We start from the raw sequence: 115,343 nt of genomic DNA, 5'->3' as shown, positions 1-115,343 counted from the left end.
TGCCTGGCTAGCGCAGGTCTCTATGTCCGCGGCCTGCTTCATCGGCGGCGCTGTGGTCTGCATGAAGGATTCTGGCGCCCTTTCGCCTTTTTCTTGGGTATCGTGGCTATTTATACGGTGTCTCAGACACATTTCGATTATTTAGCGCAATACATGTTTTTCGTCCACCGCGGCCAGCATTTAGTGCTGCATCATTTAGCGCCATTTCTGATTGCCTTATCGGCCCCGCTGGCAATACTCACCGCAGGCATACCGCATCGGGTGAGAAATTTGCCAACGGTTACTTTCGCTGTGCAGATGCTCAGGCCTGGGTATCGGCTTTTGCAGCAACCGGTTATCGCTCCACTGCTGTTCGTGGGCCTGATCTACTTCTGGTTAACTCCCCAGGTTCATTTCGACGCAATGCTGAGTCATCGTCTCTACCAGTTGATGAACTGGAGCATGCTGGTTGATGGGCTACTCTTCTGGTGGTTAATACTCGATTCCCGTTGGCCCGCAAATGGCGGGCTCAGCTATGGCGTACGCATTACCCTGTTGCTTGCCGTGGTGCCGCCCCAGATGTTGCTGGGCGCCTACCTCACCTTCAGCCATAACGTGCTGTTTGACGTGTATGCCGTTTGTGGTCGTGCTTGGCCACTGGCACCATTAACGGACCAGCGGCTCGGCGGCCTGATCACCTGGATCCCAGCGACCATGATGAGTGTGCTGGCGGTGTTGATCATTATCGGCCGTTTGCTCGGTAAACGTTCGTCCATGTATCGCTATGGATAACGCTATGTATAAAACAGGATGCAAGACCGCGCTGTTGTCAGGAATGCTATGGCTGGTCGGCTGTTCTGACCCAAGCTGGCAGACCAAGGATATCTCCGGGCTTATGCCACCATTGGATTTCGAGCTAATCAGTGAAGAAGCCCGCTCGGTCACTGAAGCCGACTATGCCGGTAATATCACCCTGCTCTTCTTCGGATTTACTCATTGCCCGCATATTTGCCCCACCACCCTGGCGAATCTGGCAGCGATCTCGCAGGAATTGGGGGAAGAGGCCCAAAACGATTTGCAAGTACTTTTTGTGTCTGTCGACCCTGACCGCGACGACCCCGCCAAGTTGCGAGAGTATACCGACGCATTCGGCCCTGAGTTTACCGGCTTGACCGGTGATGGAGAGGCTTTACAGGCCCTGACGCGCCGCTACCGCGTCACGTACGGTTATGGTGAGAAAGACGACACTGGCAATTACGATGTATCGCACTCCAACGCCGTCTTCGCTTTCGACCGTGATGGCGACGCTCAGTTGCTGATTCGCGAAGATGACCCTAAAGAGGCGGTGATGGCCGACCTGAGCCGCCTTCTGGCGCATTGAACGGCGTTGCGGTAGACAGCCGGGCGGTCCATCATTGAATCGGCTGGCAGAAAAAACCCCAGCATTATAGCTGGGGAATGGGCTTTGCTCTGATGGGAGAAAGAGCAAAAAAGCGATGTCTCAAAAGCTAGGCCTTAGCAAAAGCTAAGTCTTAGCGCGCAAATCATCATCCTTATCACGCGCTAAAAATTGCTGAGTAGTATCGTCCAAGTGCTTACTCAGCCAATCGGCCATGGCTATTTCTTCCTGAAGAATCTCTTTACAAACTTGGGAGACCTCAGGTTGTGACGCCATATCAGCCGCTTTGATAATGGCTTTATAACTAGCTATCTCAAAATTTTCGAACGCGTAACTCGCAATACCACCTTTCACCACCTCATCTTCCGCCATCATACCGCCCACTGCTTGGCCAAAGGCGGTTAATTCAGCGCCCATATCTTTGAACGTGGAGGTATCAGCGCCCAAGAGCGTTAAGCAGTGTTCAAGCTTTTGCGATTGGTTCTTGGTTTCTTCAATGTGCTCTTCAATACGCTTTTGCAGTTGCGGATAATGCTCTAAGCGATGTGCTTGGGATTGCAGCATTTTCTCCGCTTGCTTCTCCATTGCATGCGCATCTCGAAGCCAATCTACCAAGTGTTTGCTTTCCATTGCAGACTCTCCTTTTTAAACCTACGCGTTCATATGCTTACATTCGTTTGGCTAGTAAGCTCAGATTTGCTCTTTTTGAGCACCCGAACCTGGCTTAGCATTTCCCAATGTTGGTTCCTGACCTTCAGGAGCAGGTTGATTGACGACTGAATACTCACTCTTACCATCTAGAGAGGGGCCTTCAGCCCACCGGCCTTTCGGTGCTTCTTTGTCGAGCAGCGTATTCAGGTAGTAGTAGGAGTGTTGCATATTCTCATGATCTTCAGGCTACTTGGCCGCAAATTCTGAGTGCAACACCTGACCAAACCGGTAAGGTGTTGACCCCATGTCATATTCTGAACTTTGCATAGAAGAGCGTGCGACGATCCAAGTCAGCCTCGCACAAGGCTTGAGCATCAGGAAGATAGCAGCCCTGCTTGAGCGGTCCCCGGCGACGATCAGTCGAGAGATACGGCGCAATGGATCGTCCGATGGCCATTACCGCCCGTCACACGCGCAACAGCGCCGTCATGACCGCCGAGACAATTGTCGACCAAGGCGAAAACTGTTTCCGGGCAGCCCTCGGTTCGCACTGATTCAGTACATGCTGCGTCGGCGCTTGTCACCCGAGCAGGTTAGCGGCAAGCTCAGGAATATGAATATCCCTGACCTCCGAGACGCCTACGTCTGCCGTGAAACGATCTACAGTGCTATCTACGCGTTGCCCGTCGGTGAGCTGCGAAAGGAACTGATTCACTGCTTGCGGCAAGGAAAATCCACCCGTAAGCCCCGACGTGGGCAAGTTGATCGACGCAACCAGATTCCTGATATGGTCAGCATCCACCTCCGCCCTCCCGAGGTAGAGAAACGTGAATTTCCCGGGCACTGGGAAGGCGACCTGATCAAAGGCAAGGGCAACGCATCGGCTGTCGGAACCCTGGTAGAACTGAAAAGCGGTTACCTGATCCTGGCGAAGATGAACGATGCGACCGCCACCTCGGCCGTGGAAGGCTTTAGCGCTGCGCTGAACCGGATGCCATTGGCTGCGCGGAAGAGCATGACGTATGACCAGGGGCGCGAGATGACGCAGCACGCCAAGATTACCCAGAATACCGGTATTGCCATTTATTTTTGCGACCCACATAGTCCGTGGCAGAGAGGCGCCAACGAAAATATCAATGGTCTCATACGGCAGTACTTGCCCAAGGGAACGGATCTATCGGTCTATACCCAGCAAGAACTGGATGAGATCGCACTTGAGTTGAACATGCGCCCCCGAAAGCGCTTCGACTTCAAGTGCCCTATTGAGGTGATGAGCGAGCAGATGGCGAAGTACCATGAGGCCCTGTCATCTATACATTGACGGTGTTGCACTCAGTGTCTGCATCCGCCCTAATTAGTTATTTTTTAGCTTTATAATAGCGTTACTGAAAGGGTGACTGCTCACCCACTGGAACAATAACCGGAAAGCCACCACTGCTTCTGTCAGCTCACCAATGTAAAATATTAACGCTTCCCTTGAGGGAGCATGACGGGGAGGGGCGAGTAGCAATAAAATTGTAGAAAATCTTCTACTTATGTTAAAGATAACTTTTACTTACCCAGCAGCTGGACGCCACACCCACCTAATGCCTACAGTATTTTAGGTATGATTACATGCTCGCAACTAGTATTTAACTCCTCTTAAATATTTGTAATGGTTGATTTATAGGTTTGAACAGTAACGTATATTGCTTCAGATGGGGTAGTTGACTAACAGAGCACATTTACCACTATATTGGCTGTTTAGCTTGCGCCAGTTTATAGAGAGAGTTTTGACGTTTATGTAAAGCCGTAGGTAGCAGCACCGTCTCCTTTCTGCCTGTTACCACCACCAAAGAAGGTCCTTAATTTCAAACATTTTTTAATAACGGTTACCTAAACTAACCACCACGGTATGAGATAGGAGGTCAGGGATGACACAAGAAGTCAGCGACTTCATCATTGATAGGCTGAAACAGTGGAAGGTATCGCATATTTTCGGCTATTCCGGGGACGGTAATAATGGATTGATGGGCGCGCTCAATCGCGCTGACGACTCGATTACCTTTGTGCAGCCACGGCATGAGGAAATGGCAGCGTTCATGGCTTGTGGCTATGCAAAATATACCGGCGAGGTGGGCGTTTGCATGGCTACCTCCGGGCCGGGCGCGATACATCTACTTAACGGCCTTTACGACGCTAAAAAAGATCACATACCGGTCGTCGCTATCGTAGGCCAGCAGGCCCGCACAGCGTTAGGTGGTGAATACCAGCAAGAAGTGGACTTGGTCTCTTTATTTAAGGATGTGGCAGGTGATTTTGTACACCTGGCGACCAGCCCTGGGCAGGTTCGTCATTTGATTGATCGCGCCATGCGCATCGCCGCCGGTGAACGTACCGTTACCGCCATTGTGGTACCCAACGACTTACAGTCTCAAAAAGCGGTTGAGATCCCCGCACATGCCCATGGCACCGTTCACTCTGGCGTGGGTTATACGTCCGCCAACGTGATACCCGACGAGCACTCCCTGGCCCATGCGGCAGACATACTCAACGCCGGGGAGCGAGTGGCTATTTTAGTCGGCGCGGGGGCTAGAGGTGCCGAGAGAGAAGTTGAAGAAGTTGCCACCCGCCTCGGCGCCGGTGTTGCTAAAGCCTTGCTGGGGCGAGATGTGCTGCCTGATGATCTTCCTTACGTAACGGGCTCGATTGGGCTGCTAGGCACCAACCCCAGTTGGACACTCATGGCAGAGTGCGACACGTTATTGATGATTGGCTCTAGCTTCCCCTATTCGGAGTTTTTACCGCCCGAGGGCCAAGCAAGCGGCGTGCAGATTGATATCGAACCCCGCATGTTGAGCATGCGTTACCCCATGGACGTCAACCTCACCGGCGATACTCGCCTGACGCTCCAGGCCCTGATCCCTCTGCTAACGCATAAAAGTAATCGTGATTGGCAGCAGGCGATTGAAGCCGATGTCGCCGAATGGTGGGAGCTGCTGCGTGAACGCGCGATGGGTGACGCACACCCCATCAACCCACAACGCGTGTTTTGGGAAGCCTCACAGCGCTTGCCCGACAGGTGCCTGCTCAGCTGTGACTCCGGCTCGGCTACCAATTGGTATGCGCGCGATCTTAAGTTTCGTACCGGTATGCGCGGCTCGGTTTCCGGCGGCCTGGCAACCATGGGAAACGCGGTGCCCTACGCCATCGCAGCCAAATTTGCTTACCCTGAGCGTGTTTCAATCGCTTTTGTGGGCGACGGTGCCATGCAAATGAGCGGCAATGCTGAACTGCTCACTATTGGTAAATATTGGAAACGCTGGGATGATCCACGGCTCATTGTCATCGTCCTTAATAACCGCGATCTTAACCAGGTTACCTGGGAAATGCGTGTTCAGGATGGCGACCCTAAATATGAAGCATCACAGGACTTGCCTGACTTTTCCTACGCGCAGTATGCCGACTTGGTTGGCTTGAAAGGCATTGAAGTAACCGATCCAGAGCAGATTGGTAGCGCCTGGGATCAGGCCATTGCCAATCACTGCCCCACCGTTATTGATTTTCATACAGATCCTGACATTCCCCCCATTCCACCTCATATTTCCAAACAACAGGCAAAGGCCTATATGTCAGCAATGCTGCATGGGGATCCGGATGCTCTGGAGACGATCAAAGCGTCTTTAAAACAGTTCTCGAAGAGCTTTATTGCTAAAGCGCCTCATCTCAGGAGGCATTAATGGGGTAGAAGGCGCCGCCATGGGCTCAAAGCATTAGGCAAGCCGGCGCGCACGCCGCCAAACTTAAAAAATGCGCTGCAAGAAAACCGTTAGTCAGAATTTCTTAGGACCATTGATATAAATCTTACGGCGACATTATCCAGGAGGGAAATCATGAACCGTCAATCCACTGATAAGCGCGAAGAGCGTCAGAAGGCCAAGCAACTGCTAGATAAGGACATGCCTACTGACAATCAGCAAGCTGGGCATGAAGGCTCCCATCATGAAGAGCCCCAGCCCTTTCGACCCGACGAAAACGTCGATAATCAGAAAGCTGATAAAAACTCTTCACCAAGCCATAACACCTCTCTTGAGGCAGCCCCTTTTTCTGGCGCACAGCTGGCGAAGGAGAAAAAAGCGCATAAAGACAATATTGATAAAAAAACAGATGAGGTCGATCCAAAGAGCAGCGAATAGCCTCGATCTCAGTCGAGCATTGAGCCTTTCTTGACCGCTATTACGTTTATCTGATGAGGTAGTTACCGTGAAAAATCCAGTTTATGATGATAAGCAACAGCTTATCGGCCACTTTATTAAAGATAAGTACCTAAAGCGGGTAGCGCTTGAAGCCAGCGATGGCAATACCTACAGCGTGTCTAATCAGGAATTAACCCGCCAAGACGAGCACTGGGTGCTAGCAAAGCCATTGAGTGAATTCGTAAAGCTCAATGCTTTTCGCAAGCAACAGGAACATGTCGATGAAATGAGCGATGAAAGCTTCCCGGCCAGCGATCCGCCGGATTTTACGCTCGGGAAGAATGACCCTAATTAGCAGAGGCGCCCCATCAGTTGGGATTAACGGCTAACGGGCACTTACTTTAGCTGAACTAAATAAACATTAATTACCATTAAGGCATTGACGCTGCCTAGCCGTTATCGCTGGGCAGCGTCACTGTTATCAGGGAGTTCGCTATGAAAACCAAAAAAGGGAAAGGCTTTTTTGGGTCTCAGCGCGCACTTTTAATCGTTGTATTAGGCGTATTGTTAGCGCTGGCCTTACCAGGGTGCCACTATCCCCAAGACATAGAACATACGATGGAACGACTCCAAGGAGGGGCGCTGGAAGTCGGATTGACTGAAAACCCGCCTTGGGTGGTCCGCCGTGAAGACGGCCCTGCTGGCCTAGAACCAAACATCATCCGCTCATTGGCGGAACGGCTTAATGCAGAAATCCGCTGGCATTGGGGCAGTGAAGATAGGTTGCTAGCCGCTCTGCAGCATCGTCAACTTGACCTGGTAATAGGGGGATTAACGAATAGCTCCCGCCTGAGCCAACAAGCGGCGCTGACCCGCCCCTATTATCAAAGCCGCTATACCGTCGGTTTTCCGTCAGGGATACCGTTGCCCACTTCGCTAGAGGGTCTTGAAGTCGCTATTCCTCCTGTTAATCATATGTATACAGCCCTTAAAGAAAGAAATGCCAAGCCGATCAAAGTTGCCAATATCACCCGTGCCGAGGGACCCGTTGCCGGGCCTACTTGGTGGTTATCGGCGCACGGGTTGGTAGCCGGCCCCTGGGAGATCATTACCGATAAGCAGGTAATGGCGCTGCCCAAAGGTGAGAACGCTTGGATGCTGGCATTGCAACGCCACCTTAATGGCTACTCCAACATTGAGCAGCGACTGCAGCAACTGGAGGCGACGCAATGAAAGTAAGGCAAGCGTATCAACTGCCCCCCTGATAAACAGAAAGACCTTGATTACCTCGTGCGGCTTGAATGGTGGAACCTGGGGTTTCGCATTTCCATCGTCGGCGTACTGGCTTTAGTGCTAGGCAGTAGTCAGGCCATGCGAGTAGCTTGGTTTGAAGACATGCTCTCTTTAATTCCTCCTATCGCTTTTCTGGTCGCCATGCGTTATCGCAACCGAGCGCCTAATGAAGTCTTTCCCTATGGCTATCAGCGAGCTACCAGTATCGCTTTTCTCTGTGCAGCCACGGCGTTGGCGCTACTCGGCAGTATCCTGCTGCTTGATTCGCTGCTGAAGCTCGCCAAAATGGAGCACCCCAGCATTGGCGCCGTCGAGTTCTTCGGCACTACTTTCTGGATGGGGTGGTTAATGATTGGTGCGCTGATTTATAGCGTCATCCCACCGGTCATCATCGGCCATTTACAGATGAAAGCCGCTAAAAAAGTGCATGAAAAAACGGTGTTTGTGGATGGCAAGATGAGTAAGGCGGATTGGATGACGGGGCTTGCCGCTATCGCAGGAATCGTCGGCGTTGGCGCTGGCCTATGGTGGGCGGATGCGTTGGCAGGTGCGCTTATCGCGCTTGATGTCACCAAGGATGGCGTGACTAATGTGAAGGAGGCGGTGGGTGACCTTCTCGACCGAAGACCCCGTTTTACTTCTAAAGCTGAACCGGAACACCTTGCTGAAGAGCTGGAAGAGCAATTATGTGCCATGGGGTGGGTCGCCAGTGCCGCCGTGCGCTTACGTGAGGAAGGGCACATCTTTAGCGGCGAAGCATTTGTGGTGCCCCATAGCGATGAGAATTTGGCTCAACACTTACGCGACGCTGCTCAGTTTTTAAACCATTACGATTGGCGTATTTATGAGGTAGTGGTGACGGCTTGGCCCAGTGAAAACTGAATCAAATCGCCGATATTGTAAAGCTTTTCACCATTATCGAACTCCCGAGACGAGATACCCTGACCGGGTTCATTTATGCTCACATTACTTAGTGATATGTCGCTAACCGTCGCTTTTGCACTGTTCAGCGTTTGCGCAGTCGTTATTGGCATCATTGGTACTCGGCTGGCACGAATTGTTGACGACCTAGCTGACCGCACCGGGTTAGGTGAGGCGATAGCTGGTGCTGTCTTACTTGGGATGGCTACCTCACTATCAGGCATTGTGGTGTCGGTTTCTTCCGCCTGGACCGATAAACCTGAACTGGCAATGAGTAATGCGCTGGGTGGTATCGCTGTTCAAACGCTATTTTTAACGATCGCTGACATGGTATATCGGCGCGCTAATCTCGAACACGCCGCTGCCTCCCTTGGCAACCTGATTCAAGGCGCCCTACTGCTGTGCTTACTCAGTCTGTTGCTGTTAGGTCGCTTTACGCCCGAATGGACTTTCTGGCAAGTACACCCCATCACACCGCTGTTATTTATTGCTTACCTGTTTGGGCTAAAGCTGGTTAAAAATGCCCAAACCCGCCCGATGTGGTCCCCGACTCGTACGCGTGAGACGCGTGAAGACCAGCCCGATGAGTCGCCCGGAAAGCTAACGCTGGTGCGTTTATGGCTGCTGTTTGTAGGTCTTGCGCTTACGATCGGCATCACCGGCTGGCTACTGGAACGAAGCGCTACGGTGATTGCGGCAGAAACCGGCCTTAGCCAAGCGGCTGTCGGCGTTCTGCTGACCTCAATAGTGACATCATTACCTGAGCTAGTAACAACGGTTGCGGCGGTGCGCCGTGGGGCGCTAACCCTCGCGGTGGCAGGCATTATTGGCGGTAATGCGTTTGATACCCTGTTTGCCGCCGCGTCAGATGTGGCTTATCGCGGCGGCTCAATTTATCACGTCATTCCCGATCAGGTAATGTTATGGGTTGCTCTCGCGGTGTTAATGACAGGCGTATTAATGCTGGGCCTGTTGCATCGCCAAGAGCAGGGGCCTGGCCGTATCGGCTTTGAAAGCCTGGTCATTATCGGCCTCTACTTGGCGGGAATAGCGACATTAATGGTGAACTAGCCGCCGCAAGGTAGTGGCACATTTATATCAAAGGAGCATTGGTAGTGATTGGAAGCACGTTAATGGGGGTTATAGGCACCTTACTTATTTTGCTGGTGGTTTACGACGCGATTCGCACCACTTTATCGGTATCCAGTTCAGGCCCACTGACTAACCGGTTGGTCAGTGGGCTATGGTTTATGCTACTAGGTATTCATCGTCGGCGAAAAAGCCATACCATGTTGTCCTCTACGGGCCCATGGATAACAATGGCACTACTGCTGACATGGTTTCTAGTCGCTTGGCTGGGTTGGTTTTTACTGTTTTGTAGTTCACCGCAGGCCGTGGTGCTGTCTTCTTCAAACGCTACCGCTAGCTTAGTTGAGCGCGCTTACTATACGGGCTACACCCTCACAACGTTGGGCTATGGTGACTTTGTTGCCGGTAATGATAATTGGCGTCTTCCACCTGTTTTGGCTGCAGCTAACGGCTTTTTCCTTTTTACGCTATCGATTACTTATATTTTGAATATCATCACCCATGTTATTCAAAAACGCCAAACGTCCCTGACCATCAGCGCACTGGGCGAAAATCCACAGCAAATACTTGCGTCTACAAGCGGCGACGGAAAATTTGCAACATTAGTTAGCCAACTCCAGCCGTTACAACAGTCCATCAGTACCTTAGGCCAGCAACATTTAGCCTATCCAATCCTGCACTATTATCACAGCGAGACCAGTAGCAAAGCGCTTTCGCTAGCCATAGCACGCTTATACCAAGCCATTGCCATTGCCTGCTTTGCCAGCGCCAGCCTAGACCCCACTTCGCGTGAGCAGTTATTGATCACACGAAAAGCAATTGAGCAATTTCTGGATACGCTTGGCAGTGCGTTCATTCACCCTAGCCAACATATCCCTGATATTCCTGCGTTTAAGGGCTATGCCGACTTACCAGGCGTCGAGACATCGAACACCGAGATCCAGGACTATTTAGCCTCACTACCCTACCAGAAAATATTGGTGGCCTACGTTCATAAGGACGATTGGCAGTGGCAGGATGTATGGCAAACAGAGAATGGAAGGGGTGCTTAGCGCATGCAGCGACTGAAATGAAATCGATGATTCATAGGGTGGACAGCCCGATAAGTTATCTACCTAACCAAGCAAAACCCAAATACACCGCCACCTGAATAAGGAGTAATGCGTTGATTCGGCAGCTAACGCTTTACGTATTGATCAGTATTCTCTTTGCTGCCGCTGGCTGCTCATCGACGACATTTGGTAACCACGAGACAATGGAGCCCCCGGATGAATCGTTAATCAATACGTATTGGAAGCTGGTGAGGCTTGATGGCGCGCCGATCATCGCCCAAGAGAACTTTCGAGAAGCCCACATGGTGCTGCACCAAGATGCTTCGCGCTTAGCAGGTGCCACCGGCTGTAATACGCTAATGGGCAGCTATCAAGTAGAGAACGAACACATCGCGTTCAACCAAGTCGCCGCCACTAAAAGGGCCTGCCCGGTGCCCCAAATGGAAACTGAGCGCACTTTTCTAGCCGCCCTCAAACAGGCAACCGCATGGCGTGTGGAGGGCGCAAGGCTTGTACTATCGAGTGATAACAATGAACCGTTGGCTAGCTTTGAAGCGGTGCATCTTTATTAAATCAATGAACGGTATATCTAATCGTTATTATTAAAGCTATAAACCGCACGACTGTTAAGACACAGACTCTGACAGAAACACACCGCGGTATAGCCCTTTATCCACACCCTGATAAAAACAGAGGTGTGGATAACCTACGTGTAGATACTTTTTAGGCGCGTACGAAAAAGCCGCCCTTTCGGACGGCTTAATCTAATTCTCTGACGCTTAACTTTTAACCACTTTTTCAGTGGTGCCGACACCAGGAGTCGAACCCGGGACCTACTGATTACAAGTCAGTTGCTCTACCAACTGAGCTATGTCGGCGCTTCACGTTTTCTTGAGAACATGATTGCTTCGCTGTTAGGCTTTGCAATCAACAAGAAATCTTGTTGGCAATGGCTGGGGTACCAGGATTCGAACCTGGGAATGCCGCTACCAAAAAGCGGTGCCTTACCACTTGGCGATACCCCAGCAGTGTGGTGGCCAGAGACGGAATCGAACCGCCGACACGGGGATTTTCAATCCCCTGCTCTACCAACTGAGCTATCTGGCCGCTGCCAACGGTGCGTATTAAACTAAAAACGCCGCTTTTCGTCAACACCTTTGTGAAACTTTCTTGCGAGACGGATGCTTAGGAGTGTTCTGCTCTACACCGGTGCGATGAGAAGCATGCGCTGCGGAGTCTTCCCATCTAAGCCTGGCCCTACTCATTACAAGTCAGTTGCCCTGCTTTTCACATGGCAGAGAAGCGATAGCGGACCTGCAAAGTCATGCCTGAGTGGGCGGTACATACCCTTCGGCCTGATCGGTTTCCTGATTGTCCAGGAAGCGCTGCATCTGTTCCATAAGGTAGGCACGTGATTCAGGGTCGAGCATGTTGAGGTGCTTCTCATTGATCAAACGCGTTTGCAGCGACTGCCACGCTTCCCAGGCGGGCTTGGAAACGGTCGCCTGAATCTCCTGGCCCTGCTTACCCGGCAAGGGCGGAAAGGGCAGCGCTTCGAGCTCTTTCTGGTACTTGCGGCAAAAAACCGTGTTACTCATAACGTACTCCTCTTGAAGTGACTGGTTACTTATAGCCCCAGATAACGCTTAGGCGTGGCCTGGGGTGGGATTGAGGGTAAATGGCGTTAGCTGGCTGAGCAGCGCTTTAACCGGGGCTGCCAAGCCCAGCGCGGGCGGATGGTTGATGTCGTACCATACGCCACTTTCGCGTACACCACCCAGCCTATCGCAGGTCACGGGTTGCGGGGTAATTTCCAGGCGAAAATGGCTGAACGTATGGTGAAAACTGGGCGCCGCACGTTCACGCGCGGGGTTAACGGCATGAGCTTCCAGCCAATCGTTGAGCTCGCTATGCTTGTCAAACTGCGGCAGGCCCCACAGCCCACCCCATAAACCGCTAGGAGGGCGCTTTTCCAGCCATACCCGGCCTTCCGGGTCACGCAGCATTAGCATGATCGTTTGTCGTGTGGGCAGCGCCTTTTTGGGTTTGGATTCCGGGTAGCGCTGGGGCTCACCGCGCGCATAGGCCAAACAAACATCGTTAAACGGGCAACTTGGGCAATCTGGCTTGCTGCGTTTGCATAGCGTGGCGCCAAAATCCATGATCGCCTGGGTGTAATCCGCCAGCCGCGCTGTTGGCGTGTAGTACTCGGCCAGCGCCCACAGTTTTCGCTCCACGGTAGGCTTGCCCGGCCAGCCGGGCAGTGCATGCAGCCGGGTGAGCGAGCGCTTTACATTGCCATCCAGAATGGCAGCCCGCTCCCCTCTACTTTGCGCAATGATAGCGCCTGCGGTGGAACGGCCAATGCCGGGCAGTGCCACCAATTCGTCAATACTGTCTGTTGGCAATTTGCCACCATGCTCCGCCAACGCAACTTGGGCGGCTTTATGCAAGTTGCGCGCACGGGCGTAGTAGCCAAGCCCTGTCCAGAGGTGCAGCACTTCATCCTGCAGCGCGGTAGCGAGTGCCTCCAGGGTGGGAAAGCGCGCCATAAAACGCTCGAAGTAAGGAATGACGGTGGTGACCTGGGTCTGCTGCAGCATGATTTCCGACACCCAGACGCGATAGGCGCTGCGTGGCGACTGCCACGGCAGGTCGTGACGGCCGTAACGGTCGAACCAAGCCAGTAGGCGTTGTTGAAATTCGTCTGCCGCCAGCCGCGGTTTGGGCATATCTGCCATGCACGCTCCTTAAACAGAAAGGGGGATCAAAGGGGCTAATAAAAAAGCGCCGGCGGTTAGGCCGGCGCAGCACTTATCGGTTCAGTTTGCTTGGGGTGAGAATGCTCAGTTAAACAGGCCGCGCAGCCCGTCACGCAGCTCCTTCCCAGCGCCTTCGCCTAAACGCTCATCCAACTGGTCCAATGTATCGCCTAAACGCTCCTCCAGCTCTTCATTGACGCGCTCGCCAGCTTCGTTGCGCAGCAGGTCGACTACCGCCGCCTGGAATGTTTCACGGTCAAAGCGGCACCACTCAGTGCGCTCACCGCCTAAATGTCCTTCACAACGAACGGGCAGCGGCAGTTGCTCCAAGCGGGGATTCACCTCACAAGCCGCGTCGGCGGTGTCTACTAAGCGGGCATTCGCCTGGGTGTTAAAATTCATACTGGTAAGATTGAGTTCGCCCTCCCCCTGAACATCAATGCCGGGCAGAGTGATCAGTAGATCGTCGCTCTCGACTAAACCATTGCTGATTTGGAAGGTGGCATCGAAACGCTCAAAGCGGGTATCGGTGTGCCATTCGCGCAGCGTGCCCTCGCCTCCTAACTGGGCTACCAGTTCACACATTTGCTGGGAAATGTTGGTATTTAAAATAGCCCCATCGTTCAGACGAGCCGTCAGGTCCCCATTAAGGTTGCTGATGAGCGCTTCGCGGCTATTGCCTTGACTCGTAAGGCCGCCAGATAAATTAAAGCGACCGCGCAGTGGTGACGGCTCCTCTCCTTCGCTGATGGCTTCAATCAACGGTGCCACCTGAACGCTGTTAATGGTTGGCGAAAGCGCCCATTCCAGAATAGAGCCCGTGGCATCGACTTGACCGGTAGCGCTGAGCTCGCCTTCGTAGAAGCCCGACTCAAATGCCGTTAGCCGGTGAATACCGTCGTCACCACGCAGTTGTAAGCTAGGGTTATTGAACGTTAATCCTGCCAAGATGAGGTTATCGACGCTTAAATCACCCTCAAGTGACAGCCGAGTAAGAAGCGATTGCGGCACTAATGTGCTGGAAACCTGAGCAAAGGCTTTACGCAGCAGGCTACGGCTAGCCTGCTCGGCGGTAGCGGCACCGGGTAGATAGCGATCCAGATCCAATTGATCACCGGCTAAATCAAACGCTAGGCGCGAGCCATCCAACGCGGCGGTCAGCTCGCCAGTAAAGGTGCTTTCATCGACCACCAACGAGAGGCTAGACAAAGAGAGTTGCTCAGCATCCCCTTCAATAGGGCTGGTCATGGCCACATCGCTAAGTGCGGCCTCGCCCGCTGTGGTGAGCGTAATGCCAGCACGAGTCAGCCAGGGGCGCAGCGTAAACGGGGCCGCGGTTAACTGACCGCGATAGCGTGGGGCATCGCGCAGTTGCTCAACATTGAGGTGGCCACTAACTTTTAGGCCATCCGGCCCGGTGAGCTGCAGGTTTTTTAACTGCGCCGTTTGTGCTTGCCAATCACTCTCCAGACCAAAGGCAAGTGCCAGCGCCAGGCTACCTTGCCAGTTATCCGCGTTGCGCAGGCCTGCTTCAAGCACCCCTTCTGTGATCGAAAGCTGTTGCTCCCCCATGCGGGCGACCAATTCAGCCGCTTTTAAGCTGAGCTGTTGTGGTTCGCTCCCTGCACCTTGCGTCGTTCGCGTGGTTAGCGCCATATTTTCCAGCACGAAAAGCTCGTCTGCCAAGCCAAGCCGCACGCGGGTTTCGAGATTGATCTCGCTGCTCAGGTCAGGGGTGCGCTCCAGCACTTCGGCATCCAGCCGGTTATGCTTGGTCAGCGTAAACATTGCCTTGAGCGGGAAGGCGCGCACCGGGTTGACGTTACTGCCTGAAATATTGAGTTGCTGCATTCGCCACAGCGCTTCGGTTTGTGCATCGCGGAAACGAATATCGGCATTCTTCACTTCGACGCTGGCGATGCTCAACACCACTGCCAGACTTCCCGCATCAGCATTAGGCCCTGCACTGGCGGGCGCCAACACCGTTTCAGCGGTGCCGTCGTTATGCTCGGAGAGTCGCTCCAGCAAGGGTTCCCAGTTGCCTTCGCCTTGAGCGTCGCGCTCTAAATTAAGGCGCATACCGTCCAGCGTGAGGCCGTCTACAGCAATTTCTCCACGCAGTAGCGGACCGAATGCTACGCTGACTTCGGCACGATCAATGGCGGCGAAGGCGGCACTTTCTTCAGCTTGCTCGGGCAGCCAGGCACGGGCCTGTTCTACACTCACACCGATACGAGGATAGAATGACCACGTAATGGGACCTTCCAGCGCAAGATTGAGCCCGGTTTGCTCTTCCACGACAGCCGTTAAACGAGGTTTGAAATCTTCGGGGTCCAGGAAAGTGGTGACATACACCACGGCGGCGACCGCAACGATGGCAATAATACCGACCGCTGCCAGCAAAATACGTAATAGCTGTTTCATTTACCCTTTCCCTTGTGGGTCTAACTCAACAAAATCGCTGGTGGCGGGCATTCCCGGCACTGGCGTTTCTGGATTGGTCATAGGCCGGTAGCCTAATTTGGAAAGCAGCACGCGGTCAGCCAATGGTAAGGTGGAAGTTTCTATCCGCAATACACGGCCTTCCTGTTTGGCTTGCTCGCCAAGCAGCGCCATTAAGCGCGAACCGACGCCACGGCGGCGCGTAGTTTTACGCACACAGAGCTCAGACAACCACCACGCCCGGTCTTCGCCTTCTTGCACGGCGACAGCCCCCAGCAGCCGATCATTGAAATGGGCACAGGCAAAAAAATGCTGACCTTTAAAATGTTGTTCAATAAATGGCTCAACCGTTGGGGTGGGCATGCGCTCTTGGGGCGCATCCTCATAAATGCGCATTAGGTCAAGGCGCACTTGCTCATCGGCTTCCCAACGGGCCTGGTCGACGTGGTGCAGTGTCACCGGCATGGTGAAATCCTCTTCGCCAAAGCAGCCTGGCTGCTATTTCTGCTGCAATTGATTGCAGCTACATTTCGCGCATTGTAGCGGATGAGGGCGCCAATTCACTATAATGGTTGCTTCGCCACAGGTTATGCCCTGATCCACAGTGGTAAGTTGATACAAAGCCACCGGCCATTTCACAGGATCGTTCCTCAGGGTAATCCCTCAGAGTGCGCCTTAGCGCAGGAGATGCAACATGTCAGCGCGTATTGCCACGGTTAGCCGTGACACCAACGAAACCCAGATCAACGTCAGCGTCAATCTCGACGGCGAAGGCCGTCTTAGCTGCCAAACCGGCGTTCCGTTTTTGGATCATATGCTTGATCAAGTTGCCCGCCATGGGATGATCGATCTCGACATCAATGCCACTGGCGACCTGCATATTGACGACCACCATACCGTAGAAGACCTGGGTATTACGCTAGGCCAGGCTTTTTTTGAAGCCATTGGCGATAAGCGCGGCATTTACCGCTATGGTCACGCCTATGTACCCCTTGATGAAGCACTCTCTCGGGTGGTGATCGACTTTTCCGGCCGGCCGGGGCTTTACATGAATGTTGAGTTCACCCGAGATACCATCGGTAGCTTGGACACCCAGCTGTTCTGGGAGTTTTTCCAAGGCTTCGTCAATCACGCTCGCGTGTCGCTGCATATCGACAACCTCAAAGGCTTTAATGCTCACCACCAGGCAGAAACGATTTTTAAAGCCTTCGGCCGAGCGCTACGTATGGCCGTGGCGGAAGACCCCCGCATGGCAGGCCAAATGCCCTCCACCAAAGGGAGCTTGTAATGCTGCGCTATGTGACGAGCTATGTGACAAGCGATGCCGCTAGCTACTATCCCTCTACCTCCACAAGGAGCGCTTCATGACCATTGCTGTGATCGACTATGGAATGGGCAACCTGCATTCCGTGGCCAAGGCGCTGGAGCATGTGACGCATGAGAATGTAGTCATCACCCGCGACCCGCGACGTATTCTTGGCGCGACGCGCTTGGTGCTACCTGGCCAGGGAGCTATTCGTGACTGCGTTGGCGAGCTTGAGCGCACCGAGTTACGCGGGCTGGTGGAGGATATTCTCACCCGTCAGGCCAAACCGCTGCTGGGTATCTGCGTGGGTCAGCAGATGTTGCTGGAGCGCAGTGAAGAGAATGGCGGCGTTGAGTGCCTGGGCTTTTTTAAAGGCAGCGTGGACCGTTTCCCTGGTGATATGCGCGACGCCCACGAGCAGCGTTTGAAAGTACCGCACATGGGCTGGAATGTTGTCGAGCAGCATCACGACCACCCTCTGTGGGCAGGTATTGATAACCGTGAGCACTTCTACTTCGTGCACAGCTACTACGTAAATGCGGATGACGATGCCCAGGTGTTTGGTACGACCCAATACGGCAAGGTAAACGCCCATGTCGCGATTGGTCGAGATTCGACCTTCGCGGTGCAGTTTCACCCGGAAAAAAGTTCTCGCGCGGGCCTTCGCCTGCTTGAAAACTTTGTCACCTGGACGCCCTGAGAGGATTTTGTATGTTGGTAATTCCCGCTATTGATCTCAAAGACGGCCAGTGTGTCCGGTTGAAGCAGGGTCGCATGGAAGATGCGACCTCCTACGGTGATGACCCAGTAGCCATGGCCGCACGCTGGGTAGAGGCTGGTGCCCGCCGCCTTCATTTAGTCGATTTGAACGGTGCTTTTGAAGGTAAGCCGGTGAACGGTGACGCAGTTACCGCTATCGCCCGTGCCTACCCGAACCTGCCGATTCAAATTGGTGGTGGCATTCGCAGTGCGGAAACCATCGAGCACTATTTAAGTGCCGGTGTCTCCTACGTGATCATCGGTACCAAGGCAGTAAAAGAGCCCGACTTCGTTGGCGAAATGTGTCGCGCCTTTCCAGGCCATGTGATTGTTGGGCTTGATGCCAAAGATGGCTATGTCGCCACCGACGGCTGGGCTGAAGTATCAACGATCAAGGCGACTGAGCTGGCCAAGCGCTTCGCTAACGATGGTGTCTCCAGCATCGTCTACACCGACATTGCTCGCGACGGCATGATGCAAGGCGTCAACGTCGAAGCCACCGCTGCGCTTGCCCGTGAAGGCGGCTTACCGGTGATTGCTTCCGGCGGTGTGACCAACCTGGACGACATCAAAGCACTCTGCGAAGTTGCCGATAGCGGCATTTTGGGTGCGATTACCGGCCGGGCAATTTACGAAGGCAGCCTGGATGTCGCCGAAGCACAGCGATTGAGCGACCAGCTAACGGGAGGCGGTTCATGAGCCTCACCAAACGCATTATTCCCTGCCTGGACGTCGATGCCGGGCGCGTAGTCAAAGGCGTCAATTTCGTAGGTATCCGCGATGCCGGTGATCCGGTGGAAATTGCCCAGCGTTATAACCAGCAGGGCGCCGACGAGATCACCTTTCTCGACATTACCGCCAGCCACGAAGACCGCGACACAACGGTGGAAATGGTTGAACGCATTGCTGGCGAAGTGTTTATTCCGCTGACTGTGGGCGGCGGGATTCGTAGCTGTGACGATATTCGCACCATGCTGAACGCCGGGGCGGACAAAGTCTCGATCAACACCGCCGCGGTCACCAACCCTGAGTTTGTGCGCGAAGCTGCCGAGCGTTTCGGTAGCCAGTGCATTGTGGTGGCGATCGATGCCAAGCGCGTCTCGAAAGAGGGCGAAACACCCCGCTGGGAGATATTCACCCACGGTGGCCGCCGCCCCACAGGCCTTGACGCCGTTGAGTGGGCGAAGAAGATGGTGGAGTTCGGAGCGGGCGAACTACTGCTCACCAGCATGGATCGCGACGGCACCAAGATTGGCTTTGACCTGGGCGTGACCCACGCGATTTCTGAAGCGGTGAGCGTGCCAGTGATTGCCTCTGGCGGTGTAGGCAACCTGGATCACCTGGTGGATGGCGTACTGAAAGGCGGTGCCGACGCGGTGCTGGCCGCCAGTATTTTCCACTTTGGCGAATACACCATCCCTGAAGCAAAGCGCTACATGGCCGAACGCGGTATCGAAATGCGGCTTTAGTTTTTAAGAGCATATCTTTGAGAACATAGCCTTTAAAACGTAAGCCTGCCGGGGCTTTAAGCCCCGGTATCTTCAAGCGATAAGCCAAGATTACTGACCCCACCGTTGCGCCCTAATTCACGCACCTCTTTTAGTGCCGCTTTATCCAGCGGTTCGCTGACCATTTCCAATACGGCATCCTGGAAGTCGTTCTCGTCGGCCATCAGCGGATGGTCGCGAATAATCAGCGCCAGTTTTTGTGCGTCAACCTCACCTTCAGTGAGCTCTATAAAGGCACGCACGCCCGCTCGGGATGTGCGGCTAACATCCAGCACGGCCTCTGGGGAGTCGCCTTGTAGGGTGTCCAGCAGCGCCGAGACCGATACCACTGCATCCAGTGCACGTCGAGCGCCAAAGCTGTCATCCTCTTCGGAAGGCTCACATTCGGCGAGCTTCTCCGCTTGGCGAGCAAAGTCGATACTGGCATTGGGCACATTAAGCCGTTCCCACACCAAACTCAGCACGGTACGCAGCGTATGGCTATCGCCATGGCCTGTGGTTTGCTCATACAGCACATAGTTAGGCAGCAAACGCTCACACAGCGCCGCCATAAAGGCTTGCTGGGCCGGTAGTGGGAGTTCTTGCAGCCGTAAATAAAAGCCCTGAGGTTTCGGCACCATACTGATTTCCTGGATCGCTTTACGTGGGATATTGGTGAAATGTGGCGGGTACGTTATCGTCTCTCTACGCTTGGGGCGATCCCCTAACGCTTTGATGATTGTACGGCCGGCGAGGAGATTACCATGCATATTCATCTGCTACAGCACGGCCCTGACCATGGCCCCGCCCGTTTAACTGACTGGCTTACCAGTATGGGTCATAGTTACACCGTTTTTCATCTCTATGCTGGCGAGTTAACGCCCCGCCCAAACGAATCTGATGCACTGATTGTACTTGATGGGCCTGAAACGCTACTCAGCCAATCACCAGCGTGGTTTAAAGCAGAAGATAAACTGATCAACCGCTACTTGGATGGTCAAAAACCGTTATTGGGGATTGGCATTGGCGCTCACTGGATAGCACAAGCGCTCGGCGCAGTGGTAGCTCCCGGCACTTACGCTGAAACCGGGTGGCATACGGTCACCCTGGCACCGGAAAGCTCACTGGATTTGCCCGAGTCGTTTTGCGCCTTTATGTGGCATCGTTATGTCTTCAGCTTGCCCGATGATGCCTTTGCCCTGGGGGGCAGTGAAGCCGCACCGCTGCAGGGGTTTACCTGGGATAGCGGCCGCGTCATCAGCCTGCTATGCCATTTGGAAGCCACGCCTGCCAGCGTTAACCACCTGTTGAGCGAGGCCGAGCGGCCCAGCGCCTCACCTACCGCCGCCCGCTATGTTCAGGACGATGCGCAAATCCTTGAGGATGCCAATCGCTTTATTCATCTAGCACCGCTGCTTGACCGCGTGATGACCCAGTGGTTAAAAACGAACTAACAGCACCCCGTGCAGCCATTATCGGTTCCACTGCCTGGCAACCGCCAGGCAGCTCTCCCAATCACCGACATGGATTTCTGGTGGTGTGCTCTCGCGCTGCTTGTCTAAATGATAGCGGTAAAGCGGGTCGTAGTACTCGGTAAGCAGTGGCGCGAGCCACGCTTCATGGGCCTGAGGATTACCGTGGGCATGCTCGTTAAACGCCAGTGCCTGAAGCCGCTGCAAACGCTGCAGCCGTGCATTACCCAAACGCTTGCCCAGACGGATCAGCGCATTACTTAACTGCGCCTGCATCAACTGCCAGCCCTGATAGGCGCCATAGCGAGCGGCATAGGCCTGCTCTAAATCGATAATGTAATCCTGCTGAATTTGAGCAAGGCGCCAATCCAGCGGCATTTCGATACGCACACGGGGCGCTTGCTGCAATGCTCGCCAGAAGCTCAAGGGAATATTGGCACTGCCAATCTGGCGGGACTCATCTTCGATAACCAGACTTTCAGTTAAGCTGATTAATCGTTTGGCCAGCGCATGCTCAAAATTGATTTGTGTGGCAGGCTCTTCCGGCCTGCGCCCGAAAGCAGAGCCTTTATGGTGCGCGAAGGCTTCGAGATCAACGCCGTTATCGAGCTGATTAATCAACGTCGTTTTTGCACACCCAGTCAGCCCTGCGACCACCAGTATCGGCTGCAGCGCGGCCGTCTCAATACGCTCACATAGCGCTTGGCGCATGGCTTTCCAACCACCCTCCAAGCGTGGTCTTGAGATGCCGGCATCTTCTAACCACTGCTGAGCAATTTGTGAGCGCAGCCCACCGCGAAAGCAGTAAATCAATGCATCTGGACGCTCGGCTAAATACGCCTGCCACGCTGCAATTCGAGCTTGCTTGACCTCACCGCTGACTAAGCGTTCGCCTAACGCAATCGCCGCGGTTTGGCCCCGCTGTTTATAGGCGATACCTACCTGATGACGCTCAGCGTCAATCATTAACGGAAGATTGACGGCGCCAGGCAGTGCGCCCTGGGCAAACTCGACCGGGGCGCGCACATCGATTAGCGACTGCTCTTCTTTGATTAAGCTTAATACCGCTGGTCGGGTGGCTAACGTCACCCGACCACCTCAATAGAGGCTTTACCTTGGCGCGCTTTCATTACCCCGAATGAGTGTAACGACAGGCCGAATTCGCGGCCAATGCGCTCAACGTCATCTTCCCAGGCAGGATCGACACTAATGAGCAGTCCGCCAGAGGTTTGTGGATCACACAGCCACTGCCAGTGGGCTTCATCCATGGCGGGCAAACTCTCCCCCAGCGCATCACGATTGCGCAATGTGCCGCCAGGCACTGCGCCTTGGCGACGGTAGGACTCTGCCTCGGCTAAGCGCGGCAGCTTACGGAAATCAATCTGGGCCATCACATTACTGGCCTGGCACATTTCGGCAAGGTGGCCGGCCAAGCCAAAACCGGTCACATCAGTCATGGCGTTCACCCCTTTCACATCGGCAAGCTTTATGCCAATGCTATTAGGCTTGAGCATGGTTTCGCGGGCAAGGCCATGGTGGCCCATTTCCAGCAAGCCACGCTTTTCGGCGGTGGTTAACATACCGATACCCAGCGGCTTGGTTAAGAACAGCAGATCACCAGGTTTGGCGGTGCTATTAAGCTTGAGCTTGTCTAGATCGACCAAGCCGTTAACGGCCAACCCGAAAATGGGCTCTGGGGCATCAATAGAGTGGCCACCGGCCAGGGCAACACCTAATTCCCGGCACACCGCCTGCGCGCCGGCCATCACATCACCAGCCACTTCAGCGCTAAGCTTATCCAACGGCCAGCCTAGAATGCCTAACGCCATTACCGGCGTGCCGCCCATGGCGTAAACATCGCTGATCGCATTGGTCGCCGCGATACGCCCAAAATCAAAGGGATCATCAACAATCGGCATGAAGAAATCCGTGGTGGCGATCATGCCGCGGCCATCGCCCAGATCATACACGGCAGCATCTTCGCGTCCTTGATTGCCGACAATAAGCTGCTTATGGCCCGCAGTTGGCCCCGCTTTGGCTAGAATCCCATCCAGCACGTCCGGGGCAATTTTGCAGCCGCAGCCGGCGCCGTGGCTATATTGGGTCAAGCGAATCGAACTCATCGTGGCTCTCCTTGGCACTTAGGGGATATCATCAGTTTAACGCAGTATGGCACATGCTACAGTGCTTCCAGCGCATCGCTGAGCTTATCCACGGCGATCACTTCCATGCCTTTTGGCGCCTGCTTGGGTGCATTGGCCCGCGGCACGATGGCACGCAGAAAACCGTGTTTGGCCGCCTCGGCAATACGCTCTTGGCCACTAGGCACTGGGCGTATTTCGCCAGAAAGCCCAACTTCACCGAATACCACTAACTCTTTGGGCAACGCGCGGTTTTGCAGGCTAGATACGACTGCCAGCAGCACTGCCAAATCGGCGCTGGTTTCAAGCACTTTGACACCACCGACAACGTTCAGAAATACGTCTTGGTCACCGGTAAACAGGCCACCGTGGCGGTTGAGCACTGCCAACAGCATGGCCAGGCGATTTTGATCAACGCCAACAGCTACCCGGCGGGGATTGCCAAGCGCAGACTCATCTACCAGTGCCTGCACCTCGACCAGAATTGGCCGCGTACCTTCCCAAACCACCATCACCAGGCTACCGGGCGCTTGCACTTCTTGGCGGGAGAGAAAAATCGCGCTGGGGTTTTTGACTTCTTTAAGACCCTGCTCAAGCATCGCGAAGACGCCTAGCTCGTTAACGGCACCAAAGCGGTTTTTCTGACCCCGCAGGGTGCGAAAGCGTGAGTCTGCGCCGCCTTCTAATAACAGCGACGCATCAATCATATGCTCAAGGACTTTAGGACCCGCCAGCGAACCGTCTTTGGTCACGTGCCCCACTAATAGCAGAACGGTATTGGTCTTCTTGGCAAAGCGCGTTAACGCGGCGGCTGACTCGCGCACCTGAGCAACGCCACCAGGCGCTGAGCTAATGTCTTCCAGATGCATGGTTTGGATCGAGTCGATCACTAGGATTTCCGGCTTTTCACGCTCAGATACCGCCAGAATAGTTTCCACACTGGTCTCGGCCAGCATTTTCAAACCGTTGGTGGGCAGTTGCAGGCGGTGGGCACGCATGGCTACCTGAGAGAGCGACTCCTCCCCCGTCACATAGAGAATACGGCGCTGCTGGGCTAGCTTACAGGCCGTTTGTAGTAGCAGCGTTGATTTACCTGCACCAGGATTCCCGCCCAACAGAACCGCCGAGCCGGGTACCAGCCCGCCGCCTAACACGCGGTCAAACTCAGCGAACGTGGAACTCATGCGAGGAACCTCGCTGAGATCAACATTGCCAAGATCAATCACTTCTCGCGAGAGATCACCTGTGTAGCCTGAGCGCCCAGAGGCTGCTCCGCCACCAGGGCGCGCACTCTCTAAACGCACCTCGCTTAGAGTGTTCCACTCTTGGCAACTACTACACTGCCCTTGCCATTTGCGATATTCAGCGCCGCACTCAGTGCATACAAAGGCGCTTTTAGCTTTGGCCACTGCCATTACACTCCTACTGTTGCTGTCGCTATTTGACAACATTCACTACGTTGCCACCTGCATTAAAAGCCACTGACCATTGCCACTCGCGTCAGGCCTTGCCTCGACAAACACAAAAGGCGGCCAGTGGCCGCCTTTGATACTGCTGACTAGCGCGTTATTGGCGCTTTAGCTGCAGCATTTCACCGTTTTCAAAACGACGACGTTCTGGGTCAATCAATTCCAGCGTGCTCTCATCAATACGCATGAAGTAATAGATTTGGCCATCGCCATCTGGCGTCAGTTCGTAAACGGTGGCGTCTGGGTCAGACGGCGTTCCGGTCAGCACTTCCCAGTTACCCGCATAATTTTCATCGGGAGGGGTTTGGGGATGGTTCCGGTAGGTAGCGTTAAGTGTGAAAGTGCGCTCTTCCATCGCGCTCATCTCTTCACCCATCATCGTGACATCCAGATCGATACCATCGCAGTTGCGGCAAGGTAGCGAGCCCTGGTAATTAGCCTGTGCGGTCGCTGCTTCCTCTTGCTGCTGTTCCATCGGACCGCTTGCACAGCCAGCTAATAGTGCCAACATAGCCGAACCGGCTAGCAAACTCTTAAGTTGCATAGAGTGTCTCCTTCATCTCGTGTTGGACATCACATTCATTTACGCGCACTTGTGACAGCATAACCGCTTCAAGGTGCAACGCACACCCCTAGCGCGATGCGAATGCTTGCGCTGAGTTGGCCTTCAAGCGACCATGGCATACCTTGCTAGGATAATCAGGTTACCCTCATGAGCCAATACTGGAGTCCGGCCGTTCGCGAACTTACGCCTTACGTGCCCGGTGAGCAGCCACGCGAGAAGCTTGTTAAACTCAATACCAATGAAAACCCTTACCCACCTGCTCCAGGCGTCGGTAAGGCACTGCGCGATTATGCAACAGACCATCTGCGCCTCTACCCTGACCCTACCTCTAAAGCACTGCGTGAAGCGCTGGCGGAGACATTTAAGGTAGCCAGCAGCCAAGTGTTTGTCGGAAACGGTTCCGATGAAGTGTTGGCGTTCGCATTTCAGGCCTTCTTTTGCCATCAGGCGCCGCTTGACTTGCCTGCCATTACCTATAGCTTTTACCCTGTTTACGCCAATCTTTATGGCGTTGAGCTGCGTAAGCATCCGCTCAATAAGCAGTGGGAAGTCGATATTGATGCGCTTGCGGCGGCGACTAACCGCAGCGGCGTTATTTTCGCTAATCCAAACGCCCCTACCGGACACGCTCACTCGCTCGCGACGATAGAGGCACTGCTTAAGCGCGTCACAGATCGCGTAGTGCTGGTGGACGAGGCGTATGTCGATTTCGGTGCAGAGAGTGCTGTAACGCTGATTGATCGCTACCCTAACCTGCTTGTCACCGGTACGTTTTCTAAGTCCCGCAGTTTGGCAGGCTTGCGGCTGGGTTATGCGGTGGGCTCTGAGGAATTGATTGATGGCTTACTGCGGGTAAAAGACTCTTTCAACTCTTACCCAGTGGATAGCTTAGCAAGCTTAGTAGGCATCGCCGCTCTGAAAGATGTCGAGCATTTCGAAGCCTGCCGCGAGCATGTCATTACCACGCGTGAGCGTACCCATCAGCGTCTTGAAGCGCTAGGCTTTGAGGTATTGCCCTCGAAGGCTAACTTCGTGCTTGCCCAACACCCTGATTATGCAGGTGCTCAGCTATTTATGGACCTACGTGAGCGGGGTATCCTGGTGCGCCATTTTAATACATCAGACCTCAACAACTTCCTACGCATCACCATCGGCACCGATGATGAGATGGATAGCTTGATTGAAGCACTAGAAACAATCTTGGACTAGCGCAGAACCAACCCGTAGCAGGGGTCATTCGCCATGGCCGAAAAAGGCTCCATGCTATTCCGCATCCATATGGCGATCCGATGGCGAATATAGCGACCATAACCGGGTTTGTAGTGTCCCCGCCAAAGGTTGCTCTGACCTGATAATTTACTTTGTTGTAAGACTTGAGCGCCATTTTTTGTCGGCTGCTTTTCTTCCGCCCAACAACCCGCCCCTGCAAGCTATGCTTGCAGGGGCGGGTTGCGTTGATTGCCGCTTATATTACAGCGTCAGCGGGTGCGTTTAGCCGAGCAGGTGCTCGACGGCTGCACGCTCTTCGCGCAGTTCTTTCTCGGTGGCTTTCATCTTCTCTTGGCTGAACTCGTCAATTTCGAAGCCTTGAACAATTTCATACTTGCCACCCTGGCAACGCACTGGGTAGGAGTAGATGATGCCTTCGTCGATGCCGTAGCTGCCGTCAGAGGGAATCGCCATGCTGACGATACCTTTGGAGCCCAGCGCCCAGTCGTGCATATGGTCGATGGCGGAAGAGGCAGCAGAAGCGGCAGAGGAAGCGCCACGTGCTTTGATGATCGCCGCGCCGCGCTGCTGCACGGTGGGGATGAAATCGTTTTCGTACCAGTCACGCTCAACCAGATCGAACGCTGCTTTGCCGTCGACTTTGCACTGGGCCAGATCCGGATACTGGGTGGCACTATGGTTGCCCCAGATGATCATGTTTTCAACGTCAGTGACGTGCTTGCCGGTTTTCTGTGCCAGCTGGGTTAGGGCGCGGTTGTGGTCCAGGCGCGTCATGGCGGTGAACTGACCAGCGTCCAGATCCGGCGCGTTGCAGGAAGCGATCAGCGCGTTGGTGTTAGCCGGGTTACCCACAACCAGCACTTTCACGTCACGGCTAGCGTGGTCGTTCAGCGCTTTACCTTGTACGGAGAAGATCGCGGCGTTGGCTTCCAGCAGGTCTTTACGCTCCATGCCCGGACCACGCGGACGTGCGCCAACCAGCAGGGCGAAGTCGGCGTCTTTGAACGCGACATTCGGATCGTCGGTAGCAACGATGTCTTGTACTAGCGGGAAGGCACAGTCATTGACTTCCATTACCACGCCGTTCAGAGCGTCCATTGCCTGGGGAATTTCCAGAAGCTGGAGAATGACAGGCTGATCCGGCCCCAACATGTCGCCAGCGGCGATGCGGAAAATAAGAGAATAGCTGATCTGACCGGCGCCGCCGGTAATCGCAATACGTACTGGATCTTTCATCATTGCTCCTTGATTGGTTCGCCTAGGGATGGTTCTCGCCTGAGGAGTGGCTTAACAGAACTCAAGACGCAAAGATGTTATGCCCAGTCGAGCAAAAACTCAATCAGACATGAGACTACTACCCATTTACCACGCTTGCCATTCGCTCAACGGCTTGCTGCTCGCTGAAAAGGCTGAGTTGCGCTATGGTATCTGCGGCTTTATGCCCTCCTTTCTTGTTTTGCTAAGGACATGGACGCTCCATGCGGAAAATCCCCTTCTCTTATGCGTTGGCTAGCTTACTGGTGCTGGTGCTGGTGCTATGGCTCGCCTTTGGTAATTTTCAGCGCTTTCAAACCAGTGCGCCGGAAGCCTCTCCCCGCAACGACACGGGGCCACGGGTCGAAATTGCGCTGCAGCAGAGTACGCCGTTTATTCCCCAACAGATCATCCAAGGCCAGTTGACCGCTGAACGCGAAACCACCCTGCGTGCCAACGTCGCAGGCTTTGTGGCCGAAAAACCGGTGGCCCAAGGTAGCCGCGTTGAGGCGGGCGACAGGCTGCTGGTACTGGATAACGACGCCCTGCCCGAGCAACTCAAGCAAGCCCAGGACGAACTAGCCGTGGCCGAGGCGGAGTATGCCGGGGCGCGCAACCTGCGCCAGCGGGAGTTGATTTCACAGCCCGAGCTTTTGCGCCTACAGAGTTCCCTCAGCGCCAGCGCCGCGTCGGTGGCCCAACTGCAGAAGCAACTGGATGACAGCCGCCCTACTGCGCCTTTTGATGGTGTGATCGATCGCGTGCAGGTAGAGGTAGGCGACCTATTACAGCCCGGAGAAGAGTGGGCACAGTTGGTGGATGATCGCCGGTTGAAGGGTATAGCCTGGGTGTCTCAGCAGCAGGTAGGCGATTTGAGCGAGGGATTGCCGGTCACCGCGCGACTGCTGAATGGCGACCATCTGGAGGGCGAGCTGACCTTTATCAGCCACCGTGCCGAAGAGGCCACGCGCACTTTTTACATCGAAGCCACCCTCGATAACCCGGCGGGTAAACGTCTAGCCGGTGGTAGCGCGGAACTGACGATTACGCTGCCGCCCCGCCAGGTGCACACTCTGTCGCCTGCGCTGCTTAGTTTGAACAGTGAGGGCCAACTGGCCGTCAAGCACCTGGATGAGAACGATCAGGTGCAGCAGACCGCCGTAGAACTGGTAAGCGCCGATATACAGCGCGCCTATGTGACCGGCCTACCCGACCCGCTGCGCCTCATTACGCTAGGCGCGGGCATGGTGGATGCCGGCGAAACGGTGACACCGGTGCCGGTTGAAGACGCCATTATTTCGCAACCGCAAGCCGGGCAGGATAGCGTTCATGCGCCAGTTGATTAATGCGGCGTTAGACCACACCCGCACGACACTACTGCTATTGGTGAGCCTGCTACTGGCAGGTATTACTGCCTGGCAGATGATTCCTAAAGAAGCCAACCCTGACGTCACCATTCCGATGATTTACGTTTCGCTGTCGCTAGAGGGTGTGAGTCCCGAGGATGGTGAGCGGCTGCTGATACGCCCCATGGAGCAGGAACTGCGCGGCATTGAGGGGCTGCGCAAGTTTACTGCCCAGTCCAGCGAAGGCCATGGCTCGATTACGTTGGAGTTCGACCCTGGCTTTGACCCCGATACCGCGCTAACCGACGTGCGTGATCGCGTAGATATCGCCCGCAGCGAGCTGCCTGACGAGGCCGATGAGCCACGGGTCATGGAAGTCAATGTGTCGGAATTTCCGGTGTTGACTATCGGCCTCTCCGGGCAACTGGATACCCGCGAACGCATGACGATCGCACGGCGCCTGCAGGAAGAGATCGAAGGCATCGCCGATGTACTGGAAGTGGACATAGCCGGTGAGCGAGAAGACCTGCTGGAGATTGTCGTTGATCCACTAGTGTTAGAGAGTTATGGGGTCGATTTTGATGCGCTGTTTAACCAGGTATCGCGCAATAATCGCTTGGTGGCGGCAGGCAGCTTGGATACCGGCGCGGGACGCTTGGCATTGAAGGTCCCCGGCATTATTGAGTCCCTTGAGGATGTCATGAATATGCCGGTCAAGGTGGACGAGGATCGCGTCGTCACCTTTGGCGATGTGGCCTGGATCAACCCTACTTATAAAGAGCCGGAGGGCTTCGCCCGTATTGATGATCAGCCTGCGGTGGTGCTGGAAGTTTCCAAACGTGCCGGGGCCAATATCATCGCCACCATTGGCGCGGTGCGTGAGCGCCTGGCGGAAGCCGATGATTTATTGCCTGAGCAGCTTCGCTTCACCACAATTCTGGATGAGTCGACCACTGTTGAAAATATGCTCTCCGAGCTGCTCAACAACGTACTCACCGCCGTGGTACTGGTACTGATTGTGGTGGTCGCGGTAATGGGCTGGCGCATGGCGCTGTTGGTAGGCCTGACCATTCCCGGCGCCTTCTTGACCGGCATCCTGCTGGTGTGGGCATTTGGTTTCACGCTCAATATCGTGGTGCTGTTCGCGCTGATTCTGGTGGCGGGCATGCTAGTGGACGGCGCGATCGTGGTCAGTGAGCTTGCTGATCGCCATTTACGTGATGGTCAAACACCCCATCAGGCGTGGCTTAACGCGGCTTCGCGCATGAGCTGGCCGGTCATCGCCTCAACCGCCACTACGCTCGCGGTGTTTATTCCCCTGCTGTTCTGGCCCGGCGTGGTCGGCCAGTTTATGAAGTACCTGCCCGCCACGGTGATTTTGTGCCTTTTAGCATCCTTGGCCATGGCACTAATATTTTTGCCCACGCTGGGGCGCTTGTTTACGCGATCGGAGGCCAAACAAACAGACGCGACACATGCAGATAACAACCATGAAGAAGCGACGACGTCTTTTGGGCGGGGTTATCGCCACCTGTTGTCCAGGCTACTCAAGCACCCAGCCTGGGTACTGCTGGTGACGGTGCTGTTAATGGCGCTGCTGTATACCGGCTATGCACGCTTCAACCACGGCGTCGACTTTTTCCCCAGCGTGGAACCTGACAGCGCCCAGGTGCTGGTACGCGCCCGGGGGGACTTCTCCGCCGAGGAGACCGACGCCATCGTGCAGCGAGTGGAAGCTGAACTCTCCGGCATGAGCGAAGTTCGGGCGCTTTATGCGCGCTCATTTGCAGTGCCTAACGAGCAAATGGGCAGCGATGTAATCGGTATGCTGCAGTTCCAATTTATCGACTGGCATGAGCGACGCCCTGCCCAGACGATACTGGACGATATGGCTGAGCGCGCCCGGGATATTCCCGGTATTACGCTGGAATTCCAGGAGCAGGAAATGGGCCCCGGCGGCGGCAAGCCCATCGTGCTGGAAGTGAGCGCCACGAATCCTGACGTTGCCGATGCAGGGGTTAACCAACTTACCCAGTTAATGCGCGAGCTGGGTGGTTTTACCGACATTCAGGATAACCGTAGCGTGCCGGGGGTGGAGTGGCGGGTTAATGTGGATCGTGAAGCAGCGGCGCGCATGGGCACTGATGTCACCACCATTGGTAGCGCGGTGCAGCTGCTGACTACGGGCCTGCAAGTGGCGAGCTATCGCCCGCCCGAAGTCAGCGATGAGGTGGATATCCGCGTGCGTCTGCCGCAAAACTGGCGTTCGCTGGATCAGTTGGAGCGCTTGACCATCAATACCCAGCGGGGGCAGGTGCCTATCTCGCATTTTGTAACCCTGGAACCGGCCCCCAAAGTGGGCACCCTGAACCGTATCGACGGCCGCCGGGCGATTACCGTCGATGCGGATCTCGCTCCCGGTTATCTTGCCGATGAGCGCCTGCGGGCGCTGTTAGAGGCGGGTAGCGATAGTTTGCCTGATGGCTTAATGGTCAATGTGGCGGGCGAGCAGGAGGATCAGCAGGAGTCGATGCAGTTCCTGGCCAGCGCGTTCATGATCGCTATCGGTTTGATGGCGCTGATTCTGGTGACCCAATTCAACAGCTTCTATCAGGCGGGATTGGTGCTTTCGGCAATTGTCTTCTCCACCGCGGGGGTGCTGATGGGGCTGCTGATAACCGGACAGGCTTTTGGCATTGTCATGGTGGGGATGGGGGTGATTGCTCTGGCGGGCATTGTGGTTAATAACAATATCGTGTTGATCGATACCTACAACGAGCTGCGCGGGGAAGGCATGACACCCGGCGAGGCCGCACTGGAAGCGGGCTGTTTACGCCTGCGCCCGGTGCTGTTAACGGCGATTACCACGGTTTTAGGTCTGATGCCGATGGTGCTGGGGATCAATGTCGATCTGTTTACCCCTGCCCTCGGCTTTAATGCGCCCTCCGCCCAGTGGTGGACACAAATGTCGAGCGCCATCGCTGGCGGCCTCACCTTCGGCACCGCACTCACGCTGCTGCTTACGCCTTGTATGTTGGTGATTGGAGGGAAGCTGCGTAGACATCATTAATGGCGGATAAACGTGTCATTGCCAGCCCTCATGTCATTGCGAGTGAAGCGAAGCAATCTAGGGATTGGGCTACAGCCAAAGAGATTGCCGCGTCGCTGCGCTCCTCAATGAAAGGGACTCCTCCCCTCTCGAAGCTTCAGCGAGCTACATTGATAGTTGAACCACTTCAATGCGGAGGGGAAGAGTCATGAACAAGCATAAGACAATAGGGTTGGATCTGGCAAAGCGTGTTTTCCAAGTGTGTGTTGTCGACACTCGCCGCCCGCGTGTTCAGGTCAACAAAGAGCTTAAACGGCATCAGGTCTTGGATTTTATGCGCCGCCAACCGGCCTGTCGGGTGTTCATGGAGGCGTGCGGTGGATCGCATTATTGGGCGCGACAGCTGCAGGCCCTCGGCCACACCGTTGCCCTCATATCGCCCCAGTTTGTAACGCCCTTTCGCAAGGGGCATAAGACAGATGCCAATGACGCGCTCGCCATTGTAGAGGCCGGGTTGCGCCCTGATATGCGCTTCGTGCCGCTCAAAAGCGTCGAGCAACAGGATATTCAGAGCCTGCACCGCATTCGGGAAAGGTATATTCATCAACGCACCCAGTTGATCAATCAGGTTCATGGGTTATTGCAGGAATATGGAGTGATCAGCGGTCGGGGACAGAAAGCGTTAAAGCAACGTGTCTGGCTCGCCCTGGAAGATGCCGATAACGAGCTCTCAATGCTGATGCGTGACTTACTCGCTGAACAAATGACGGAGCTGGATCGGCTCAATGAGCGTATTCAGTCACTGGATAAACGGGTGGAGCAGATGAGTCACGCCGTGGGGCCTTGTCGCGAACTCCTGGCGATAGAGGGTGTGGGGCCGGTGGTCGCCACGCAGCTCTATAGCGCACTCGGTAATGGCGAAGCCTTTAAGAAAGGTCGCCAAGCGTCAGCCTATCTGGGGTTAACGCCGAAGCAACACAGCAGTGGTGGCACCGCGAGCATCAAGGGCATTGGCCGGACGGGTCAAGTCTCACTGAAAGCCGCCCTGGTACGTGGCGCGCATTCGGTCATCAACACCATGGGTGACAAACAGGATGCTAAAAGTCGTTGGCTACGATCCCTGGTCGCTCGCGCTGGCAAGAACAAAGCGGCTGTCGCGTTAGCGAACAAGACAGTACGAACCGCCTGGGCGGTTCTGCACAGCGGACAGTCCTATTGTAGAGAGTTTAACGACGGTTCCGCGCTGATGGTGAGCTAAGCGGTAGCACCATCAGCGGCTAAGCGCCGACAGGCGGCTACCTTGTTGCCGGGCAACGATCGATGAAAAACAGGTCAGACCGACCTTCTCAAAACCTGCTCATTGCGATGGCTGAAAAAGCCTACGCCTCGTTGAGGAGAGAAGGTGCGCGACGTTCATCAGGGTCAGGGGATAGCGTCCCCATTGAGAGACCGACTATACGCACGCATCGGCTTATGTTGTTCATCATCGTCGCTTGCAACCGGGGAGGAGTCCCTATACGCAATGACAGGTGAAGTGTCATTGCGAGTGAAGCGAAGCAATCTCAGGTTAAGCGGGTGCTTTAGTGTTCTGAGGACTATGGGCGGCGTGTAAGCGCGCAATTAACTGGTCTTCCAATGCAAAGCGTTCGGTGAGGCCACGGGCCAGGCGATCGATCCAGGCCGGTAGCCGGGCAATATTTTGTTCGCAGCTGAGGGTTGAACCGAAGTCGGTATCGAACTCCAAGACCATCTCAGTCGACATTTCTAAACGTTCGAGCAACTTCTCTGCAATGACCAGCGCGGCCTCATCGCCGAAGGCCTGCGCCTCTTCCGACAGCTGAGGATAAATTTCAAAGTGGCCAGCGCTGATATAGTCCATTAATTGCTCACTGAACGTATCAATAGGCGCTTTGCTGACGGCTTCCAGTTCAGCGTCACATGCTTCTTTCAGTTCAATAAAGCTGACTAACAGCTGACGACGCTGATCTAACCAGCGGTCGATCAAAACATGCACGCCTCCCCAGCGCTCCAGGGCATTTTTGCAATCTTCGAGCATGGGGCTTTCTCCTTAACTCACCTTTTAACTACTAATGCCGCTCAGGACAATGAATAGGCTTAGAGTCGCGCCTCCCACTATCGCTGTCAATCCCGGCAAGTACGGTTTCCTTGGTACTAAAACGTTTATTACCCATAACGCTTTCTTCTATGGCTGATAACCAGCGTTCTTAAGCGACTGGTCTTGCCACGTTTTACCTATATTTATGCTCTCATCTTCCAGCCAGCATTGCGAGCAAAGCCACTTTACGGTCGCCAAGTGTCTGCATAGAAAAGTATTTTAAACATAAACAATTTAAGCTTGAATTTTATACATACCTCTCCTATCTTCAAAACAGAGTGTATTTTCCTGTGGAGAAAAATAATGAGAATCGCCTGCCTGGGTGGAGGGCCTGCCGGCCTCTATTTTGCGATCAGCATGAAGCTGCAGGACCCTTCGCATGAGATCGTGGTGTTTGAGCGTAACCGTGCCGACGATACCTTTGGCTGGGGCGTGGTGCTGTCCGACGAAACCCTCGACAACCTGGCAGCCAACGACCCGGTTAGCGCAGAGCGAATTCGTGAGCATTTCGCCTATTGGGATGATATTGCAGTCGTGCATAAAGGCGTCAAAACCGTCTCCACCGGCCACGGCTTTTGCGGTATTGGCCGCCGCCAGCTGTTAATTCTGCTCCAGAAACGCGCCCGCGAACTCGGCGTAGACATGCGTTTTGAAACCGATGCCACAGAAGACGCCATTGAACAGTACCGGCAAGAATATGACTTGGTATTGGCCGCCGATGGCCTGAACTCCCGCACCCGCCAAACCTATGCTGAGCATTTCAAACCCGATATTGATGTGCGGGCGTGTAAATTTGTTTGGTTGGGCACGCACCAGACCTTTAACGACGCTTTCACCTTTATTTTCGAGCACACCGAGCATGGCTGGGTGTGGGCCCACGCTTACCAGTTTGATAACGATACGGCGACTTTTATTGTCGAGTGCAGTGAAGCCACCTGGCGGGCGTTTGGCTTTGGTGAGCTGAGCCAGCAGGAATCGATTGCGGTCTGCGAGCGTATTTTTGCCAAGCATCTTGATGGCCATGCGCTGATGACCAACGCCAACCATATACGCGGCTCGGCGTGGATCAACTTTCCACGGGTGCTTTGCGAGCGTTGGAGCTATGAGAATGTAGTACTGATGGGCGATGCCGCAGCGACTGCCCACTTCTCGATTGGCTCGGGTTCCAAACTCGCCCTGGAAAGCGCCATAACGCTGGCTAACTGCTTACACAGTGAAAGCAGTAGGGAAGCTGCCATCGCCCGCTACGAAGAAGACCGCCGCTTCGAGGTGCTGCGCTTACAGTCCGCAGCGCGTAACTCTACCGAATGGTTTGAGCAGGTAGAGCGCTACCTGGATCTCGACCCGGTGCAGTTCAACTACTCGCTATTAACTCGCTCCCAGCGCATCAGTCACGAAAACCTACGGGTGCGCGACCCCGAGTGGCTGGAGAGCGCCGAGCGCTGGTTTCAAACCCAGGCAGGCAACTCTGGCAGCGCCCGTGCACCGATGTTTGCGCCTTATCAACTGCGCGGTATGACGCTGGTTAATCGCGTGGTGGTCTCCCCCATGGCGCAGTACAAAGCCGTCGATGGCTGTCCTACCGATTGGCACTTCAGTCACTACGCCGAGCGCGCCAAGGGCGGAGCAGGGCTGGTGTACACCGAAATGACCTGCGTTAGCCCGACCGGACGCATTACCCCGGATGCCCAGGCTTATATGCTCCGGAGCACGAAGCAGCGTGGAAGCGCCTCTGTGATTTCGTACACGCGGAAACCCAGGCCAAATTGTGTGCTCAGATTGGCCACTCGGGGCCCAAAGGATCTACCCAGCTTGGCTGGCAAGAGATGGATGCCCCGCTGGCCGAGGACAACTGGCCGATAATGGCTGCCTCGGCCCAGCCCTGGTCAGAACGCAACCAGTTGCCCAAGGCAATGGATCGCGATGATATGGACCGGGTGCGCGACGAGTTTGTCAGTGCTGCGCAGATGGCCGACCGGGCCGGGTTCGACATGATCGAGATTCACGCCGCCCACGGCTACCTGCTCTCTTCGTTTATCACGCCATTAACCAACCACCGTGACGATGAGTATGGCGGTTCACTGGATAAACGGCTGCGCTACCCGCTTGAAGTGATCAACGCCGTGCGCCGCGTTTGGCCCGCTCATAAGCCGCTTTCGGTGCGTATTTCTGCCAACGACTGGTGCGGCGAAGAAGGCATCACCCCGGACGATGCGGTGGAAATCGCCAAACGACTGCGGGATGCGGAGGTGGATATCATCGATGTCTCTGCCGGACAAACCTCGACCCAGGCAAAGCCCGTTTATGGACGCATGTTCCAGACCCCCTTCTCTGACCGGATTCGTAACGAAGCATCGATTGCCACCATGGCGGTGGGCAATATCTATCAGGCAGACCATGTGAACTCGATTCTGATGGCGGGGCGCGCCGACCTGGTCTGCATCGCCCGCCCGCACCTTGCCGACCCTTACTGGCTGCTGCACGTAGCCGCCGGGCTGGAGGATCGCGAAGTGGCATGGCCCGCGCCCTACCGGGCAGGCGCCGATCAGTTGCAGCGCTTGGCCGAACGTGGCGAGGGATGGATATGACACTGTTGACCGATAAGCGCGTGGTGATTACCGGTGGCGGCAGTGGCATTGGCGCCGATATGGCGCTGGCCTTTGCCCAGGCGGGCGCCGAGGTCACGATTACCGGCCGCCGGGAAGCTGCCCTGCAAGCGGTCGCCGAGCAGCACGAAGGCATCCATGTCGCCGTGGTGGATGTCACCGATGAGGCCGCCATGGTGGCGCTCTTCGAGGAGTTGGGCAGCGTCGATATCGTGATCGCCAACGCCGGGGCCGCGGAAAGCGCCCCTTTCGCCAAGACCTCTTTCGAGCAGTGGCAGCACATGCTGAACGTCAACCTCAGTGGGGTGTTTCTGACCCTGCGTGAAGGGCTGAAGCAGTTGAACGACGGCGGCCGACTAATTGCCGTGGCTTCTACGGCTGGCCTGAAGGGCTACGCCTACGTGGGCGCTTATTGCGCGGCCAAACACGGTGTGGTGGGTCTGGTGCGTTCACTGGCGGCTGAAACCGCCACCCGCCACCTGACCGTGAATGCGCTCTGCCCCGGTTTTACCGATACACCGCTGCTGGCCGCCAGCGTGGAGAACATTGTGACCAAAACCGGCCAGTCCGCCGAACAGGCTACCGCGCACTTTCAATCCACCAACCCCACCGGGCGCTTAGTCACTCCCGCCGAGGTCACCGCAACGGCTTTATGGCTATGCGGCCCTAATAGCGGCGCGATTAACGGCCAAGCAATCTCAATTTCAGGGGGTGAAGTATGACGGCAGAAAGCTTGGATAAAAATAGCTTAAGCAAGGAGCGCCTGCGCTTATGGCTGCGCATGCTGCGGGTTACCCGTCAGGTGGAGTCCGAGCTGCGTGAGCGACTGCGTACCGAGCACGACTCCACACTCCCCCGCTTTGATGTCATGGCTGCTCTGTACGCCAGTGCGGAGGGGCTGAAGATGAACGAGCTCTCCAAGCGGCTGCGGGTTTCCAACGGCAATGTCACCGGCATCATCGATCGCTTGGTGGAGGATGGCGCCGTGGAACGTATTGCCATTGAGGGCGACCGTCGCGCCACGCGGGTCTGCCTGACCGGCGCTGGCCGCGAAAGCTTCAGTGCCATGGCCGTTGAGCATGAGCGCTGGATCAACGCGCTGTTCGAAGGGGTGACCGAAGAGGATGCCCATCATATCGGCGAGCTGCTCCACCGCTTGCCAGCTTCTCTTGACGAAACCCACTAATCACTGACAGGCGAGAACAAGAATATGAAGAGCATGGCTGACCTGGCCCCCGAGCACTTTATCTGGGAAATGCGTGGTGACGTCGCCGTCATTCGGTTGAATCGCCCAGAGCGCAAGAATCCGCTGACATTCGAGAGCTACGCCGAGCTGCGCGATACCTTTCGTGACCTGGCCTATGCCTCGGATGTGCATGCGGTGGTGTTCACCTCCAACGGTGAAAACTTCTGCTCCGGCGGTGACGTACACGAGATTATCGGCCCCCTGGTGGGCAAAGATATGAAGGGACTGCTCGAGTTCACCCGTATGACCGGCGACTTGGTCAAGGCGATGCTGAACTGCGGTAAACCAATCATTGCCGCTGTGGACGGTATTTGCGTTGGCGCGGGGGCGATCATCGCCATGTCATCGGATATCCGCTTCGCCACTCCGCGCGCCAGCACGGCCTTCCTGTTCACCCGCGTGGGCCTGGCGGGCTGCGATATGGGCGCCTGCGCAATTCTACCGCGCATCATTGGTCAAGGCCGCGCCGCCGACCTGCTCTACAGCGGGCGCAGCATGAGTGCCGAAGAGGGCTTCCAGTGGGGCTTCTACAATCGCGTGGTCGAGCCGGACGCCCTGGAACAAGATGCCATCGCCTACGCCACTCGCCTGGCTCAGGGCCCGACCTTTGGCCACAGCATTACCAAGACCCAGTTAAACCAGGAGTGGTCGATGAGCCTGGAGCAGGCGATCGAATCGGAAGCCCAGGCCCAGGCGATCTGCATGCAGACCAACGATTTCGAGCGCGCCTACCACGCCTTCGTAGCCAAGCAAAAACCTGAGTTCAAGGGGGACTGATGAGCGACAAGAGCTTTCTAGCGTGGCCCTTTTTCGAGGCCAGACACCGCGAACTTTCCGAGCAGCTCGAAGCGTGGTGCCACACTGAACTTCCCCGCGACCACAGCGATGTGGATGCGACCTGCATTCAACTGGTACGTGATTTAGGTAAGGCCGGATTTCTGGAAGGCACGGCGGGCGAGCATATCGATGTGCGCAGCCTGTGCCTGATCCGTGAAACCCTCGCCCGCCACGATGGCCTGGCCGATTTTACCTTTGCCATGCAGGGGCTGGGCACCGGCGCGATCAGCCTTTACGGCAGCGATGAACAGAAGCAGTGGTTGGATAAAACCCGTCGCGGTGAAGCGCTTTCAGCCTTTGCCCTGAGCGAGCCGCGCTCCGGTTCCGACGTAGCCCAACTGGATACCACCGCTGAGCGCGATGGCGGCAGCTACCGTTTGAATGGCGAAAAGACCTGGATCTCCAACGGCGGCATTGCCGATATCTACACAGTCTTTGCCCGTACCGGTGAAGGCCCCGGAGCCAAGGGGCTTTCGGCCTTTTTAGTGCCCGCCGACACGCCAGGGCTGGAGATCCGCGAACGGCTGGAGACGGTGGCGCCTCACCCACTGGCGCGGCTGGGTTTCAACGACATGGTGCTGCCTGCCAGCGCCCTGATTGGCAAGCCTGGACAGGGCTTCCGGATTGCCATGTCGGTGCTGGACGTTTTCCGCTCTACGGTCGGCGCGGCCGCACTGGGTTTCGCCCGCCGGGCGCTGGAGGAGTCGCTCTCCCGCAGCCGCTCCCGGGAGCTTTTCGGCGCTACGCTTTCCGATCTACAAATGGTGCAGGGCCACCTGGCGGATATGGCGCTAAACGTGGATGCCGCCGCCCTGCTGGTCTACCGCGCTGCCTGGACGAAAGATCAAGGCGCTGAGCGAGTGACCCGTGAAGCGGCAATGGCCAAGCTATTTGCCACCGACCAGGCCCAGCTGGTGATTGATCAAGCGGTACAGCTGCACGGCGGCGACGGCGTTCGCAAGGGCCATATTATTGAAAGCCTCTACCGGGAAATCCGCGCGCTGCGTATTTACGAAGGCGCTTCCGACGTACAGAAAGTCGTCATCGCCCGCAGCATGCTTGCGGAGGAGTAAGCAGCAAAAAGCCGTACAGCAGTTCTCAAAACAATAAAACACAACGCCAGACACCGTATCCCTGCCGATTCTTCTTTCGAGGCGTTGGCAGGAATAAACAATGACACCAAATACGGAGGTTGGTCATGACTATCCAGTCGGCTCATGCTGATACTTTTGCGCGGGATAACCTGCCACCCACTGATGGTCAGCCTGAGTTTCTGCTCGCGGGCTACGATTATCCTGAACGCCTGAACGCAGGCGTCGAACTGTGCGATCGGCTGCTCAACCTGGGCCACGGTGAACGGATTGCCTTAGCGGGTAATGGCCGACGCCGCACTTACCGCGAGCTCACCGAGTGGACCAACCGCCTTGCCCACGTGCTGGTCGAAGACCTGGGCGTGGTTCCCGGCCAGCGGGTACTAATCCGCTCGGCAAACAACCCCGCCATGGTGGCCTGCTGGTTGGCCGCCACCAAGGCGGGCGCCGTGGTGGTCAACACCATGCCGATGCTGCGCACCAAAGAGCTATGCCAGGTAATCGATAAAGCGCAAATCAGCCTCGCCCTGTGCGATACCCGATTGCTGGATGAGCTCATCGCCTGCCAGGAGCTTACCCCTGCCCTCAAACGTATCGTCGGCTTTGATGGCACCGCTAACCACGACGCAGAGCTTGACCGTTTGGCGCTGGGCAAACCCGCTGTCTTTGATGCCGTAGATACCGCTGCCGACGATGTGGCGCTGCTGGGCTTCACCTCAGGCACCACCGGCTCCCCCAAAGCCACCATGCACTTTCATCGCGACCTGCTGGTGATTGCCGACGGCTACGCCAAGGAAGTCTTGCAGGTAACGCCGGAGGACGTGTTCGTCGGTTCGCCGCCGCTGGCATTTACCTTTGGTCTGGGCGGGCTGGCCATTTTCCCGCTGCGCTTCGGCGCCACCGCCGTGCTACTCGAACACGCCTCCCCGCCTAATATGATGGACATTATCCGCGAGTATCAGGCCACGGTGGTCTTCACCGCACCAACAGCCTACCGGGCGATGCTCTCAGCACCTACTCGCCATGAAGATTTGAGCAGCCTACGCGTTGCCGTCTCCGCTGGCGAAACCCTGCCCGCGCCGATCTATCATGACTGGATCAAGCAAACCGGCACACCGATTCTCGATGGCATCGGCGCCACGGAAATGCTGCATATCTTCATCACCAATCGCCTGGACGACCACCGCCCCCACTGTACCGGCAAGCCGGTGGCAGGCTACGAAGCGCGTATTGTTGATAACGATATGCAGGATGTCCCGCCCGGAACGGTCGGCAAACTGGCCGTACGCGGCCCCACCGGCTGCCGCTACCTGGCCGACAAGCGCCAGCATAAGTATGTGAAGACAGGCTGGAATATCACCGGCGATGCGTTTTATCAGGATGAAGAGGGTTACTTTCATTTCGCCGCCCGCAACGACGACATGATCGTCTCGGCGGGTTACAACATCGCAGGCCCTGAGGTGGAGGCCGCGCTGCTGGCCCATCCTGCCGTAAAAGAGTGTGCGGTGATCGGGGCGCCTAGCCAGGAGCGTGGTCAAATTGTCGAGGCTTTTGTTGTTCTAAACGATGGTTTTCAGCAAGATGAAGAATGTCAGCAAATGTTGCAGGACTTCGTGAAGCAGACCATCGCGCCGTATAAGTACCCTCGCTCCCTACGCTTTATCGAGGCGCTACCTAAAACATCCACGGGTAAGGTTCAGCGCTTTCGGCTGAGCCAGGAACATTACCCAAGCGCTGGCTCTCCTGGCTCCGACATGAATAGCTCCAATACAAATAGTACCGACACAAATAGTACCGACACAAATAGTACCGACACCAACGTATGACCCTCTAAGCAATAAACGATTAAAAAATGAGGAATGATCCATGAAAATGATATCCCGCTTTGGCCTTGGCTTACTGCTCTCATCCAGCTTGGTAACGGCTCACGCCGATGACGTCAAGATCGGCATGATCACCACGCTTTCAGGCGGCGGTTCGCACCTGGGCGTAGACGTTCGCGATGGCTTTATGCTCGCTCTTGAGCAGTCTGGCCGTGACGATGTGGAAGTGTTGATTCAAGATGACGCTAACCGTCCTGACTTGGCGCGCAGCTTGGCCAATGAGTTTATGCAGCGTGATGAGGTCGATATTCTAACCGGCATTATCTGGTCCAACTTGGCAATGGCGGTGGTGCCTACCGTCACACGTCAGGGCACCTTCTATCTCTCCCCTAATGCCGGCCCTTCCGACCTGGCTGGCCGCATGTGCCACGAAAACTATTTCAACGTGGCGTATCAGAACGACAACCTGCACGGCGCCATGGGTGCCTACATGCGTGAACAAGGTTATGAGCGCCCGATCATCATGGCGCCCAACTACCCTGCGGGCACCGATGCGCTGGCGGGCTTCAAGCACCTCTATGAAGGTGAGGTCGTTGGCGAGCTTTACACCCAGATGGGTCAGACCGACTACGCGGCCGAAATCGCCCAAATTCGTGATAGCGATGCCGACAGCCTGTTCTTCTTTCTCCCCGGCGGCATGGGCATCTCGTTTATGAAGCAGTGGGAAAGCTCCGGCGTTGATATGCCGATCTTTGGCGCCGCCTTCTCGTTTGATGAAATCCTGATCAAGGCAGTAGGTAGCGCGGCAATCGGCGCACGCAATACTTCGCTATGGGCTTATGACCTTGAAAACGAAGCCAACGACCGCTTTGTCGAGGGTTTCCAGGCGGCCTATGACCGTATGCCGACGCTTTACGCGGCACAGGGTTACGACACCGCCAACCTGATTCTGAGTGCGCTGGAAACTGCCCACCCCGATGACAAAGACGCCTTCCGCGAAGCACTGCGGGCCGCCGACTTTGATAGCGTGCGCGGTGAATTCCGCTTTGGCCCGAACCAGCACCCTATCCAGGATATTTACGTGCGTGAAGTCGTGGAAGGTGACGATGGCCAGCCCACCAATCGCCTGATTGGTATTGCTATTGAAGATATTCAAGACGTCTATTACGAGCAGTGCGAAATGTAAACTCGTCTCGGCTGGGTGCCTACACCCAGCCATTTCTCTTCACCTTCGTTAAGGTTAACTAACGTGTCCGTTACCCTGCTAATTGAGCAATTACTTAACGGCGTGCAGCTCGGCACGATGCTGTTTTTGATGGCTAGCGGCCTCACTCTGGTGTTCGGGGTAATGGGGCTCATCAATCTTGCCCACGGCTCTTTTTATATGGTGGGGGCCTACGCCACGGCGGCGGTCACTGCTTCAACGGGCTCTTTTTTAATTGGCCTTGGGGCTGGCATGGCTGCCGCCGCGATGGTCGGCGCGTTGGTAGAGCTGTTGGTGATCCGTCGACTTTATCACCGCCCTCACCTTGACCAGGTATTAGCGACCTTTGCGCTGATACTGATTTTTTCGGAAGGCACGCGCTGGATTTTTGGTTCGTCGCCGATGCGACTTAGCCCGCCTTCCTGGCTAACCGGGTTTGTCACCCTGCCCGGCGATACTCGCTATCCCATTTATCGGCTGATGCTTATTGGCGTGGGCATTGTTATTTCGATTGCCCTTTACGTTTTGATCTCTAAAACACGCTTAGGCATGCGCATTCGGGCCGGAGAAAGTGACCGCGAAATGATTGGTGCGCTGGGGGTGAATATTTCCAAGCTGTATACCGTGGTCTTTGCGTTGGGCGCGGGGTTGGCAGGCTTAGCCGGTGCATTGGTGGGGGCGCTACAGTCTGTACAGGTAGGCATGGGTGAACCGGTGCTGATTTTGGCCTTCGTCGTGATCGTGATTGGTGGTATCGGCTCCATTAAAGGGGCGCTACTGGGTGCCCTGTTGGTGGGTGTGGTCGATACGTTGGGGCGGGTCTATTTGCCGATCTTTTTCCGTGCGTTTATGCCGCCCTCTGAGGCGACAGGTGTCGGCGCGGCGCTGGCCGCGATGCTGATCTATATCCTCATGGCCGTTATTCTCGCCTTCAAGCCTAAGGGACTGTTCTCTGCCAATGACTAATAACACTTCCCTTTCGAATAGCGCGTCGCGAGGTACCACAGTTGACGCTGCGCCAGCGCCCAAAGCGGACCGCCACTTTGACCGCAAAGGGTTGGTTCAGATGACCCTACTCGGCCTGCTATTACTGCTACCGGTGGTGGCTTATTTCTCTGGCCAAATTTATTACGTCAATCTGGCCTCGCGGATCACCATTATTGCTATGGCCGCCGTCGGGCTTAACTTGGCGATTGGCTATGGGGGCATGGTGAGCTTTGGCCATGCGGCCTATTTCGGCCTAGGCGGCTATGTGTCGGGCATCAGTGCCTATCACGCTTTTGATTTGACCCCCTTTATGACGTGGCCTTTCAGCGTGCCGGGCAGCGACAACTTACTAGTGATATGGCTCGCCGCTATGCTGCTGTGCGGACTGCTGGCGCTAGCCATCGGCGCTATCTCGCTGCGCACCACGGGGGTCTATTTCATTATGATCACCCTCGCCTTTGCGCAGATGATCTACTACTTTGCCAACTCCTGGCCAACCTATGGCGGCGAAGACGGCCTGCCGATTTATATACGCAATACTCTTCCGGTGGTCGATAGCAGCGATGCGCTAACCTATTTTTTGATCTGCTTCACCGGGTTAATACTGGCGATGGCGATCACCTCACGGCTGATGAAATCACGTTTTGGTGCAGCACTCACCATGGCGCGGCTTAACGATGTGCGTTTGGCCACTGCTGGGATTAGCCCCTACCCCATTCGCCTGGTGGCGTTTGTGATTTCTGCGGCAATTACCGGGCTTGCCGGTGCGCTCTATGCGGATCTAAATGGCTTTGTTAGCCCTACCATGCTCAGTTGGCACTTCTCCGGTGAACTGATGGTGATTGTGATTCTGGGCGGCGTAGGGCGCCTGTATGGCCCGCTGGCCGGTGCAGTGCTGTTTGTAATGATGGAGACATTCCTCGGAGGCGTTACCCAGTATTGGCAGCTATTCCTGGGTTTAGTCCTGCTTGGCGTGGTGCTGTTCGCCAAACACGGGGTGATGGGTTGGTTAGCTGGGAGGGAGCGCAATGAGTGATATCGTTCTTTCACTGCAAAACCTGAATAAACGTTTTGGGGCGTTGCAGGCAACCGGTGATGTCTCGCTGGATCTTAAGCCAGGAGAAATCCACGCCCTGATTGGGCCCAATGGGGCGGGTAAATCGACGTTGATCGGCCAAATTGCCGGCAATATACGCCCGGATGAGGGCCGCGTTTTTCTAGCTGATACCGAAATCACCGGTATGAGCATTGCCCAACGCGCCCGTTTGGGGCTGGGACGTAGTTTTCAGGTCTCCTCGCTGGCTGAGCCGCTTTCGGTGATGCGCAACGTGATGATGGGCGTTCAGGCGCTGCAGAGTCATAGCTTTCGCTTCTGGAAACCCGTCGCCCGTGACCGGAACCTGCTTGAACCCGCTTATGCGGCCCTGGAGCGCATGCAGCTTAGCCATCGCGCCTGGACGCCGGTCTTTGAGCTTTCCCATGGTGAGCGCCGTCAAGTGGAGGTGGCTTGCGCCCTGGCCCTTAAGCCCCGCGCCCTTTTGCTGGATGAGCCCATGGCGGGCCTGGGCCCGGAAGGTTCGGCGAAGCTGACCGAGCTGCTGGAAACGCTAAAGCTGGAAGTGCCCATTTTGCTAATCGAGCACGATATGGAAGCGGTGTTTCGGCTTGCCGATCGCATCTCGGTGCTGGTCTCTGGCAGCGTTATCGCCCACGGCGATAGCCAGGCGATTAGGCAGGACCCGCGCGTTCGTGAAGCCTACCTGGGAGATTCTGATGCTTAAGGTTGCTGACATTGAAACGTTTTATGGCCCCTCCCAGGCGCTCTTTGGCGTCAACCTTGAGGTGAACGCCGGGGAAATGGTGGCGTTGATGGGCCGTAATGGTATGGGTAAAACCACCACCATTCGCTCGATATTTGGTCTGACGCAAGCTAGCCGCGGCACTATTGAATTTGAATCTCAAGAGATACGCCGTTTGCCCGCTTACCGCATCGCCAAGGCAGGGCTTGGCTTGGTGCCGGAGGGTCGTCGCTGCTTTCCCAATTTATCGGTACGCGAAAACCTGCTGGTCACCGCTCGCCCCGGCGAGTGGACGCTGGAAAAAGTGGCAACGCTGTTTCCGCGTTTGGAGGAGCGCCGGGCACAAATGGCCAAAACCCTTTCTGGCGGTGAGCAGCAGATGCTGGCCATTGGCCGGGCATTGATGACCAATCCGCGCTTGCTAGTACTTGATGAAGCCACCGAAGGCTTGGCGCCGGTCATTCGCCAGGAGATCTGGCGAGCGATTCGGCTGCTTAAAGAGCAAGGCCAGGCCACGCTGTTGGTGGATAAGTCGTTAAGCGAGATTCTGCCTATCGCTGACCGCTGCACCATTCTTGAAAAGGGCAGCACGGTGTGGGATGGGAAACCAGCGGCACTGGACAGTGCTGTGCGTGACCGTTACCTGGGTGTGTAGGGAGGAAAATAATAATGGCGTTTACCACGCAGCGGAAGGTTCGTTTTCAGCACTGTGACCCGGCCGGTATCGTTTTTTTCCCTCGCTATTTCGAGATGATCAACTCGGTGGTAGAGGATTGGTTTGAGGAGGTCGTGCACCACGACTTTAACCAACTGCATGTGGAGACCGGTACGGGCGTGCCCACTGCTGCTATCGATACCCAGTTTCATGCGCCTAGCCGATTAGGCGAACGGCTGACCTTTGAGTTAAGGGTTCAGTCCATGGGGCGCAGCAGTTTAACGCTGCAGATTGTCGCTTATTGCGGAGAGCAAAAGCGCTTAACCAGTGATTCAACCCTGGTATTTGTGGATTTAAGTAGCGGTAAGCCGATGCCATGGACAGAGGCAATACGCCAGCATATTACCGTTGATAACCTATAAGGATAGCCATAATGAGTGACGCCAACTTTCATCAGCTTCTTCACCCTTCGCATTGGAAAGCAGCGGTCGGTTACGCTAACGGCGTGCTGGCTTCGGGCCAAACTGTGTTTGTCGGCGGCCAGATTGGCTGGAATGCCGACCAGGTATTTGAAAGTGATGACTTTGTCGTGCAAGTGAACCAGGCGCTGCAAAATATCGTGGCGATCTTAAAAGAGGCTAATGCAGGCCCGGAGCATATCGTGCGGTTAACCTGGTATGTGACGGATAAGCGGGAGTATTTGGCGCGGCTTAAGGAGGTGGGTGCCGCCTACCGCGAGGTGCTGGGCAAGCATTTTCCGGCAATGACGATGGTTCAGGTGGCGGGGCTTGTCGAAGATCAGGCCAAGGTAGAAATCGAAGCGACTGCGGTGATTCCGGCCGTATAGCGTTATGAGTACGGGGCAGCGGCAGAGTGCCGCGGGGGCGCTGTGAACCCATCCATGGGCGCTACTTTTTCCATCCCTGGAAAAAGACCCCCGCTATACCCTGCCCCAGCCCCTCGCTGGAAGCCGAACTTTCAGCGCCCTAACTGGACGCTGCTTGGTATTAGCAGTGAAACCCTTTAATCCACTCAACGAAGCAGCCATCGTTTAGATAGTGCTCAAGAATCGAGAAGTGGTCTACGTTGGGAAGAAGCTGCTGAGTCACTGTTTGGCCTTGCTGGCTTAAATGCTCAGCATAGCTGCTCATCTGGCGCTCGAACTCCTCAGACTCCAGGTTCCCTGCTACCAGCTTGATAGGCGCAGGCACTCGGCACGGTAGCCATAAGGGGCTGAACTCCTGCACATCGCGCCCGCTAAGCTGAAGCTTGGGCTGCAGCCATGACCAAGGAAATGGCCGCAGGTCGTATAAACCGCTGATACAGAGCGCGCCGCGAATCAACTGGTTGGGTAAGCCAAAGGTGCCTTCCCAGTCCGTCGACATTAACATCGCGCATAAATGCCCGCCCGCCGAATGTCCCGAAATACTCAGCTGCTCAGGATCAACTTCCAACTCAGCGGCATGGCGATAAATGTAGGCCACCGCTGCTTGGCTCTGCCGCACCAGTTCGCTAAAGCGAACCTGTGGGCAGAGCGCGTAGTTGACCACCGCGACGGTGATACCGGCATTCACCAAGTCATCGACAATAAAGCTGAATTCACGATGGCTCAGCGAGCGCCAGTAGCCGCCGTGGAAGAACACATGCACCGGGGCTTTTGGATGCTCGTCATGAGATGCATCGGCATGAAAGAGATCCATGCGCTCAGCAAGCGTTGGGCCATAAGGCAGATCGAGCGTTGTGCGGTTGTTAACTCTTGATGCTTCACTGCGCTCACGCCAATCCTTTACCAACACCGTCGGGTCACGACCCATCATCGGGTCGTAGGCGCGATCGATCTCTTCTTGAGTCGCAAAATGTTGATAAAGCATGTACATCTCCTTATCGCTGACGCCCTACTAACCCCGGCTTTTCATCAACAGCATACGCAGCGGGGCGATTGCCAGAATGGCAAATCCGATTAGCGTCCAGGCGGGCAGTGATAGGCCGAGCAACGAGAAATCGATATTGGCGCACTCGCCCGAGCCCGTTAACACCATGGCCACGACATCCTGCATGGGCAAGATGTCCATCATGTAATCAAGCCCGGGACCACAGGAAGGCACTTCATCGGCGGGCAAGCCTTGCAGCCAGACGTGACGCCCGGCGATAAAGGCACCGGTGCCTACGGCAGCCAGCGCCAGCACTGCGTAAATTACTTTACCGACCCGCCCGGCCGGGCTGTGGATGGCAGCAATGGCAAACACAATGCCCGCCGCGATGACCGCGACACGCTGGAAGATACATAGCGGGCAAGGCTCAAAGCCACCGATATGCTCCAGGCCAAGCGCCACCGCCATCATTAGAACGCAGAAGGCCAAACCGGCCAGGGCAACCGAACGATATGTATGCAGGATCATTGATGAGCCTCAGATGGCAGCGCGGACAAAGCGCGGGACTCGCGAGCCTTAGCGAAATAGGCCTCTAGAAACGCTTCAAAGGTTTCCTTATCAGCGGCTTCAATATCGCGCTGCTGCTGGTGCGAGGTTTCAATCAGTTGAGCAAGTAGCGCTTCACGGCTGCGCTGCATCGGTTCTGCTTTCAGCTGCTCCGCCTGCTCCTGGGCCAGGCTAAGCATTAAATCACTTAGCGAGCCGCCGTTCGCTTTGAGACGTTCGAGCACCTGGGCTGATGGCGTTAGCGAAGGGTCCGCTAGGCGTGGAGCGATATCTGCCAGTGCGTCAGCATGAGGGCTGCCCTCTTCGACGGCATCTAACAGGCGGGCGACTTCCCCCATCTCGGCGAATATTTGTTCGCCCCACTCACGCACCGACGTCGTTTCACCGTGATTAAACAGCTTAAGCTCAGGGTCGCGGCCACGCTCGACTACCCAGCGACGGTTGTCGTCCAAGCGGTCACACTCTTCATCGGAGATCCAGGGGCTGTCGCTGAGCAGGCACCACATCAAGAAGGTGTCCACAAAGCGCATCTGGACTTCGGTCACGCCGAGAGGGTCGAAAGGATTGAGATCGAGACAACGCACTTCGATGTACTCCACGCCGCGGGCTTCGAGTGCCTGGCTGGGGGTTTCGTTGTGTTTGGCGACACGCTTGGGGCGAATATCACTGTAGTACTCGTTTTCAATCTGCAGAATATTGGCGTTTAGCTGCCGCCATTCGCCATCGACGTTAACACCCATTTTTTCATAATCAGGCCACGGTGAAGAGATCGCGTGGCGTAGGGTGTTGACGTAATTCGAGAGCGAGTTAAAACAGATTTTGAGCTGCGACTGCACCTTGTTTTGATAGCCCAAATCGGACATACGTAGCGTCGTCGCGTAGGGCGCAAAATAGGTGTCGTCGCTGAGTGACTGCAGCTTTTCAGGCACTTTTTTGTCGTCAGGCAAAAAGCTTCTATCGATGGCCGGTGAAGCGCCGAAAAGGTACAGCAACAGCCAGCTATGGCGGCGGAAGTGACGGATCATGCCGAAATAGCGGGTGGAGCGGTAATCGTTGAACGGAATATTGGTGGCTTTTTCCATCTCGCGCAGGGCATGCCACATGTCATCGGGCAACGATACGTTGTAGTGAACACCCGCAATCGCCTGCATGATGCGGCCGTAGCGTATGTCCAGCCCCTTGCGATAGACATGCTTCATGGTGCCGACATTGGAGCAGCCGTAGTCGGCAATCGGCACACTGTCGTTACCGGACAGCCTTGAAGGCATACTGCCAGGCCAGATCCATTCATCCTGCAGGTGGTGATAAGTAAAAGTATGCAGGTCAGACAGAAACGACAGCGCTTCACTCGGCTGGGAGTAGACCGGGGTGATGTACTCCAGCAGCGACTCTGAATAGTCGGTGGTGATATGCGGGTGGGTTAACTTGGAGCCCAGCGCGTGCGGGTGCGGCGTTTGGGCAATGTGTCCATTGGCATCAACCCGCAGCCCCTCTTTTTCAAGCCCACGACGCAGGCGGCCCAACCGACCAAGGCGCGCGCTGGGGATTAGGCGTTCAACTTGCGCGGTCAGCGCGGATGGCACAGTGAGTGGTTCAGGCAAGGTGAACACTCCTTGTCAGTAAAGCCCGCGGTGAGCGGGCCTTGGTGTAGTCAGGTGGCATCGCCATCATCGCTGTCTCAAAATAGACAACAGGATATGGCGGCAACCATGGTTTTTTCAAGGCGCGCGACTATTTGCCGCCGCGTGCTTTTAGCAACGCAGCACCGAGTGCGCCCATGGGCGCTTCCGTTTCGGCAGATTTAGCACTATTGCGCTGCCCCCGAGAATGCTTACGGTTAGCGCTGGGTTGATCTTTAGGGGAGCCATTGTCCTTATTAGCGTTTTCGGCCTCCGGCTGGTCATCCAGACGCATGGATAGCCCAACACGCTTGCGGGGAATATCGATGCTCATGACTTTAACCGTCACAATATCCCCCGCCTTGACCACGCTACGTGGGTCGTCGATAAAGCGGTCCGATAGTGCTGAGATATGCACCAAGCCATCCTGATGGACACCGATATCCACAAAAGCTCCAAAATGTGTCACGTTGGTGACCGTGCCTTCGAGCACCATTGAGGGCTTAAGATCGTTAAGTGTTTCGACACCTTCGCGGAACTCGGCAGCTTTAAATTCCGGGCGCGGATCACGGCCGGGTTTATCCAGCTCTTTCAAGATATCGCTCACCGTGGGCACACCAAAGCGCTCATCGGCAAAGTCGGCAGGCTTTAACGCTTTTAGCGCAGCGCTATCGCCGATTAAACCGCGTACTTCACGGCCGCTCTGCTTGGCGATCCGCTCTACCAAGGGGTAGGCCTCGGGGTGAACGGCGCTGGCATCCAAGGGATTATCAGCATTATGAATGCGTAAGAAACCGGCGCACTGCTCGAACGTTTTCGCGCCCAGGCGACTGACTTCTAGCAACTCTTTGCGGTTTTTAAAGGCGCCTTTGACGTTGCGCTGGGCAACGATATTTTCAGCCAGCGCAGCACTTAACCCAGCCACCCGTGAAAGTAGTGCACTGGAGGCGGTGTTCAGATCGACGCCGACGGCGTTTACACAGTCTTCAATCACGACTTCCAAGCTACGCGATAGCTGTACCTGGGAAACATCGTGCTGATACTGACCCACACCGATGGATTTGGGTTCGATTTTCACCAGCTCGGCCAGCGGGTCTTGGAGACGACGGCCGATGGAGACAGCGCCACGAACGGTAACGTCGAGATCCGGCATTTCTCGTGAAGCGTACTCGGACGCAGAGTAAACCGACGCCCCCGCCTCCGAGACCATCACTTTGCTTAAGCGATAGTCAGGCGCCAGGGCTTTAAGCAACTCGCCCGCCAACTTATCGGTTTCGCGGCTGGCGGTGCCATTACCCACGGCAATGAGTTGCACGCCATGCTGCTTCGCTAATTTAGCTAGCACGCTGAGAGACTCATCCCAGCGGTTTTGTGGCGCGTGCGGGTAGATTGTGGTGTGGTCGACAAACTGCCCGGTGGCATCGATCACAGCGACCTTACAGCCGGTGCGTTGACCGGGATCGATAGCAAGCGTCACTTTCTGCCCCGCCGGTGCGGCTAGCAGCAGGTCTTTTAGATTTGCCGCGAACACTTCAATGGCGGTGAGCTCTGCCTGTTCACGTAAGCGACCCAATAGCTCGGTTTCAAGCGCCGTGTAGAGTTTCACGCGCCAGGTCCAGCGTACGACTTCGGCTAACCATTTATCCGCTGCACGGCCCTGGTCGCTAATACCAAACTGCTTGGCAATCGCTAACTGGGCAGGATGAATAGGGGCGTCGTCTTCGCCGGGTAGACGAATCGACAGACTCAATACGCCTTCGTTACGGGCACGGAACATTGCCAAAGCGCGGTGAGAAGGCGCTTTAGCGAGTTTTTCATCGTGCTCGAAGTAGTCGGAGAACTTGGCGCCCTCCTGCTGCTTGCCCTCCAGCACGCGGGCGCTGAGTTCGCCCTCTTGCCAAAGCCGTTCACGCAGTTGGCCGATCAGTTCGGGGTCTTCGGCGAAGCGCTCCATTAGAATCTGCTTGGCGCCATCCAGGGCGGCCTTGGCATCCTCGATGGCGGGAATATCACCCTCTGCCGGTCGCAGATACTTTTCTGCTTCGCTTTCCGGAGTAAGCGTTGGATCGGCCAGCAGCGCATCGGCCAGTGGTTCAAGCCCCGCCTCGCGGGCAATCTGCGCTTTGGTACGACGCTTCTTCTTGAAGGGCAGGTATAAATCTTCCAGTCGCTGCTTTGTTTCAGCAGCGTCAATGCTCGCTTTCAGCGGGCCGTCCAGCTTACCCTGCTCATCGATGGCGGCGATCACGGTGGCACGGCGCTCTTCCAGCTCACGCAGGTAGCGCAGGCGTTCATCTAACTGGCGCAGTTGAATATCGTCCAGCGCGCCGGTGACTTCTTTACGGTAACGGGCAATAAACGGCACGGTGGCGCCGCCATCCAGTAGCTCCACCGTGGCGGATACTTGCTCGGGACGAACGCCTAGCTCAGTCGCTAGGCGGGAAATAATACGCTGATTGACATCCATAAATTGCAACTAACTCATGCAGCATTTTTAAGTGACAACAAGGTATCACAAACGCGTCACGGCTGGCATGGCTTGAGGCATTAGCGGCGCCAGCCACTGTCATCCCAAAACGGGCGGCGTGCTTCCCGCTGAACGGCTTCGCGGCTGATGCCAATGTCTTTTAACATATCGTCGCTTAAGTGGCGCAAGGCATCACGCTCGCGACTAAGCTGGCGCCAGCGATTAAACCTAGCTCGCCATGTTACGCGGCATGGGTGCTGTTCAACTTGTTGACGTTGATCGATCTGCTGACGGCTATCGACCTGCTGGTTTTGTAGTAAGCATTCCATTTCAACCCCTCCTACCTGCGGTGCATGCCTGCTTTATCGCCCTACTCATTTAGCGCGGTGATAAAGTGTTGGAACAAGTATTGAGCAGCGCCTACAATCAATCCAACGAATACTATTTATGCACCACATCAATAAGATTGATATCTATGGCGATGCTACCCACGATTGATCACGAACTGCTGCGTACCTTTGTTGCCATTGTTGACCAGGGCGGTTTTACCCGTGCTGCCCAAACGGTGAACCGCACGCAATCCGCCGTGAGTATGCAAATTAAGCGGCTGGAAGAGGACGTTATTCAGCGCCCGCTGTTTGTGCGTCAGAGCAAACCGCTGCAACTGACCAGCGAAGGACATACGCTGCTGGGCTATGCGCGCAAAATTCTTTCGCTGCAGGGAGAGGCGCTAACGCTTCTGCGCCAACCCGATATGGTGGGTCGTGTCCGCCTGGGTGTGCCGGATGATTATGTAATGCGTTTTCTGCCCGGCATTCTGAAAACCTTTTCCCAAGCTTGGCCGCTGGTGGATGTCGATGTGCACTGCGCACCCTCATCAGTGCTCTCCCAGCAGCCGCAGGGGAGCCTAGACCTGATTATTATGACGCGGGAGATAGGCGACGAAATTGGCACCATTTTAAGGCGTGAGGCTACCGTGTGGGTCTCGGCTGAGAGTCATTGCACACATTTACAGACGCCGGTGCCGCTTGCCCTATTTGAGGCACCCTGTTTTTGTCGCCGCCATGCCTGTAATGCGCTGGATCGCGCTAACCGGGCCTATCGCGTCGCTTACAGCAGCCCGAGCTTAGCGACGTTACAGGCAGTTGTGGGGGCGGGGTTGGCAGTGTCTGCCTGGATGCGCAGCTTAGTCACCGCCGATATGCAGATATTGGGTAAAAAAGAAGGATTTCCCGAATTACCCGAATCATCCATCGTTTTATTGCGCACCTCCCCAACCCAGTCACCGATTATTAATAGCCTGGCCGAGCATATTGTTGAAGGGTTTAGGGTATAAGCTGCGTCGGTTTAAGAAACGTTAAGAGGAGGCACCAACCTGAGCGTAACTACATTGTTATACCAATGTAGTTCTGTAGACTCGGCTCATATTAAAATATATAACATTATAGTCCTGGGCATAGAACTCAATGGTATTCAGCTCACGGCCAAATCAGTTTAAAATCCAGCTCGGTCAGCATATGTCCTTTTACATGCTCGAAAAAACTTGGCCAACCCGTGCCAGAGAGGCTCTTCATCTCGCTAGTAAATCGCAATAGTTCACAGCCGACAAAGCGATGATTGCCATCTTCCACTCTTTATCTAAAGAGCTTGAAAAGCGGGCTTAGTTTCATAGTCGCGAAGTACATCAAAACTTCATCGGATTGATGGTTCCGTACCACAGCAGCCCATGAAGAGCATTAAGCCCGCCCCATAAATAAGTTGGACTAAAAGGTGCTACGCGCCATGCATGCCTAACGCCCAACAAAAAAATCAGCCGGAGGGCGGCTCCCTGCTGCTCTCCATGGGGAGATCCCTGCTTTTATTCCACGCAACAAAAAACCCCGAACACAGAGTGCTCGGGGTTTTTTGTTAATAAGTGCCTGACGATGACCTACTCTCGCATGGGGAGACCCCACACTACCATCGGCGCTAAGCGGTTTCACTGCTGAGTTCGGCAAGGGATCAGGTGGTTCACGCGTGCTATGGTCGTCAGGCGTAACTGTTAATGCATATCATGCTGACTATTGCTAAATTGTGTGCGTCTCATTGCCAAGCTTTCTGTCTTCAACAGTCAGCTCAGCGCACGTATCCGGTTTTCATTGACGTCATCATTACGACCAGACCCCTTGGGTGTTATAGGGTCAAGCCTCACGGGCCATTAGTACACGTTAGCTCAACGCCTTGCAGCGCTTCCACACCGTGCCTATCAACCAGCTGGTCTCGCTGGGCCCTTCAGGAGGCTCTAGGCCTCAGGGATGTCTCATCTTGAAGGGGGCTTCCCGCTTAGATGCTTTCAGCGGTTATCCCGTCCGACCATAGCTACCCGGCAATGCCACTGGCGTGACAACCGGAACACCAGAGGGTCGTCCACTCCGGTCCTCTCGTACTAGGAGCAGCCCTTCTCAAACATCCAACGCCCACGGCAGATAGGGACCGAACTGTCTCACGACGTTCTAAACCCAGCTCGCGTACCACTTTAAATGGCGAACAGCCATACCCTTGGGACCGACTTCAGCCCCAGGATGTGATGAGCCGACATCGAGGTGCCAAACACCGCCGTCGATGTGAACTCTTGGGCGGTATCAGCCTGTTATCCCCGGAGTACCTTTTATCCGTTGAGCGATGGCCCTTCCATACAGAACCACCGGATCACTAGAACCTGCTTTCGCACCTGCTCGACGTGTCTGTCTCGCAGTCAAGCACCCTTATGCTCTTGCACTCAATGCACGATGTCCGACCGTGCTGAGGGTACCTTCGTGCTCCTCCGTTACTCTTTAGGAGGAGACCGCCCCAGTCAAACTACCCACCACACACTGTCCTCGATCCGGATAACGGACCTGAGTGAGAACGCCAATGATGCCAGGCTGGTATTTCAAGGGTGGCTCCCTCCGAACTGGCGTCCAGAGTTCAAAGCCTCCCAGCTATCCTACACAGGCAACATCAGCGTCCAGTGTGAAGCTATAGTAAAGGTTCACGGGGTCTTTCCGTCTAGCCGCGGGTACACCGCATCTTCACGGCGATTTCAATTTCACTGAGTCTCGGGTGGAGACAGCGTGGCCATCATTACGCCATTCGTGCAGGTCGGAACTTACCCGACAAGGAATTTCGCTACCTTAGGACCGTTATAGTTACGGCCGCCGTTTACCGGGGCTTCAATCAAGAGCTTCGCCTTGCGGCTAACACCATCATTTAACCTTCCGGCACCGGGCAGGCGTCACACCCTATACGTCCGCTTGCGCGTTAGCAGAGTGCTGTGTTTTTAATAAACAGTTGCAGCCACCTGGTATCTTCGACCGGTTCGGGCTTAGAGAGCAAGTCTCATCACCCTACGCCGGCGTGCCTTCTCCCGAAGTTACGGCACCATTTTGCCTAGTTCCTTCACCCGAGTTCTCTCAAGCGCCTTGGGATTCTCTCCCTGACCACCTGTGTCGGTTTGGGGTACGGTCGCACATGATCTGAAGCTTAGAGGCTTTTCCTGGAAGCGTGGCATCAGTGACTTCCTGACCGTGGTCAGTTCGTTTCGTGTCTCGGCCTTAAGGGTCCGGATTTGCCTAAACCCTCAGCCTACTCACTTTCACCAGGACAACCAACGCCTGGCTCACCTAGCCTTCTTCGTCCCCCCATCGCAACCATGTCCGGTACGGGAATATTGACCCGTTTCCCATCGACTACGCCTTTCGGCCTCGCCTTAGGGGCCGACTCACTCTGCTCCGATTAGCGTCGAACAGAAACCCTTGGTCTTCCGGCGAGGGTGTTTTTCACACCCTTTATCGTTACTCATGTCAGCATTCGCACTCGTGATACCTCCAGCAGACTTCTCAATCCACCTTCATTGGCGTACACGACGCTCCTCTACCGCTCATCCAAAGGATGAACCCGTAGCTTCGGTACCTGGTTTAGCCCCGTTACATCTTCCGCGCAGGCCGACTCGACTAGTGAGCTATTACGCTTTCTTTAAAGGATGGCTGCTTCTAAGCCAACCTCCTAGCTGTCTGAGCCTTCCCACATCGTTTCCCACTTAACCAGGATTTCGGGACCTTAGCTGACGGTCTGGGTTGTTTCCCTTTTCACGACGGACGTTAGCACCCGCCGTGTGTCTCCCGTAATTGCACTCATTGGTATTCGGAGTTTGCATGGGGTTGGTAAGTCGGGATGACCCCCTAGCCCAAACAGTGCTCTACCCCCAATGGTGAGATACGAGGCGCTACCTAAATAGCTTTCGAGGAGAACCAGCTATCTCCGAGCTTGATTAGCCTTTCACTCCGATCCACAAGTCATCCAAATCTTTTTCAACAGATCCTGGTTCGGGCCTCCAGTTGATGTTACTCAACCTTCACCCTACTCATGGATAGATCGCTCGGTTTCGGGTCTATATCCAGCGACTGTGTCGCCCAGTTAAGACTCGGTTTCCCTACGGCTCCCCTATACGGTTAACCTCGCCACTGAATATAAGTCGCTGACCCATTATACAAAAGGTACGCCGTCACCCAACAAGTGGGCTCCGACTGCTTGTACGCACACGGTTTCAGGATCTATTTCACTCCCCTCTCCGGGGTTCTTTTCGCCTTTCCCTCACGGTACTGGTTCACTATCGGTCAGCCAGGAGTATTTAGCCTTGGAGGATGGTCCCCCGTCTTCAGTCAAGGTTTCTCGTGCCCCGACCTACTCGATTTCACATGATCAGATTTTCGACTACGGGGCTATCACCCGCTACGGCCAGACTTCCCAATCTGTTCGCCTAATCAGTCTCATGCTTAAGGGCTGGTCCCCGTTCGCTCGCCGCTACTAGGGGAATCTCGGTTGATTTCTTTTCCTCAGGGTACTTAGATGTTTCAGTTCCCCTGGTTCGCCTCGTACACCTATGTATTCAGTGCACGATACTCATCTTATGATGAGTGGGTTTCCCCATTCAGAAATGCCCGGGTCACAGGTTGTTGCCACCTCACCGAGCCTTATCGCAGGCTACCACGTCTTTCATCGCCTCTGGCTGCCTAGGCATCCACCGTGTGCGCTTCATTGATTGACCCTATAACCCGAAGGAGTCTGGATGTCGCAATGATCACGTTTCATTTTGCCGGATACGCTGACGCGTATCACAATTTAAGACCACTTCTTACGAAGTGTTCTTGTCAGCATGATATACATTGTTAAAGAGCAGCTGTTCAATGAACAGTGATAAAGCGGCATTCTGTAGCTATAGCAACACTTATAGCGACTACAGCGCAGCGACTTATCAATGGTCACGAAACATTCACAAACGGCATTGAGGTTAAAACAGGATAGTAAAGGAAATGGTGGAGCCAAGCGGGATCGAACCGCTGACCTCCTGCGTGCAAGGCAGGCGCTCTCCCAGCTGAGCTATGGCCCCAATACTAACATCACGCAAATTTGTGTAAGACTAGGCGCATTATTGCGACGCATAGCCTGCTATGCGAGTAATAATGCAACGACGTATTACGCAAATTTGGTGGGTCTGGGCAGACTTGAACTGCCGACCTCACCCTTATCAGGGGTGCGCTCTAACCAACTGAGCTACAGACCCATTTACTGACTACTCTTACAACCGCGTCGGCTGGCCGACCTCACCCTGCTTTCCATTTAAGGTCAGGGGGTGCGCTCTAACCAACTGAGCTACAGACCCGGCGATTTAACCATTACGCTTAAAAGTCACGTAGCAGCTAAACTAACTACCGTTTGCTCTATTACTTGATCAGGTAATTCATTGTGGACGCTTACCAACGGTGACGCATCGTTTAAGGAGGTGATCCAGCCGCAGGTTCCCCTACGGCTACCTTGTTACGACTTCACCCCAGTCATGAACCACACCGTGGTGATCGCCCTCTTGCGTTAGGCTAACCACTTCTGGTGCAGTCCACTCCCATGGTGTGACGGGCGGTGTGTACAAGGCCCGGGAACGTATTCACCGTGACATTCTGATTCACGATTACTAGCGATTCCGACTTCACGGAGTCGAGTTGCAGACTCCGATCCGGACTGAGACCGGCTTTAAGGGATTCGCTGACTCTCGCGAGCTCGCAGCCCTTTGTACCGGCCATTGTAGCACGTGTGTAGCCCTACCCGTAAGGGCCATGATGACTTGACGTCGTCCCCACCTTCCTCCGGTTTGTCACCGGCAGTCTCCTTAGAGTTCCCACCATTACGTGCTGGCAAATAAGGACAAGGGTTGCGCTCGTTACGGGACTTAACCCAACATTTCACAACACGAGCTGACGACAGCCATGCAGCACCTGTCTTACAGTTCCCGAAGGCACACCAGAATCTCTTCCGGCTTCTGTAGATGTCAAGGGTAGGTAAGGTTCTTCGCGTTGCATCGAATTAAACCACATGCTCCACCGCTTGTGCGGGCCCCGTCAATTCATTTGAGTTTTAACCTTGCGGCCGTACTCCCCAGGCGGTCGACTTATCGCGTTAACTTCGCCACAAAGTGCTCTAGGCACCCAACGGCTGGTCGACATCGTTTACGGCGTGGACTACCAGGGTATCTAATCCTGTTTGCTACCCACGCTTTCGCACCTCAGTGTCAGTGTCAGTCCAGAAGGCCGCCTTCGCCACTGGTATTCCTCCCGATCTCTACGCATTTCACCGCTACACCGGGAATTCTACCTTCCTCTCCTGCACTCTAGCCTGACAGTTCCGGATGCCGTTCCCAGGTTGAGCCCGGGGCTTTCACAACCGGCTTATCAAGCCACCTACGCGCGCTTTACGCCCAGTAATTCCGATTAACGCTTGCACCCTCCGTATTACCGCGGCTGCTGGCACGGAGTTAGCCGGTGCTTCTTCTGCGAGTGATGTCTTTCCTAGTGGGTATTAACCACCAGGCGTTCTTCCTCGCTGAAAGTGCTTTACAACCCGAGGGCCTTCTTCACACACGCGGCATGGCTGGATCAGGGTTGCCCCCATTGTCCAATATTCCCCACTGCTGCCTCCCGTAGGAGTTCGGGCCGTGTCTCAGTCCCGATGTGGCTGATCATCCTCTCAGACCAGCTACGGATCGTTGCCTTGGTAAGCCATTACCTTACCAACTAGCTAATCCGACATAGGCTCATCCAATAGCGGGAGCCGAAGCCCCCTTTCTCCCGTAGGACGTATGCGGTATTAGCCTGGGTTTCCCCAGGTTATCCCCCACTATCGGGCAGATTCCTATGCATTACTCACCCGTCCGCCGCTCGTCAGCATCTAGCAAGCTAGATCTGTTACCGCTCGACTTGCATGTGTTAGGCCTGCCGCCAGCGTTCAATCTGAGCCATGATCAAACTCTTCAGTTTAAGATCTATGCGGTTCTTGCCTGTCACCGAAGCAACAGAAGCGAACCAAACTTGGCTCAAGGTTCAAACGAATTCATTCAAAACAGATCCCAAAGGACGAATCCTTTAACACCCTATTGCTTGAGTCGCTTGCCTTGATATTTGGTGATTTGTCACCAACATCAGCAAGCGCCCACATGAATTACCTGATCAAATTGTTAAAGAGCGGTTTCGCTGCTTGGTTACTGTGAAAGCAACCGGGCTACCGTTGAACTGGCTTGCCTCAGCGAGGAAGGCGTATTCTACGCAGTTCCTGGTGTTTGTCAATCGCTGTTTTTTAGCGAGTGAGGCGAACGCTACTATCTGCTCTAACCTCCTGACAAACCAAGGCTTTTACACCTTATGCACCGCTGGTAACGCTTGGCGTCCCCGGCAGCGGATGCGTACTTTACGGTTTCGCTGCCGGGTTGGCAAGGGCTGTTTTGAAATAACTGTCAAAAAAGTGGTGAAAAGTACTATCTACTCGTTTTAGCTTTACGCATTACGGCTAATACAGGCCCCGAAGCGACATAAGTACCAAACAGTAATAGCAGCATTACTGAAGGTTCAACCGAAATCATCACAAACGCCAACACAATGGCTAACAGCACAACAAAAGGCACTGGCTTTTTAAAATCAAGGTCCTTAAAGCTGTAATAACGGATGTTACTCACCATCAGTACGCCTGCTGCTGCCACGACTACCAACATCAATAGTTTGAAACCAAAAGCATCAGCGTCAAAGCTATGGAAGGTCCATACACACGCGGCTACCAGCGCTGCGGCAGAGGGGCTCGGCAAGCCGATAAACCATTTTTTATCCACACTGCCAATCTGTACATTGAAACGCGCTAGGCGAAGCGCGGCACAGGCAACATACAGAAAGGCGACTACCCAACCAGTTTTGCCGATGTCCTGCAGAATCCAGGTAAAAGCGACTAATGCAGGCGCCATCCCAAACGAGATCATATCCGCCAAGCTGTCGTATTCGGCCCCAAACTCACTTTGCGTATTGGTCATTCGCGCAACACGCCCATCCAAGCCATCCAGCACCATTGCAATAAAGATCGCGACGGCAGCTGAGGTAAACTCACCATTAATGCCAGCGACAACCGCAAAGAAGCCGGCAAAAAGCGCCGAAGTGGTAAATAAATTAGGGAGTAAATAGATACCACGGCGGCGAATCTTTTTGCCGTCTTCAACAGTCTCTTCAACCACTTCGGTTTCACGCAAGAAGGCGGTCGCCAAATCCTCGTTGCCAACTACTTCTGATTGATCAGTACTGTCTTGCTGTTCAGCCTTATCAGGCTGGCCTGGTTTTGTCTGATCTGAGCCTGAGTGCTCTTGATCGCGAGCGTCCTGTGTCATAGGTTTCATCCATTAAAAGTGAAGTCACGGGAACAGTAGTCGCTTTCATTCTACACGGTGAGTGCCACTCAGCCAGCCAATTGCTGCATTGATGCCCGGGGAACCTGCACCGAAGAGGGTTAACTAAAAAAGCGCCGCTCCGGGAAAGAAGCGACGCTTATGCTTACGTTTAAGTCTTTCTTTTAAGGGCTAGCTGCAAAGGCTGCGTACTTGCGTGCTTAGAGCGACAAAACCTTATCACCCCGGGCAATACCCGAAACCCCTGTACGGGCGACTTCAAGAATACCCACCGGTGCCATGGCCTGAAGGAAAGCATCTAGCTTGCCCGCATCGCCGGTAATCTGCACCGTGTAGAGGCTTGGCGTCACGTCGACGATCTGCGCACGGAAGATATCCACCGTACGTTTCACTTCATCACGCGCCGCACCAAGCGCCTTCACCTTCACCAACATCAATTCGCGTTCGATATGGTTACCTTCGGTGAGATCCACCAGTTTCACCACATCGATCAGCTTATTAAGATGCTTGGTGATCTGCTCTATCACCCGGTCATCGCCCACAGTAGTGACCGTTAAGCGCGACAGCGATGGGTCTTCAGTAGGGGCAACGTTCAACGTTTCGATGTTGAAGTTACGCTGAGAGAACAACCCGACTACACGTGACAGCGCACCCGGTTCGTTTTCTAACAGAATCGAGATGATATGACGCATCAGGTACGCTCCGTTTTAGACAGCAGCATGTCGCGCATGGCACCTAGCGGTACCTGCATCGGATAGACGTGCTCAAAGGGGTCGACCTTCACGTCAAGAAACACCAGCTCATGCTTATCAGCAAACGCACGCTCTAGCGCTGGCTCAAGCTCGTCAAGCGTATTGACGGTAATCGCGGTGAACCCATACGCCTCAATCAACATATGGAAGTCGGGCAGCGACTCCATATAAGAATGTGCGTGACGTGACTTATAGTTCAAATCCTGCCACTGACGCACCATGCCCAGCGATGCATTGTTAAGATTAACGATCTTAACGCCCACCCCATACTGCTTACAGGTAGAGAGCTCCTGCATCATCATCTGGAAGCTACCTTCACCGGTGACGCACACCACATCATCATCCGGGTAGTTCTGTTTAATACCCATCGCGGCGGGGAAACCAAAGCCCATGGTGCCCAAACCACCGGAGGTAATTAGTCGGTTGGGCTTGTCGAACTTGTAGTACTGCGCGGCAAACATCTGATGCTGACCGACATCGGTGGTCACATAGGCTTCGCCGCGTGTGACTCGACACAGCGCCTCAATCACTTCCTGAGGCTTGAGCGCTTCACCCGGCTTGGAGGGCTCATACAACTTGCCCTCGCGGTCGGCGCGCCAGCCGTCAATTTTTTCCCACCACTCCGTCAGCGCTTCGGGATGGGCAATTTTATGCCCCTGCACCAAACTGATCATCTCATTGATAACGCTGGAAGCCGGGCCCACGATCGGCACATCGGCACGCACCGTTTTAGAGATCGAGCTCGGATCAACATCCACATGAATGATCTTGGCAGTGGGGCAGAACTTCGACGTGCTATTGGTCACCCGGTCGTCAAAACGCGCGCCAATGGCAATGATCAGGTCGGCGTGGTGCATGGCCATATTGGATTCATAAGAGCCGTGCATACCCAGCCAGCCCAAACACTGTCGGTCACTTTGGGGATACGCGCCGATGCCCATCAGCGTAGTGGTAATCGGGTACCCCAGTTGCTTGACCAGATCAGTCAGGCCTTCGCTGGCTTTACCGGTGACCACACCGCCGCCGGTATAAAACACCGGGCGCTTGGCCTTCAGCATCATCTCGACGGCTTTTTTGATCTGACCGGTATGGCCACGCGTTACCGGGTTATACGAACGCAGTTTGACCTTTTTCGGGTAAACGTATTCGTAGCGCTCAGTGGGAGCCGTCATATCTTTAGGGATATCGACCACCACCGGGCCGGGGCGACCGGTCGAGGCTAGGTAAAACGCCTTTTTCAGCACTTCCGGGATTTCAGACGGGTGACGGATCGAGAAGCTATGCTTCACGATCGGGCGTGTCACACCGACGATATCGGTTTCCTGGAAGGCGTCTTCACCGATCAGATGGCTGGCCACTTGGCCACATAGCACCACCATGGGAATGGAATCCATGTAGGCGGTGGCAATGCCAGTGACGGCATTCGTGGCACCGGGGCCGGAAGTGACTAGCACGCAGCCCGCTTTGCCCGAGGCGCGGGCATAGCCATCGGCCGCGTGCGTCGCCGCTTGCTCGTGACGCACTAGGATGTGCTTCACTTTGTCCTGGCGGAAGAGTGCATCGTAAATATGCAGCGCTGCACCGCCGGGGTAACCATAAATGTATTCGATGCCCTCATCTTGCAAGAAGCGGGCGATCATATCTGCGCCGGAAAGCAGTTCCACTGTATTTCTCCCCTGGAGGTCTCGAGTGCGATCCGCAGGACATCCTGCGGTGTCGAGTGCGGCGGTATGCCGCTGCCGGCCCAAGCCGGCACCTGATGCCAAACCCTGGCAAATGGCCCTGTTAGGGCCTGCACTCTCATCGGGAATGCTGATTTATGCCAACATAAAGCAGTCATTCCCTTTCACGGCGGTTCGCCGTGTCGGGGCGTTGGCCAGGTTGAGCGGTTAGCCCAAGCCCGGAAGTCCTTCGGCGGGTAGAGGCCTTCGCCTACCCTTCGCGCGGGAATTAGGGGTTACCCGTGAGTCCGCGCCCGCAAATCAGGAACCGACAAGATTCCATTAGCGCCCTCAGCCTGTCAACCTCCGATCAGGCCAAACGCAACAAAGGTCGCAGGAAGCCATTAAAAAAGCCCCGCCAGCAACGCTAGCAGGGCTTTTTCCCTATTCAATTGCGCAAAAAGGCGTTGCCAATAATCAGCTGAACACCAGCTTGCCCTCTTCTGCGGTGATATGGATGGTATCACCAGGGGTAAATTTGCCCCCCAGCAGGTCTTGCGCCAGCGGGTTTTCAATACGGCTTTGAATCGCCCGTTTGAGTGGCCGCGCCCCATACACAGGGTCAAAACCGACTACCGCTAATTGCGCCATGGCTTCAGGGCTAACCTCAAGCTTCAGATCATGCTCGGCAAGACGTAGCTTCAAGCGTTCCAACTGGATACCGGCAATGGCTTGAATTTGCTCTTGGCCCAGGGCGTGGAACACCACCACTTCATCAATACGGTTAATGAGTTCAGGCCGGAAGTGGTTGCCCACCACCTCCATGACCATGTTTTTCATTACTTCATAGTCACTATCGTCACCGCCCATGCGCTGGATAATGTCCGAACCCATGTTAGAGGTCATCACGATCACGGTATTACGGAAATCCACCGTGCGACCCTGTCCGTCGGTTAAGCGGCCATCCTCCAACACCTGCAGCAGGATATTAAAGACATCCGGGTGGGCTTTCTCCACCTCATCCAGCAGCAGCACCGAGTAGGGCTTGCGTCGTACGGCCTCGGTTAAGTAGCCGCCCTCTTCGTAGCCTACGTAGCCAGGAGGCGCACCGATCAAGCGGGCCACGGAGTGCTTCTCCATAAACTCGGACATATCGATACGCACCATCGCCTCTTCGGTATCGAACAGGAAGTTGGCCAGCGACTTACACAACTCGGTTTTACCCACCCCGGTGGGGCCGAGGAACAGAAATGAGCCGTTGGGGCGGTTAGGATCGGAAAGTCCCGCTCGCGAGCGGCGCACCGCGTTGGCTACAGCCTCGACAGCTTCATCTTGTCCAATCACCCGCTGATGGAGTGCCTCTTCCATTCGCAGCAGTTTGTCCCGCTCCCCTTCCAGCATTTTGGAGACAGGGATGCCGGTCCAGCGGGAAACCACTTCCGCGATCTCCTCTTCTGTCACGTTGGAACGCAGCAGTTGGTGGCTAGAGGTATCCGCTTCTCCTTCGCCGCTTTCAGCAATTCTCTTCTCGAGTTCTGGAATCTTGCCATACTGAATTTCTGACATGCGGCCTAAGTCGCCCTGGCGGCGGGCCTGCTCCAGATCAAGCCGCGCTTGTTCCAAATCGGCCTTAAACTGCGCTGCCCCCTGAATACTGGCTTTTTCAGCTTTCCAAATTTCATCAAGATCAGCGTATTCGCGCTCTAACTCGTGAATCTGGGCGCTCAAAGCTTCCAAGCGTTTTTTACTCGCCTCATCGGTCTCTTTCTTAAGTGCTTCGCGCTCCATCTTGAGCTGAATCAAGCGGCGATCCAGACGATCCATCGACTCTGGCTTGGAATCCAGCTCCATACGGATACGCGATGCGGCTTCATCGATCAGATCGATGGCTTTGTCAGGCAACTGCCGATCGGTGATATAGCGCGTCGAGAGCTTGGCCGCGGCAATGATAGCGGAGTCGGTAATATCCACGCCGTGGTGAACTTCGTAACGCTCTTTCAGGCCGCGCAGAATCGCCACAGTGTCCTCTTCGGAAGGCTCATCTACCAACACCTTCTGGAAGCGACGTTCTAGAGCGGCGTCTTTCTCGATGTACTTACGATACTCATCCAGCGTGGTCGCCCCCACGCAGTGCAGCTCGCCGCGCGCAAGAGCCGGTTTGAGCATATTGCCTGCATCCATGGCGCCTTCGGCTTTACCGGCACCGACCATAGTGTGCAGCTCATCGATAAACAGAATTACCCGCCCCTCTTCCTGGGAGAGCTCCTTGAGCACGGCCTTCAAACGCTCCTCAAACTCGCCACGGAACTTGGCACCCGCCAACAGCGACCCCATATCCAGCGAGAGCACGCGCTTATCTTTGAGGCCTTCCGGCACTTCACCGTTAACGATGCGCTGGGCCAACCCTTCGACAATGGCGGTTTTACCCACACCCGGTTCACCGATTAATACCGGGTTGTTTTTAGTACGCCGCTGCAGCACTTGAATCGTACGGCGAATTTCGTCGTCGCGACCAATCACCGGATCCAGCTTGCCGTCCAGCGCACGCTGGGTAAGATCCATGGTGTATTTGTTCAACGCTTCACGCTGATCTTCGGCATTCGCATCGTCGACGGTAGCGCCGCCGCGTAGGCTATTGATAGCCGCTTCGAGGGATTTGCGATTAATACCTGCGTCTTTCAGCAGTTTGGTGAGAGCCGAATTCATCTCGAGCGCTGCCAGCAGCACTAGCTCACTGGCGATAAACTGATCGCCGCGCTTCTGCGCTTCGCGATCGGTTAAGTTAAAAAGCTTGATGAAATCCCGCGATGGCTGCACTTCGCCGTCGAACTGCCCCACTTTGGGCAAATTATCCAATTGCTGCATCAGTCCATCGCGCAGGCGCGAGGGATTGCCCTCGGCTTTTTCAATCAGGGCCTTAATACCGGTATCTTTGGTGTCGAGCAGGGCCAGCAGCAAATGCGCTGGGTCTAGCTGATTATGACCGCGACCAACGGCCAGCGACTGCGCTTCGGCAATCGCGCTTTGGAGCTTGGCGGTAAATTTATCAAAACGCATGGAATTCCTCCTGGGGGTGCCGTGCGCTTGGACGCACCGCGTAACCCGATAACGTGTCATTAGGCGTACTAATCACGATTAGCTTGACAAGTTAAATGGCGTCAGTTCCATGCTTTTCAAGAGGTGTGTGAATAAACCACTGGTTTAATTGATCCAGATCACACTGGCCATGCGGCCGGTTTTACCGCCATCGCGACGGTAGGAGTAGAACCGCGACTCGCAGGCAGTACAGAAGTGGCCACCACTTATATTGTTTACGCCGAGTGCTTCCAAACGAAACCGCGCCAACCGGTACAAGTCGGCCATGTAATGACCCAGCCGGTAGGGACTATGATCAAAAGCGTCGGCGATGTCAGGATGCACTGCCACAAAGGCACCATAGACCTCCGGGCCAACCTCAAACTGAGCGTTGGAAATCGCGGGGCCCAACCACACAAGGATGTCCTCGGGATCGGTATTCATTGCCGCAATCGTCGCCTCCAGCACGCCACCTGCCAAACCACGCCACCCCGCATGGGCAACGGCGACCTGGGTTCCAGCGCGATTACACAGCATGACCGGCAGGCAGTCGGCTGTCAGTACCACACAGGCGTACTCATTAGACGTCGCAATGGCAGCATCCGCATCGGCGGCGTTAGGTTCAAAAACCTGCTGAACGCGGGCACCGTGGGTCTGGTTAAGCCACAGTAGCGGTCGCTCATCCCCGATCTCTTTTTGCAACAGCCGGCGACACAGTGCGACATGGTCGGGGTTATCGCCAACATGAGCAGCGGTGTTAAAAGCGGCGAAATATCCCTGACTAGGCCCTGATTCACGGGTGGTCACAAAGGCTCGTACATTGGCCGGCGCTGGCCAGTCAGGCATTAAAAGCGTCGGCCTTAAATTAATGGCATCGCTCATCTCATCGTCTCATTATCTTCGCGCAGGTAATCCAACAACATTAGCAAATCATCAGGAAGATCGACCTGAAAAGTAACGGTTTCGCCACTGACCGGATGTTTGAAAATCAACTTCCGAGCATGTAGCGCCTGACGCGGAAACTCGCGCAAGATCTCTTTCAATGGCTCCGCAGCGCCTGGCGGCAGCTTGGCACGGCCGCCATACATGGGATCACCAATCAATGGGTAACGGGCATGGGCCATGTGCACACGAATTTGATGGGTGCGCCCTGTTTCCAGTTTACAGCGTACATGGGTATGGGCACGGAACCGTTCAACCACGCGAAAATGCGTAATCGCAGGTTTGCCCGATGTCGTTACCGCTTGGCGCTTACGGTCTTTCGGATGACGGCCAATAGGCGCATCAATGGTACTGCCAGAGACCGGCTTACCAATCACCACCGCATCGTACTGGCGCGACACGCTGCGTGCCTGCAACTGATCCACCAGCACAGTTTGAGCGGGCAGCGTTTTCGCCACCATCATCAAGCCGGTGGTATCTTTATCCAGGCGGTGAACGATACCCGCGCGTGGCACTTCAGCAAGCGCCGGGTGATGGTAAAGCAAGGCATTGAGCAGCGTGCCATCCGGGTTGCCTGCAGCAGGGTGAACGACCATACCCGCCGCTTTATTAATGACGATTACCGCGTCGTCTTCATACACGATATCCAGCGCGATATCCTGCGCCTCAAAGCGCGTATCGTCTTCGATGGTGGCCTGCAGTGCCAACACTTCATCACCGTGCAGCTTGGCTTTCGGCTTGGCTTGCATGCCATCCACGGTTAATTCACCGGCATTAATCCACGCTTTTAAGCGTTCACGTGAGTAATTGCTGAACAACTCCGCCGCCGCTTGGTCTAATCGCGCACCGGCCAGTGTAGCGGGCACACGCTGCGTGTCTTCAACTATTCGAGACATGAAAAACCTCTTTAAAGCGCGAAAAAAACCCCAGCAAGGCGAAAAATCAGCCTCAGCATGGAAAAATCGATATTGACGGCACCTGACGAAACGTCGCTAAGCCTGCGTTTTATGTCGAGGTGTTTTATAGTGGGCGGACTGCGACCTATTCTACCATTTCTACTTATGGCCATCGCCGCTTTTTGGTGATTGAGGCTTGTTTGCAACGAGGATGAAGATGCGCGTTTTTTCAGCTGCCAACCGCTTTGGTGCTCTAGCCCTAAGCCTTGCCCTTTTAGCGGGCTGTGCGAGTAACGACACCAGTGAAGAAGAGGAAGATGAATTTGCTGGGGTGCAAGAGCGCGAGCTCTATGAATTGGCCCGCACGGCCTTAGACAGCAACCGCTACCCGATCGCGATAGAGCGTTTAGAAGCGCTTGATACCCGCTATCCTTTTGGCGCCCATGCTGAGCAGGCACAGCTTGAGCTGATCTATGCCTACTATGAAAATAGCAATTGGGAAGAAGCCCGGGCAGCGGCTAGCCGCTTTATTCGCCTTCACCCCGACCACCCCCAGGTTGACTACGCCTACTACCTTCGTGGCCTCTCGGCGTGGCAAGCAGGACGTTTTAGCTTAGAGCGCCTGCGCCTAATTGATATCTCCAAGCGCGATTTGGGCGCCTCGCGGGATGCCTACAATGATTTCCGCGAGCTGATCCAGCGTTACCCACAGAGTGAATATGCGCCGGATGCCCAGCAGCGCATCGTCTATCTGCGTGAGCTAATGGCCCGCCATGAACTACATGTCGCCGATTATTACCTACGCCGCGGGGCCTATTTGGCAGCGGTTGAACGCGGCCGCTGGGTCGTCGAAAACTATCCTGAATCAAGCGCCACCCGGGATGCCCTAGCCACCATGGTAGAAGGCTATCAAGGCTTGGACATGGATGATCGCGCCAATGAGGTGCTAGCTGTACTGCGTGAAAACGCGCCTGGCCACGAACAGCTGCAGGGCAGCCGTTTTGTCCCCAAGCATTTAGGCCAAGATGATTAAGCCTATGAACATGCTGCAACAATAAAAGCGATACACATCCGCAAAAAAAACCACGCTTCGGCGTGGTTTTTTTGTGTTTGCTTTAGCGCTAGGCCCGGCTTATGCGCCGGGCTGCCAGCCATTAACAATCGGGTAGCGGCGGTCCCGGCCAAAACCGCGTGGCGTCACCCGTACGCCAATCGGGGCTTGACGGCGCTTATACTCGCAGCGGTCAACGAGCTTAACCACTTTATAAACGTCTTCCTCGTCAAAACCAGCGGCAATAATTGCCTCAGCGCTCATATCGCCTTCAATGTAGCTGACTAAGATCGCGTCGAGCACATCGTAATCGGGCAAGGAGTCGCTATCCTGTTGATCAGGCGCCAGCTCGGCACTGGGTGGCCGCTCGATCACCCGCTCAGGAATGGCAGGTGATTGCGTGTTGCGCCAGCGGGCAAGGCGATAAACCCAGGTTTTATACACATCCTTAATAGCGTTATAGCCGCCCACCATATCGCCATACAGCGTGGCATACCCCACCGCCATTTCGCTCTTGTTGCCGGTGGTCAGCACCATCAAGCCTTTCTTATTGGAAATCGCCATTAGCAGCACACCGCGGCAGCGCGACTGCAGGTTTTCCTCGGTAGTATCACGTTGCGTACCGGCAAAGCTTTCAGCAAGCGTCCCCATAAAGGCGTCGACCATGGGTTCAATCGGCATGATCTCGTAGTGCACGCCGAGCATATTGGCCTGCTCTGCAGCGTCCTGCTTGGAAATATCCGCCGTGTAGTGATAGGGCATCATCACCGCCTGCACCCGTTGAGGGCCCAGTGCGTCAACCGCAATCGCCAGCGAAAGCGCGGAATCAATGCCGCCGGAAAGCCCCAGCACCACGCCCTCAAAACCGCTCTTGTTGACGTAATCGCGCAACCCGGTCACGAGCGCACAGTAAAGGCTCTCTTCCGGCTCTACCTCAGGGTCAATCTCTCCGGCTTGGGGTTCCCACACCGTCGCGCTGGTTTGCAAAAACTGAACCGGCATCAGGCCCGCCTGCCAATACGGCGCCAGCACCTGCAGCTCACCGCTGGCGTTAACGCAGCAAGAGCCGCCATCAAAGACCAGTTCATCTTGGCCACCGATGGTGTTCACATACACAATTGGAAGCTGCGTATCCTGGGCATGCTCCTCCAACAGGCGCAGCCGTTCCGCGGGCTTGTCTTGGTGATAAGGAGAGGCGTGCAAGGAGACCAGCACCTCAGCGCCCGCTTGCGCGGCGGCCTTAACCGGCGCGCCATCCCAAAGGTCTTCGCAGATCACGATGCCTAGTTTGGCGCCTTTATGCTCATACACCAGCGTCTCAGTGCCGGGCGTGAAATAGCGCTGCTCATCGAACACTTGGTAGTTAGGCAGCGCCTGCTTGGCGTACTCAGCTTCCCACTGGCCGTTGTAGAGTACCCCAGCCAAGTTGTAACAGTGGCCTTCCCGCACGCCGGGATAGCCGATGATCACCAACACATCACTGGCGACCTTCGATGCCATTAGCGCGCGAGCTTCACGCAGACGGGTTTCCATAGAGGGGCGCAGCAGCAAATCTTCCGGCGGGTAGCCCGACAAAAAAAGCTCTGGAAAGACAACAATATCCGCCCCATGCTCAATCCGCGCTTCGCGCACTGCTTCAATCGCGCGTGCGGCATTGCCGGGAATATCCCCGACCAGAGGATCGAGTTGGGCCATTACCAGCGTTAAGTCTTGCATGGGCGTCAAAATCTCTTGAGAATCTTTGAAATAGGGTTACACCGTCATCGTCGTATTGTCCCGCAAGGGCCGCCAACTGGCAAAGGCCATGCGTCAATCCCAAGCCTAGTTCCCTCATTCGGGAGACAAAATAAGGATGAACCTCTTGATCATTCGGCTGATTATCTTCGCCGTTGTATTTTATGCCGGTTTAAAGCTCTACGGCATCTACCGACAACGTAAGCTTGAGCATGAAGCACAGCATAAACAAGTCAATCGCCATGAAGGCGGTAAAATGGTGCGCTGTCGCTGGTGTGAGGTGCACGTACCCGAAGATGAAGCGCTGCGCGACCACGAGCAGTGGTTCTGCTCCAGCGCGCACCGTGACCGTTTTTTACAAGAGCAGCAGGATAAAGACGGCGCGCCTTAAACCTGAATAAGCCGCTCGGGCGTAGGCTGGTAAGGCGCGGGGTCGATCAATGGCTCGCGCCCAAGCAGTTGATCCGCCAATAAATGGGTCGAGGCAGGCGCCAATACCAAGCCATTACGATAGTGCCCCGCATTGATGTATACGTTAGGCCATTCTTGAAGGGCGCCGATAAAAGGAATGCCCGCTGGCGAACCAGGGCGAAGCCCGGCCCATTGATGCGCTACCGGGCAGGTTGCCAAGGCAGGCAGAATGGCCTCGGCGCTGTGTTTTAGCGATGCCAGCGCTGCCGCGTCGGTGGTCTTATCAAACCCAGCTTCCTCTAACGTAGAACCGACCAACAGCAACCCGTCTGCACGCGGAATAATATAACGCCCATCTTTTAACACCACACGCTGCACTAACCCTTTGGGTGCCTGGTAAGCGATCATCTGCCCTTTTACCGGCCTTACCGGCAGTTGCACCTTCAGCTGAGCCAATAGTTGAGCAGTCCAGGCACCGCCACACACCACAATGCGCCCAGCGATTAACGGCCCTTGTGAGCTAACCACGCCCTCCACCTGGCCCTCCTTTTGGATAAAGCCACTGACCTCGCACTGCTCTCTCAGCGTTACCTGCGGCATCGCCGTTAGCCGCGCCTTCAACGCTTTGGCTAAGCGCGGGTTACGCACACTGCCCAGGGTCGGCATCCATAGCGCACTGTCGCCCGCCATTGCCACGCCAGGCTCTTTATCGCGGACGAAATCTGCCCCTACCCGCTCTAGCGGTTTGCCCAGCTGTCGAGCCCAGCACAGAGCACTATCGGCGTCATCTACGTTCAGGTAGAGCAGCCCTCTTTGGCGATACTCAGGATCAATGCCTGTCTCTTCCAGCAAGCGTAAAGCCAACGAGGGGTAAACCCCTTCTGACCAGCGGGATAGTTGCGATATCGCAGCATCGTATCGCCATGGATAAAGCGGTGAGACGATACCGCCACCGGCCCACGACGCCTCTTTACCGCACTCGCCACGATCCACCAGCGTGACCTGCTGACCCGCATCGGCTAACTGTAGCGCCGTCATCATGCCGATCACGCCGCCACCAATAATTAAGAAATCGCTCACAACATTGTCCGTTTTGGCTTACATAAAAAATAGTGACTATCGCCTAGGATGATTAAACCACCAACTGATCATGGCCGTTGACACCGGGCACTGAGCATAGCGCGGGCAATAACAAGGTCAAGTAAGGAGAGGCGATGAACGATGGCCATAACGGCGCGCGCACGCTACCTGAAAGCGGGTTTACGTTGCTTGAGCTAATGATCACGCTGCTATTAGTCGGCATTATGGCTGCCTGGGGGCTACCTAATTTTCAAGCATTGGGTGAGCGAACCGCGCAGACCAGCGAAGTCAATCGATTACAAAGCGCGTTTTCATTAGCGCGCAATACGGCCATCAGCCAGCGTCGCCAGATCACGCTTTGTCCGGCGGCTGAGGACCGCACGGCATGCAGTAGCGAATGGGGCGGTGAGCTCATGATCGTAAAGGGGGATCAAACAGATAATATTCAAACCGACGATATTTTGCACATTATGCCTGCCGAGCGAGGCACACGAGTAACTTACAGCCGGGGCTGGTCGCGCATTCGCTACAGCTCATTGGGCTATACCAGCGGTTATAACGGCAGTTTTGCTATTTGTTCAGGCCACGGTGCCGAAGAGTCGCAGGGGAAAAAGCTAGTGCTGAGCCAGTTGGGCCGTCTGAGAATCGATGAAGCGCCTATCGATTGCTAGGCGCTTCAGAGCAGAGTGCAACGTTACCCGGCAATACCGTCTAAATAACGCTCGGCATCCAGCGCCGCCATGCAACCGCTACCGGCAGAGGTGATCGCTTGGCGATAAATGTGATCCATGACATCACCGCAGGCAAACACACCCGGCACGCTGGTCGCGGTGGCGTTGCCTTCAAGGCCAGAGGTTACCTTGATGTAGCCGCCGTTCATGGCTAACTGACCTTCAAAAATGCCAGTGTTGGGGCTATGACCAATGGCGATAAACAAACCTGGCGCATGAATCTCTTTGCTTGAACCATCTTTAGTGGATTTGACCCGTACGCCTGTAACACCCGAGTTATCGCCGAGCACTTCTTCCACTTCCTGGAACCACTCAAGGGCGATCTTTCCGGCTGCTGCTTTCTCTAATAGCTTATCTTGCAAGATTTTTTCTGCTCGCAATGTATCCCGGCGATGTACCAGAGTGACTTTGGAGGCAATATTGGAGAGATAGAGCGCCTCTTCCACGGCAGTATTGCCGCCACCGACCACAATGACTTCCTGGTTGCGGTAGAAAAAGCCATCGCAGGTCGCGCAGGCCGATACCCCTTGGCCCATAAACTGCTGTTCGGTAGGCAGGCCCAGGTAACGTGCGCTGGCACCGGTGGCTATAATAAGTGCATCGCAGGTATAAACACCGCTGTCACCCTTTAAGGTGAAGGGTTTTTCACCTAGGCTGACCTCATTGATATGATCAAACAGCACTTCGGTATTGAAGCGTTCAGCGTGTTGCTTCATGCGCTCCATTAATTCGGGGCCTTGAACGCCTTGGGCGTCACCCGGCCAGTTATCCACGTCGGTTGTGGTGGTCAATTGCCCACCCGCCTGAATACCGGTGATCAGCAGTGGCTTCAGGTTTGCCCGCGCGGCATACACAGCAGCCGTATAGCCTGCCGGGCCGGATCCAAGAATAATCAAACGCTCATGACGAGTTTCCATGACACCACCTTGTAAAGATCTGACTGATAGCTTTATTGAGAGCTGTGTAAAAGCTTTATAAAAAATTAGGCACAGAGTCTGCCTGAAATGGTGCCAAGTACAAGCTATTGCAAGGTTTCGTCTACGCTATTAGGCGAAGAAACCTTGAAAGCGACGATGCAAACACCCATGTGTTATTACTAAATCAACGCCATACTGGGGTAAGCCATACTAGGGTAATCAATACGACAGGAAGATCGTGACCGTCACGCTGAGGGCAACACTCAGCAATCAGAGGAGAGACACATGAGCAAGACACCCGATACGCTAAGTACCTTAGAGGTGGGCAGTAAAACGTACCACTATTACAGCCTACCCAAAGCGGCAGAGGCACTGGGCAGCATTGACCGGCTACCCAAGACGCTCAAAATCCTACTCGAAAATCAGCTGCGCTTCGGCGATGACGAAAGTGTTGCTGAAGAAGACATGCAGGCCCTGGTCGACTGGCAGGCCGAAGGTAAATCCAGCCGTGAAATTGGCTATCGCCCGGCACGCGTATTGATGCAGGATTTTACCGGCGTACCCGGCGTAGTGGATCTAGCCTCTATGCGCGCCGCTGTCGAGAGCCTCGGTGAAGACCCCGCGAAGATCAACCCGCTCACCCCGGTTGATCTGGTTATTGATCACTCAGTCATGGTCGATAAGTTTGGCAACCAAGCGGCGTTCCAAGAGAACGTTGATATCGAGATGCAGCGTAACCGCGAGCGTTACGAGTTTCTCCGCTGGGGTCAGCAGGCGTTTGACAACTTCAGTGTCGTGCCCCCTGGTACCGGTATCTGCCACCAGGTAAACCTGGAGTACCTTGGCAGAACGGTATGGACTAAAGACGAAGACGGCAAGACCTTTGCCTATCCAGATACTCTCGTCGGCACTGACTCCCACACCACGATGATTAACGGATTGGGTGTATTAGGCTGGGGCGTTGGCGGTATTGAAGCTGAAGCCGCCATGCTTGGTCAGCCTGTCTCTATGCTGATTCCCGAAGTCATCGGTTTTAAATTGACCGGCAAATTACGCGAAGGCATTACCGCGACAGACTTGGTACTTACCGTTACAGAAATGCTGCGCAAGAAAGGTGTGGTGGGTAAATTTGTCGAGTTCTACGGCGACGGTTTGAAAGGCCTGCCGTTGGCGGATCGCGCTACCATTGCCAATATGGCCCCTGAGTATGGCGCTACTTGTGGCTTCTTCCCAGTGGATGAAGAAACCCTGAACTATATGCGTCTTACCGGTCGTGAAGATGAGCAAGTCGCGCTGGTAGAAGCCTATAGCAAAGCCCAAGGGCTGTGGCGAGAACCCAGCGATGAGCCGATCTTCACCGACGCTCTGGAACTGGACATGACCGAGGTGGAAGCCAGCCTTGCCGGCCCCAAACGTCCGCAAGACCGGGTCGCCTTACAGGATATGGCGGCAGCCTTTGACAAGTTCATGCAGGAAGATAGCAAGGCCAAGCCAACCGAAAAGGGTAAGTTCTCCTCTGAAGGTGGCCAAACTGCAGTAGGTGTAGAGCGCAGCTTCGAACATGACACCAGTCAAGCCGTTAAGCTTGATGACCATGACTTTAGCCTTGACCCCGGCGCGGTGGTCATCGCGGCCATTACCTCCTGCACTAACACGTCCAACCCCAGCGTTATGATGGCGGCCGGTTTGTTGGCACGTAAAGCCCGTGAAAAGGGCTTAACTACCCAACCGTGGGTGAAAACGTCACTGGCGCCCGGCTCTAAAGTGGTCACCGACTACCTTGCTGCCGCTGGCCTCAATGATGACCTGGATGCGTTAGGCTTCAACTTGGTCGGTTACGGCTGTACCACTTGTATCGGCAACTCCGGCCCGCTGCCTGATGAGATCGAGCAGGCCATTAACGAGGGCGACCTCGCCGTGGCCTCGGTGCTGTCTGGTAACCGGAACTTCGAAGGCCGGGTTCATCCCTTGGTTAAAACCAATTGGCTAGCCTCCCCGCCCCTGGTGGTCGCCTACGCCCTGGCAGGTAACGTTCAACGCGACCTTACCAAAGAGCCACTGGGTCAAGGCAGCGACGGTGAGCCTGTCTATCTCAAAGACATCTGGCCCACTCAAGCAGAGATCGCCAGCGCCGTTGAGAAGGTCAATACCGCGATGTTCCGTAAAGAGTACGGCGCGGTGTTTGAGGGTGACGACGTCTGGAAAGCCATCGACGTTTCAGAGAGCAAGGTCTATCAGTGGCCTGAATCTACCTACATTCAGCACCCCCCCTTCTTTGAAGGTATGGGCCGTGAGCCGGATGCCATCGAAGATGTGCACAACGCTCGTGTTCTAGCGATGCTAGGCGACTCGGTAACCACCGACCATATCTCCCCGGCGGGCGCCATCAAGCCTGACAGCCCGGCAGGTCGCTACTTACAAGAGCACGGCGTTAAGCCGGTCGACTTCAACTCCTACGGTTCACGCCGGGGTAACCATGAAGTCATGATGCGCGGCACCTTCGCCAACGTGCGGATCAAAAATGAGATGCTCGATGGCGTTGTCGGTGGTGAAACACGCCACGTGCCCAGCGGCGAGCAGATGGCCATTTACGATGCCGCGATGAAGTACAAAGAGGAAGGCAAACCGCTGGTCGTGATTGCCGGTAAAGAGTACGGCACCGGCTCTTCACGGGATTGGGCAGCGAAAGGCACGCGTCTGTTGGGCGTTCGTGCCGTGATCGCCGAATCCTTTGAGCGCATCCACCGCTCTAACCTGATCGGCATGGGCGTTGTGCCGCTGCAGTTTGCCGAAGGCGAAAGCCGTAAAACGCTGGGCCTAACCGGGGATGAAGAAATTTCGATTGCCGGTTTGAGCGACCTAACGCCAGGTGGCACGGTCAAAGTGATGATTAAAAATGCCGATGGGGAACGTAGCGTTGATGCCAAGTGCCGAATTGATACGGTAAACGAGCTGGCTTACTACCGTCATGGTGGTATCCTTCACTACGTGCTGCGCAAGATGATCGGCGCAGCCTAAAGGTAAAACCTACCAATGCTTGCATGCCCCCACTTCGGTGGGGGCTTTTTTTGGGCTTGATCTAGCAGATTGCTGATAAGTGCATGCCTAAAAAGCACGGCGGCGGTAAGTGCGGTAATCCGGCGACCAGGACGCCTTTTCAATCAACTCCCGCAGAGTAGTGCCGCTGGTTTTCAGCGCCACGCCGTTCTGCTGCGCCTGGGCAGCCACTTCAAAGGCAATCGACTTGCTGATATCGCGAATACGTGACAGCGGTGGCAGAAGCGCCCCTTTGCCCTCTTTTACCAGCGGTGCTTCACGGGCAAGCGCCCGCGAAGCGCTCATCAGCATCTCATCGGTGACGCGGCTAGCACTGGCGGCAATCACGCCCAACCCGATGCCCGGGAAGATATAGGCATTATTGCACTGAGCGATGGGATACGTGCGCCCGTTATGCACCACCGGCGCAAAGGGGCTACCGGTCGCTACCAGCGCTTGACCATCGGTCCAACGGATAACATCTTCCGGCACCGCCTCTGCTTGCGAGGTCGGGTTGGAGAGCGGCATGATCACGGGGTGCTCACAGCCCGCGTGCATGGTGCGAACAACCTGCTCGGTGAAAATACCGCGTTGCCCGCAGACTCCGATCAACACCGTTGGTTTGATCTGCGCGATCGTCTCCTCCAGGGCTTGACCATTCCAGCCAACCACCACTGAAGGATCATGGGCTAGACGACGCTGGAAGTCGCGCTGCCACGCTTGATCGCTGGTCATCAACCCGTCCCTATCGACGATGAAAATACGTGCCCGTGCCTCGCTTTCAGTCAAGCCTTCGGCTTCCATGGCCACCACCACCTGCTCGGCAATCCCACAGCCCGCAGAACCGCCGCCGACAAACACTACGCGCTGCTGGGCGATGGTTTCTTCACGTGCCTGGCAAGCCGCCATCAAGGTGCCGACCACCACAGAAGCAGTCCCCTGTACGTCGTCGTTGAAGCAGCATAGCTCGTCACGATAACGTTCCAGCAATGGCACCGCGTTGGCCTGGGCAAAGTCTTCAAATTGCAGCAGCACGTTAGGCCAACGGCGCTTCACAGCGGCAATGAACTCTGCCATGAAAGCATCGTACTCTTCTTGCCCTACCCGCTCATGACGCCAACCCATGTACATGGGGTCATCCAACAGCGCTTTATTGTTGGTGCCCACATCGATCATGATAGGGAGCGTGTAGGCAGGGCTGATGCCACCACAGGCGGTATACAGCGCCAGCTTACCGATGGGAATTCCCATCCCACCGATACCCTGGTCGCCCAGGCCTAGAATGCGCTCACCATCCGTCACCACGATGACTTTAACGTTATCTTTGGTGGCGCTGCGCAGGATGTCATCCATATGCTCGCGGTCAGGGTAGCTAATAAACAGCCCGCGGTGATTACGATAAATATTGGAGAATTCCTGACATGCCTGCCCCACCGTGGGGGTATAAATAATCGGCAGCATCTCTTCCAGATGCTGAGAAACCATACGGAAGTAGAGCGTTTCGTTGTCATCTTGAATAGCGCGCAGATGAATGTGTTTCTCAAGGTCACTATGGCACTGCTGGTACTGACGATAGACCCGCTCTAGCTGATCCTCAATGGTTTCCACCTTTTGCGGCAGCAAACCAATCAGGTTAAACGCCAGGCGCTCCTGTTGAGTAAACGCGCTGCCTTTGTTCAATAGCGGCATTTCGAGCAAAGAAGGACCGGCGTAAGGAAGGTATAAAGGGCGTTTACTCTGGGTAGTCATAAGCATTCTCTTTTTATGTCAATCACTGCTGCAATGCAGCAACATCGGGCGTTTGCGGCGTTTGGGCTTAATGTAACATGCTCCTGCTACAAAGGTAGAAGAGAGCGACGTTGTTAACATACAAACGCCCCGGTTGAATGGGCTTCAAACCGGGGCGTCATCTATTTATCTACCCATCTGCCGCCTATTTACTTATTCCTTAACTACTTGGCTACTTGAGGAGCGCTAAGTCAGCATTAACTCGTTTTAGCGGTTGGCTTTCGGCCTTCTACGCCGTTAAAAAAGAAAGGCCTTAATTTAACACCCAGCATATTGCCGGCGAACGCAGCAACCAACCACACCCAGCCATGCAGGCTGCCAGACGCAATGCCGCTGAAGTAGGCGCCGATATTGCAGCCATACGCCAAGCGGGCGCCATACCCCAACAGGAGGCCACCAACGATTGCCGCCAGTAGAGATTTCAATGGAATCTTGAAGTTAGGCGCAAAGCGACCGGCCAAGCTGGCGGCGGCAAGTGCCCCCAGCATAATGCCGACGTTCATTACCGTAGTGATATCGCTCCATACGCTGGCTTCAAGCGCTGCTGCATTACCCGGCGCTTGCCAATAGCCCCATTGGCTTACATCGCCACCAACGAGCGCATAGCTCTTTGCACCCCACAGTGCGAACGCGGAGGTAATTCCCCATGGGCGGCCAGCCAGGGCCAAGGTGACGAAATTCAGTAACGCCAACGCCACGGCACCCGCCACCAATGGCCAAGGCCCTGTCAGCCAACGCTCAGCACTTTGTTTATTAACAGCAGGCGCCTGCTCTAACTGACCATGGCGGCGCTTCTCCATCACCCAGGTAAAAGCAGCAATCGCAGCAAACAACACCAGGCTAATCGCAACCCCGCCACTCACCCCAGCCACGTTGACCAGTGATACCGGCTGAAAGGCCGGCAAACTCTGCCACCAGGCAAAATGCGCCGAACCAACCACCGAGCCGACAATAAAGAAAACCAAGGTGATCAACATACGCGCGTTACCACCACCCGCGGTAAAAAGCGTACCAGAAGCACACCCACCGCCTAACTGCATGCCCAGCCCGAATAAAAACGCCCCCACCAACACGGAGATACCGATAGGTGCGACAAAGCCCGACACTTCATTGCCAAAGAGCGTGCCAGCCCCCAACGCAGGGAAAAACAGCACTACTGCGATCGCCAGCATCACCATCTGGGCACGCAAGCCACGCCCTCGTCGTTCGGTAATAAATACCCGCCACGCCGAGGTAAAACCAAAGGCAGCATGATAAAGCACCATGCCAAACAGCCCACCGACAATCATCAACAGGCCGGTATTGGCCTCAAACACTACTCCTATAAGCAACGCGCCAAGCACGATCGCCGCAGTGGCGATAAGCGGCACGCGATAACTCTGCGGCGCAGCAGCCGTCGTTGTAGACATACATTCACCTTTATCAATGCCAAAAGCGCCTCTTCACGAACAGGCGCTTCCAGACAGAATGGATCCAGTTAGTACGGATAATGATGACAAGCTTAACGCTGCTAATAATCGGCGTACAATTATTTGTGCAGCGGTATTTATGACGATTAACACTATTTACTGGCTTTCTTCCTCTCGAGTGACGTATAGCCTGTTCACCAACACAAACGCCACCACCGTCAGCGGTGCGGCCAAAATCAGGCCGGCTAAACCAAACAGAGTACTGGCTGCAAACAGCGAAAATAGCAGCATCGCTGGAGGCAAGTGAACAGCGCGCTGCTGTACCAGCGGCTGTAAAATGTTGCCCTCTACCTGCTGAATAACCGTATACGCAATCAGCACAAATAGCGTGGTTTGAGGACTCACAGTGAAGGCAAGCAACAACGCAGGAATAGCAGCGATCAGGGGCCCCACCAGTGGCACAAAATCCAATAGCCCCGCCACCAACCCCAAGCCAAGCGGCGCAGGTACGCCTAACAGCCACATGCTGACACCCACTAAGAGCCCCGTGACCACCATGGCCACTAACTGCCCGCCAAGCCAAAAGCGAAGCGCCTTACCGCTCTCATCCAGCGCTTCACCCAAACGTGGGCGGCTTTTAATGGGCGCGAGTAGCAATAAACCACGGCGATAAAGACCCGGCTGTGCAGCAAAATAAACCATGCCGACGATAAGCGCGAAAAAGCTGACAACACTGCCTCCCATGGAGACCACAACCATCCCCACTTGAGAAATACCATTACCAAACAGGTTACCCGCCCGCTCAGCCGCGTTATCCACCAACGGCGCTAGCTGCGACCCTTCAAGCCTTTCCTGAAGCTGATCCCATGCCTCGGGCAATAGAACAGCCAGTGATTCCAACTCAGCAGACACCTGCGCGCCAAATGCCCAACTAACTAAGCCTAGCGCCAGGGTTAGCGTAATAATCACCGTTAACAGCGCCAGCCACCGTGGCACGCCTAGCCTCAAAAGTGGCGTCATACCCGTTTGCAATATACAGGCGCCCACCACTGCGCCAAAAATCAGGATCAGTAGACCAACCAGCTTCCAAAGCATTAACGCGACGACGGCCAGCGTTAAGGCTATCAATGCACATTCCGTAAACGACTGATGTCGATACCTTGACCGCATACAATATTCCCTTTGTGGATGCGTTGGTTTTGCGAAGCTAAGTACGTATCTGAGAAATACATAGCCTACGTGATAAGCACTATAGAACATCAGCACAACCATGCTCATGCACAACCATGCTCATGCACAACCATGCTCATTCAGTTAATGACTGACGCCCCCGATTGAAGGCTGAGCTATCACTAACAGCCTAGTTAGCAGCAAAGCGGGAGGCCCGAAACAAACGAAGCCCTTTCCAAGCAGAAGGGGCTTCGTCGTTACTGCTAGATGGCTGACAGGTCACTATGTGAATGGCAGTATTCAGATATTAAACAAACCGCCCCAGGCCAACGGCAGCACGTAAGCGATCCATCGTCACTGCCGCTTCTTCGCGCGCCCGCTCGGCGCCTTTCTGAAGTACCGCTTCAATATGTGCGGGATCTTCCATCAGAGCGTTATAGCGTTCACGAGGAGCGCTTAAGTGAGCATTCAAGTATTCAAATACTTGGTTCTTCGCATCACCCCAGCCAATGCCCGCAGCATACTGCTCGCGGAGGCTGGCGGTCTCTTGCGCCGTCGCAAAAGCGGAGTAAATCTGAAACAGCGTGCAGGTGTCCGGATCTTTCGGCTCACCGGGCTCCAGCGAGTTGGTCTTGATCTTACGTATCAGCTTCTGCAGCTTTTTCTCAGCCGAAAAGAGCGGGATTGTATTATCGTAGCTTTTGGACATCTTGCGCCCATCCAAACCATTCAGAAGCTGCGTTTTCTCGTCAACGACGGCTTCTGGGAGGACAAAATGCTGGCCCTTGTAGAGATGATTAAAGCGCCCGGCGATATCACGGGCCATCTCGATATGCTGAATCTGATCACGCCCTACCGGCACCTTATTGGCGTTAAACATTAAAATATCCGCCGCCATTAGCACAGGGTAGCCAAACAGCCCCATGGTGATGCCTTTATCCGGGTCTTGGTTTTCCGCCTCTTCGTTCTCCGCCACCGCCGCTTTATACGCATGGGCGCGGTTCATCAGGCCTTTGGCGCAGACGCAGGAGAGCATCCAGGTAAGCTCAGGGATTTCAGGAATATCCGACTGGCGATAGAAAATCGCGTTATCAGTATCCAACCCAAGTGCCAGCCATGTGGCAGCAATTTCCAGGCGAGATTCCTGTACGCGCTTAGGGTCTGGGCACTTGATCAGCGCGTGGTAATCAGCCAAAAAGTAGAACGACTGAACGTTGGGATCCTGGCTTGCCTCAATGGCAGGCTTGATCGCCCCGACATAGTTGCCCAAATGGGGCGTGCCGGTGGTGGTGATACCGGTGAGAACGCGGGTTTTGGCGGTTTGACTCATGGTTTTCAGGCTCTTAAGCAAATACCGCTATGATAACGCGGCCCTCTCCGTGTGGCGAATGGGGGCGGTCTCAATGACTAAGTGCAACACCTCACCTATCAGGTAAGGTATTGCCATGACTTACTGTTACCACCATCTTTCTGCTGAAGACCGAGCCGCCATCATGCTGATGCGGGTTAACCACTCGATTCGTGCTATCGCGCGTCAGTTGGGACGTGCACCCAGTACGATTTCACGAGAACTGGTGCGCCATACTGTTAGACCTGACAGCGCGTATGACGCTAGTCTCGCTGGTTACCGAGCCCGACTGACCCGCTGCCGGCCACGCCGCCGCCCGAAGCTGACTCTTGATGGTGAGCTATTCGAGCTGGTGGCCTACCTGTTGCGCAAGTACTGGTCACCAGAGCAAATTGCCCGCACACTGAAGCGTATGTTTCCTGATAACACTGACCACCACGTCTCGCACGAAGCCATCTATAATGCTCTCTACCTCATGCCGCGCGGCTCGCTCAAGAAAGAACTGATTGCCTGTTTGCGCCAGGGTAACGGTAAACGCCGCCCGCGCAGCCGTGGCAAGGATAGGCGACAACAGATTCCAGACTTGGTCAGCATCCATCTGCGGCCTCCAGAGATCGAAGACCGTCTGATGCCTGGCCATTGGGAGGGTGACCTCATCATCGGTGCCAACAACCGCTCTGCCGTCGGTACGTTGGTAGAGCGAACCACGCGCTTAGTGATCCTGGCGAAAGTGGACGGCACCACGGCCACAGCAGCGGCCATCGGCTTCAGCGACAAGCTCAATGAGGTGCCGCGCTCCCTGCGCCTATCGATGACCTATGACCAGGGCAAAGAAATGGTGAAGCATGCCGAGATTACTCAGAAGACGGGGACAGCGATCTACTTTGCCGACCCGCATAGCCCATGGCAGCGGGGTTCCAATGAGAACACCAACGGGCTATTGAGGCAGTACTTGCCGAAGGGCACGGACCTATCGGTCTACAGCCAGGAAGAACTCGACGAGATCGCCGACTCACTCAATACACGACCACGCAAGACACTGGACTGGCGCACGCCGCTGGAAGTCTACGCCGAGGTGCTCAAGAAATCCGTCGCCGATCCGAGCACTATTCAATAGTGTTGCACTTGGAACTTGAGACCGCCGGGGTTATTGCCAACCTACTAGTTTCCACACTTCATCAGGGTCACCAAAAGCACCTCCAAGCACCTCATCATAAACAATGCTACCGTTCCCACTTACGTTAACATTGCGCCCCCGCACACTACCAAAAAAGTTAGCGCCAGAATTGACCGACACATTTGTGTAAGGCGCATATACATTAGCGACCACACGGTTGCTTGAGTGGAAATTAACGCCTGTATCTGAACCGCTATAACCTGAGAAGATAGAAAACGTAGATTCCCCATTGCTGTTAATCGAGTTGATTTCGGGCATATTCAGTACACTACCGAAATCGACTTTTCCTTCCACAAAAACGGTCAAACTCGAGTCACCATCGATTACTAGACCAGCACCACCACCACCCATAGTAAAATCTTCATCGATCACAATAACCACGTTACCACCAGTAACTCTTAACGACGAAGAGCTTGTTAGCTTAAGGCTATTTAAACGATAGATGGATGCTTGCTCGCCAAACAAAGTATTTAACTCAGGCGAAGCATGACTCACCCAACGATTAATGTTCGAAGTTTGGTCATAGCGTTCTATTTGCTGTGGGCTAAACCGCCATTCCACATTAGGGTAGGCACCTACGGTGATATCACCGATTGAAGTAAGCTCTTCTTGATAGCGAGCAATCTCCTCACTTAACGAGTTACCTGCAAAGTCGACGATATCGCAGGGCTGCTCTTCCACGCGATTAAGAGATACATCGCTATTTGAGGAAAAATTGGCCCTTTTATTTGGGTCGATATGGTCCGAGACAGGATTGCGGTCAGAGGTAATGTTTCCACCTGCATAAATCCCCTCACCAACGCTGGCACTATAGTTATTGAAACGCACATCCCCCTGAGCCCTAACCACACCATCAACCCGCGCACTACTGCCAAAAATTACATCTGCAAGGCTCTCCGTATTTCTCTCTACGTAGGCTCCTCCGCCATTTAGATATATCGTTTGATTAGCCAAGATGCTACCAAAAACCTGTGAAGAGCCATTTAATGTAATAGTACCAAGCGCCTCTATGCCGCCATGAATTTTTTCGTTGCCGCCCAGCACGACATTGGCATTGTCAGCGGTGGTGCGTATAAGAGGGGTATCTTGCTCAACAAAATTTCCTGGTTCCCCATTCCAGGCTCCCTCATTTGAGCGGTAGCTACTAAAAGTGGAACCTCCACCTGACGACACTCCTTCACAGCCGACGACTGGAGACTGAAAAGGTGTCGAGTTTGACGCATAAATCAGCTTAGACTGGCCATAAGCATCACTGCGCAGACCATTGTCAATTGCTGTAATCTCAACTTTCCCATTCTGAACCTTAAATTTTAATTCAAAATTATCAAGTAGTACTTTATCTTTTTGGCCTTTATCAAATTCGCTTAGCTCTTCATAGTTACTGGGTCGAAGCTGTTGAAAAAAGGCGTCCAGCGCACCATTACCAAGTTTCTCCTCTACTTCCTTTCCTATCAAACTAAATTCGCCACTTTCCGCCCTATCTAGGAGACTATAGAGTGTCTCTTTTTCAATACTCAAAACAGCAACCAAAGCACTTTCTGCTGTCATATTACCTGAATCCGTGAGACCGGCCCCCAGGAATGCTTCTAACCTACTGAACTGCATGGCAATATAGCGAATATCGCCATTCACCCAGACAGTGCCATGCCCAACGTCAAGTTCCGCGCCAGTCGCCGCACCCTCACCAGCCACGCCGGGCTGTCCATCATCGGGCAATGCTTCGAGATCGCTGGCGTCGACAGCATCGACAGCCGCTTCCCCACCACGCTGGGCATGCGCACCAGTGACGTGATCAAGAGCTACCTGGGCCTGCTGTGTCTGGGCATGAGCGACTATGACGCTGTCGAGAACTTCCGCCGCGACAAGCCCTTCCAACAACTGCTGACCCTGCAGAAGGTGCCGAGCGCGGCGACGCTGCGACAGCGGCTGGAGAAACTTGCCGCCAACGACCTGCAGGCGCGCACCGCCACCTGGTCCACGACCCTGCTGTCACTGATCGAAGCACCGATCACCGCCGAGACGACGCACGTCTGCCTGGACATCGACACCTTCGTCATGGACAACAGCAACTCGAAGAAGGAAGGCGTCTCGCGGACCTACCAGAAGGTCGATGGCTACACACCGATCGCCGCCTATCTGGGCAACGAAGGGTGGTGCCTGGGTCTGGAACTGCGGCCTGGCAAGCAGCACACCATGAAGGAGAGCAACGCCTTCCTGGAGCGGGTGCTGCCTCGCACCCAAGGCCTGACCAAGCAACCGATCCTGTTACGCGAGGACAGCGGCTTCGACAGCCAGGCGCACCTGGCGCTTCTCGAACAGCAGCGCCAGGTCTTTGCCGACGAGGGGCGCCGGCTCGACTATGTCGTCAAATGGAACCCGCGCGGCTCGGCCACGGCTGATCGAGATACCTGGCTGGCGGTGGCGGCGGACTACTGGGAAGAGCTGCGTCCTGGCAAGCGCCAGGCGCTGTGGCTGCAGACCGTCTCGATCCACGACGACAACAAGACCGAATACGTCGTCCAACGCGTGATGCGCCTGGTAGAGCGCACCGCCGATCGCGATGGCCAGTTGCTGCTCGAACCGGACTATGAGTTGGAAGGCTGGTGGACCAGCCTGGACGAGGCGCCGGAGGCGGTGATCAAGCGCTACCAGGCGCATGCCACCCATGAGCAGTTTCACAGCGAGATCAAGACCGATCTCGACCTGGAGCGCTTGCCGTCCGGCAAGTTCGCCACCAACGATCTGATCCTGCATCTCGCCCAGTTGGCCTACAACATCCTGCGCCTGATGGGACAGCTGGGCATGACCGGCGAGCTGAGCCCGGTTCGCCACCCGGCCAAGCGGCGCCGGCTGCGCACCGTGCTACAAGAGCTGGTGCACCGTGCGGCTCTCGTGATTCACAAGGCACGGCAGATCATCCTCGACTTCGGGCAGGATATCGGGCGCATGACGGTGCTCAAGACGCTGCGGAGCCGACTGCGTTATCCACGAGGAACGCCATGCTGACCGTCAATCGGCGACACTCTATCCACAAGCAGTTCCAAGCGACACGCGATCGCCAGATATGTCGTGCCTGGCGGGTGGAAAGGCATGACAAAACGGGCCGTCAGCACCGATCAGCACGGTGGGTTTTGGCAATAACGGGCTTGCGAAAGCCAACTTGCACGGGGCGAATGATCAAAAAGTGCTCGCTGGCGGTGATAGGGAAAGTGTCGGCGCCGGCTTCACGGATTCAGGATATTAGCCTGAGTCGAGGCTCGATAGTTACCCGCCAAACGCTCGTCAATCAATGCACTCTGCATACCGGACATGCCCAGCATTAGCGCGCCAGAAAGCAGCGCCATAACAATCACTAACGCAGCACCTTTTTGCCGCTTCATGACGTTTTCCTCGTTAATAAAATAGAGTCAACTCCCTTCATTTTCTTCTTTTTCCCCGATATTGCCAGAGATACTATCAATGATTGACTGCCTCACAACTACATGAAATTCAATATTCCCCCCGTTCCGCTCAAGCGGCAAAGATACTAGGTAGAGACGCCCTGCTACACCATTCACTTCGGTGTCTTGAATAAATTGGTCAGCATCTTCAATACAGCTATTAGCTACGTCATCAGGAGGAAGATCCTTAAAGAAGCTGACCATGGGCTCCTCACTTTCTTTACCGCCATAATTAGTGTCATATACCGTACAATTACATCGGCTCTGATCATCTACTCTACATTCAAGGGTGTAACGGATTTTGATGGGTTTATCTGGATCGATCTGTCGAATCTCGCTGGTAACCTTCTGCGCAATAAAGATCAGACTTTCTTGTTTGCGGCTTAATTCATCCACTTTTTTAAAGGTTTGAAAAGTGGTCAGAAATAGCTGGCCTGCCCCTAAAATAATCACGGAGCCGATTACCATTGCCACCATCAACTCAACGAGCGTAAAACCTTGTTGTTTATTCATCATCACTCCCTTCCCCTAGGTTAGGAAGGCGAAAGATATAGGTAAACACATTTGATTCGGCATCCCCAGGTCGGCTACCCAGGTCAATCTCAATAGTAAATTCACAATTTCCCTCATATTGTATTCCACTACCTTCCTTATCCACATTGCGTAGCGGGTACGAATCACGATCACTAAACCAATCCGCCTCCCAAGCGGGCTCAATATCAATATCTGCGCAGCCATTTACATCGTCTCTTGCCCACTCCGCCCAAAGCCTTTCCTGGGCATCCACAGCGGCAACACTTGCCACCGAACGCTGGTAGCCTGCATTGGCACTTTGCAGCGCTTTAAGCTGCATAGCCGCCACACCGAGCAGGCCAACGGATAGAACCACCAGCGCGATCAATGCTTCAATTAAACTAAAACCGCGCTGATGGATCATAGCTCTAAGTCCTTTCTTCGAATGCTGCCGGTTATATTTATAGCAAGCGTAATCGAGGCCTCTTCCTCCAGCTGTCGCTGCGGGCTAAGTGTGATATGGCAAGGACTAGAGCATTTATCAATATTAGCGTCCCCCAGGTTTAGGAAGGTAAGCGAGAATGTTTGATTTGGCATAGTGATATTAGCCGTCCGCCCCACTCGCATGGTCTCCTCCTCGCTTTTCACCCAGTAACACCAGCGGAGACTATCATTGTCTTCGACCATGCCCTCAAGGCCACCGCACTCACCGGGCGGTAAGAACTCAACCGTGACGTTCTGGCGCTGTTTAATCGCCTCGCTACGGGCAAAACTTAGCACAGAGACCATTTCATTGACGTCAGCAGACAGCTGCTGGCGGGTAAGGAAATCAGAAAATGCGGGCACCGTCATCACAGCGATGATCGTTGCGATCAACAGCGTAATTAGCAATTCAATGAGCGTAAAGCCTCGTTGGGACATAAGTTACCAACACTCAGGCGTATTATTGTCGCCATTCGGCCCTTTTTGACCGTTGCTCTCTATCCAGAGTGTTTTACAACCGGCTGGAACATTGATTCCTTCTTGCGCCTCTAGACGATATGTCAAACCCGACTCTGTCAGTCGTATCAAGGGATAAACACCATCAGGTGACGCTTTCGTTTCAAAGCATTCTTCTTTATAAATATAATTCGAGGTATAACAGCGTTCCATTACTAAAGCAGCCTGCATAAGGCCGGACTTACCGTCAGTGAGACGACTACGCTCCACATAGCTAGCATAATTCGGGTAGGCAATGGTCGCGAAGATGCCAATTATCGCGACCACAACCAGCAATTCGATCAAAGTAAAACCACGCTGGCCGTTCTGGAAAAAATGGCCAGTAATTAAATCAGAAACATTAGACACGTAGCTCTGCTCCTGTATTAGTTGGCTCATACATCCAGTATGTCGCAAACTAATACGCTTTGCATCACGAAGCCTAAGATCAGCTGCTGGCGATCACCTTCTCACGCAACTCTTTTGGCATAGAAAAAGTAATGGTTTCTTCGCGGCCTTGTAACTCTTCGGGCACAGCAGCGCCCATGGTTTGAAGCTTGCTAATCACGCCTTTCACCAGCACTTCAGGGGCACTGGCACCTGCAGTAACGCCGATACGGCCCACATTTTCAAGCCACTGGGGATCAATCTGTTCGGCATTGTCGATCAGGTAGGCGGGTGTGCCCATCCGCTCAGAGAGCTCTCTTAAGCGGTTCGAGTTTGAGCTATTGGGGCTACCGACCACTAATAACAAATCACTCTGGGCGGCTAACTCACGCACGGCATCTTGGCGGTTTTGCGTGGCGTAGCAGATATCATCATTGCGTGGCCCTTGAATCTCGGAAAACTTGTCGCGCAGCGCATCGATCACTTTGGCGGTGTCATCCATTGAGAGCGTGGTTTGCGTTACGAAGGCAAGCTTGGAGGGATCACGCACTTCCAGTTTAGCAACGTCTTTTTCGTCCTCGACCAAGTAGATACACCCGCCGTGGGAGGTATCGTAACGCCCCATGGTACCTTCAACTTCCGGGTGGCCTTCATGACCAATCAGAATGCACTCCTGCCCACGTTTGGCGTAGCGCAGCACTTCCAGGTGCACCTTGGTCACTAGCGGGCAGGTGGCATCAAATACCTTCAACCCCCGCCGCTCGGCATCGGCTTGCACCGCACGGGAAACACCGTGGGCAGAGAAAATGACAATGACGTCATCCGGCACTTCATCCAGCTCTTCAACGAACACAGCACCGCGGGCGCGCAGTGTCTCGACCACAAAGCGGTTATGGACAACCTCGTGGCGCACATAAATAGGCGGGCCAAAGACATCCAGTGCGCGATTGACGATATCAATCGCACGATCCACACCGGCACAAAAACCGCGCGGGTTGGCCAATTTAATTTCGATAGGCTGTGGTTGCTGCGTGCTTGTCATAAGAGCGCCTTGATGCGACGTAGCATCTGCTTAATGAGTGTTCACCGGCTTAACGTCCAGTACTTCTACTTCAAACGTAAGCGTACGGCCTGCTAACGGGTGGTTGAAATCCACCTCAATACGATCACCGTCAATGGTTTTGACCACGCCTGGCAATTCCGTTCCCGCTTTATCGGCAAACGACATCACCATGCCAATTTCCGGGGGCTCGTCACCAAAATCTGCCCGCTTCAGGGTCTGAATATTTTGCGGGTTATGCTGACCGAAAGCATGTTCTGGGGTGATCTGAAATGTCCCCTCTTGGCCCGCGGCCATGCCTTTAATCGGATGCTCAAAACCGGGCGGCAGGTTGCCATCGCCAACTTCGAAGGTGGCCGGTGCTTTGTCTTTGGTGGAGTCCACCAACGTGCCGTCTTCCAGCTTTAAGGTGAAGTGCAGCGTCACTTCCATGCCGTCATCGATCAGATAGTCGCTCATAGCAGTTCTCAATAGTCAGTTGTTCTCAACGTTCAATTAATGGGAAGTTTCGGCTACTTTTTTGCGCCGCCGTTCGCCCATAATGGATTCCCAGATTAAAGCGACAGCCCCTAGGGTAATCGCAATATCCGCCACATTAAACGCCGGGTAGTACCACCCAGCGGCGTGGAAAGAGAGAAAATCGACCACATAGCCATGCACCAAGCGGTCATAGAGATTGCCCAGCGCACCGCCGATAATCAATGGCAACGCTATCGCCAATAGCTTTTCGTCATGCTTGATGCGTGTGAGCCAAATGGTTAAGCCTACCGTTGCGCCAATCGCAATAAGGGCGAAGAACCAGCGCTGCCAGCCGGGGTGAGTGGCTAAAAAGCTGAACGCCGCGCCGGTGTTGTGCAGCAGCGTCAGGTTAAAGAACGGCAACACTTCGACCGGCTGAGCATAGCCGAGCTGGCTGCTGGCCACGTATTTAGTGGCCAAATCCAGTACGATCACCGCCACCGCTAACCATAGCCAGCGCAGCGGCCGATGCATCGTCGGCCGTGCGTTGGTATCAGGCGTGTTTCCTTCTTTAAGCATAATATCGAATCTCGCCGCTGCCTTCAGGTAGGTTGCTGATACAGCGCCCACATAAATCAGGGTGCTCAGCATGCGTGCCTACATCCGGGCGATGGTGCCAGCAGCGCTCGCACTTGGTGTTGTCGCTGGCTTTGACGGCGACTTTAAGCCCCTCTAGTTCCGTCGCTTCTGCATCGCCTGCATCAGTCAGGGGTTTAAGCGTAACTTCGCTTGTCAGCATCACAAACCGCAGCTCATCGCCCAGTTTAGTCAGCGTCGCCTGAAGCTCGTCGCTTACATACAGCGTCACTTCGGCCGCCAGGCTGCCTTTGATCACTTTGGCATTACGGGCATCTTCCAGGCACTTATTGACCGAGTGCTTGACCTCCAGCACCTGTTCCCAGAACGCACGGCCCAAATCAGCGCCCTCTTCCAGCGTGCCAAGGTCAGTGTAGTAGGTCTCAAGCAACACGCTGTCGCCACGCTTGCCGGGGATGTTCTCGTGAATCTCTTCTGCGGTGAAGGAGAGAATCGGCGCGATCCAGCGGCTCAGCGCTTCCACCACGTGATAGAGCGCGGTTTGCGCACTGCGGCGCGCCAGCGAATCGGTTTGCGTGGTGTATTGGCGGTCCTTGATGACGTCTAAATAGAAGCCACCCAGCTCCCGGGCACAGAAACCGTGCACCTGCTGATAAACATCCAGGAAGCGGTACTCTTCATAGGCTTTTTCAATGCGCGCCTGAAGCTGAGCCGCACGATCCACGACCCACTGGTCCAGCGCCAGCATATCGCCAAACGCCACTTGGTTTTTGTCTGGATCAAACCCGTTAAGGTTTGAAAGCAGGAAGCGCGCGGTGTTCCGAATCCGCCGATACACATCGGAGGTGCGCTTCAAAATCTCGTCCGAGACGGCCATTTCGCCAGAGTAATCGGTGGAGGCGACCCATAGGCGCAGAATATCGCCACCCAGCTTATCCATCACTTCCTGGGGCGCAACCACGTTGCCCAGCGACTTGGACTGCTTACGGCCCTGAGAATCAACTGTAAAGCCGTGGGTCAGCAGTTGACGATACGGCGGATGCCCGTCAATCGCTGAGCCTGTCAGCAGCGACGAGTGGAACCAACCACGGTGCTGGTCAGAGCCTTCCAGGTACAGATCCGCCCGCGGGCCGCTTTCATGGCCGTGCGGGTGCGAGCCGCGCAGTACGTGGCGGTGGGTGGTGCCGGAGTCAAACCAGACATCGAGTGTATCGGTGACTTTATCGTAATCCGCCGCTTCCGCGCCCAGCAGCTCAGCAGGGTCGAGCTTGAACCAAGCATCGATGCCTTCTTGCTCAACGCGCTTGGCCGCTTCTTCCATCAAGCCAACGGTGCGCGGGTGCAGCTCGCCGGTTTGCTTGTGTAGGAAGAACGGGATCGGTACGCCCCAGTTACGCTGGCGGGAGATACACCAGTCTGGGCGGTTGGCGATCATGCTGTGCAGACGCGCTTGCCCCCAAGCAGGCGTAAACGCCGTGGCTTCGATGCCTTCCAGGGCACGCTCGCGCAGGGTTTTGCCGTCTTTACCTTGAATATCCATACCCACAAACCACTGTGCCGTGGCACGGTAGATCACCGGCGTTTTGTGCCGCCAGCAGTGCATGTAGCTGTGTTTGATAGGAATGTGCGCCATCAGCGCACCGACTTCGCTTAGTTTTTCGACGATATGAGGGTTGGCTTTCCAAATCATCTGGCCGCCGAAGAACGGCAGGTCGTCAACGTACACGCCGTTGCCCTGCACCGGGTTGAGCATGTCGTCGAACTCCATGCCATGCTCGCGGCAGGTGATAAAGTCATCCATACCGTAAGAAGGCGCGGAGTGAACAATGCCGGTGCTGCCGACTTCAGACTCGACGTACTCCGCCAGATATACCGGCGAGAGGCGGTCATAGAACGGGTGGCGGAAATTGATCAGGTCAAGATTCTTGCCTTGCGTGGTAGCAATGACTTCACCCTGCAAATCAAAGCGCTCTAAGCAGCTTTCCACCAGCTCTTCGGCCAGCAGCAGCAGGCGCTCGCCGGTATCCACCAGCGCGTAGGTAAATTCCGGGTGAACGTTAAGCGCTTGGTTAGCTGGAATGGTCCACGGCGTGGTGGTCCAGATGACGACCGCTGCGGGCTTACTCAGTTCGCTTAAGCCAAACGCTGCGGCAAGCTTGTCGGCGTCTTCCACTGGGAAGGCGACGTCGATGGCGTCAGATTTCTTATCGGCGTACTCAACTTCGGCTTCCGCCAGCGCCGAGCCACAGTCAAAGCACCAGTTAACCGGCTTCAAGCCTTTGAACACATAGCCTGCTTCGACCATGTCCGCCAGCGCGCGAATCTCACCCGCTTCGTTGGCGAAATCCATGGTGCGATACGGGTGATCCCAATCACCAATAATGCCCAAACGCACAAAGTCGGCCAACTGCGTTTCGATTTGCGCACCGGCGTATTCACGGCACAGCTCGCGAGCGTGTTCCGGCGCCAAGTGCTTGCCATGGGTAGTTTCTACCTTGTGCTCAATGGGCAAACCGTGGCAGTCCCAACCCGGCACATAAGGAGCATCAAAACCGGCTAAATTCTTAGACTTAACGATGATATCTTTAAGAATTTTATTAACGGCGTGACCGATATGAATACTGCCGTTGGCGTAAGGAGGGCCATCGTGCAGTACAAACAGCGGCGCACCTGCGCGCGCTTCACGCAGGCGCTGGTAAATGTTCATATCTTGCCACTGGGAAACCCGTCCTGGCTCTTGCTTTGGCAGCATGCCGCGCATGGGGAAGTCAGTTTCAGGCAAATTCAGCGTGTGCTTGTAATCCATAGTCCGGTCAGCCGTCGTTAGCATCAGCGGAATTTCCCGCCGAAGATGAATCAGAAGAAGCGGTCTCACGCCCAAGCGGGGCCGAGGCCAGCGGAAGAGAATAGTCGTGATTGGCCACTGCCGCCGAAAAATAGTGGCGAGCACGGGCTTGGTCACGTTCAATTTGCGCTTTCAGCGCGTCAAGGCCGTCAAACTTGACCTCGCCCCGCAGTCGCGTACAGGGGTATACCGTCATACGTTGGCCGTAAAGATCACCGGAGAAATCGAACAGGTGCACCTCAAGGGTCGGCCGTTTTGAGCCCACCGTCGGACGAAAGCCAACATTGGCAACACCCTGGTGGCGTTCACCATCTTCAAGCTCAGCGACTACCGCAAAGACACCCCGCAGCGTTAACGGTTGGGGCAGCAGCGGCAAGTTGGCGGTGGGTACGCCAAGCGTGCGCCCCAACTGCTGGTCACGCACCACACGGCCATGCAACGAATAGGGGCGGCCCAGCAAACGCGCCGCGGCGGAAAAATTGCCACTGGCAAGCAAAGTGCGCACCCGCGTACTGGAAACCCGCTCGTCATCCACGGTAAACGTGCGCGTGTGCTCGACGCCAAACCCCTGCTCGCGCCCTACTTCCGCCAGCAGCGCAAAGTCACCGCGACGATCACAGCCAAAACGGAAATCATCACCCACCACCAAATGCTTAACGCCGAGCCCATCAATCAATACCTGATCGATAAACTCGCGCCCCGTCAGGCTGCGCAGCGTATCGTTAAACGGCAGCACCAGCACTTGTTCCGCGCCAAAATCACGCAGTAAGCGCACTTTTTCACGCAGGCGGGTTAACCGCGGCGGTGCTTGGTCACCGGCAAAAAATTCGCGCGGCTGGGGCTCGAACACCACCACTGTCAGCGGCACACTCCAGCGTGCGGCATGTTCACGGCACTGCTGAAGAATGGCCTGATGGCCGCGATGCACACCATCGAAGTTACCGATAGTCGCAACGCAGCCACGATGAGCCGCTTTCAAGTTGTGCAGACCTCGAATGACGCGCATGGCACCTCAGCCGTTGGGAGGACAAAGCCTCAATTATAACGAACCCGCACGCCAGGGTGCAGCGTTATGAGTGCATTTTAAGATGACGGATGCGTAAACCTAATGCTGCCAGCCACGCGAAGTAGAGTGAACCGCCCATTACCACCAGCCCAGTCACCCAGCTTATCCGCTGCCACAGGCCAAAGGAGAGCCACGCTTGCCAGTCCGGCGCCACAAAATAGAGTGCCGCACACATTAACCCACTGCCCCCGATTAGCTGTACCGAATAACGCTTCCAGCCCGGCTGAAACACTAGCACACCCTGCTTATGCAGCAGATAACCCAGCAGGCCAGCGTTCAAGAAGGCTGACAGCGCGGTGGCTAACGCCAACCCGGCATGCGCCAGCGGCCAAATTAGCAGCAGGTTAAGCACCATATTAGCGACCATGGCGATAATGCCTACCTTTACCGGGGTTTTGGTGTCTTGACGGGCAAAAAAGCCCGGTGCCAATACTTTGATCAGCATAAAGGCTACCAAACCGAAGGCGTAAGCGCGCAGGCTCATCGCCGCCATTTGGATGTCGTTGTCAGTCATCGCGCCGTAATGGAATAGCGTGATTAACAGCGGCTCGGCCAACACCGCCAGCGCTAGCGCCGCGGGCAAGCCTAACAGCAACACAATGCGAATAGCCCAATCGAGCATCGCAGCAAAGTGCTCTTTGGACTGGTCAGCATGTCGCTTGGAAAGCGCTGGCAAAATCACCGTACCAATCGCCACGCCAAACACGCCTAGCGGCAGTTCTACCAACCGGTCAGAGTAATAGAGCCACGACACGCTACCCGCCGCTAGCAACGAAGCCAAGACCGTATCCAACAGCAGATTAATTTGCGATACCGACACCCCAAACAGCGCAGGCCCCATCAATTTCAGTATGCGCCGTACGCCCTCGTGGGCAAAGTTTGGCCAGGGCGTGGGCATCAGCCCCAAGCGCAGTAAAAATGGCACCTGAAAAACCAGCTGCGCAGCCCCGGCGATCAGCACACCCCAAGCCAGCGCCATGGCGGGCTCTTCCATTAGCGGCATTAAAAATAGCGCCGCACCAATCAGCGAAAGGTTAAGCAGCACCGGGGTAAACGCAGGCACCGCAAAGCGGTTCCAGGTATTCAGCACGCTACCGGCAAACGCGGTAAGCGAAATCAGCAATAAATAGGGAAACGTTAAGCGCAGCATATCCGCGGTCAGCGCTAGCTTTTCTGGTTCACTGCCAAACCCGGGGGCAAACACCCAAATCAACCACGGCGCGCAGAGCATTGCCACGGCAGTAATCAGCGCCAGCACTGCCGTTAAGCTACCCGCGGTCGCATTCAGTAGCGCACGTATCTCCTCCCGATTACGCTGGGTGGAGTACTCCGAAAGCACCGGCACGAAGGCTTGATTGAACGCCCCTTCAGCAAATAGACGGCGCAAAAAATTAGGGATCTTAAACGCCACGAAAAACGCATCGGCGCCATCCCCTGCCCCTAATAAGGTAGCGATAACCACGTCGCGCGCCAGCCCCATCACCCTCGACAGCATCGTCATCGTACTGACGACGAGGCCCGAGCGCATTAGCCCGCGGCGGGCTATGGCGGTGTTTGAGGAAGTGTTGGGAGCTTTCTTCGCTGTCATAAGCTATCCACAAAAACCATCCAGAAAAATCATTCAGACACAAAAAAACCGGCCGCAGCCGGTTTTTTTATGGCGCCTGCCGGCTTACGCCGCCAGTGCCTTAATACGCTTGTTCAAACGGCTCTTCAGGCGAGCTGCTTTCTTCTTGGACAGCACGTCTTTGTCTGCAATACGGTCAACGACCGGCTGCATGGCCTTGAACTCTTCCATTGCCTTAGCGTGGTCGCCGGTGCTGATCGCTTTCACTACACGCTTGATGTAGGTGCGGACCATGCTGCGCTGGCTGGATTTCAGGACGCGACGGTTCTCGGCCTGGCGGGCGCGCTTGCGAGCTTGCTTGCTGTTCGCCACAGGGTATCTCCTTGGAGAATAAAGGTTGCCGAAAAAACGGCAACGAAATTAAATATGTGTTTGTCGGCTGCGCTATGACAGCACGACGTTCCGCAACATGACACTTCTCTAACAACTAGCTGATCAGGTCTATAACAACCAGTTGATTTGGCAGGCTTTTCACCCTACCAAAACGTATAACAGGCAGTTAAATCGAGCTGCCCATTCACGGGTCTGTCTGAGAGGATGGCATAGTCTATCACGCACCATGCGCGCTTGCTAGCCGTTGTCAATGGCCCTTGACCGAGAATCCCAAGGTCGATGGGGTGATTTATGGATTCAAGCACGGCTTATTTTTGCACGCCAATTAAATTTTTCTGTTTTTTTATATATTTAAAGAGACATGTTCCGTACAAAAAGCATCATTAAAAAATGATTAAAGGCAGACACAAAACAACCTTAGCGTTACACTCTGAAGAGCACCATCGTGCTAGTCAATTAAAACTAGAAAATCTAGTATTAAGCGCTTTCCAGACTTGCCTAAGTAGCTATGCAAAAGTTATCGAGTAATTTTTTCCGTAAGAATTGCATACGTTTTTGACCGAGTCACAAAGCTTATCGAACGAACTGTAGGCTGTTAGCGGTAGCCACCGGTATTTGATTTCACGCCAAAGGATTTCGATCAGGTTCAGTTCCGGTGAATAAGGCGACAAATACACCAAGTGAATGCGATGCGCCATCCAATCGACAATTTTGCGCTGAAATGCCTTGGAATGGTGCATTCTGGCATTATCTAGAACAACGACGGCGAATGCGTCAGGGTCTTTATGTGCTGCAAACTGATCAAAGGCTTCTATAACGATCTCACTTGTTACTGACTCGGTGGTCATATGGTGAAAGAATTCACCTTTTCTAGTGAGAAAGCCCAGCACATTCAGCCGTTTACTATGTGAGTACGCAGTCACTTCCCAGGGCTTTGCTATCGGGCTCCATGCATAGGGAAGTGACGATGATTGTGAGAAACCCGCTTCATCGAAGAAATAGAGATCGCACTCGCCATCATCCTCCCATTCCTTCAGCACATTGATCATCCTTTGTGTATTGCGGAAATCCGTTTCATCACGCTGTGAAGTCAATGAACGGCGTACTCGCTTACAGCTATAGCCTTTTTTTTAACGCGCGACGCAATGTGTCCTGGCTGACGACTTTGCCTGTCTTATCTTGAAACCTAGCATGGAGGACTGGCAATTGATGCGGATGCTCTTCCACCAACTGCTGCAACACCGAAAGATCGTTTTCGCTGAGAAGATTGGGGCGTCCGTCTCGAGGCTTGTCCTGAAGACCTTCAATACCGTCTGCTTCCCATTGGGATAACCAGGTCGATACTGTATCGCGCTTCACACCGATAATATCGCGAATCTGGTTTATCGTATGACCCTTGTGGTTAAGTAGAATCGCGTGAGCCCGACGACGTAATGCTCTCTTTTCGCCGTACTGGTAGGCCTCATTTAAAATACGTTGCTGGTCAGGTGTTAAAGATACGAAGCGTAAGCGCCGAGACATGGATAGTCCTCTCTGCTTGAGTCTTATCTTTATACACTAAAATTTATGCAGAATCACTTAGCTGCCTCCTTGAGCACCACGTTGATCGATTTGCAACGTTCAACCAGCTCCATAAAAACAAGCTAATACAATTAATTCTAAAGCTACTGCATGGCACGCCTTAAAAAGCAGTCGCATCTTATTACTTTTTAAAGTGGGGAAAATGAAAAACATACGCGTTCAACATAGCTTAACGGCTGCCATGGCGCTCTTAATACTGATGGTTATAATTATCAGCACATTAGCAATTTCGGCGTCACGCAATAGCTTAAGTGATATTAATGAGCTTACCGAGCTCAGCGCGGACCAAGTCAACACGGCTAACCGCATGGAATAGTTAAAATAGCGCGGCGTCCACTCAGTGGCCGCCGCTACCGAAGCTTTCGAGCCTAAATTATGGTAATGGTTAGCCAACGCCTATTTTATGACAAACTTGTGACACGGATTAACTTGTGAAAAGAGTCTTCATGGCAAACATTAAGGAGAGTATTGCAAACAATTATAACGTACAGGATGTACCTCACGCTTTGCAGGCGCGCCATCACGCGCTATTTACCCATCATCCCGATGCCATATTTGAGCTGAGCCTTGATGGCATTATCGAGCACTGTAATTCAGCCGCAGCGCATATCACCGGTATCGCCAATGAGCACTTAACCGGTAACGCTTTTTTTCAGTTGCTCCATATCGACGCTCTCGAAGAGGCAAAAGCTGCCTTTAACGCCACCTTAAAAGGGCACCATCAAAGCTATCAAGCGCTTAGTATCAACAATCATCACCATGCCAGTCAGCTTGAAGTCACCCATGTGCCGATTATCGTCGATGAGCGAATGATAGGCGTCTATGCTATTTGCCGTGATATTACTCAGCGCAAACAGGATGAAAACGAGTTACGACTGTTAAAACGGGGGATTGAAGCCAGCCCCAACGGCGTGGTAATGGCAGATGCCACCCAGCCCCACTTACCGCTAGTGTATGTAAACAGTGCGTTCACCGACATTACCGGTTATAGCGCTGAAGAAGCACTTGGCCACAGCTGTCGTTTTTTACAGGGCGAAGATTCCAACCCGGAAGCTGTTGAAGAGATTCGCCGCGGCCTCACTCAACATCAAGACGTGCAAGTACTGCTACGTAACTACCGCCGCGACGGCAGCCTGTTTTGGAACCAGTTATCGATTAGCCCCGTGTTTAGCGAGACGGGCGTATGTACGCATTTTATCGGCATACAACAAGACATTACACGTCAGCGAGAGCAGGAAGCGCGGATTGCTTATCAAGCAGCGCACGACCCACTCACCGGGCTCCCTAACCTTGGGGCGCTACAAACACGCCTGGAGCATGCGCTACAAAGCTGTGAAGCGCGGGGCCATGAACTGGCGCTGCTTCATATCGATTTAGACGACTTTAAGCCGATTAATGATGCGTTTGGCCATGGAGTAGGAGACCAGTTACTTAAAACCGTAGCGCAACGCTTACTAGATACCGTGACAGCGGGCGTTAGTGTGGCCCGCCTCTCTAGCGATGAGTTTGTGGTACTGCTAGCCCCTTCCCAAGGCGAACAAGAAGTGATTGCTCTCACGAACCGTTTATTAGTGGTTCTTGCTCAGCCGTTTACACTCTATCAATATAGCCTGCATATCAGCGCCAGCATTGGTATCGCCTCAAATAAAGGCAGTGCCACCCAGACGCATGACCTACTTCACCATGCTAGCCTCGCGATGGAAGACGCCAAGCGCCAAGGGCGTAACACATGGCAATGGTACTGCGGTGACGCCATCGACAATGTCGCCGAACATGTTGTTATCAGACGAGAGTTACAAGAAGCCATACAAGCTGAGCAATTTGAAGCGTATTATCAACCCATTGTGGATGCCGCTAGCGGCGACATTAAAAGTGTGGAAACGCTGATACGCTGGCACCATCCCACCAAAGGCCTTGTTTCACCGGGTGTGTTTATGCCGATTGCCGAGCAAACGGGGCAAATTATTGCCATTGGTCGCTGGGTATTGGATCGCGCCTGTCATGATATTGCGACCCTTAATGCTGGCCGTGAGCGCCCCCTGGCGGTGGCGGTCAATATTTCGCCAATGCAGTTCCGGCGCACTGGCTTTATGAATGAAATTAAAGCTGCGCTTCACGCTAGCGGCCTCCCCCCTGCCTTACTGGAACTAGAGGTAACGGAAGGCACGCTAATGACGAATACCGAACAGGCTGTTGCGCTACTCAACGAAGTACGCGACCTGGGCATTAGCGTTGCGTTGGATGACTTCGGCACTGGTTTTTCGAGTCTTAGCTATTTACGCGACCTCCCCATCAGCAAGGTAAAACTCGACATTCTATTTATTCGAGGCATTTCACAAAACACTAAAAATGCCGCCATCGTTCAAGGCGTGATTACCATGGCGCACCATTTAAACTTAACGGTAGTCGCCGAAGGCATTGAAACACGTGAAGAGCAAAGGGATCTGCAGCAACGCCAATGCGACCTGTTGCAAGGGTTCTATTTCTCCAAACCCCTGCCGTTTGAGATGTTAAAACGCTTGCCACGAACGCTTACGCCACCTTAGAAAGTGGCTGATAAAACTTTCCCTATAAACGCCACACCTAATTTCTAAACAGAAAAACAGGCTGCCGCATCCAGGCCGCCTATTCCAGACAGGAAATGCTGCCGTGCCACTGCGCCGCCTACACACTCGCCTACTGCTAGCTGTGAGTATACCGTTGATCCTAGTTTCAACGACGCTGCTGCCTGTTCTCCATGTGCATATGGAAACACGGCTCAATAGCCTGAGCGCCGAAGCCGATGCCCTCTTAAAAGTAGGGCAAGAAGCGTTAACCCGCGATATCAATGAAAGCCTTAACTACGCGCTTGCCATTGCTGAAATGCCTGGACTAAGGCGCTACCTAGCAGCGCAAAGTTTAACGACACTAACTGACCAGCAATATTCACTTAGCGATTTATCCCAGCTTTCTAATTTCTTAACGACCTTAATCAGCCACAACTCTCGTTACACCAAGCTAGTCCTGATTGATAACCAGGGGCGCGAAGTGCTGCGTGCCCCCAGAAGCATTGAAACTGGACCACGGATATCGGGCAACCTTCATGTCAATACTGACTACTTCATAGAAGCATCCAAACTATTACCACGCGACCTGTATATCTCACCGCCGGGCCATAACCTGCAGTTCGAGCTCTTTGGGCGCGATGTGATTCCAGTGGTCAACGTTTCCACCCCAGTGTTTGATGCCACCGGCGAACGCCGTGGCGTGGTACTTTTGAGCCTTAATTGGGATTACCTGACGGACGCCTTGCGCCAAGCCATGCTGCTTGACCAGAACGCCAATACGCTCTTGGTCGATGCCCAAGGCAAATGGCTGCTGAATGAAGGTATCGAATCAATAGATACAGCGAGTTTTGGTGGCAACTTTGCTGCGCTTTCCCCTCACTACTGGCAAGCCATGCAGCAGCGCAGTGAAGGCGACGTCATAGTAGACAACCACCTACTGCGCTTTCAAACCGAAGATATACGCACCCAGCGCTACCGTAGCTTGGCAGGTACTATTTATAGCGACAACGCCTCCCATCCGTGGAAACTGGGGGTCACGCTCCCACGCCCTACCTGGTTCTCACTGTTTAAAGAAGAGGCCACTGTCCTCTGGTTTCTGTTGCTGACTTACGGCGTTACCGTGGCATTTGGGTTATTTTGGGCCTTCAGCAGCCAACGCCAACGGGAATTACGCCAAGCCGCTCAGCGCCATGCCTATGAAGTCAGTGATTTATATGAAAATGCCCCCTGCGGCTATCACTCGATTGATAAGTCCGGTCTCGTGGTCAAAATGAACCGAACCGAACTTGCCTGGCTAGGTTACTCTGCCAAGGAAGTGATTGGTCATATCAATTATCGAGAGTTGATTACACCAGAAACACGCGAGCAGTTTGAAAAAGCCTTCCAAAACGTGAAAGACAACCAACCTGGCAGCGCAGAATGCAGCTTACTCACGCGTAACGGCGAGCCTCGTCACGTGATGATTCAAGGCTCTGCCTACACGCGCAATGGCCGTTTTGTGCATTCCCGAGCGATGGTGTTTGATCTTACCGAGCGTAAACAGCTTGAAGAAAAACTACGTGCGCAAGCCATGACCGACCCCCTAACGGGCGTGTTTAACCGGCGCTACTTACAAGCCCAAGCGACCATCGAGATGTCACGGGCACGGCGCCAAAATCATCCCATAGCGCTTATCACCATAGATATTGACCACTTTAAACACATCAACGATGAGTATGGCCACGACATTGGCGATGAAATACTGAAAAACTTTACGCAAATAGTCAGCGACCTGCTTCGCCAAGAAGACTTACTGTGCCGGGTTGGGGGTGAAGAGTTTGCGGTGTTACTCCCCAACACCGCTATTGAGCAGGCTCAGCAGGTGGCAGAGCGAATTCGTGCCTCTATTGAAGAGGCGACTACCTTGGTTGAATATGAAGGTACGCAACAAGCGCTAAAAATCACCGCATCACTGGGGGTAACCTCTGTTCGCGACCAAGAAAAATCGTTAAAGCCGGCGCTTAAAAGAGCGGATATAGGGCTCTATGAAGCGAAAGAAAACGGCCGTAATCAGTTCATCATTCACACGCAATAGCGCTTGCACACAGTCTAGCGCTTGCCCCATACCACAAAATCGGGGTTAAGCACTTGCTGGGGATTGGCATAGCTTAAAGGCTGATCGTCCAGGGTGACCACTCGCCCACCGGCCTGTTCGACAATCGCTTGAGCAGCGCCGGTATCCCACAAACTGGTGGGGCCAAAACGCGGGTAGACATCCGCTTTACCTTCCGCGATAAAGCACGACTTCAGCGAACTCCCCATGGGTTGAGTTTCGTACTCCCCCAGCGCTTCTAACCATGCTGCCATACGCGGGTCGGGGTGCGAACGGCTGTCCAGCACACGCCAAGGCCGCCCTGCCTGCGGCGGCAATGACGCCTGGATGGCCTGCCACTGCCCATCAGAGCCGACCTTAAAGGCCCCCAAGCCTTCAGCGGCTAGATAAGTAAGCTGTAAGGCAGGGGCAACCACCACGCCCAACACCGGTTTTCCTTGAGCAATCAAAGCAATATTGACGGTGAACTCATCATTGCGCTTGATAAACTCTTTGGTGCCATCCAACGGGTCGACCAACCAATAAAAGCCCTCAGCGTTAGCGCCGTTAAAGCCTTGGGTATCTTCTTCAGAGAGTACCGGCACCTCAGGGGTAAGCGCCTGCAAGCCACGGGCAATAATCTCATGGGCCGCTTTATCCGCCTCAGTCAGCGGGCTATTGTCGGCTTTTATTTCGACGCTGAAATCGCGACGATAGACCTGCATAATCGCCTCGCCTGCCTCACAGGCTAACTGCTCAATGCTTTTTAGTAATGACTGGGTGATAGTGGGCATTAAGAGAGCGTCTCCATATCAAATGCCACAATTTGGCGCTGCTGGCGGGAAAATTCCACGCCAATTAAGTGGATAGGTTTACCTTGGGCGCGGTATTTATCGGCGTAGCCTTTGGTTTTTATCTGCTCTAGTGCGCTGCCTTCTGGCAACTGCTCCACCACTTTAAATTCGAACAGGTAAAGGTGACCACTGAAATCCACTGTCATATCCACCTTACCGAAATGGCTGGCGTCTTCCACCGTAACGCTTAACCCAAGGGCGGCAAAGTGGCTATAAAAGACACTGGCATAATGACCTTCGTATTGAGCAATAGGATTGTTGCGATACCAATCGTGGGGTAGCCCGGCGTAAAGGGCTTTAAGATGAGTTTCAAGACCGGCTAAATCATGGGCGCGTAAATGTGTAAACAGCGTTTTGCGCTCACGCGCTGAGTTTTCAACACCTAATACCGGCAGTAACGCTTGGTTTAAGCTGGTTTCTACTTCTTGATTAGGAAAGCCTAGGGTATATAACCGATACCCCACCATGGGTTCTTCCACCTGCTTAACGGTTAGATATCCCGTTTGAAATAACAGCGCCTCAGTACCGATATGGTCAACATCAAAACGACCCAGCAGCTCAGCCTCGGTTTCCAGCTGATCTAGTGACGGCGTAAACACCCCGCGTTGTTTTAGAATTTCTACCAAAAATGTGGGGGTAGCGCTTTCAAACCAATAGGGGCCAAACTGGCGCTTTTGAAACAGTAGTAGAACATCAAAGGGGTTGTATACAGCGGTCACCTCCTGCCCACCCCAACGGTAGCCGTTATACCAATGCTTGATTTGAGCACGGTCTAACCCCGGTAATTCAGGAGCGAAGACGCTGTCGATATCTTCATCGGTGTACCCACAAATGGAAGCGTAAGGCGCATCCAGCGTAATGTCGTTCAGGTTATTCAGCCCCGAGAATAGGCTCACTTTGCTGAACTTAGAAACACCCGTTAACAGTACAAAGCGTAAATACGGGTCGGCGTCTTTGAGCACGCTGTAAAGGTTTTTCAGCCCTTCGCGCAGTTCGCGGGCTCGCTCTGGGGCTAAGATATTATCGAGAATTGGTTTATCGTATTCATCAACCAGCACTACCGTACGTTGACCAAACTTCTGGTGAGTGCGGCGAATCAGGTCCGAAAAATCATTGGCAATTAGTTTGGGGCGCTCGCTGACAATGCCCAGGCGCTCGCGATGCTGAGCCAGCTGATAGCGAATATGGGTATCCAAATCCTCACGACTAGCCAAATGCCCATCGGCAAAGCTAATACGAATCACCGGATGCCCAGTTTGCCAATCCCATTTATCGTGAATATACAGTCCTTCAAACAGCGCTTTGCGGCCTTCAAACAGGCAGCGCAGGGTATCAAGCAGCAGGCTTTTACCGAAGCGACGCGGGCGGGAGAGGAAAAAGTATTTCCCCTCTTCCGTTAGGCGGTGAATATCGGGTGTTTTATCAACGTAGTAGTAGTCACCTTCACGGATATCCGAGAAGGTCTGAACGCCAATAGGCAATTTGAGCCGGTTTTCAGTTGGCATAGCAACCTCAAAAAACAGGTGAACTGAAAGTCAGCATAACATGCACGGCATTGCTTCCATCCATAGCCACGCTTGGCATTAACTTAGCTTGTGCCACCTAAAAAACCAGCACCGCATTTACGGCACTGCCTGCCCAGTAGGCGCCAAAATCTTGCGCAAGAAATGGCGCGTTCGCTCATCTTTGGGCGCAGTGAACAACTCTTCAGGCGGGGCTTGCTCGACGATGCCGCCTTCGTCCATAAACACCACCCGATCCGCCACTTCCCGGGCGAACTGCATCTCGTGGGTGACCACGATCATCGTTTGGCGTTCTACCGCTAACTGCTTCATTAAGCCCAACACTTCTTCCACCCACTGCGGGTCTAGGGAAGAGGTGGGCTCATCAAACAAAATCACATCAGCATTCGCTGCCATGGCGCGGCCGATGCCTACCCGCTGCTGCTGGCCACCGGAAAGTGACGCCGGGTAAGCATTGGCTTTATCCGCCAGGCCGATGCGTTCCAGAATTTCCCTGGCCCGCGCGTGAGCTTTGGCCTTGGGCAGCTTATCCACCACGATCATCCCCTCGCTGATATTCTCCAGCGCGGTTTTGTTGGCGAACAGGCCGTAGTTCTGAAACACAAACGCCGTGCGCCGACGCAATGCCAGAATATCGGCCCGGCTGGCGCGCTGGGTATCCACACTTAGGTCGCCTACCTGCAAGCGTCCGGCGTCGGGCTTTTCAAGGAAATTAATACAGCGCAGCAGCGTCGATTTACCCGTACCGGAAGGGCCAATGATGACGATAATCTCGCCCTGGGCAAGGCTCAAATCGATATCTTTAAACACCGTGTGGCCGCCGAAGCGCTTGGTAATGCCTTGCAGCGAAATCATCGTTGGTAGGCCTTATTCAGGTAAATTTCTAACCGACGCTGCCCCCAGGAGAGCACTTCCACGACTGCCCAATAAATCAGCGCCACCAGCAAGAACGCTTCCAAATAGAGAAAGCTGCCCGCCGCCTCTTTTTGCGTCGCGCCCATTAATTCGGTGACGCCTAACGTAAAGGCCAACGAGGTCGCTTTAATCATATCGATGAAGTAGTTCATCAGCGTTGGGGTTGCCACGCGGGTTGCCTGGGGAAGAATAATACGCCGCATTAACTGCGACTGGGTCATGCCGATGGAGAGCGCGGCCTCGGTCTGGCTGCGGTCAATCCCCACAATCGCCGCACGGATGGACTCGGCCATATAAGCAGAGAAGTGCAGCGTTAGCCCCAGCACCGCAGCAGTGACGCCGGTAATCGCGATCAACGAACTAATCAGTTGCGGCAGGCCGTAGTAGAAAAGAAACAGCTGAACCAGCAACGGCGTACCGCGAAAAAACGAGATAAACAGCAGCGAGAGCCCGTTTAACACCGGCACTCTTGATACGCGAACCACCGCCAGCAGGCACGCCAGTATCAGCGCAAAGCACATGGCGATCGTCGCCATTTGAAGCGTGAGCGGCAGATAGCGCAGCAGAACCGGCAACAACCCCCACATATATTCGATATTAAGCATAATAATTAAACATAATAATTAAACATAGATTAGACCGCTTATAAGCAAACGGCCGTGGCAATGCCACGGCCGCGTTAAACCAGAGTAGCCTAAACGTTACGGCTGGGTGATGTCGGTATTAAACCACTTTTCCGATATCTCACGTAGCTCGCCATTTTCACGCAGCTCGGCAAGTGCTGCTCCAACGCGGTCGCGCTGCTCACGGCCCGCTTCGTCATCACGGAACGGTAGCGCGTTCTCAATGGTCGAGAACGGCTGACCCGCCAGCTCTAAAGGTAAGCCTTTCTCTTTAATGACTTGCGTCGCACTCACGCGATCCATCACAAACGCTTCAACCCGACCCAAGGCCACATCCTGCTCGATGTTGGATTCATAGGTACGAATATCGATTTCATCGGCGTTCGGTTGCTCACGCAGCAACTGTTCGTAGTTGGAACCCAAGTTTACCGCCACGCTTTTGCCGGACAGATCCTCAACGCCCTGAATAGAATCATTACCCGCCCGCACCACGACCTGCGCACCGTCATACACGTAGGGCTCCGTGAAGGCGTACTTGGCTTCGCGCTCAGGGGTGATCGTAATCTGGTTGGCAATGGTATCGATACGGCCAGACTCAAGCATACCGGCCAAGCCAGAGAAGCTGGCGGTAACAAACTCAATCTCATCACCGGTGATCTCACCCACGGCATTCATGACATCGACTTCAAAGCCTTTAAGCTCGTCCTGCTCCACAAACGTAAAGGGGAAATAACCACCCGACATGCCCACGCGAAGTGTATCGGCGTAGGCAGTGGTGGCGAACAACCCACTGGTAACGCTTAGCGAAAGCGCGGCGAAGGTGGTAGTCAGCTTGCGTGGTAGTGGCATGAGTCTGTTTCCTCGTTGGTCGATAATCCGACGATACGAATAGCCGCATAGAAAGTCATGCGGCGTTGATAGCGACTATACTTACCCCTACGACAAAAACGAACAAAAGAATATTGAAGTTAATTTTTATTCTTATTTTGAATATAGCTGATATAGGTGTAATCACAACAGCGGCGCAATGGCGTGGGGTATTTTACCATGACGTCTCAAAGCGAGGGTGAGGCAGTAACCTGCAAAAGTAGGTGCTGGCAAAATTAGCTATTGGCGAGCTTTTCAAACAACGCTCACGCATTAGCCCGATAGCATTCCCTGCGTATGCGCGCGCTGCTGCTTAATAGCATTGTCTAAAATATCTAGCAGCGCTTGGTAATCTTCGGGCATCGTGTTTTGCAGCCCATAGGTTTCGACTCGGTCAATCGCAGCCTGGGTGTCGCGGATCAGTGTTTCCAGCTCCAGTGCGACTTGTTCGTGCTCATCAGGGTGCATATCAACTCCCTATTATTTGAACGCTGTTATTGCGCCTGCTGTAGCTCTTGAACACGCTGATAAAGCATCTTGGCACTTTCAATGGCCGTTGCTTCATATGAATCCAGCGTTAATAACTTGTCGTTGTGCTCGTTCTGCTTCACCGCCGTGAGTTCACCTTGGTAACGGTTCAACAGATGTTCCAGGTTCATACGAATCATCGAGATTTCAAGCTGAAACTCTATTTGCAACTTTGAGTAACGCTCAATTTCTGCTGGAAGCCGACTAGTCTCGACAATCTCTTTTACCGTACCTTCGACGAGCTTTTCTACCGCGTTAAGCTTGGGGATAACGTCATTAATGACGCTATAGGCTGAAATAGTCTGCACGCTGTCGCTCACATCGACTCCTAAAAAAACCGGCCCCTTAGGGCCGGTTTAGCTGTACTACTTAGCGATAAAGCGAAGGCTCTATCGAAGCTAAGTCTCAGATTAACCCAGCAGAGAAAGAACGTTCTGCGGCAGCTGGTTAGCCTGTGCCAGTACAGAAGTACCCGCCTGCTGAAGAATTTGCGAGCGAGTCATGTTGGCCACTTCAGTTGCGTAGTCAGCATCTTCGATGCGCGAACGGGCAGCAGAAAGGTTGGTTTCGTTAGTCTGCAGGTTAGTGATAAGTACCTGATCTAAAGTTTTCGTGTAATATCCATGCCAGGATTTCTGACACGGACAGAACCATGGAAAAACGCTTCGTTGCCCCTCTCACTGAACCTGAACAACAGACGCTGACCTCCGCCTATCACCATGGCGAGAAGCGCGCTCTCCGTCGTCGGGCGCATGCCATTCTACTGAGTGACCAAGGCCATACTATTACCCAAATCAGTGAGATACTTCAGGTTCGCCGCGATGCCGTATCACGATGGTTCAAGCAATGGGAAGTGTCCGGTTTTGATGGTCTCACCGACAAACCGCGTAGTGGACGAACACCCGCCCTCGATGAACACGATCACAAGCGACTGCAAGCGTTGGTAGCCGAGCATCCCCATCAGATTCGCGCCTTACAGGCTCGCTTTCAAGAAGAGACTGGCAAGTCTGTCGCCACGGTGACACTGCGCCGGGCGTTGAAAAAAAAATGGCCATAGCTTCAAGCGCATTCGGCATTCACTCAAGACCCAGCGTGACGAAACGGACTTTCGCAAAACGCAAGGCTTGATGAAAGCGCTTCACGAGCGAGAGGACCAAGGCGAGCACGAGCTCTATTACTTTGATGAATCAGGTTTTTCACAAGCGTCGTCGGTGCCGTATGCGTGGAGCCCTATCGGCAAGCCCTGGGAAGTCACTGCCTACTCCCGCAGCCGAAGGCTAAACGTGCTGGGCTTCCTAAGCCGAGCCGGAAAACTGGTCTATCACACGACAACCGAGACAGTGACCACGGAAACGGTCATAGAAGCGTTTGACCAGTTTGTGATCCAGAAGGATCCAGACACCTTCGCCGTTGTGGTGCTCGACAATGCCAGCATGCATCGCTCCAAGGCCTTTAGGCGCAAGAGGGTGGAGTGGATGTCGCAACGTGTGCATCTGATCTATCTGTCTGCCTACTCACCAGAGCTGAATCTGATAGAGATTCTGTGGCGGCAGATGAAGTACACCTGGCTGCCCTTGAGTGCCTATCTCTCGTTTGAACGTCTACATGAAGAGGTACACCGCTTACTCGGTGGTTACGGAACTGATCACGCGATTAATTTTGAATAGGCACTTAGCAGACTCAAAACGGTTCTGAATCGCACCCAAATCAGAGCGCAGAACATCTACTTGGCTCAACGCACTATCTAAAGTTGCCAGCGGATCAGCTGTACGGCCATCTTCGTTAACTTCTTCGAAGGTTAGGTCACCAGAGTCGGTAACAAACAGGGTAGCGCCATTACCAGTTTCGCTATCGGTCACAGTGCCATCTTCACCTACATAAAGCTCTGTTTCAAAGCTTGCAGCAGTTGTGGCAGCAAAAGTACCGGCTGCTGCTTCACCATCTTGATAAGCTTGTGTTGTACCATCAGTAGTAACAGCATTCTCACCAGCGATTTCAAGATCTGTACCAAAACCTGATTGAGCATCAGTGACTGCACTAATAGCAGCGGTATCAGTACCAGTAAAAGTTGTACCATCTTCCAATGTTAGGCTGGCATTTGATAAGTTATTGGTCGCATCGGTGTCGAGTTTGGCCATCAAATTATCGACAGTCGCAGCGGTACCGCCATTACTGTTTTCTGAAAGCTCACCAGTGTCGGTAATAAACAGTGATAGTACCCTCACTATCGATCGTATTACCACCATCTAATTCATAGGTGGCGCTGATAGAGCCAGTACTCGGAACGATGGCAGCAGATATATCAGCTGAGCTACCAGTTGCAACGGTGGTAGCGTAAGTAAATCCACCTTCACCATCAGAAGTGTAAGTATTACCGGTAGCGGCAACACCAAAAGGAGTTTCACCAGCAAAAGTAACCGTATCACCTGAAGCTAACTCACCAAGTACTTGAGATCCGGTAAGCGCAGCATTTTCAGTCAGCAATACTACTACCTGCTTTTGCGTTGTCAGAAGAAGCACCGTCGATATTGAAACCTTGAAGACCTAAGGTTTCGCGATTGATTTCTTGCAAGTTAACTGTGATGGTCTCCCCATCGTTAGCGCCAACTTGAATGTTAAACTCACGATCTTCAGAAATACGATTGATTTCCGCCTGGATAGAGGTTAAATCTTTCTCGGAGTTAGTATCGTTTTGCGCTTGAACAGTAAGTTATCATTAACCTGGTTCAGGGCACCTTCAGTCGTTTGGGCAACGGAGATACCGTCATTGGCACTATTGATACGCAGGCCAGAGGACAGACGTTCCATAGAAGTCGCCAAATCATTTTGCTGGCCGATCATGGATGTGATGTTGGTATTGATCACTGACATGGTGTGAGACTCCTTGCTTTCGGCCACTGTTTGTGCCGTTATATTAATTAACGGCACCGCGAGGAGAATCTTTAGGGAAAGTCGTAAAAAAAGATGTAAAAGTAGGTAACTGAAAGGTGAGGGTTTTCATGCTTAGGCTAGGAGGCACCGAAAGTGTGGGGTTGCTTCACTGCGCGATGGCACAGCCACTCCTGAATACAGCTTCATTCTAGGCTGCAAAGGCATAAGCAGCGCTAAGCGCTGCTTTTGTGAGACGTAATACATTAAGCGGTCATTTTTATAACGAAGAAAATTGCATCTGCATCTTAAATCGGGCTGGCGGAATGCTTAGTCGCGGCCCAACTGGGCATCAAGGGCATCGAACTGCTGTGTAAGGTAGGAGCTTGTGCTGTTCATTTGCGCGATCATCACATCCAGTTGACTAAACTGGCTGCGGTAACGGGAAATGGTGCCTTCAATACTTTTTTCCATGCGCTCATAGCGGGTATCGAGGCTTTTAACGCGGTTTTCTGCGCCGGTAATGGCGCCTTTCAGCACGCCGTTATTTCCCAGCATCTGTTCGACGGAGGCACCTAACTTGCCCGCCAAGCCACCCGCATCATCTGCCCCGGCAAAGAAGTCGCTGAGCGCTTGGGGGTTATTGGCCACCAGATCGCTAAGTTTGTCGTCGTCGACTTCTAACGTGCCGTCACGCTGGAGTGAAATACCTAGCTGGCTCAAGGTAGAAAGTTCGCCACCTTCTACACCACCGGTGAGTACGCTGCGCAGGCGTGATTCAATCGTGCGCACTGTGCTGTCGCCTAACAGCTTGCCCACGGTGTCGCTTTCGGCGTCAAAGGCCGTCAACGTGCCGATGGTGCCTTTTAAATCGTTAAACGCTTTGACAAAACCGTTGATCGCTTCGCGCTGCTTTAGTGTGTCACGTTCTACCGTGACTGTACTGGTGGCGGTTTCGCCCTCAGCAATGCTGAGTTCGCCAAGGTTCAGGGTAACACCTTGAATCGCGCCTTCGATCTGGTTCTTGGCGCTTGTAATAGCGATGCCATTAACGGTTAACGCGGCATCTTGCCCTTGTTGCTTGGCACCTACTTCTGCCGCCTCACCGAATGGGCCGGTGACGGGCGCATCTGCGGCGTCTACAAAGCTAAAACTATGAATAGAAGCATCAACACCCGTTGCTTTAGAGCTTAGCGCTAACCGGTAGCCCTCCCCGTCATTGATAATAGTCGCATTAACACCGGATTCTTTATGGGCGTTAATGGCATCACGGATATCATTTAATGAGCTGTTAGCGGCTATATCAATCTCTACCGTCCCGTCCGCGCCAAGTTCACCAAAATTGAGTTTGAGCGTAGTAGCGCCTTGCAGGTCAAGCGGTTGGTCGTTGGTAGTTACACGCGCGGAGGCTAGCGTGCCAGAGGTCGCCAGTTGGCTGACTTCTACTCGATAGCTGCCCGGCAGTGCACTCGCGGTGGTGGTGGCGGTAATACCATCACCACGTACATTAGCGGAAAGGCTTTGGTAAAGTTTGGGGTCGTTAATCTTCTCCAAGGAGTCTTGAAAGGAGTTCAACGAGGTTTGGAGTTGGCCGTAAGCGGAGATTTTGGCCTGCTGCTGCTCTTTTTGAAGCGTGATGGGGGCGAGCTTGCCGCGTTCGGCTTCTTGTAGTTGATCCAACAGGCCGGTCAGGTCAAGACCCGAACCAACGCCAAGGGAGGTTATTGTCGCCATACTGGGTGTTCCTCAGTGAAAAGGCTAAACCAAAATAGAGAAGCGCATCCTTGGGCGCTTGTAAGTTGATAGTAACCTTATCGACTGAACAGAGGGCAACTTTAGCGCTTTTTCTTCCGCTAGCTGGGCTATTTTGTTTTTATCAACAAAAACGCCTGCTTACGCAGGCGTCAGAAAAGTCAATTCCTAGCGTTCAATATCAATCACGACCTAGCTGGGCGTCTAAGGCATCAAACTGCTGAGTGAGGTAGCTGCTCGTTTGGTTCATTTGCGCAATAATTCCATCCAACTGACCAAATTGCGTGCGGTAACGCGAGATGGTTTGATCAATGGATTGCTCCGTGCGGGTGTAACGTTCAACAAGCGATTCTGAGCGATTTTCCGCCCCCGTTATCGCCCCAGTAACAGTCCCGTTGGTGCTGAGCAATTGCTCAACCATCGTATTAACCTGCCCCGCCATACCGGTTTCATCGGAGCTACCAACGAAAAAGGCTGACAGCGCGTCTTGATTACTGGAAATAGCGTTATCAAGTTCGTCAGAATCGATTTCTAACGTGCCATCCGTCTGCAGTGAAATGCCGATATCACTGAGCATCGAAAACTCACCTTCCACACCACCGCTGAGCACACTACGCATGCGTGATTCAACGGTACGTACGGCGCTATCGCCTAGCAATTCGCCCGCTGCACCGGTTTCAGCATCAAAACTGGTTAACTCACCCATGGTGCCTTTCAGGTCATTGTAGGCATCCACAAAGCTAGTTACGGCTTCGCGTACGGCGAGCGTGTCCTGCTCTATTTTAACCGTGCTGTCGCCTTCTTCTTGAAGGTTCAGCGTTACGCCTTGAATCGCGCCTTCGACCTGATTATTAGGACTGGTGATTTCGATGCCGTTAACGTTTAGCACTGCGTCAGTGCCCAACTGTTGCGTCTCACCCGTATCCGCGGTGAAAGGTGCAGCTCCCTCAAAACTGAAGTTTTTAATTGATGCATCGGCGCCGGTATTGCTGGAGCTAAGCGCTAAGCGAAAGTTGGTGCCATCATTAACAATAGTAGCGGTAACGCCCGAATCTCCGCTGGCGTTGATAGTATCCCGAACCTCCTCAAGGGTGCTGCCTGCGGCTAGCGTGATATCTTTAGTGAGGTTTTCACCTTCAGCATTAACTTCAGCAAAGGTCAGGGTCAGTGTTTGATCTGCATCTGCATCAATTATAGGCGTATCGGCAGCGTCCACCCCGGTAGAGGCAAGCGTGCCGCGGGTTGCCAGGGTTTCAACGCTTACGTTGTAGCTGC

Annotated in this window: 100 protein-coding genes, 5 tRNA genes, 3 rRNA genes and 2 pseudogenes (2 of these 110 cut by a window edge); 43 read left to right on the top strand and 67 right to left on the bottom strand. The window is 54.4% G+C overall.

Going from position 1 to position 115,343, the window contains the following annotated elements; genetic code table 11:
* Window positions 1-771: the 3' portion of a cytochrome c oxidase assembly protein gene (locus tag KO116_RS04850; RefSeq protein ID WP_035565241.1), read on the top strand. The gene continues 69 nt to the left of window position 1, outside the view; only the last 771 of its 840 coding nucleotides appear in the window; the start codon falls outside the window, past its left edge; the stop codon is at window positions 769-771.
* A 4-nt stretch (window positions 772-775) separates the two neighbouring features.
* Window positions 776-1,360, top strand: a complete 585-nt coding sequence (locus KO116_RS04845) for an SCO family protein (RefSeq protein ID WP_035565240.1) — start codon at window positions 776-778, stop codon at window positions 1,358-1,360.
* 144 nt (window positions 1,361-1,504) lie between these two features.
* Here the strand turns inward: KO116_RS04845 and KO116_RS04840 are convergent, their stop codons facing one another.
* Window positions 1,505-2,008 carry a ferritin-like domain-containing protein gene (locus KO116_RS04840; RefSeq protein WP_035565238.1) on the bottom strand — a complete coding sequence of 168 codons (504 nt, stop codon included), beginning with the start codon at window positions 2,006-2,008 and terminating at the stop codon, window positions 1,505-1,507.
* A gap of 60 nt (window positions 2,009-2,068) precedes the next feature.
* Entirely contained in the window at window positions 2,069-2,257 is a 189-nt protein-coding gene (locus KO116_RS24515; RefSeq protein ID WP_235272506.1) for a hypothetical protein, read from the bottom strand.
* 76 nt (window positions 2,258-2,333) lie between these two features.
* Here KO116_RS24515 and KO116_RS04835 point away from each other — a divergent pair, with 76 nt between their 5' ends.
* The 9 genes from KO116_RS04835 (at window position 2,334) to KO116_RS04795 (ending at window position 11,131) form a co-directional block, all read left to right on the top strand.
* Window positions 2,334-3,350 carry an IS30 family transposase gene (locus KO116_RS04835; RefSeq protein WP_035565389.1) on the top strand — a complete coding sequence of 339 codons (1,017 nt, stop codon included), beginning with the start codon at window positions 2,334-2,336 and terminating at the stop codon, window positions 3,348-3,350.
* Between the two features lie 592 nt (window positions 3,351-3,942).
* Window positions 3,943-5,748 carry a thiamine pyrophosphate-requiring protein gene (locus KO116_RS04830; protein WP_035555781.1) on the top strand — a complete coding sequence of 602 codons (1,806 nt, stop codon included), beginning with the start codon at window positions 3,943-3,945 and terminating at the stop codon, window positions 5,746-5,748.
* 153 nt (window positions 5,749-5,901) lie between these two features.
* Entirely contained in the window at window positions 5,902-6,204 is a 303-nt protein-coding gene (locus KO116_RS04825) for a hypothetical protein (RefSeq protein WP_035555783.1), read from the top strand.
* Between the two features lie 67 nt (window positions 6,205-6,271).
* Window positions 6,272-6,559, top strand: coding sequence for a hypothetical protein (locus tag KO116_RS04820; protein WP_035555785.1), 288 nt, complete (start codon window positions 6,272-6,274; stop codon window positions 6,557-6,559).
* Between the two features lie 140 nt (window positions 6,560-6,699).
* Window positions 6,700-7,437 (top strand): substrate-binding periplasmic protein, encoded by a 738-nt coding sequence (locus KO116_RS04815; protein WP_035555787.1) that lies wholly within the window; start codon window positions 6,700-6,702, stop codon window positions 7,435-7,437.
* Window positions 7,438-7,494: 57 nt separating this feature from the next.
* Window positions 7,495-8,379 (top strand): cation transporter, encoded by an 885-nt coding sequence (locus KO116_RS04810; RefSeq protein WP_235272505.1) that lies wholly within the window; start codon window positions 7,495-7,497, stop codon window positions 8,377-8,379.
* Window positions 8,380-8,454: 75 nt separating this feature from the next.
* Window positions 8,455-9,489 (top strand): sodium:calcium antiporter, encoded by a 1,035-nt coding sequence (locus KO116_RS04805; protein WP_035555791.1) that lies wholly within the window; start codon window positions 8,455-8,457, stop codon window positions 9,487-9,489.
* Window positions 9,490-9,533: 44 nt separating this feature from the next.
* A complete protein-coding gene (locus KO116_RS04800) occupies window positions 9,534-10,559 on the top strand; it encodes a potassium channel family protein (RefSeq protein ID WP_035555793.1) in 1,026 nt (341 codons plus the stop codon).
* Window positions 10,560-10,672: 113 nt separating this feature from the next.
* Entirely contained in the window at window positions 10,673-11,131 is a 459-nt protein-coding gene (locus KO116_RS04795) for an META domain-containing protein (protein ID WP_052703727.1), read from the top strand.
* Window positions 11,132-11,361: 230 nt separating this feature from the next.
* Here KO116_RS04795 and KO116_RS04790 read toward each other — a convergent pair.
* The 7 genes from KO116_RS04790 to KO116_RS04760 all read right to left on the bottom strand — a co-directional run bounded on the left by KO116_RS04790 (window position 11,362) and on the right by KO116_RS04760 (window position 16,228).
* A tRNA-Thr gene (locus KO116_RS04790) sits at window positions 11,362-11,437 on the bottom strand.
* 72 nt (window positions 11,438-11,509) lie between these two features.
* Window positions 11,510-11,584 (bottom strand) — tRNA-Gln (locus KO116_RS04785).
* A 6-nt stretch (window positions 11,585-11,590) separates the two neighbouring features.
* A tRNA-Phe gene (locus KO116_RS04780) sits at window positions 11,591-11,666 on the bottom strand.
* Between the two features lie 215 nt (window positions 11,667-11,881).
* Window positions 11,882-12,157, bottom strand: coding sequence for an oxidative damage protection protein (locus KO116_RS04775; protein ID WP_008957624.1), 276 nt, complete (start codon window positions 12,155-12,157; stop codon window positions 11,882-11,884).
* Between the two features lie 48 nt (window positions 12,158-12,205).
* The gene (mutY, locus tag KO116_RS04770; RefSeq protein WP_035555795.1) at window positions 12,206-13,300 is read right to left on the bottom strand and encodes an A/G-specific adenine glycosylase; all 1,095 of its coding nucleotides are present in this window, start codon (window positions 13,298-13,300) and stop codon (window positions 12,206-12,208) included.
* A gap of 105 nt (window positions 13,301-13,405) precedes the next feature.
* Window positions 13,406-15,745, bottom strand: a complete 2,340-nt coding sequence (locus tag KO116_RS04765) for an AsmA family protein (RefSeq protein WP_035555797.1) — start codon at window positions 15,743-15,745, stop codon at window positions 13,406-13,408.
* Window positions 15,746-16,228, bottom strand: a complete 483-nt coding sequence (locus tag KO116_RS04760; protein WP_008957627.1) for a GNAT family N-acetyltransferase — start codon at window positions 16,226-16,228, stop codon at window positions 15,746-15,748.
* A gap of 229 nt (window positions 16,229-16,457) precedes the next feature.
* Here KO116_RS04760 and hisB point away from each other — a divergent pair, with 229 nt between their 5' ends.
* The 4 genes from hisB to hisF all read left to right on the top strand — a co-directional run bounded on the left by hisB (window position 16,458) and on the right by hisF (window position 19,297).
* Complete coding sequence (gene hisB, locus KO116_RS04755; protein ID WP_035555798.1) at window positions 16,458-17,051, top strand: imidazoleglycerol-phosphate dehydratase HisB; 594 nt, start codon at window positions 16,458-16,460, stop codon at window positions 17,049-17,051.
* Between the two features lie 76 nt (window positions 17,052-17,127).
* Window positions 17,128-17,769 (top strand): imidazole glycerol phosphate synthase subunit HisH, encoded by a 642-nt coding sequence (gene hisH, locus KO116_RS04750; protein WP_035555799.1) that lies wholly within the window; start codon window positions 17,128-17,130, stop codon window positions 17,767-17,769.
* Between the two features lie 11 nt (window positions 17,770-17,780).
* The gene (gene hisA, locus KO116_RS04745; RefSeq protein WP_035555800.1) at window positions 17,781-18,527 is read left to right on the top strand and encodes a 1-(5-phosphoribosyl)-5-[(5-phosphoribosylamino)methylideneamino]imidazole-4-carboxamide isomerase; all 747 of its coding nucleotides are present in this window, start codon (window positions 17,781-17,783) and stop codon (window positions 18,525-18,527) included.
* Window positions 18,524-19,297 (top strand): imidazole glycerol phosphate synthase subunit HisF, encoded by a 774-nt coding sequence (gene hisF / locus KO116_RS04740; RefSeq protein WP_008957631.1) that lies wholly within the window; start codon window positions 18,524-18,526, stop codon window positions 19,295-19,297. Before hisA ends, hisF begins: the two co-directional genes overlap by 4 nt.
* 56 nt (window positions 19,298-19,353) lie before the next feature.
* Here the strand turns inward: hisF and KO116_RS04735 are convergent, their stop codons facing one another.
* Entirely contained in the window at window positions 19,354-19,956 is a 603-nt protein-coding gene (locus tag KO116_RS04735) for a YjaG family protein (RefSeq protein WP_035555802.1), read from the bottom strand.
* Window positions 19,957-20,079: 123 nt separating this feature from the next.
* On the opposite strand from KO116_RS04735, the gene KO116_RS04730 reads away from it, so the two are divergent.
* Window positions 20,080-20,769 carry a type 1 glutamine amidotransferase gene (locus KO116_RS04730; RefSeq protein ID WP_035555804.1) on the top strand — a complete coding sequence of 230 codons (690 nt, stop codon included), beginning with the start codon at window positions 20,080-20,082 and terminating at the stop codon, window positions 20,767-20,769.
* Window positions 20,770-20,787: 18 nt separating this feature from the next.
* Here KO116_RS04730 and mnmH read toward each other — a convergent pair whose 3' ends face one another.
* The 4 genes from mnmH to KO116_RS04710 form a co-directional block, all read right to left on the bottom strand.
* Window positions 20,788-21,876, bottom strand: coding sequence for a tRNA 2-selenouridine(34) synthase MnmH (gene mnmH, locus KO116_RS04725; RefSeq protein WP_035555806.1), 1,089 nt, complete (start codon window positions 21,874-21,876; stop codon window positions 20,788-20,790).
* Window positions 21,873-22,910: a selenide, water dikinase SelD gene (selD, locus tag KO116_RS04720; RefSeq protein WP_035555808.1), complete on the bottom strand. Its 1,038-nt coding sequence runs from the start codon at window positions 22,908-22,910 to the stop codon at window positions 21,873-21,875. Before selD ends, mnmH begins: the two co-directional genes overlap by 4 nt.
* Window positions 22,911-22,966: 56 nt before the next feature.
* The gene (radA, locus tag KO116_RS04715) at window positions 22,967-24,337 is read right to left on the bottom strand and encodes a DNA repair protein RadA (RefSeq protein ID WP_008957636.1); all 1,371 of its coding nucleotides are present in this window, start codon (window positions 24,335-24,337) and stop codon (window positions 22,967-22,969) included.
* Window positions 24,338-24,494: 157 nt separating this feature from the next.
* Window positions 24,495-24,941: a copper resistance protein NlpE N-terminal domain-containing protein gene (locus KO116_RS04710; protein WP_008957637.1), complete on the bottom strand. Its 447-nt coding sequence runs from the start codon at window positions 24,939-24,941 to the stop codon at window positions 24,495-24,497.
* Window positions 24,942-25,109: 168 nt separating this feature from the next.
* On the opposite strand from KO116_RS04710, the gene hisC reads away from it, so the two are divergent.
* Entirely contained in the window at window positions 25,110-26,171 is a 1,062-nt protein-coding gene (gene hisC, locus KO116_RS04705) for a histidinol-phosphate transaminase (RefSeq protein WP_082072549.1), read from the top strand.
* 282 nt (window positions 26,172-26,453) lie between these two features.
* On the opposite strand, the gene KO116_RS04700 is transcribed toward hisC, so the two are convergent.
* Window positions 26,454-27,428, bottom strand: a complete 975-nt coding sequence (locus KO116_RS04700) for a malate dehydrogenase (protein WP_022519687.1) — start codon at window positions 27,426-27,428, stop codon at window positions 26,454-26,456.
* A gap of 242 nt (window positions 27,429-27,670) precedes the next feature.
* Here KO116_RS04700 and KO116_RS04695 point away from each other — a divergent pair, with 242 nt between their 5' ends.
* The 3 genes from KO116_RS04695 (at window position 27,671) to KO116_RS04680 (ending at window position 33,099) form a co-directional block, all read left to right on the top strand.
* A complete protein-coding gene (locus tag KO116_RS04695) occupies window positions 27,671-28,792 on the top strand; it encodes an efflux RND transporter periplasmic adaptor subunit (RefSeq protein WP_035555811.1) in 1,122 nt (373 codons plus the stop codon).
* Window positions 28,776-31,862 (top strand): efflux RND transporter permease subunit, encoded by a 3,087-nt coding sequence (locus tag KO116_RS04690; protein ID WP_035555814.1) that lies wholly within the window; start codon window positions 28,776-28,778, stop codon window positions 31,860-31,862. Before KO116_RS04695 ends, KO116_RS04690 begins: the two co-directional genes overlap by 17 nt.
* Before the next feature lie 187 nt (window positions 31,863-32,049).
* Entirely contained in the window at window positions 32,050-33,099 is a 1,050-nt protein-coding gene (locus KO116_RS04680) for an IS110 family transposase (RefSeq protein ID WP_045812076.1), read from the top strand.
* A gap of 309 nt (window positions 33,100-33,408) precedes the next feature.
* Here the strand turns inward: KO116_RS04680 and KO116_RS04675 are convergent, their stop codons facing one another.
* Window positions 33,409-33,897, bottom strand: a complete 489-nt coding sequence (locus KO116_RS04675) for an Rsd/AlgQ family anti-sigma factor (RefSeq protein ID WP_035556787.1) — start codon at window positions 33,895-33,897, stop codon at window positions 33,409-33,411.
* Between the two features lie 363 nt (window positions 33,898-34,260).
* On the opposite strand from KO116_RS04675, the pseudogene KO116_RS26260 reads away from it, so the two are divergent.
* The 13 genes and pseudogenes from KO116_RS26260 to KO116_RS04610 all read left to right on the top strand — a co-directional run bounded on the left by KO116_RS26260 (window position 34,261) and on the right by KO116_RS04610 (window position 47,052).
* Window positions 34,261-36,545 (top strand): annotated as a pseudogene (locus KO116_RS26260) (bifunctional salicylyl-CoA 5-hydroxylase/oxidoreductase).
* Window positions 36,542-37,285, top strand: a complete 744-nt coding sequence (locus tag KO116_RS04665; protein ID WP_035556868.1) for an SDR family NAD(P)-dependent oxidoreductase — start codon at window positions 36,542-36,544, stop codon at window positions 37,283-37,285. The pseudogene KO116_RS26260 and the gene KO116_RS04665 overlap by 4 nt, the downstream one beginning before the upstream one ends.
* Window positions 37,282-37,749 carry a MarR family winged helix-turn-helix transcriptional regulator gene (locus KO116_RS04660; RefSeq protein ID WP_035556793.1) on the top strand — a complete coding sequence of 156 codons (468 nt, stop codon included), beginning with the start codon at window positions 37,282-37,284 and terminating at the stop codon, window positions 37,747-37,749. The genes KO116_RS04665 and KO116_RS04660 overlap by 4 nt, the downstream gene beginning before the upstream one ends.
* A gap of 24 nt (window positions 37,750-37,773) precedes the next feature.
* Window positions 37,774-38,586: an enoyl-CoA hydratase family protein gene (locus KO116_RS04655; RefSeq protein ID WP_035556795.1), complete on the top strand. Its 813-nt coding sequence runs from the start codon at window positions 37,774-37,776 to the stop codon at window positions 38,584-38,586.
* Window positions 38,586-39,719 carry an acyl-CoA dehydrogenase family protein gene (locus tag KO116_RS04650; protein WP_035556798.1) on the top strand — a complete coding sequence of 378 codons (1,134 nt, stop codon included), beginning with the start codon at window positions 38,586-38,588 and terminating at the stop codon, window positions 39,717-39,719. The genes KO116_RS04655 and KO116_RS04650 overlap by 1 nt, the downstream gene beginning before the upstream one ends.
* 125 nt (window positions 39,720-39,844) lie before the next feature.
* On the top strand, window positions 39,845-41,563 hold the full coding sequence (locus tag KO116_RS04645; protein WP_045812075.1) for an AMP-binding protein: 1,719 nt from the start codon (window positions 39,845-39,847) through the stop codon (window positions 41,561-41,563).
* A gap of 40 nt (window positions 41,564-41,603) precedes the next feature.
* Window positions 41,604-42,746, top strand: a complete 1,143-nt coding sequence (locus tag KO116_RS04640) for an ABC transporter substrate-binding protein (protein WP_035556802.1) — start codon at window positions 41,604-41,606, stop codon at window positions 42,744-42,746.
* 63 nt (window positions 42,747-42,809) lie between these two features.
* Window positions 42,810-43,730, top strand: coding sequence for a branched-chain amino acid ABC transporter permease (locus tag KO116_RS04635; protein WP_035556806.1), 921 nt, complete (start codon window positions 42,810-42,812; stop codon window positions 43,728-43,730).
* On the top strand, window positions 43,723-44,787 hold the full coding sequence (locus KO116_RS04630; protein WP_035556809.1) for a branched-chain amino acid ABC transporter permease: 1,065 nt from the start codon (window positions 43,723-43,725) through the stop codon (window positions 44,785-44,787). The genes KO116_RS04635 and KO116_RS04630 overlap by 8 nt, the downstream gene beginning before the upstream one ends.
* Window positions 44,780-45,532: an ABC transporter ATP-binding protein gene (locus tag KO116_RS04625; protein WP_035556813.1), complete on the top strand. Its 753-nt coding sequence runs from the start codon at window positions 44,780-44,782 to the stop codon at window positions 45,530-45,532. Before KO116_RS04630 ends, KO116_RS04625 begins: the two co-directional genes overlap by 8 nt.
* Entirely contained in the window at window positions 45,525-46,205 is a 681-nt protein-coding gene (locus KO116_RS04620; RefSeq protein ID WP_035556816.1) for an ABC transporter ATP-binding protein, read from the top strand. The genes KO116_RS04625 and KO116_RS04620 overlap by 8 nt, the downstream gene beginning before the upstream one ends.
* A gap of 14 nt (window positions 46,206-46,219) precedes the next feature.
* On the top strand, window positions 46,220-46,627 hold the full coding sequence (locus tag KO116_RS04615; RefSeq protein ID WP_035556819.1) for an acyl-CoA thioesterase: 408 nt from the start codon (window positions 46,220-46,222) through the stop codon (window positions 46,625-46,627).
* A gap of 11 nt (window positions 46,628-46,638) precedes the next feature.
* A complete protein-coding gene (locus KO116_RS04610) occupies window positions 46,639-47,052 on the top strand; it encodes a RidA family protein (protein ID WP_035556822.1) in 414 nt (137 codons plus the stop codon).
* 160 nt (window positions 47,053-47,212) lie between these two features.
* Here the strand turns inward: KO116_RS04610 and KO116_RS04605 are convergent, their stop codons facing one another.
* The 5 genes from KO116_RS04605 to KO116_RS04585 all read right to left on the bottom strand — a co-directional run bounded on the left by KO116_RS04605 (window position 47,213) and on the right by KO116_RS04585 (window position 53,058).
* Window positions 47,213-48,076, bottom strand: a complete 864-nt coding sequence (locus tag KO116_RS04605; protein ID WP_035556824.1) for an alpha/beta hydrolase — start codon at window positions 48,074-48,076, stop codon at window positions 47,213-47,215.
* A gap of 27 nt (window positions 48,077-48,103) precedes the next feature.
* Window positions 48,104-48,604: a disulfide bond formation protein B gene (locus KO116_RS04600; protein WP_008957649.1), complete on the bottom strand. Its 501-nt coding sequence runs from the start codon at window positions 48,602-48,604 to the stop codon at window positions 48,104-48,106.
* Window positions 48,601-50,244: a glutamate--cysteine ligase gene (gene gshA, locus KO116_RS04595; protein ID WP_035556827.1), complete on the bottom strand. Its 1,644-nt coding sequence runs from the start codon at window positions 50,242-50,244 to the stop codon at window positions 48,601-48,603. Before gshA ends, KO116_RS04600 begins: the two co-directional genes overlap by 4 nt.
* A gap of 130 nt (window positions 50,245-50,374) precedes the next feature.
* Window positions 50,375-52,729, bottom strand: coding sequence for a Tex family protein (locus KO116_RS04590; protein ID WP_035556830.1), 2,355 nt, complete (start codon window positions 52,727-52,729; stop codon window positions 50,375-50,377).
* Window positions 52,730-52,809: 80 nt separating this feature from the next.
* Window positions 52,810-53,058 (bottom strand): DUF1127 domain-containing protein, encoded by a 249-nt coding sequence (locus tag KO116_RS04585; protein ID WP_035556833.1) that lies wholly within the window; start codon window positions 53,056-53,058, stop codon window positions 52,810-52,812.
* Between the two features lie 146 nt (window positions 53,059-53,204).
* Here KO116_RS04585 and KO116_RS04580 point away from each other — a divergent pair, with 146 nt between their 5' ends.
* Window positions 53,205-54,065: a LysR substrate-binding domain-containing protein gene (locus KO116_RS04580; protein ID WP_035556836.1), complete on the top strand. Its 861-nt coding sequence runs from the start codon at window positions 53,205-53,207 to the stop codon at window positions 54,063-54,065.
* Window positions 54,066-54,207: 142 nt separating this feature from the next.
* On the opposite strand, the gene KO116_RS25680 is transcribed toward KO116_RS04580, so the two are convergent.
* The 12 genes from KO116_RS25680 to rluD all read right to left on the bottom strand — a co-directional run bounded on the left by KO116_RS25680 (window position 54,208) and on the right by rluD (window position 68,783).
* On the bottom strand, window positions 54,208-54,303 hold the full coding sequence (locus tag KO116_RS25680) for a peptide-methionine (R)-S-oxide reductase (protein WP_235272550.1): 96 nt from the start codon (window positions 54,301-54,303) through the stop codon (window positions 54,208-54,210).
* A 343-nt stretch (window positions 54,304-54,646) separates the two neighbouring features.
* A 5S ribosomal RNA gene (gene rrf, locus KO116_RS04570) occupies window positions 54,647-54,762 on the bottom strand.
* Window positions 54,763-54,905: 143 nt separating this feature from the next.
* Window positions 54,906-57,794, bottom strand: a 23S ribosomal RNA gene (locus tag KO116_RS04565).
* Between the two features lie 266 nt (window positions 57,795-58,060).
* Window positions 58,061-58,136, bottom strand: a tRNA-Ala gene (locus KO116_RS04560).
* Between the two features lie 97 nt (window positions 58,137-58,233).
* Window positions 58,234-58,310, bottom strand: a tRNA-Ile gene (locus KO116_RS04555).
* Window positions 58,311-58,522: 212 nt separating this feature from the next.
* Window positions 58,523-60,054 (bottom strand): 16S ribosomal RNA (locus tag KO116_RS04550).
* The 16S, 23S and 5S rRNA genes sit together here with 2 tRNA genes alongside, the layout of an rRNA operon.
* A 494-nt stretch (window positions 60,055-60,548) precedes the next feature.
* Complete coding sequence (pssA, locus tag KO116_RS04545) at window positions 60,549-61,448, bottom strand: CDP-diacylglycerol--serine O-phosphatidyltransferase (protein ID WP_442905818.1); 900 nt, start codon at window positions 61,446-61,448, stop codon at window positions 60,549-60,551.
* Window positions 61,449-61,657: 209 nt separating this feature from the next.
* Complete coding sequence (ilvN, locus tag KO116_RS04540; protein ID WP_007113940.1) at window positions 61,658-62,149, bottom strand: acetolactate synthase small subunit; 492 nt, start codon at window positions 62,147-62,149, stop codon at window positions 61,658-61,660.
* Window positions 62,149-63,873 carry an acetolactate synthase 3 large subunit gene (locus tag KO116_RS04535; protein ID WP_035562860.1) on the bottom strand — a complete coding sequence of 575 codons (1,725 nt, stop codon included), beginning with the start codon at window positions 63,871-63,873 and terminating at the stop codon, window positions 62,149-62,151. The genes ilvN and KO116_RS04535 overlap by 1 nt, the downstream gene beginning before the upstream one ends.
* Before the next feature lie 474 nt (window positions 63,874-64,347).
* The gene (gene clpB, locus KO116_RS04530) at window positions 64,348-66,927 is read right to left on the bottom strand and encodes an ATP-dependent chaperone ClpB (RefSeq protein ID WP_035562856.1); all 2,580 of its coding nucleotides are present in this window, start codon (window positions 66,925-66,927) and stop codon (window positions 64,348-64,350) included.
* 144 nt (window positions 66,928-67,071) lie between these two features.
* Complete coding sequence (pgeF, locus tag KO116_RS04525) at window positions 67,072-67,827, bottom strand: peptidoglycan editing factor PgeF (protein ID WP_035562854.1); 756 nt, start codon at window positions 67,825-67,827, stop codon at window positions 67,072-67,074.
* Entirely contained in the window at window positions 67,824-68,783 is a 960-nt protein-coding gene (gene rluD / locus KO116_RS04520) for a 23S rRNA pseudouridine(1911/1915/1917) synthase RluD (RefSeq protein ID WP_035562851.1), read from the bottom strand. Before rluD ends, pgeF begins: the two co-directional genes overlap by 4 nt.
* Before the next feature lie 217 nt (window positions 68,784-69,000).
* Between rluD and KO116_RS04515 the strand changes: the two genes are divergently transcribed.
* The gene (locus KO116_RS04515; RefSeq protein WP_035562848.1) at window positions 69,001-69,816 is read left to right on the top strand and encodes an outer membrane protein assembly factor BamD; all 816 of its coding nucleotides are present in this window, start codon (window positions 69,001-69,003) and stop codon (window positions 69,814-69,816) included.
* A 99-nt stretch (window positions 69,817-69,915) separates the two neighbouring features.
* On the opposite strand, the gene KO116_RS04510 is transcribed toward KO116_RS04515, so the two are convergent.
* Window positions 69,916-71,550 (bottom strand): NAD+ synthase, encoded by a 1,635-nt coding sequence (locus KO116_RS04510; protein WP_035562846.1) that lies wholly within the window; start codon window positions 71,548-71,550, stop codon window positions 69,916-69,918.
* 136 nt (window positions 71,551-71,686) lie between these two features.
* Here KO116_RS04510 and KO116_RS04505 point away from each other — a divergent pair, with 136 nt between their 5' ends.
* A complete protein-coding gene (locus tag KO116_RS04505) occupies window positions 71,687-71,959 on the top strand; it encodes a PP0621 family protein (protein ID WP_008959223.1) in 273 nt (90 codons plus the stop codon).
* On the opposite strand, the gene thiO is transcribed toward KO116_RS04505, so the two are convergent.
* Window positions 71,956-73,059: a glycine oxidase ThiO gene (gene thiO / locus KO116_RS04500; protein WP_035562843.1), complete on the bottom strand. Its 1,104-nt coding sequence runs from the start codon at window positions 73,057-73,059 to the stop codon at window positions 71,956-71,958. The genes KO116_RS04505 and thiO overlap by 4 nt on opposite strands.
* A 134-nt stretch (window positions 73,060-73,193) precedes the next feature.
* On the opposite strand from thiO, the gene KO116_RS04495 reads away from it, so the two are divergent.
* Complete coding sequence (locus KO116_RS04495) at window positions 73,194-73,730, top strand: GspH/FimT family pseudopilin (RefSeq protein WP_035562840.1); 537 nt, start codon at window positions 73,194-73,196, stop codon at window positions 73,728-73,730.
* A gap of 23 nt (window positions 73,731-73,753) precedes the next feature.
* On the opposite strand, the gene trxB is transcribed toward KO116_RS04495, so the two are convergent.
* Window positions 73,754-74,707, bottom strand: coding sequence for a thioredoxin-disulfide reductase (gene trxB, locus KO116_RS04490; protein ID WP_035562837.1), 954 nt, complete (start codon window positions 74,705-74,707; stop codon window positions 73,754-73,756).
* Between the two features lie 285 nt (window positions 74,708-74,992).
* Here trxB and acnA point away from each other — a divergent pair, with 285 nt between their 5' ends.
* Window positions 74,993-77,725, top strand: a complete 2,733-nt coding sequence (acnA, locus tag KO116_RS04485) for an aconitate hydratase AcnA (RefSeq protein ID WP_035562835.1) — start codon at window positions 74,993-74,995, stop codon at window positions 77,723-77,725.
* A gap of 87 nt (window positions 77,726-77,812) precedes the next feature.
* On the opposite strand, the gene KO116_RS04480 is transcribed toward acnA, so the two are convergent.
* From KO116_RS04480 to KO116_RS04465, 4 genes are all read right to left on the bottom strand, one after another.
* Entirely contained in the window at window positions 77,813-79,492 is a 1,680-nt protein-coding gene (locus KO116_RS04480; protein WP_008959228.1) for an NAD-dependent malic enzyme, read from the bottom strand.
* Window positions 79,493-79,728: 236 nt separating this feature from the next.
* A complete protein-coding gene (locus KO116_RS04475) occupies window positions 79,729-80,940 on the bottom strand; it encodes a YeeE/YedE family protein (RefSeq protein ID WP_035562832.1) in 1,212 nt (403 codons plus the stop codon).
* Between the two features lie 156 nt (window positions 80,941-81,096).
* A complete protein-coding gene (locus KO116_RS04470) occupies window positions 81,097-82,068 on the bottom strand; it encodes an AI-2E family transporter (protein ID WP_235272504.1) in 972 nt (323 codons plus the stop codon).
* A 349-nt stretch (window positions 82,069-82,417) separates the two neighbouring features.
* Window positions 82,418-83,440, bottom strand: coding sequence for a tryptophan--tRNA ligase (locus KO116_RS04465; RefSeq protein WP_035562826.1), 1,023 nt, complete (start codon window positions 83,438-83,440; stop codon window positions 82,418-82,420).
* A 115-nt stretch (window positions 83,441-83,555) separates the two neighbouring features.
* Here KO116_RS04465 and KO116_RS04460 point away from each other — a divergent pair, with 115 nt between their 5' ends.
* Window positions 83,556-84,575, top strand: coding sequence for an IS30 family transposase (locus KO116_RS04460; protein WP_035562823.1), 1,020 nt, complete (start codon window positions 83,556-83,558; stop codon window positions 84,573-84,575).
* 30 nt (window positions 84,576-84,605) lie between these two features.
* Here KO116_RS04460 and KO116_RS04455 read toward each other — a convergent pair whose 3' ends face one another.
* Window positions 84,606-86,267: a DUF7305 domain-containing protein gene (locus KO116_RS04455; protein ID WP_045812074.1), complete on the bottom strand. Its 1,662-nt coding sequence runs from the start codon at window positions 86,265-86,267 to the stop codon at window positions 84,606-84,608.
* 12 nt (window positions 86,268-86,279) lie between these two features.
* On the opposite strand from KO116_RS04455, the gene KO116_RS04450 reads away from it, so the two are divergent.
* Window positions 86,280-87,641, top strand: a complete 1,362-nt coding sequence (locus KO116_RS04450; RefSeq protein ID WP_045812073.1) for an IS1380 family transposase — start codon at window positions 86,280-86,282, stop codon at window positions 87,639-87,641.
* 218 nt (window positions 87,642-87,859) lie between these two features.
* On the opposite strand, the gene KO116_RS25290 is transcribed toward KO116_RS04450, so the two are convergent.
* From KO116_RS25290 to KO116_RS24510, 13 genes are all read right to left on the bottom strand, one after another.
* Window positions 87,860-88,015 (bottom strand): pilus assembly PilX family protein, encoded by a 156-nt coding sequence (locus KO116_RS25290; RefSeq protein WP_158414200.1) that lies wholly within the window; start codon window positions 88,013-88,015, stop codon window positions 87,860-87,862.
* Between the two features lie 27 nt (window positions 88,016-88,042).
* Complete coding sequence (locus KO116_RS04445; RefSeq protein ID WP_035561576.1) at window positions 88,043-88,588, bottom strand: PilW family protein; 546 nt, start codon at window positions 88,586-88,588, stop codon at window positions 88,043-88,045.
* Entirely contained in the window at window positions 88,581-89,012 is a 432-nt protein-coding gene (gene pilV, locus KO116_RS04440) for a type IV pilus modification protein PilV (RefSeq protein ID WP_035561574.1), read from the bottom strand. The genes KO116_RS04445 and pilV overlap by 8 nt, the downstream gene beginning before the upstream one ends.
* Entirely contained in the window at window positions 89,009-89,509 is a 501-nt protein-coding gene (locus KO116_RS04435) for a GspH/FimT family pseudopilin (RefSeq protein ID WP_035561570.1), read from the bottom strand. The genes pilV and KO116_RS04435 overlap by 4 nt, the downstream gene beginning before the upstream one ends.
* 3 nt (window positions 89,510-89,512) lie before the next feature.
* Window positions 89,513-89,935: a type IV pilin protein gene (locus KO116_RS26175; RefSeq protein WP_052703726.1), complete on the bottom strand. Its 423-nt coding sequence runs from the start codon at window positions 89,933-89,935 to the stop codon at window positions 89,513-89,515.
* A 79-nt stretch (window positions 89,936-90,014) separates the two neighbouring features.
* Complete coding sequence (gene ispH, locus KO116_RS04425; RefSeq protein ID WP_035561565.1) at window positions 90,015-90,995, bottom strand: 4-hydroxy-3-methylbut-2-enyl diphosphate reductase; 981 nt, start codon at window positions 90,993-90,995, stop codon at window positions 90,015-90,017.
* Between the two features lie 30 nt (window positions 90,996-91,025).
* A complete protein-coding gene (gene fkpB / locus KO116_RS04420; RefSeq protein WP_035561562.1) occupies window positions 91,026-91,472 on the bottom strand; it encodes an FKBP-type peptidyl-prolyl cis-trans isomerase in 447 nt (148 codons plus the stop codon).
* Window positions 91,473-91,508: 36 nt separating this feature from the next.
* Window positions 91,509-92,051, bottom strand: a complete 543-nt coding sequence (gene lspA / locus KO116_RS04415; protein ID WP_035561560.1) for a signal peptidase II — start codon at window positions 92,049-92,051, stop codon at window positions 91,509-91,511.
* Window positions 92,044-94,899 (bottom strand): isoleucine--tRNA ligase, encoded by a 2,856-nt coding sequence (gene ileS, locus KO116_RS04410; protein WP_035561557.1) that lies wholly within the window; start codon window positions 94,897-94,899, stop codon window positions 92,044-92,046. The genes lspA and ileS overlap by 8 nt, the downstream gene beginning before the upstream one ends.
* On the bottom strand, window positions 94,883-95,920 hold the full coding sequence (gene ribF, locus KO116_RS04405) for a bifunctional riboflavin kinase/FAD synthetase (protein ID WP_035561554.1): 1,038 nt from the start codon (window positions 95,918-95,920) through the stop codon (window positions 94,883-94,885). The genes ileS and ribF overlap by 17 nt, the downstream gene beginning before the upstream one ends.
* Before the next feature lie 64 nt (window positions 95,921-95,984).
* Window positions 95,985-97,568, bottom strand: coding sequence for a murein biosynthesis integral membrane protein MurJ (gene murJ, locus KO116_RS04400; RefSeq protein ID WP_035561552.1), 1,584 nt, complete (start codon window positions 97,566-97,568; stop codon window positions 95,985-95,987).
* An 84-nt stretch (window positions 97,569-97,652) separates the two neighbouring features.
* Window positions 97,653-97,919, bottom strand: a complete 267-nt coding sequence (rpsT, locus tag KO116_RS04395) for a 30S ribosomal protein S20 (protein WP_008959243.1) — start codon at window positions 97,917-97,919, stop codon at window positions 97,653-97,655.
* A gap of 527 nt (window positions 97,920-98,446) precedes the next feature.
* A protein-coding gene (locus KO116_RS24510; protein ID WP_144408560.1) for an IS630 family transposase occupies window positions 98,447-99,461 on the bottom strand; the annotation gives its coding sequence in 2 pieces (ribosomal slippage) (window positions 98,447-99,062 and window positions 99,061-99,461; 1,017 coding nt in all).
* Window positions 99,462-99,967: 506 nt separating this feature from the next.
* Between KO116_RS24510 and KO116_RS04380 the strand changes: the two genes are divergently transcribed.
* Complete coding sequence (locus KO116_RS04380) at window positions 99,968-102,067, top strand: putative bifunctional diguanylate cyclase/phosphodiesterase (protein WP_045812072.1); 2,100 nt, start codon at window positions 99,968-99,970, stop codon at window positions 102,065-102,067.
* Between the two features lie 103 nt (window positions 102,068-102,170).
* The gene (locus KO116_RS04375) at window positions 102,171-104,141 is read left to right on the top strand and encodes a sensor domain-containing diguanylate cyclase (protein ID WP_035561542.1); all 1,971 of its coding nucleotides are present in this window, start codon (window positions 102,171-102,173) and stop codon (window positions 104,139-104,141) included.
* 14 nt (window positions 104,142-104,155) lie between these two features.
* On the opposite strand, the gene cysQ is transcribed toward KO116_RS04375, so the two are convergent.
* The 8 genes and pseudogenes from cysQ to KO116_RS24505 all read right to left on the bottom strand — a co-directional run.
* The gene (cysQ, locus tag KO116_RS04370) at window positions 104,156-104,932 is read right to left on the bottom strand and encodes a 3'(2'),5'-bisphosphate nucleotidase CysQ (protein WP_035561539.1); all 777 of its coding nucleotides are present in this window, start codon (window positions 104,930-104,932) and stop codon (window positions 104,156-104,158) included.
* Window positions 104,932-106,497 (bottom strand): ATP-binding protein, encoded by a 1,566-nt coding sequence (locus KO116_RS04365; RefSeq protein ID WP_035561536.1) that lies wholly within the window; start codon window positions 106,495-106,497, stop codon window positions 104,932-104,934. Before KO116_RS04365 ends, cysQ begins: the two co-directional genes overlap by 1 nt.
* A 117-nt stretch (window positions 106,498-106,614) precedes the next feature.
* The gene (locus tag KO116_RS04360; RefSeq protein WP_035561533.1) at window positions 106,615-107,370 is read right to left on the bottom strand and encodes an amino acid ABC transporter ATP-binding protein; all 756 of its coding nucleotides are present in this window, start codon (window positions 107,368-107,370) and stop codon (window positions 106,615-106,617) included.
* A complete protein-coding gene (locus KO116_RS04355; protein ID WP_035561529.1) occupies window positions 107,367-108,035 on the bottom strand; it encodes an amino acid ABC transporter permease in 669 nt (222 codons plus the stop codon). Before KO116_RS04355 ends, KO116_RS04360 begins: the two co-directional genes overlap by 4 nt.
* 96 nt (window positions 108,036-108,131) lie before the next feature.
* Window positions 108,132-108,902, bottom strand: a complete 771-nt coding sequence (locus KO116_RS04350; protein WP_035561526.1) for an amino acid ABC transporter substrate-binding protein — start codon at window positions 108,900-108,902, stop codon at window positions 108,132-108,134.
* Window positions 108,903-109,193: 291 nt separating this feature from the next.
* Window positions 109,194-109,388 carry a hypothetical protein gene (locus KO116_RS04345; protein WP_035561523.1) on the bottom strand — a complete coding sequence of 65 codons (195 nt, stop codon included), beginning with the start codon at window positions 109,386-109,388 and terminating at the stop codon, window positions 109,194-109,196.
* Window positions 109,389-109,414: 26 nt separating this feature from the next.
* On the bottom strand, window positions 109,415-109,768 hold the full coding sequence (locus KO116_RS04340) for a hypothetical protein (RefSeq protein ID WP_035561520.1): 354 nt from the start codon (window positions 109,766-109,768) through the stop codon (window positions 109,415-109,417).
* A 90-nt stretch (window positions 109,769-109,858) separates the two neighbouring features.
* A pseudogene (locus KO116_RS24505) lies at window positions 109,859-110,014 on the bottom strand (flagellin); the annotation flags it as partial.
* An 86-nt stretch (window positions 110,015-110,100) separates the two neighbouring features.
* Here KO116_RS24505 and KO116_RS24500 point away from each other — a divergent pair.
* Window positions 110,101-111,115 (top strand): IS630 family transposase gene (locus KO116_RS24500; RefSeq protein WP_101146788.1). Its coding sequence is split into 2 segments (ribosomal slippage): window positions 110,101-110,487 and window positions 110,489-111,115, totalling 1,014 coding nucleotides; the frame shifts between segments, so codons are not numbered across the junction.
* Here the strand turns inward: KO116_RS24500 and KO116_RS25670 are convergent.
* The 5 genes from KO116_RS25670 to fliD (KO116_RS04305) all read right to left on the bottom strand — a co-directional run.
* A complete protein-coding gene (locus KO116_RS25670) occupies window positions 111,071-111,673 on the bottom strand; it encodes a hypothetical protein (RefSeq protein ID WP_144408559.1) in 603 nt (200 codons plus the stop codon). The genes KO116_RS24500 and KO116_RS25670 overlap by 45 nt on opposite strands.
* Window positions 111,636-111,932, bottom strand: coding sequence for a hypothetical protein (locus KO116_RS04320; RefSeq protein ID WP_035561509.1), 297 nt, complete (start codon window positions 111,930-111,932; stop codon window positions 111,636-111,638). Before KO116_RS04320 ends, KO116_RS25670 begins: the two co-directional genes overlap by 38 nt.
* A 180-nt stretch (window positions 111,933-112,112) precedes the next feature.
* Window positions 112,113-112,319, bottom strand: a complete 207-nt coding sequence (locus KO116_RS25665) for a hypothetical protein (RefSeq protein ID WP_052703724.1) — start codon at window positions 112,317-112,319, stop codon at window positions 112,113-112,115.
* Between the two features lie 327 nt (window positions 112,320-112,646).
* The gene (fliD, locus tag KO116_RS04310; RefSeq protein ID WP_035561506.1) at window positions 112,647-114,050 is read right to left on the bottom strand and encodes a flagellar filament capping protein FliD; all 1,404 of its coding nucleotides are present in this window, start codon (window positions 114,048-114,050) and stop codon (window positions 112,647-112,649) included.
* Between the two features lie 199 nt (window positions 114,051-114,249).
* A protein-coding gene (gene fliD, locus KO116_RS04305) for a flagellar filament capping protein FliD (RefSeq protein ID WP_035561503.1) crosses the window boundary here: on the bottom strand, window positions 114,250-115,343 show its 3' portion. Its footprint extends 277 nt past the window's final position; 1,094 of the gene's 1,371 nt are visible here — the last part of the coding sequence; its start codon lies beyond the right edge, outside the window — the gene reads right to left on this strand; the stop codon is at window positions 114,250-114,252.

The sequence above is a fragment of the Halomonas sp. KO116 genome, assembly GCF_000734975.2.
Lineage (GTDB): Bacteria > Pseudomonadota > Gammaproteobacteria > Pseudomonadales > Halomonadaceae > Vreelandella > Vreelandella glaciei.
The sequence above is the reverse complement of the archived record's forward strand: the minus strand, read 5'-3'. Positions and strand labels throughout refer to the sequence as shown.

Coding starts and splice junctions, on each gene's coding strand:
- KO116_RS04805 (WP_035555791.1), top strand. CDS start 8,455: ATGCTCACATTACTTAGTGATATGTCGCTAACCGTCGCTTTTGCACTG.
- KO116_RS04825 (WP_035555783.1), top strand. CDS start 5,902: ATGAACCGTCAATCCACTGATAAGCGCGAAGAGCGTCAGAAGGCCAAG.
- KO116_RS04775 (WP_008957624.1), bottom strand. CDS start 12,157: ATGAGTAACACGGTTTTTTGCCGCAAGTACCAGAAAGAGCTCGAAGCG.
- pgeF (WP_035562854.1), bottom strand. CDS start 67,827: ATGAGCGATGCCATTAATTTAAGGCCGACGCTTTTAATGCCTGACTGG.
- selD (WP_035555808.1), bottom strand. CDS start 22,910: ATGAGTTCGATTCGCTTGACCCAATATAGCCACGGCGCCGGCTGCGGC.
- KO116_RS04580 (WP_035556836.1), top strand. CDS start 53,205: ATGGCGATGCTACCCACGATTGATCACGAACTGCTGCGTACCTTTGTT.
- hisB (WP_035555798.1), top strand. CDS start 16,458: ATGTCAGCGCGTATTGCCACGGTTAGCCGTGACACCAACGAAACCCAG.
- hisF (WP_008957631.1), top strand. CDS start 18,524: ATGAGCCTCACCAAACGCATTATTCCCTGCCTGGACGTCGATGCCGGG.
- KO116_RS04445 (WP_035561576.1), bottom strand. CDS start 88,588: ATGAATAAACAACAAGGTTTTACGCTCGTTGAGTTGATGGTGGCAATG.
- KO116_RS04640 (WP_035556802.1), top strand. CDS start 41,604: ATGAAAATGATATCCCGCTTTGGCCTTGGCTTACTGCTCTCATCCAGC.
- rluD (WP_035562851.1), bottom strand. CDS start 68,783: ATGTCTCGAATAGTTGAAGACACGCAGCGTGTGCCCGCTACACTGGCC.
- KO116_RS04620 (WP_035556816.1), top strand. CDS start 45,525: ATGCTTAAGGTTGCTGACATTGAAACGTTTTATGGCCCCTCCCAGGCG.
- KO116_RS04830 (WP_035555781.1), top strand. CDS start 3,943: ATGACACAAGAAGTCAGCGACTTCATCATTGATAGGCTGAAACAGTGG.
- KO116_RS24515 (WP_235272506.1), bottom strand. CDS start 2,257: ATGCAACACTCCTACTACTACCTGAATACGCTGCTCGACAAAGAAGCA.
- KO116_RS04760 (WP_008957627.1), bottom strand. CDS start 16,228: ATGCCGGTGACACTGCACCACGTCGACCAGGCCCGTTGGGAAGCCGAT.
- KO116_RS04605 (WP_035556824.1), bottom strand. CDS start 48,076: ATGCTTTATCAACATTTTGCGACTCAAGAAGAGATCGATCGCGCCTAC.
- hisH (WP_035555799.1), top strand. CDS start 17,128: ATGACCATTGCTGTGATCGACTATGGAATGGGCAACCTGCATTCCGTG.
- KO116_RS04730 (WP_035555804.1), top strand. CDS start 20,080: ATGCATATTCATCTGCTACAGCACGGCCCTGACCATGGCCCCGCCCGT.
- KO116_RS04835 (WP_035565389.1), top strand. CDS start 2,334: ATGTCATATTCTGAACTTTGCATAGAAGAGCGTGCGACGATCCAAGTC.
- KO116_RS04515 (WP_035562848.1), top strand. CDS start 69,001: ATGCGCGTTTTTTCAGCTGCCAACCGCTTTGGTGCTCTAGCCCTAAGC.
- KO116_RS04585 (WP_035556833.1), bottom strand. CDS start 53,058: ATGGAATGCTTACTACAAAACCAGCAGGTCGATAGCCGTCAGCAGATC.
- ispH (WP_035561565.1), bottom strand. CDS start 90,995: ATGACAAGCACGCAGCAACCACAGCCTATCGAAATTAAATTGGCCAAC.
- KO116_RS04495 (WP_035562840.1), top strand. CDS start 73,194: ATGAACGATGGCCATAACGGCGCGCGCACGCTACCTGAAAGCGGGTTT.
- KO116_RS04675 (WP_035556787.1), bottom strand. CDS start 33,897: ATGCTCGAAGATTGCAAAAATGCCCTGGAGCGCTGGGGAGGCGTGCAT.
- mutY (WP_035555795.1), bottom strand. CDS start 13,300: ATGGCAGATATGCCCAAACCGCGGCTGGCGGCAGACGAATTTCAACAA.
- hisC (WP_082072549.1), top strand. CDS start 25,110: ATGAGCCAATACTGGAGTCCGGCCGTTCGCGAACTTACGCCTTACGTG.
- KO116_RS25290 (WP_158414200.1), bottom strand. CDS start 88,015: ATGAAGCGGCAAAAAGGTGCTGCGTTAGTGATTGTTATGGCGCTGCTT.
- KO116_RS04355 (WP_035561529.1), bottom strand. CDS start 108,035: ATGCTTAATATCGAATATATGTGGGGGTTGTTGCCGGTTCTGCTGCGC.
- KO116_RS25665 (WP_052703724.1), bottom strand. CDS start 112,319: ATGTCAGTGATCAATACCAACATCACATCCATGATCGGCCAGCAAAAT.
- clpB (WP_035562856.1), bottom strand. CDS start 66,927: ATGCGTTTTGATAAATTTACCGCCAAGCTCCAAAGCGCGATTGCCGAA.
- ribF (WP_035561554.1), bottom strand. CDS start 95,920: ATGCGCGTCATTCGAGGTCTGCACAACTTGAAAGCGGCTCATCGTGGC.
- KO116_RS04435 (WP_035561570.1), bottom strand. CDS start 89,509: ATGTCCCAACGAGGCTTTACGCTCATTGAATTGCTAATTACGCTGTTG.
- KO116_RS04475 (WP_035562832.1), bottom strand. CDS start 80,940: ATGTCTACAACGACGGCTGCTGCGCCGCAGAGTTATCGCGTGCCGCTT.
- KO116_RS04655 (WP_035556795.1), top strand. CDS start 37,774: ATGAAGAGCATGGCTGACCTGGCCCCCGAGCACTTTATCTGGGAAATG.
- KO116_RS04505 (WP_008959223.1), top strand. CDS start 71,687: ATGAACCTCTTGATCATTCGGCTGATTATCTTCGCCGTTGTATTTTAT.
- KO116_RS04590 (WP_035556830.1), bottom strand. CDS start 52,729: ATGGATGTCAATCAGCGTATTATTTCCCGCCTAGCGACTGAGCTAGGC.
- KO116_RS04815 (WP_035555787.1), top strand. CDS start 6,700: ATGAAAACCAAAAAAGGGAAAGGCTTTTTTGGGTCTCAGCGCGCACTT.
- KO116_RS04700 (WP_022519687.1), bottom strand. CDS start 27,428: ATGAAAGATCCAGTACGTATTGCGATTACCGGCGGCGCCGGTCAGATC.
- cysQ (WP_035561539.1), bottom strand. CDS start 104,932: ATGCCCACTATCACCCAGTCATTACTAAAAAGCATTGAGCAGTTAGCC.
- murJ (WP_035561552.1), bottom strand. CDS start 97,568: ATGACAGCGAAGAAAGCTCCCAACACTTCCTCAAACACCGCCATAGCC.
- KO116_RS04480 (WP_008959228.1), bottom strand. CDS start 79,492: ATGACTACCCAGAGTAAACGCCCTTTATACCTTCCTTACGCCGGTCCT.
- ileS (WP_035561557.1), bottom strand. CDS start 94,899: ATGCTAACGACGGCTGACCGGACTATGGATTACAAGCACACGCTGAAT.
- KO116_RS04650 (WP_035556798.1), top strand. CDS start 38,586: ATGAGCGACAAGAGCTTTCTAGCGTGGCCCTTTTTCGAGGCCAGACAC.
- KO116_RS04735 (WP_035555802.1), bottom strand. CDS start 19,956: ATGGTGCCGAAACCTCAGGGCTTTTATTTACGGCTGCAAGAACTCCCA.
- KO116_RS04510 (WP_035562846.1), bottom strand. CDS start 71,550: ATGCAAGACTTAACGCTGGTAATGGCCCAACTCGATCCTCTGGTCGGG.
- pssA (WP_442905818.1), bottom strand. CDS start 61,448: ATGAAACCTATGACACAGGACGCTCGCGATCAAGAGCACTCAGGCTCA.
- KO116_RS04660 (WP_035556793.1), top strand. CDS start 37,282: ATGACGGCAGAAAGCTTGGATAAAAATAGCTTAAGCAAGGAGCGCCTG.
- KO116_RS04465 (WP_035562826.1), bottom strand. CDS start 83,440: ATGAGTCAAACCGCCAAAACCCGCGTTCTCACCGGTATCACCACCACC.
- KO116_RS04845 (WP_035565240.1), top strand. CDS start 776: ATGTATAAAACAGGATGCAAGACCGCGCTGTTGTCAGGAATGCTATGG.
- KO116_RS04840 (WP_035565238.1), bottom strand. CDS start 2,008: ATGGAAAGCAAACACTTGGTAGATTGGCTTCGAGATGCGCATGCAATG.
- KO116_RS04765 (WP_035555797.1), bottom strand. CDS start 15,745: ATGAAACAGCTATTACGTATTTTGCTGGCAGCGGTCGGTATTATTGCC.
- KO116_RS04365 (WP_035561536.1), bottom strand. CDS start 106,497: ATGCCAACTGAAAACCGGCTCAAATTGCCTATTGGCGTTCAGACCTTC.
- fkpB (WP_035561562.1), bottom strand. CDS start 91,472: ATGAGCGACTATCTGATCGATGACGGCATGGAAGTGACGCTGCACTTC.
- KO116_RS04360 (WP_035561533.1), bottom strand. CDS start 107,370: ATGATTTCGCTGCAAGGCATTACCAAGCGCTTCGGCGGCCACACGGTG.
- KO116_RS25680 (WP_235272550.1), bottom strand. CDS start 54,303: ATGAAGAGCCTCTCTGGCACGGGTTGGCCAAGTTTTTTCGAGCATGTA.
- KO116_RS04645 (WP_045812075.1), top strand. CDS start 39,845: ATGACTATCCAGTCGGCTCATGCTGATACTTTTGCGCGGGATAACCTG.
- fliD (WP_035561506.1), bottom strand. CDS start 114,050: ATGGCGACAATAACCTCCCTTGGCGTTGGTTCGGGTCTTGACCTGACC.
- KO116_RS04460 (WP_035562823.1), top strand. CDS start 83,556: ATGACTTACTGTTACCACCATCTTTCTGCTGAAGACCGAGCCGCCATC.
- KO116_RS04680 (WP_045812076.1), top strand. CDS start 32,050: ATGAACAAGCATAAGACAATAGGGTTGGATCTGGCAAAGCGTGTTTTC.
- KO116_RS04710 (WP_008957637.1), bottom strand. CDS start 24,941: ATGCAACTTAAGAGTTTGCTAGCCGGTTCGGCTATGTTGGCACTATTA.
- KO116_RS04695 (WP_035555811.1), top strand. CDS start 27,671: ATGCGGAAAATCCCCTTCTCTTATGCGTTGGCTAGCTTACTGGTGCTG.
- KO116_RS04350 (WP_035561526.1), bottom strand. CDS start 108,902: ATGCCACTACCACGCAAGCTGACTACCACCTTCGCCGCGCTTTCGCTA.
- trxB (WP_035562837.1), bottom strand. CDS start 74,707: ATGGAAACTCGTCATGAGCGTTTGATTATTCTTGGATCCGGCCCGGCA.
- pilV (WP_035561574.1), bottom strand. CDS start 89,012: ATGATCCATCAGCGCGGTTTTAGTTTAATTGAAGCATTGATCGCGCTG.
- acnA (WP_035562835.1), top strand. CDS start 74,993: ATGAGCAAGACACCCGATACGCTAAGTACCTTAGAGGTGGGCAGTAAA.
- KO116_RS04345 (WP_035561523.1), bottom strand. CDS start 109,388: ATGCACCCTGATGAGCACGAACAAGTCGCACTGGAGCTGGAAACACTG.
- KO116_RS04380 (WP_045812072.1), top strand. CDS start 99,968: ATGGCAAACATTAAGGAGAGTATTGCAAACAATTATAACGTACAGGAT.
- ilvN (WP_007113940.1), bottom strand. CDS start 62,149: ATGCGTCATATCATCTCGATTCTGTTAGAAAACGAACCGGGTGCGCTG.
- KO116_RS04450 (WP_045812073.1), top strand. CDS start 86,280: ATGCCCAACGTCAAGTTCCGCGCCAGTCGCCGCACCCTCACCAGCCAC.
- KO116_RS04690 (WP_035555814.1), top strand. CDS start 28,776: ATGCGCCAGTTGATTAATGCGGCGTTAGACCACACCCGCACGACACTA.
- KO116_RS04615 (WP_035556819.1), top strand. CDS start 46,220: ATGGCGTTTACCACGCAGCGGAAGGTTCGTTTTCAGCACTGTGACCCG.
- KO116_RS04600 (WP_008957649.1), bottom strand. CDS start 48,604: ATGATCCTGCATACATATCGTTCGGTTGCCCTGGCCGGTTTGGCCTTC.
- KO116_RS04630 (WP_035556809.1), top strand. CDS start 43,723: ATGACTAATAACACTTCCCTTTCGAATAGCGCGTCGCGAGGTACCACA.
- KO116_RS04665 (WP_035556868.1), top strand. CDS start 36,542: ATGACACTGTTGACCGATAAGCGCGTGGTGATTACCGGTGGCGGCAGT.
- KO116_RS04625 (WP_035556813.1), top strand. CDS start 44,780: ATGAGTGATATCGTTCTTTCACTGCAAAACCTGAATAAACGTTTTGGG.
- lspA (WP_035561560.1), bottom strand. CDS start 92,051: ATGCTTAAAGAAGGAAACACGCCTGATACCAACGCACGGCCGACGATG.
- KO116_RS04610 (WP_035556822.1), top strand. CDS start 46,639: ATGAGTGACGCCAACTTTCATCAGCTTCTTCACCCTTCGCATTGGAAA.
- hisA (WP_035555800.1), top strand. CDS start 17,781: ATGTTGGTAATTCCCGCTATTGATCTCAAAGACGGCCAGTGTGTCCGG.